Here is a 111,882-nt window from a genome sequence, read left to right on the forward strand (position 1 = left end):
GCAACCGCCGCCAGCGCCGTGCCGGCTCCCCAGGTCACCAGAGCCGAGGCCTCGTCGCCCGAGAGATGATACATCTGGCCGATCAGCGCGATCGAGCCGCCGAAAGCCGCGGCCGCCACGATCCACAGCGCTTCCCCGATTGCCGCATGGTCGCGGGCCTTCAGCACCGCGCCGCCGACATAGCCGCCAAGGATGACGGCAAACAGCGCCGCCACGCGCGCCAGCCTCGGGATCGCGTCCCAATTGGCGGCGACGAAAATCAGGATGGCGGCGCCGAACAGCAAGGCGGCCATCATAGCCAGGATCGAGCCGAAGCTCAGCGACTTGCGCTCGTTGGCCTCGACATCGCGCGCCAGCGAATCGGCCGTCGCGGCGTCGATCATGCCGGCCTGCTGCCAGCGCGCGATATCCGCCCTGACCCGCGACGAATAGCTCGCCATGCTGCTTCTCCCCCCAAGTTTGGTCTTTTTTGCAGCCGATCCGGTCAAGCCGTTGACGCTTAGGCATTTTCCGATTCGGGTTTCTTTGTGTCAGGTCCGTGAACGAGCGTTAATGCTGCATTGCACAATTTGCATTGCTGCCATGCAGCCATAGCGCTTTTAAATCGATATGGGTCCGCCTATTTATAGTTCGTACACAAACGGAATGATCCGCAAGAAAGACGAAACGAGAACTACCATGAACCTGATCCGCAACTACCGCAACTGGCGCCGCTACAGGGACACCGTGTCCGAGCTGAGCCGCCTGAGCAACCGTGAACTGACCGACCTCGGCATCAGCCGCAGCGACATTCCTTACGTCGCTCGCAAGGCGGTCTAATTCTTCGGACCGCGAATGGTCCGAACCAGTTTTGAAAAAGAGAACGACAATGAACCTGATCCGCAACTATCGTAACTGGCGCGTTTATCGCGAGACGGTTACCGAGCTGGGTCGCCTTTCGAACCGCCAGCTGCATGATCTCGGTATCGTCCGCGACGAAATCAAGATCATCGCCCGCCAGGCGATCTAGACAGAATTTCGCCAGGGTCGACCTCCTCCCCGACCTTGACGAATACGGTCACCCCTTACCTCCTCCCAAGGGTTGACCACCAAAACGGCGCCCGCCGCACCTCCTCCCGCGGCGGGCGTTGTTTCCCGGCAAATCGAATTTTGCCCCAAAGGTTTCGCTCCTTTTCAAACAGCGAAAGAGTTTTCGTCAAAGCCGACCTCCTCCCCGGCGATGACGAATCGGCCCGACCTTCACCTCCTCCCGAGGGTTGGCCACAAAAACGGCGCCCGCCGCACCTCCTCCCGCGGCGGGCGCTGTTTCCCAGGGGCAAGACGAATTTTGCTCCAGAGGTTTCGCCCCTTCTAAAAATGGCGAAAGGAATTTCGTCAAAGCCGACCTCCTCCCCGGCGATGACGAATATGGCCGGCCTTCACCTCCTCCCGAAGGTCGACCCGAAAAACGACACCCGCCGGACCTCCTCCCCCGGCGGGTGTTGTTGTTTTCACGAGGCGCTCCCATCAGCAGCTGTTTGCCCCGCACCGCGCACGGCAATTGCAATCGCCGCACCAAGCGATTATTCCGGCGCTCATGAGCAAAAACCCAATCCACATCATCGGCGGCGGCCTCGCCGGTTCCGAAGCCGCCTGGCAGGCAGCGCAAGCCGGCGTGCCCGTCATCCTGCATGAAATGCGGCCCGTTCGTGGCACCGATGCGCACAAGACCGATAGCCTGGCCGAGCTCGTCTGTTCCAATTCCTTCCGCTCCGACGACGCCGACAACAACGCGGTCGGCCTGTTGCACGCCGAAATGCGGCTGGCCGGCTCGTTGATCATGAGCGCCGGCGACGCCAACCAGGTTCCGGCCGGCGGCGCGCTGGCCGTCGATCGCGACGGATTCGCCGATGCCGTGACGAAAAAACTCGAAGCACACCCGCTGATCACCATCCGGCGCGAGGAAGTGCCAGGTCTGCCGCCGACGGATTGGGACCAGGCGATCGTTGCCACGGGTCCGTTGACCGCCCCCGGGCTTGCCCAGTCGATCGCGGAAGCGACCGGCGCCGATGCGCTCGCCTTCTTCGACGCCATTGCGCCGATCATCCATTTCGACACGATCGACATGAATACCTGCTGGTTCCAGTCGCGCTACGACAAGGTCGGGCCAGGCGGCACCGGCAAGGACTACATCAATTGTCCGATGGACAAGGACCAGTACCTTGCCTTCGTGCAAGCGCTGGTCGACGGCCAGAAAACCGAATTCAAGCAATGGGAAGGCACGCCCTATTTCGACGGCTGCCTGCCGATCGAAGTCATGGCCGAGCGCGGTGTCGAGACGCTACGCTACGGGCCTATGAAGCCGATGGGGCTGACCAATGCCCACAATCCGACGGTAAAGGCCTATGCCGTCGTCCAGTTGCGGCAGGACAATGCGCTGGGCACGCTCTACAACATGGTCGGTTTCCAGACCAAGTTGAAGCATGCCGAGCAGGTGCGCATCTTCCGCACCATACCGGGTCTCGAAAACGCTGATTTCGCCCGTCTCGGCGGCCTGCACCGCAACACCTACATCAACTCGCCGACCTTGCTCGACGCTTCGCTGCAACTGAAGTCGCGGCCCGGCCTGCGTTTCGCCGGCCAGATCACCGGCTGCGAAGGCTATGTCGAAAGTGCGGCCATCGGCCTGCTCGCCGGCCGCTTCGCCGCAGCGGAGCGGCTCGGCCTTGCTCCGTCCCTGCCGCCGCTGACCACGGCCTTCGGCGCTCTGCTCAACCACATCACCGGCGGTCATATTGTCTCCGATGACGAGCCGGGAAAGCGCTCATTCCAGCCGATGAACGTCAATTTCGGCCTGTTCCCACCTGTCGAAGCTCCGAAGGCCGAGGGCAAACGCATGCGCGGCAAGGACAAGACCGTTGCCAAGCGGCACGCCATCACATCGCGTGCGCAGGCTGATTGCCGAGAATGGCTAGGGCTGCCGGCACAAGCGCAAGCCGCCGAGTAGTCCGTGGCCAAGCACTCCGAGCTGCACCAGCTTCTGCCGTCGGACCTGCCGCCGAGTGGCGAACCTTTCGCCGGCGACTACGAAATTTGCTGGAGCATCTATGTCAGATGCACCAACCTGCGGAAGCTGCGCGAAGTTCATATACCCGCTATCGAGGCGCTAATAGGTCAGCCTCACGGGGGCCAAGGTTGGCTGTACGAAAATGAAAATTACAATGAGAACCGTGATCGAAGCTTGAAGAGAATCATTGCCGTTCAGCCTGTCGAAGGTCCCTACAATGACCGGCTAATTCTGGATTTCATGAAAGCGATCTATTCGCTGTCATCCTTCTGGGCGATCCAAGCCCGTCTGGATCCCTCACATCCTCATGGCGTCTACCTCAGTGCACGATTCACGCAGGAGGCTCCCAGCTCGGAGGCGCCGGCTATTGTCGACGCGCTGGTTGAGTTCGAAGCCAATTTTACAGATTTGGGGGGCCATGAATTCGGCCGGCATTTCGGCACAACTCGGCGCATTAGCGCCACCATGCCGGATGGTTCGGAAGCCGGCCGGGCGAAACCCAGGCGCTAGGACCTCATCGTTGGCCGCACGGATGAAGCAGGATACAATCCCACTTGCTGTCCAATGGGAGCCGTTCCACGGAATTCGCCGAGAAACTTTCTGTCACAGTCACGCCAGCAATGGCCCGCCTTATCCGCCAAAAAGTCGAAGACGGCTCTTTCGGCTCGGCGAGCGAAGTCATCCGCGCGGCGCTCCGGGCCTTCCAGCGCGAGGAAGAGGAGCATGCCGAGCGCCTAGCCGCGATCCGGGCCAAGATAAAGGCTTCGATCGAAGATACGCGTCCCGCTATTCCGCTGGATCACGCCATCTCGCAAGTGAGGGAACGAATCGCGCAATTGGCGTACGACAGCGATGACGACGGACCCTCCTGACATAAGAAGTTCTACTCGGCGGGCTCGACACCCACGCTTGGCAATCCCGGCTTCCCCGCCTCAGCAGGATTTCGCCTGACATAGGCAGCCTTCAAACTCTCCGAAGTCTCGCGCGAGCCGTCATGGCTCCAGCCGGGAGGCTTGATCAGATAGTTCAGGCGATCGCTCAAGGTCAGACCGGGCGCAAAGGCATCCCTGAACATGCCGATCCATTCATGGAATGCCACCTTCAGCGGATTGAAGGTGCCGAGATTCCTGACGATGCCGTAGCGCGGCCGGTCTTCTTCCAGTTCCCCGACGAAGGTGCCGAACATGCGGTCCCAGATGATCAGCGTGCCGGCATAGTTGGCGTCGAGATAGCGCGGATTGGTGGCGTGGTGGACGCGGTGGTGTGAGGGCGTGTTGAAGACGAACTCGAACCAGCCCCACATCTTGCCGATGGTCTCGGTGTGGATCCAGAATTGCCAGACCAAATTGAAGCCGAAGGTGAAGGCAATCACCGCCGGGTGGAAGCCGAGCAGCACCAGCGGCGCCTGCAGCACGAACATGAAGGTGAACAGGCCCGTCCAGCTCTGCCGCAGCGCCGTCGACAGATTGTAGTGCTGGCTGGAATGGTGGTTGACGTGTTCGGCCCACACCCAGCGCACCCGGTGCGCGATGCGGTGATAGAAATAGTAGCGCAGATCATCGAGCAGGAAGGCCACCAGAAAGACCCAGATCGACAGGCCGAGATTGAAGACGCGGAACTGCCAGAGCCACAGCAACGCCCAGTAGGACACGACGCCAAGCAGCAGCCCGGCAACGACATTGCCGGTACCCATCATCAGGCTGGTCAATGTGTCGCGCGTTTCGAACGAACCCTTGGCACGGCCGGTGCGCACCAACCAAAGCTCGATCAGGATCGCGACAACGAAGAACGGGATGGCCAGTTGAGTGACCTGCGGAAAATTGTAGTCGTCCATCATGCCGCCTCTCCGCCGAAACTCTGCGGCTCAAGCGCCTTCAGCAAGCCTTGCGCATCCGTTGCGCTGGCAAAGCGGAAGCGGCCGCCCTTCCAAGTGAAATCGGCGAGCCGCAGCGAGACCGTATTCCCTTCTTCGGCGGTCAAAACCCCGACATCCCGGGGCGTGACGATGCGGGTCAAAAAGCAGTCGCCGATGCTGTGGACGATCCCGATGCGCCGTCGCCCGATATTCAAAAACGCTGTCCTGGCATCCGCTGTCAGGCGAACCGCCGTTGCGATCTCGTCGGGAAAATCTTCGGCGAACCGGCTCTTCGCATGATCTGCGCCACTGAGCGTCGCCGTCTTGCTGCCGCCAGTGGAATGCACCGCGGCAACCGACAGCGCGATGCCAAGGGCGACGATCGCAACCAGCAAAGGCAAGCTCATTGAATGGGTATCTCCTCCGGCCGGCCTGTCGTCTATGGCGACAGTTTTGGCGCGGAGACTTCTTAGCACGGTTGACGTTTACGTCAAAGAGCAGGCCAACCCTTGCTCGCACGACGCAGCAGCAGCCAATGCCGGCGCAAGGCCGACAGCCGCGCCACGCCTTCGAGCGGCGAGCCATTCTCCATCTTGCCGAGATAGGCGCGTGACAGGGCAAGTGGCAGGAATGCCGGACGCAGCGAGACCGGGAGAGCCGGTGCGCCTTGCTCGAAGGCGGAAAGATGTTCCCGTGCCAGCGCCATCATCGCCGCCACCGCGCGTTTGGCGCCGGGTCCGCCGTCGCCGGTGACGAATTCTTCCGGCGACGATCCCGCTGCCGCCAGAATGTCGGCCGGGACAAAACATTGTCCGCGCTGGCGGTGCAGCGGCAACAGCAGCAGCAGGCCGGTCATCGCCTGTGCGCAGCCTGCCCTGCCCGCCAGTTCGGCAAAGCGCGGCGCCTCGCCGGGGTCGAGCACCATCGCCGCAAGCTGGATGAGTGCTGCGGCCGTCTCACCGCAATAGCCTTCCAGATCGGTGCGCGACGGCATCGGGTCGTCGTAGAGGTCGAAGATGCGCGCATCGAGCATGTTCTCGAAGGCCGGCTTCGGCAGGCCGAATGTCGCTATCGTAGCGTTCACGGCTTCGGCAGTGGGATGGCCGGCGCCGGCCTCGCCGCCGGCGGCAATGACATCGCGCCACCATTGCAGCCGCACCTCGCCCGGTAGCGCCTCATGGATGCGATCGCGAATACCTGATATCTCCGCGTTGAAGGCGTAGAGCGAAAACAGCGCGTAGCGCTTGCCGTCCGGCGCGTAGAGCGCGGTCAGATAGCGATCATGGTCGGCGGCACGCACCGCGTCCATGACGATTTCAGCGCTTTGAGACATATCAATCGACGGCAATGAGCGCGGCGGCCACGGCGCGCTCTTCCGCCAGAAGGACATTGTAGGTCCGCACCGCGGCACCCGTCGACATCGGGTCGGATGCAATGCCGGCGGCCTTCAGCGCGGCCCGCAATGCAGCGGGCAACGGCCGAAGATCCCTGCCCATGCCGACCAGCAGGATCTCGATCTTGTCGGCCTCGGACAGCAGCCTGTCAAAATCCGCCACCGTCAGCGCCAAGGGGTCCACCGGCTCCCAGCCATGGATGCCGGATGGCAGACAGAGCAGCGAACCGCGATGCGACATGTCGGCAAAGCGGAATCCGCCATTGCCGTAGGCTTCGATCGGCGCGCGGCCCGGGAAATGCGCCTCGCGGATGACGATGCCTTTGCTGGTCACCGTTAAACCTCTTCGGGGGGGCGCGTCAGGTCGCGACCGCCTTGCCGCCATTGACCGGCTTCTCCTCGTCGGCTGAAGCCTGCGGCCGCAGCTTGAACAGGATCAGCAGCGGTGCGGCGATGAAGATCGACGAATAGGTGCCGAAGATCACGCCGAACAGCATGGCCATGGTGAACGAGCGGATCACCTCGCCACCGAACAGAACCAGCGCCAGCAGCGCCAGGATCGTCGTCACCGAGGTCAGCGTCGTTCTCGACAGCGTCTCGTTGATGGCGTTGTTCAGGAGTTGCGGCAGCGGCATGCGCTTGTATTTTCGCAGATCCTCTCGGACACGGTCATAGACCACGATCGTATCGTTCAGCGAATAGCCGATGATCGTCAGGATCGCCGCCAGTGACGACTGGTTGAACTCCAGCCCGGAGATGACGAAGAAGCCGAGCGTCATGACCACATCGTGCACCGTCGCCACAATGGCGCCGACCGCGAACTGCCATTCGAAGCGGAACCAGACATAGATCAGGATGCCGAGCAGCGCGATCAGCATGGCGATCGTGCCTTGCTTGGCGAGCTCGCCGGACACGGTCGGTCCCACCACTTCGACGCGGCGGAAGTCATAATTATCCTGCAGCTCGCCGCGCACCTTGTCGATGACGGTCTGCTCGGCATTTTCGCCACCATCCTGCGTCCCGACGCGGATCAGCACGTCGTTCGGCGTACCGAACTGCTGCACCTGGACTTCACCGATGTTGAGTTCGGTCAGCCGCGCGCGGAGGTCGGCGAGATCGGCATTGCCGCTCTTGGCCTGCACTTCGATCAGCGAACCGCCCTTGAAATCGATGCCGTAGTTGATGCCGACGGTCATGAACAGCACCACCGACAGGATCGAAAGTGCGCTGGACAGCGTGAACGTCCAGCGACGGATGCCCATGAAGGGGATCTTGGTGCCGGGCGGAACGAAGGTCACCGGCGCCTTCGGCAATTCCTTCGGGCGAGCCCGGCGCAGCCAGATCGAGACCAGCAGACGGGTGAAGGTGAAGGCGGTGAAGACGGTCGTCAGGATGCCGATGGCATAGGTGATGGCAAAGCCCTTCACCGGACCGGTACCAAGATAGAACAGGACCACGGTGGCGATCAGCGAGGTGATGTTGGAATCGACGATGGTCGCCAGCGCCTTGGTGAAACCGGTATCGATCGCCTGGATGACCGAGCGGCCGGCGCGCCGCTCCTCGCGGATGCGCTCGTAGATCAGCACGTTGGAATCGACCGCCATGCCGATGGTCAGCACGATACCGGCGATACCAGGCAAGGTCAGCGTCGCGCCAAGCAACGAGAGCACGCCGACGATCATCGCCACGTGCACCGCCAGCGCGATGTTGGCGAGGAAGCCGAGGAAGCCGTAGGCGACGAACATGAAGGCAACGACGAGGATAGAACCGATGATGCCGGCGACCTTGCCGGCATGGATCGAATCCTGGCCAAGGCCCGGACCCACTGTACGTTCTTCGATCACCGTCAACGTCGCCGGCAGTGCGCCGGCGCGCAGCAGCACGGCGAGATCGTTGGCGCTCTGGGCGGTGAAATTGCCGGAGATTTGGCCGGTGCCGCCGAGGATCGGCTCGCGGATCTGCGGCGCCGAAATCACCTGGTTGTCGAGGATGATGGCGAACAGCTTGCCGACATTTTGCGCCGTGGCCTGGCCGAAGCGCGCCGCCCCCTTCGAATCGAAGCGGAACGACACCACCGGCTCGTTGTTCTGCGAATTGTAGGTCGCCTGCGCATCGACGAGGTTTTCGCCCGAGACGATGACGCGGTTCTCGATCAGATACGGAACCGGCGGATCGTCCTGCGAATACAGCACCGACGAGCCGGCAGGCGGACGGCCGTTGAGCGCGTCCTGCACCGGCATCGACTGGTCGACCATCTGGAAGGTCAGCTTGGCGGTCTGGCCGAGGATTTCCTTCAGCCTTTGCGGGTCCTGAAGACCCGGCACCTGGACAAGGATACGGTCGTCGCCCTGCCGCTGCACGATGGGTTCGGTCGTGCCGAGTTCGTTGACGCGGCGTTCGACCACCTCGATCGACTGCGTCAGCGCGGTCGACGTGCGGTATTTGATGCCGGCATCGGTGACGTTGAACTTGAGCAGGCCGGGCTCGGAATCGTCGAGCGTCATTTCCTGCACGGAACCGCCGGTGAACAGGCCGGCGGCGACCGGATCGGTCAGCGTCTTCAGCGCCGTCTTGGCGGCATCGATCTGGGCGGGATCGGTAATGCGAACCTGCAGGGTCCGCCCGGTGCCGGCAAGGCCGGTATAGCCAATCTTGGCGTCGCGCAGCAGCGTGCGGATTTCGTCGCGCGTCGTCTCCAGCCGGTCCTTGATCAGATCGTTCTGGTTCATTTCCAGCAAGATGTGCGAACCACCCTGCAGGTCGAGGCCGAGCGTCATCTGCCGCTTCGGCACCCAGTTGGGCAGCTGCGCCAGCGTGCTGGCGGAGAACAGGTTGGGCGCGGCGAGGATCACCGTGATGGCCACGGCCACCCAGATCAGGATCATCTTGAAGCGCGAGAAATACAACATATGGCGTCGTCCGTCAGAGCGTGTCCGCGGATCGCTCCGCCTAAAATTGGATTATTTCTTGGCGTTCTGGTTGGCCACCGGCTCGCCCTTGACGCGCACATCGGCGATCGTCGAGCGCAGCGCCGTCACCTTCAAGCCATTGCCGAGGTCGACCTCGAGCTCGTTGTCGTCGATCACCTTGGTCACCTTGCCGACGAAGCCGCCGCCGGTGACGACCGTGTCGCCGCGACGGACCGCGGCCAGCATCTCGCCGCGCTTCTTCAGCTGCGTGCGCTGCGGCCGGATGATCAGAAAATACATGATCACGAAAATCAGGACAAACGGCAAAATGCTGATGAACATGTCGGGAGAAGCGCCGACGCCTTGGGCGTATGCCGGTGTCACGAACATCGAGGTACTCCTGAATTTTGAAAACAGCCGCCAATCTGGCGGCCCCTTGAAATTTGGCCGGAATATAGTCGGTAAAGTTGTCAATGCAACTGCGCGGCCGGCCAAATCGGCTGCTTTTCCGGCCTGTTGAGCCGTGTTAGAGCAGGATCGCAAAAAGCGCGAGCCGGTTTCCGCAAAAAATTATGCTCGAACAAAAGGTTGCAACCGGTTTTGTATCAGGCGAAATCGGGCAGCTTCACGCCCCAAGACATCAAAAACGCGAAAACAAAAGACAGACATGACCGACAGCAGCATTGAGGCCCTGAACCAGAAACTCGACCGGCTGATCGAAGCGGTGAGCCGCCTTGCCCCGCCGCCGGTGCCCCAAACCGACCTCCGCGAGGCCGATTGCTTCGTTTGGCAGGCCGATCCGGGCTATCTGGAACCGGTGCACAGGGTTAACCGCGTCGACATCGGACTGATCCGTGGCGTCGACCGCGTCCGCGACATCCTTGTCGACAACACCGAACGCTTCGCTGCCGGCTACCCGGCCAACAATGTGTTGTTGTGGGGCGCGCGCGGCATGGGCAAATCGTCGCTGGTCAAGGCCGTGCATGCGGAGATCAACGCCAAGGCCAGGTCCGACCTGCCGTTGAAGCTGATCGAGATCCACCGCGAGGACATCGACACGCTGCCGAAGCTGATGGGTCTGCTGAAGGCGGCGCCCTTCCGCTTCATCCTGTTTTGCGACGACCTCTCCTTCGACCATGACGACACCTCCTACAAATCGCTCAAGGCAGCGCTCGAAGGCGGCGTCGAGGGCCGTCCAGCCAATGTCATCTTCTACGCCACCTCGAACCGCCGCCATCTGTTGCCCCGCGACATGATCGACAATGAACGCTCGACCGCGATCAACCCGTCCGAAGCGGTCGAGGAAAAGGTGTCGCTGTCCGACCGCTTCGGGCTGTGGCTCGGTTTCCACAAATGTTCGCAGGACGAGTATCTCGACATGATCGACGGCTATGTCCGCCATCACGGGCTGACAATCGATCCCGACACGCTGCGCGCCGAAGCATTGGAATGGGCGACGACGCGCGGCAGCCGCTCGGGCCGCGTCGCCTGGCAGTTCACCCAGGATTTGGCTGGCCGGCTCGGCAAACCGCTGAAGGACTGATGCGTTGGATAGCGTCGCCAACGCCATCCGATGACAAGATCATTTGGGCGGCTGCGACCGCCGCAAATCACGCGGCGTTTGGCCGATCTCACGCCGCATCCAATGCGCCAGATGTGACTGGTGCGCGAAGCCCGTCAATTCCGCCACCTCGCTTGTGCTGAGATCGCCTTGCTGCAGCAGGACGCGTGCGCGTTCGACGCGACGCCGTAGCACGTAGCGGTGCAGGGTGAAGCCCGTCGCCGCCTTGAACCATGTCCGCAAGTGCGAACTGCTGGCGCCGGCAACCCGGCTCAGTCGATGGATCGACAGGGGTTCGTGCAGCGCAACCTCGATATGCTCCAGCACGCGCTTGAGCTGAGTATCCGACAGCCGGCTCGCGCGATCGATATCAGGTTCACCGAGGCCAAGCAGCCTCACAGCGAGCGCGGCGCCGATGCTGTCGGCAAACAACGACCCGCTCGGCGACTTCGCATTGAGATCGCTCTCCAGTGCTCGCGCGAGGTGTTCGATGCGCTGGTCACGAAGCAGGTGACGTGTGCCGAGCGGCAATGCGCGCGCCTTGCCAAGTTCGGCTGCCACCCTTTCCATCAAGGCCGGTTGTAACGCGATCTCGATCGTGTCGAACGGGGTCTCAGCCTCGAACCCACCCTCCTGACCGGCGGGCACCAGGTCGATATGGCCGGCGCGCCTGACGAAATATCGTCCAACCTCATGGCAGTAGGAGCGCGTCGCGGCACTTGCATGCACCATGATGCGATGGTGTGGCGCCCGGAGCAGACGATGGACCCCGGCTTCGACATGCCGGGAGGCCAATGTTACGTCGGACGGGGATCGGGCCGGGGCGACTTGCGAGAGCATGCTTTCTCGATTCATGGCAAAACCTGTTCAAGACTTGGCAATTCCCGCGCGATTTTCAATGCCGTGGCTATGTACCTACGCCTCTCCATAAAACTTGGATGAGAGGTTATGCCATGAGTTTCTATGTTGTTGTGGGAGCAGGCCCGGTTGGTCGCGAGACCGCGCGGCTTCTGGGCGAAGAAGGCCATGATGTTGTCTTGACGAGCCGGGGTGTCGGTTCGAACGCGCTGCAAAACGTCCGGACCGTGCAGTCCGACGCCACCAATGCCGCGGAACTGGCGCGTATCAGCCGAAACGCCGACGCGATCTTCATGTGCGCCATGGCCGCCTATCACCGCTGGCCGACCGACTTCTTCCCAATCATCGACGGCACCGTGCGGGCTGCCGAAGCGGTCGGCGCGAAGCTTGTGGTGCTCGGAAATCTCTATGGCTATGGCAAAGATGCCGAAAGCCCGCTTCACTCCGACCTGTCTCTGGATCCGACTTCGAAGAAAGGAACCGCACGGACGATCATGTGGCAGCGGGCCGTCCGTGCGGACGTGCCGGCCGTCGAAGTGCGGTCCAGCGATTATCTTGGACATGGCGCGATCAGCTCTTTCTCACTGGTCGCGCTGCCCTCCATAATCGAAGGGAAACCGACGGCTTTCATAGGAAACCTCGACGCAACTCACGCCTGGTCCTTCACGAAGGACGTGGCCAGGACACTGGTCGCTGCCTCGCGCTACACGGGCGAATGGGGACGGGCGTTCCATGTTCCATCGCAACACGCCCCATCCCGGGAACTCATCCGGGCGACCGCGGCAATGCTTCACCGTGAAATTCCAGGAACACGCTCCTATTCCATCTCCGAAATGGAAGCATTGGGCATGCATGAGCTTATCGAGATGAGCTACCTCTTCGACAAACCCTTGCTGGTCGATTCCTCCGACGCGGAGACGCTTCTCGGCGTCAAGGCCAGCAGCCTTGGCGTCATGATCGCCGACACTCTGCGCGACCATCTTTGAAGCTTGAAGACTGGCGCGTCGCACTGAAACTGAAAAAGCCCGCTCCTTTCGGAACGGGCTGAGCCGGCGGGCCGGACTGGAGGTCAGACGGCCCGCAAATTGCTTTTTTTCTTCTATTCGAAACAGCCCCGACTATTCGAGATAACCGGAGGGATCGACTGGCGCCGAATTCTTGCGCACTTCGAAGTGCAGCTTCGGCGAGTCCGTCGTGCCGCTCATGCCCGACAGCGCGATCTCCTGGCCGCGCTTGACCTTCTGGCCGCGCTGCACCTCGATCGAGCTGGCGTGGCCGTAGACGGTGACCAGGCCGTTCTCGTGGCGCACCAGGACCGTGTTGCCGAATTCCTTGAGGCCGTCGCCGGCATAGATGACGACGCCGTTCTCGGCCGCCTTGACTGGCGTGCCCGTCGGCACGGCGATATCGACGCCGTCCTTGCCCGAGCCGAAACCGGAAATCACGCGGCCGCGCACCGGCCAGCGCATCTTGCCGATGCCGGTGGCGTCTGGCGCGACGGCATCGTCGGCCTCGGCCTGCTGGATGACCTTCGAATCCTTTTTCGGCGGCGTGTAGGACGCCAGCGTTTCAGACGGCGTGGTCTTTGCCGCGGGCTGCGTGGTGGCCGTCGTCACCGGATCGACCTTGGCCGGCTTGGCAGCGGCGACGGTCGCGGTTCCGCCGGCCGGCACCTTCAGGGTCTGGCCGATCTTGAGCAGTCCGTCCTTCATCCCGTTGGCCTGCTTTAGAGCAACGACGCCGACGCCGGTCTTCCTGGCAATCGAAGACATCGTGTCGCCCGACTGGACCGTGTAGGTCCCAGCAGCGCCGGTCGTCTTGGCAACCTGCGGCTTGGGCTCCTTGGGCTGGTTTGCTGCGGCCGACGCGTCGACCTGAGCGGCGGACTTGCCTTCCTTAGGCTTCGGCTGCTGCGGCAGAACGGCGACCTTGTCCGGCGCAGTGGCCGGCAGGTTGTGCTTGCCGTCTTTCGCCGGCTTGGCATCCGCGACCTTCGCCTCGCCTTTGCTGGAATAGGCATAGGCCGGGATGACCAGCTTCTGGCCGGTCTTCAGCCCCTTGGTCGCGCTCAGCCCGTTGACCTTCATGATCACGTCGGACGGCACCTTGTAGCGCTGCGCCAGGCCGCCGATCGTTTCGCCGTCCCTGACGACGATCTCGGTTGCATGCGGAGTGCCGGAAGCAGCCACGCGGGGTTCGTCAGGTTGCGAAACCTTGAAAGGCGACGCCGCCGGAGCGACGGTGCCGGTCGTGGTCCTGTCGACATGCGGTGCCGGGGCCAATGCGGTGCGCACCGGCTTCGATGCCGGCGCCTGCTGCGCTTGGGCAACCGGCGGCGGCAGCGGCCGCGTCGAGACCGGCTCGAGGCTGGAGCGGCTGACCGATTGTGTATGGCTGCCATCGATCGGAGCGGCGGCGACATCGCCCGGATAGGGCTGCTGTACGGCATCCTGCTTGTTGATGATGGCGCGCTGATTGTTGGTCGAGGATGTAAAGACGTCGTCGACGCCATTGAACCGCGAAACCTGGGAACTGCACCCCGCAGCAGCACCCGCGACCATCAGAATGGCGCAGCCTCGCGCCAGATTGCGACCGTTTGTCTTCAAAACACTGAGTTGCATCGCACTAACCCGCACATACCCGGTACAAACTAGGCATGATTAAAGCGCGTTAATGTTACTCGACGGTTAACCTCATGGAATCCGACGCAATTTTTCTTAAAATATTAGACAGCGAGCCGTGCGGAGATTTCGGGTCAGGCCAGCCGGGGTCGAAGACGGGCGCACGACGCGGCCGAACATCGACATCCGCGCTAGATAACAGCGGCGACACCGCGCAGGATCGGCTGCAGGCGAACGAGCCCGATGTCTTCGCGCTCGAAGCGGCTGCCGACCTTGGTCAGCTTGGCCAGCACCTGTTCGCCCTCTTCGGGGCCGATCGGAGCGATGACGATACCGCCGCTCGACAACTGGTCGAGCAGGAAACGCGGCAGGCTGTCGAAGGCGGCCCAGGCGACGATGCGGTCAAATGGCCCTTCATTCGGCAGCCCGCCGGAACCATCGGCGTGGCGCACGATCACATTGCCGATGCCGAGCGCCTCGAAGCGCTGCCGCGCCTGCTCGGCGAGCGTCTTGTAGCGATCGGTGGTGATGACCCGAGCGGCCAGCCGCGACATCACCGCCGAGGTGTAGCCCGAGCCGGTGCCGATCTCGAGCACGCGGTTGCCCTGCTCGATGGTGAGTGCGGCGATCACCGCCGCCTGCATGTCGGCGCCTTCGATCGCCTCGCCGCATTCGATCGGCAGCATGCGGTCCGACCAGGCGATCTGATGGAACTGGGCCGCCAGAAAGCCGCGCCGCGGCGTCGCCTCGAAGGCCGCGATCAGCGCCTTCGGCACAGTCCCCCGGCCGCGCAGACGCAGCAGAAAGGCGGCAAAACCTTCGCGGTCGTCGATCGGGAGGCCCTGGTTCATGCGAGCGCCTTGCTCAGTTGGTCACGGATTTCATGGGCGGTAAGGTCGAGCTGCAGCGGCGTCACCGACACCAGCCGGTTGCGCAAGGCGTAGAGGTCGGTGCCTTGCTTGCCTTCGACCGGCTCGCGGCCGAAACGCAGCCAGTAGTAAGGCAGGCCGCGCCCGTCACGGCGCTCGTCGACCCACAGGGAGTGCACGAGCTTGCCCTGCGAGGTGACCACCGTGCCTGCGACTTCCTCGGGCGTGCAGTTGGGAAAATTGACGTTGAGCAGCACGCCGTCCGGCAATGGCGTCGCGATAAGTTTCTTCAGCAGCGCCGGCGCCAGCGCCTCCGTCGTCTCGTAGGGCACGACGCGATCTTCGCCGACATAGCTGTACCCCTGGCTGAGCGCGATCGAGCGAATGCCGAGCAGCGCGCCCTCCATGGCGCCGGCGACGGTGCCGGAATAGGTGACATCGTCGGCGATGTTGGCGCCCGAATTGATGCCGGACAGGATCAGGTCGGGTGCGCCAGGCAGGATCTTCTTGACGCCCATGATGACGCAATCGGTCGGCGTGCCGCGCACGGCAAAATGCTTCTCGCCAATCTTGCGCAGCCGCAGCGGCTCCGAGATCGACAGCGAATGCGCATAGCCGGACTGGTCCTGCTCGGGCGCCACCACCCAGACATCGTCGGACAGCGTACGTGCGACGCGTTCGAGCGACGCCAGGCCCTCGGCATGAATGCCGTCGTCATTGGTCAGGAGGATACGCATTATTTCGCTTCGATCTTTTCCAGACCGCCCATGTAAGGCCGCAGCACTTCAGGAATGGTTACGCTGCCATCCTCGTTCTGGTAGTTTTCGATGACGGCGATGAGCGCGCGGCCAACGGCTGTGCCCGAGCCGTTGAGCGTGTGGACGAAGCGGTTGCCCTTGCCGTCCTTGTCCTTGTAGCGGGCGTCCATGCGGCGTGCCTGGAAGTCGCCGCACACCGAGCAGGACGAGATTTCGCGATAGGCGTTCTGGCCGGGCAGCCAGACCTCGATGTCATAGGTCTTGCGTGCGCCAAAACCCATGTCGCCGGTGCACAGCGTCATGGTGCGGAACGGCAGGCCGAGCCGTTTCAGCACTTCCTCGGCGCATTGCGTCATCCGCTCATGCTCGGCAAGTGACGATTCCTGATCGGTGATCGACACCAGCTCGACCTTGTAGAACTGATGCTGGCGCAGCATGCCGCGCGTGTCGCGCCCGGCCGAGCCCGCTTCCGAACGGAAGCACGGTGTCAGCGCGGTGTAGCGCAGCGGCAGTTTTTCATGCGCGGTGATTTCCTCACGCACAAGGTTGGTGAGTGGGACCTCGGCGGTGGGAATCAGGCCAAGCCTGCCCTCCCCGTGCGGCGTGAAGAACAGATCTTCCTCGAACTTCGGCAATTGGTTGGTGCCGAACAAAACATCGTCCTTGACCATCAACGGCGGGATCACTTCTTCGTAGCCGTGTTCGGTCGTATGCAGGTCCAGCATGAACTGGCCGAGCGCGCGTTCCATCCGCGCCAGTCCGTTTTTCAGCACCGTAAAGCGCGAACCCGACAGCTTTGCCGCGCGCTCGAAATCCATCATGCCGAGCGCTTCGCCGATCTCGAAGTGCTCCTTCACCCAGTTCGGCCGCGTCGGTACCTTGCCGACGATGTGCTTGACGACATTGTCGTGCTCGTCCTTGCCGACAGGCACGTCGTCGAACGGTACGTTGGGCAGCACCGCCAGCGCGTCGTTCAGCGCCTTGTCGAGCTCGCGTTCGCGCGCCTCGCCGTTCTGGATGAAGACCTTGATCTCGCCGACTTCGGCTTTCAGCGTCTCGGCCAAGGCGGCATCGCCCGAACGCATGGCGTTACCGATCTCCTTCGACGCGGCATTGCGGCGCTCCTGCTTGGTCTGTAGCTCGGTAACGTGTTCGCGCCGCGCCTCGTCCGAGGCGATCAGCACGCCGACCGTGGACTGCGCCTCGTCAGCCGACCACGAGCGCTTCACCAGCGCCTCGACAAGGGCCTTCGGGTTGTCGCGAATCCATTTGATGTCAAGCATGGTTTGAACGCTCCGGGGTAGCATGTCGCCCAAAGTGCGCAGCGGTTTGGGACAACGACATGCTTCAAACAAAAGTGAAACGCATCGCTTTCGGTGCGATGCGTTTCAGCCAGAGGGCGTAAACCGCATCCTCGATCGATGCAAGATGGGGCATGGGGAACGCAAGCCTGCGATCACGCTTTGACGCGCTTTCGGCTGAAGGCGGAGGAGAGCCTGAAATGAAAAACCCGCCTCTACGGCGGGTCGCTGGCGCAAGTCAGCACCATACCGAGAATCATAGCATAGCTGCCCTCACCAGGTCAAGAAAAAATTCCTATCGAGGCTGGCCAGACGCGGCGGCGCCGTTCAGGTGGAGGACGCGTCCGCCGGCTTCTTCTCGGCGACCTCTTCCGCCGCGTCCTGCTTCTCGCGTGCCACGCGCTGCTTTTCCTGATCGCGCTCGATCAGCCGGGCAGCCCAGATGGAGACCTCGTACAGAAGGATGGTCGGAATGGCGAGGCCGATCTGGCTCATCGGATCGGGCGGCGTCAGCACCGCCGCGACGACGAAGGCGATGACGATCGCCCATTTGCGCTTCTCGGCCAGCCCCTTGGACGACAGCATGCCGACGCGTGTCATCAGGCTGGTCACCACCGGCAGTTGGAACACCAGGCCGAAGGAGAAGATCAGCGTCATGATCAGGCTGAGATATTCCGACACCTTTGGCAGCAGCGAAATCTGCACCTGATCGTCGGTGCCGGCCTGCTGCATGGCGAGGAAGAACCACATCACCATCGGCGTGAAGAAGAAATAGACCAGCGACGCACCCATCAGGAACAGGATTGGCGACGCGATCAGGAACGGCAGGAAGGCGTTGCGCTCGTTCTTGTAGAGGCCGGGCGCGATGAATTTGTAGATCTGCGTGGCGATCAGCGGAAAGGCGATCACCATGCCGCCGAACATGGCGAGCTTGACCTGCGTGAAGAAGAATTCCTGCGGCGCCGTGTAGATCAGCTCGACCTTGTGCGGATCGAGGCCTGCCCACTGCGTCGCCCATTTGAACGGGACGACCAGAAGGTTGAACAGCTTCTTGGCGAAGAAGAAACAGACCAGGAAGGCAACGAAGAAACCGCCCAGCGACCAGATCAGCCGCCGGCGCAGCTCGATCAGATGCTCCATCAGCGGCGCCGACGATTTCTCGATCTCGTCCTTTTCGGTGTCCGAAACGCTCACTTGGCGGCTCCAGCCGTCTTCTTGGCCGCCGGCTTCTTGGCCGCAGCAGGTTTCGGTTCGATTTTCGCCCCCGTCTTGGTCGCTACGGTCTTGGACGCGGTCACCTTGGCCGCAGCGGGCGTCTTGGCCCTGGGCGTTTCAGGCATTGCCGCCGTCACCGGCTTCGCTGGCACCTTGGCCGCAGGCGTGGCCTTAGCGGTGACCGTTTTTGCAGGAGCTTTAGCGCCATTTGCCGAAGCCTTTATAGCCGGCGTCGCCCTTGACGGTGCAGGCTTGGCTGCCTTCTTCGCCGTGGACGCCTTCGGCGCCACGACGGGTGTCGTCGGCACTGATGACGTCACCACCGATTCGTCGGTCATCGCCGGGAAAATCGGCGCTGCCGGCGCTGCTTCCGGTCCGTTGACGCCGGGCATGGTCGTTGCACCGTTCTTCAGCGGCTCGGCCGCCTGCGGGGTCGAAGCGGCTGGCGTTGCCGGATCGGCTGCCGGCTTCGGCTTCATCGCCGCGTCGACGCCGGAGCGAACGTCGGCCGCGGCCTGTTCGAACGGATTGAGCTGCTTCCTGATCTCGGCCATCGGGCTCATGCCCCTGAGCTCGTCGACGGACTTCTTGACGTCGTCGAGCTCGGCTTCCTTCAGCGCCTCGTTGAACTGTTTCTGGAAATCGGATGCCATGGCGCGCAGCTTCGCCGTCGTGCGGCCGAAGGTGCGCAGCATATTGGGCAAATCCTTGGGCCCGACGACCACGATCATGACGATCGCGATGACCAGCATTTCGGTCCAGCCGACTTCAAACATGACACTCTGTTCCGACTAGAACCTTTGGGCTCAGCTCTTGCTGGCCTTTTCCTTCGCGGCCGCAACGGTCTCGTCGGCACGATGTTCGACGGTGCGCTTGTCTTCGGCAACGTCGTCGTCGGCCATGCCCTTCTTGAAGCTCTTGATGCCCTTGGCCATGTCGCCCATCAGCTCGGGAATCTTGCCGCGGCCGAACACCAAAAGCACGATCACCAGCACGATCATCCAGTGCCAAATCGAAAATGAACCCATAGCAAATCTCTCTCGAATGTTTTCCCTGGCGATGATCTATGCGTTTTCGCGTTGGGATTCAAACACAACTGCGACAGAGTTTATGAAAGGGTGGCGGATGTCACGCATTTTCGACGCGGCGGCCCCGCTACGAATCCGCGCATCCTCGACAGATCGGCCGCCAATGCCAGTCAATCTTCCGTGACGCGCGGCGTCAGCAGGCCGAGTTCCTCGAGATCGATATCGGTGAGCGCATCCTCGTCGTCGGTCAATGCATCGGGATCGGCCGGCGGCTGCGGAATGGAGAAATTCGACGGCATGCGGCCCGAAAGCAGGCCGGCCCCCTTCAGTTCCTCCATGCCGGGCAGATCGCGGATCTCTTCCAGCGCGAAATGATCGAGGAAGGTCTCCGTCGTGCCGTAGGTGACCGGGCGTCCGGGTGTCTTTCGCCGGCCGCGCATGCGCACCCATTCCGTTTCCAGCAGCGTGTCGAGCGTGCCTTTCGAGGTTTCGACGCCGCGGATGTCCTCGATCTCGGCACGCGTCACCGGCTGGTGATAGGCAATGATCGCCAGCACTTCGAGAGCCGCGCGGGAGAGCTTCCTTTGCTGGACGGTATCCCTGCTCATCAGGAAAGCCAGGTCGCCGGCGGTGCGGAACGCCCAGGCATCGCCGACACGCACCAGATTGACGCCGCGCCGCGCATAGATCTGCTGCAGTTCGGCCATGGCCAGGGCGATGTTGATGCCGTCCGGCAGGCGTGCCGCAAGCTGCTTTTCGCTGACGGGTTCGGCGCTGGCGAACACGATCGCCTCGGCCATGCGCACAGCCTCGGCCAGATGCAGCCGTTCGGCCGGGTTTTGTAGCTGCTGCTCGGCCGGATCTTGGGAAAGCAGGCCCTCTTCGGGTTCATCGCCGACTTTGAACGGCACAACCGAAGCGTTGGCGCGTTCGCTCATGATGCCACCTCGACTGCCTTGATTGTCTGCGTTCGGCCGCGCAGGTAGATCGGCGCGAACGTCTGATCCTGCCGCACATCCATCTTGCCTTCGCGCACCAGTTCCAGCGTGGCAGCGAACGAGCTCGCGATCGCCGTGCGCCGCTCCTCGGGACTGGTCATGTACGCGATCAGAAAACTCTCCATCGTCGTCCAGTCGCTCACGGCTCCCACAAGGCGGGTCAGGATGTCGCGCGCGTCCTTGAGCGACCAGACACCGCGCCTGGCGATGGTCACATTGTTGATCGCCTGCTTCTGGCGCTGCTGGGCATAGGCGGTCAAGAGATCGTAGAGCGAGGCAGAATAGGCGTTGCGCTTTTCGATGATGACCATTTCCGGCATGCCGCGCGCGAACACGTCGCGGCCGAGCCGGTTGCGGTTGACCAGACGCGCCGAGGCGTCGCGCATGGCTTCCAGCCGCTTCAGTCGGAACTGCAGCACCGCCGCCAGTTCCTCGCCGCTTTCGCCCTCGTCGCCTGGCTGCTTGGGGATCAGGAGCTTGGACTTGAGGAAGGCCAGCCATGCCGCCATCACCAGATAGTCGGCGGCAAGCTCCAGCCTGAGCGCCCTCGCCGTCTCGACAAAGGTCAGATATTGCTCGACCAGCGCCAGGATCGAAATGCGCGCCAGATCGACTTTCTGGGTGCGGGCAAGATGCAGCAGAAGATCGAGCGGACCTTCGAAGCCGGCCACGTCGACGACCAGCGACGGGTCGCCGGTGACGCGTGAATCGTCATTTTCGGCCCACAGACGGTCCATCGGTGCGGCCTTCGCGGCCTTGCTTTCCAATGTCTCCGCCACTGCCTGTCACTTTCCCTTGCTATGCCACCGCATCGAAGTAGGTGGCGAATTCGGCGCGTATTTCGGTTTCTTCGACCGTGTCACAGTCCTTTATATAGGTCAGCGCCCGCTTGGCGCGCTCCAGCGACGTGCCCTCAAGCCCAGTGGTGCGCGATGCGATGCCGGCCATCTCCTCGAAAACGCCGTTGCAGTGAAGGACCAGATCGCAGCCCGCCGCAAGGATCGAGGCCGCCTTTGTCGGGAAATCCCCAGAAAGTGCCTTCATCGATGTGTCGTCGCTCATCAGCAGTCCGTCGAAGCCGATTTCGCGCCGGATGATCTCGTCGATGACCTTGCCGGAGGTGGTCGCCGGATTGTTCGGGTCGATCGCGCTGTAGACGACATGCGCTGTCATCGCCATCGGCAGATGGCTAAGCTCCTTGAACGGGGCGAAATCATGCCGCTGCAGATCACTGAGCGAGGCATTGACCACTGGCAGTTCAAAATGCGTGTCGGCAAAGGCACGTCCATGGCCCGGAATATGCTTCATGACCGGCAGCACGCCGCCCGATATCAGCCCTTCCGCGGCTGCGCGGCCGAGCTCGATCACCGGTCGCGGGTCCTTGCCGTAGGCACGCGCGCCGATGACATCGCTGGCGCCTTCGATCGGCACGTCGAGCACCGGCAGGCAATCGGCTGTGATGCCGTAGCGTAACAGGTCGAAAGCATGCAGCCGCGCCATCAGCCAGGCCGCGCGGGCGCCGGCATCATGATCGTCGCGCCACAGCGCGCCCAGCGCGCCGCCGGCGGGATAATTCGGCGCCAGCGGCGGCCGCAAGCGCTGCACACGGCCGCCTTCCTGATCGATGAACACCAGCGCGTCCGGACGCCCTATGCAGTCTCGCATCTCGGCGACCAGATCGCGGATCTGTTCGGTCTCGCCGATGTTGCGTGCAAACAGGATGAAGGCCCACGGGCATTCATTGCGATAGAAATTGATTTCTTCGCGGGTGAGCGATTTCCCGGCGCAGCCGAGGATCATGGATTTTGATTCGGTCATGTCGGCAGTTTAGGGCTTTGTGCGATCAAAGGGAATCGCCAGGGATTCATTCACGGCAACGCCGGATCTGCTTTCCCCATGAAAAAAGCCGGCGCGGTGGACCGCGCCGGCTTTCAATCGGTTGACTCCGGCTTTAGCGCGAGACGAAGCAGTTGCCGCCGGCGGCCTTGTAGCTGGTGCACAAATTGATCGCGTCATTGCGTGACTGGGCCGGAACGCGCACGCGGTAGAACGTGCCTTTGCCGGCGATCTCGGCCTTGACGATGTTGGCGGTACGCCCGGCAAGCACGCTGCCATAGCGGCGCTGCAGATCCTGATAGCTGGACTGGGCGCTTTCGACGGTCGGCTGCGAGGCGATCTGCATCGACCACGAGCCACCGCCGGCCGCGGTCGATGCCGGATCGATGGACGCAACCTGATCGGGCTTGACCTCGCCGACGACATCGACCGGCTGGTCGGACGGACGCTGCGGCGCGAGCGGAACCTTTGCCGGCGTGTTGGCCGATTGGGCCTTGGCCTCGGCCTTCGGCTTGGCCACCGGCTTGAGGGCCGGCTCGTCGTCCGCCTGGGCGGCGGCAGGCGCCACGGTACCGGTCTGGTCGGCATCGGCTTGCGCCGCCGGGGCGACATGCTGCGGCGCCGGATCGACCGGCTCGGTAGCGGCCACTTGCGGAGCGGCGGGCGCCGCCGGATCTTCACGCGGCACCAGCGAACCGTCCGACTTGACCACCATAGTCCTCACCTTGCGCGGTGCAATGGCGACGACATCGGCATTTGTACCCTTGTCTGCATCCTGCAGCACCTGCGCGATGCGGTCCTCGGACTTGGGAGCTGGCGCCGTATTGTCGGCCAAAGCAGCGCCGGCCATCGGCGCGGCATTGCCGACATCGGTTCCAGCGCCGGCTGCATTCTGGTCCGGCGAAAGATCGATGGCGCGGGCCGGGTCCTTCGCCTGCACGTCCACCGGCTCTTCGGTGTTGGTGACCAGCTTTTCCTGGACCGGCTCGGCGGGCTTGGCGCCCCTGACCGCGTCGTAGACCTTGTTGTCCTGGTTGGGCACCACGGCGCCGCCCGGATTCTCCGGCTTGACCTTGATCGGCGCGTTGTCGGCCTTGACGATGACGGGCGCTTCGCTGCCGCCCTTGCCGCCAAAGGACAGCGCAAAGGCACCGAGACCGCCCGCGACCGCGACCGCGCCGACAATGGCGGCGATGAACAGGCCGCGTCCGCGCGACGGCCTTGCGGCCTCACGCTCGCCGAGACCCGGAACAGCCATCTCCTCGTCGAGTTCGGGATCGTAGTCGAGTTCATCGACGGTGAAATCATCGGCTTGGGAAGCCGGCTGGCTCCCCGGCAGGTTGTCGAGGTCGTAGCCCGAGGCGTCGGCATAACCCGTGGGCGGCGCCGCGCGGGCAGACATTTCCATCGGCCGCGCCGCATAGGTTCGCGCTTCCGGCTCATAGCCCGACTTGATCCCGTCATAGCCCGGCTTGACCCCGTCATAGCCCGGCTTGAGGCTGTCATAGCCCGGCTTGACCCCGTCATAGCCCGGCCTGAAGCCCGCGGCATAGGAGCCATCATCGTAAGACGCGCCGGCCGCGTTGCTTGCTGGGGCGGCAGTCACCTCCACCGCGTTCATCTCGGAGAGAAGGCTGGAGAACTCGGCATCGAGATCGTCATAGCCAGGCGACGCCGGCTGGTCTTCCTCGAAGTGCAGTTCGGGGATATCGAGATCGTCCGCCAGCGCCACGACACGCTCGGGCACATCGACCGTCTCGACATCGGGCATGTCTTCGTAACGCGCCGGCTGGCGCGATTGCGGCGCCGATACTGGGGCAGCGGGAGCCAAGGTTTCGACCGGCTCGGACGAACCATAGGACGTCATGGCGGCGACTGCCGGCGCTGCGGCCATGGATGATGCCACCGAAGCGGCCGGCTGAGCGCTAAACGTAGGCTGCGTGCTGAATGACGGCTGCTGCGGAACCGGCGTCACGCGGCTCCACGAACGCGTCGGCTCTGTCGGTTGGGAACGCTCCGCAAGCCAATCGAAAGAATCCGCCGAATTGTCCCGGGGAGCGGCTTCATCACGCGGATCAAGGCCCTGGGCCAAAGCCGCCTCCAACGCATCATCGTCGAAATCGACATCGCCAATGGTGTCCGAGTTCGGATCCTGGAGTTCATCAAGCATAAGATCGTCAATATCCGCGTCGGCCGCTTGGGCCGTGCCAACATGTCGATTCTGCTCAGGCGTGGTTTCGTCAAGATCCCAGTCGAGGTCGCCGACAAGGTCGGCCGGTTCCTCGGCAGGCTGGGCAACAGGCGGCGGGGCAGCGACAGCGGGCTGAGCCGTGACCGACTCGCTGGCCACCGGCGCCGTGCGGGAAGTCATGGCGCCCAGCAGCGCATTCAACTCGTCTTCCAGGCTCCGTTCGTCCGCAATCGGGGCGTGCACCGCCGGCGCGACATTGGCTTCTGGCGCCGCCGGCTGGACCGTAGCGGCAGCAACTTCGGCGACCGGCTCTTCGACCGTTTCGGCGAACGAATCGTCAAAGTTCAGGTCGAAGGCATCGTCCGACAGGCCTTCAGGGTTGGAAATCTCGCTTGTTGAGTCCGCAGCATCGGCAAGCACTTCATGCGCTTCCGGCTCGTCGAAGGCGATCGGCTCATCCGCGCGAACGTCGAAATCCATGTCGACATCGGCCATGGCATCGTCGAGGCCAGCAAAGCTCTCGTCGGAGATTGCCTGGCCGTCAAGCGCCGCCGCCTGCTCCGGCATGGCATGCTCGACGGGATCGGCGGCCATGAATGACTGTTCCGCCGCCGAATGGTCGTCGAGCATCAGCTCGTCTTCAAGCGACATTGCCACCGCATCGTCGAATTCGTCATCGGAGGCAACCGGCTCGACAGAAGCGGGCGTATCGGCAACGCTGTACAGGGCCTCTTCGGCTTCCTCATCGATCCGAAGGTCCTGATCGAGCGAGGCGGCAAGCTCGTCTGCCATCGACTGATCGTCCTCGAAGGGGGACACGTCCTCAAGCGAACCGGCGACGGCATCGCCAATATCGGACGCGAAAGCGGGCTCGACGGACGGCACGGCTTCAGCGGCGACCGCATGGCTGGCGCCGGCGACGTGGTCGTCGATCTCAGCCATATCCAGTTCGAAATCGTCGTCGAGCGACACCGAAAGCTCGTCGTCCATCGCGCTGGCGTCAGCCGCTTCGAATGCCGGCTCATGCACGAAAGTCGGCTCATGAGCCTGAACAACCGGAGCGGCGTCGCTGTCGTCAGCGCCGAACTCGCCCATCATTTCTTTCTCGAGATCGATATCGAAATCGCCCTCTTCGAGCCCGTGATCGGCGGCTGGGGCCTGCGGCTGGGCGGGCGATTGCGGCCTGACCGGCTGGCGCGGGTCGAATCCCATGATCCTGGTCAGTTCCGCGAACGGATCATCCTCAGCGATGTCGTTGTTGTCGGCTACTCTCAGCTGGGTTCTGTCTGCCATTATTGTTCCCGAACTCGCACTCATTCGGACGCCATGGACGTCGCGTAGGGTTGGCCCTTACCAGCGCAATGTGGGCAAAAGGTGACAGGTTATTTAGTCAAACCTAACGCATTTCAGTGGGCGCGGCGGCCCCGATCAACGTCAGGCCGGACGTCAAAACGTCCGAAACAGCCTGCACCAGCCCTAGTCTGGCATGCGTCAATTGTCGGTCGTTAACCTTAACAAAACGTAAGTCCGGATTATCCGTGCCACGGTTCCAGTGCCCGTGGAAGCTGGAAGCCAGATCATAGAGGTAAAATGCCAGCCGATGCGGCTCGAGCGCAAGGGCGGCGGACTCGATCAGCCGCGGGTATTCGGCAAGCTTGCGGATCAGGCCGATCTCGCCCTCGTCGGTCAGCAATGCCGCGGCCGACGCCAGGCTGTTGCGGTCGAAATTGGCTTCGCCCAGTTGCTCGCTCGCCTGCCGGAACACCGAATGACAGCGCGCCGAGGCGTACTGGACATAGAACACCGGATTGTCCTTGGACTGCTCGGTCACCTTGGCGAAATCGAAATCCAGCGGCGCATCGTTCTTGCGATAGAGCATCATGAAGCGGATCGCGTCGCGGCCCACCTCCTCCACCACTTCGCGCAGCGTCACGAAATCGCCCGACCGCTTCGACATACGCACCGGTTCGCCCTCGCGAAACAGCTTGACCAGATTGCAAAGCAGCACGGTGAGCTTGACCTCTTCGCCGGCAATCGCCCGCGCCAGGGCCTCTAGCCGCTTGACGTAGCCGCCATGGTCGGCGCCGAGCACATAGATCAGGTCGACGAAGCCGCGATCGACCTTGTCCTTGAGATAGGCAACGTCGGCGGCGAAATAGGTGAATGAGCCGTCCGACTTGACCAGCGCCCGGTCCATGTCGTCGCCGACCGCGGTCGAGCGGAACAGCGTCTGCTCGCGGTCCTCCCAATCGTCGGGTTTCTCGCCCTTGGGCGGCGGCAGCTTGCCCTTGTAGATATGGCCCTTCAGCGTCAGATCGTTGATCGCGGATCGGATCTTCCTGGCATTGTCGGCGTGCAGCGTGCGCTCGGAGAAGAACACGTCGTGATGCACGTTGAGCATCGCCAGGTCCTCGCGGATCATCGCCATCATCGCATCGATGGTGCGATCCTTGACGATGGCGAGCGCCTCGTCATCGGGCATCTGCAGCAGCGAGCGGCCGAATTCCGCGACCAGCGCCTGACCAACTGGCACCAGGTAATCACCCGGATAAAGCCCGCCCGGAATCTCGCCGATGTCGTCACCCAGCGCTTCGCGGTAACGCAGGAATGCGGAACGGCCGAGCACGTCGATCTGCGAGCCGGCGTCGTTGATGACGTATTCTTTGGTCACGTCGTAACCGGCGAAGGCCATCAGATTGGCAAGTGCATCGCCGACGACAGCACCCCGGCAATGGCCGACATGCATCGGTCCGGTCGGATTGGCCGAGACATATTCGACATTGGTCTTCCTGCCGCCGCCAACCATCGAGCGGCCATAGTTGCGGCCCTCGCCGAGCAGTGCGGTCAGATGTGTCTGCCAGAAGCCGTCCTTCAGCCTGAGATTGACGAAACCGGGGCCGGCCACCTCTGTTGCCGCGACATCCTTGTCGTCGCGCAGCGCCTGCGCCAGTCTTTCGGCCAGCGCGCGCGGGTTCTGGCCGGTCGGCTTGGCCAGCACCATCGCCGCATTGGTCGCCAGGTCGCCATGGCTGGCGTCGCGCGGCGGCTCAACGGCAATGCGCGACAGGTCAGGCGAAATGCCGTCTTTGTCTTTCAGATCAAGCGCTTCGACGGCTTTTATGATTCGCGCGGTGAAATCGGCGAAGATGTTCATTTGTGTGACTCTGGGGTCTGGCTCTGGCGGCTTTGCAGCGAATCCGGCTCGTTGGCCGGCAAAATCGAGCCCGCCCTAGCCCAATTCAGGCGTATGGTCAAACAAACGCCGGTGTTCCTTGAGCGCGTAGGTGTCGGTCATACCCGCCAGGAAGTCGGCGACGCTGCGCGCCTTGATGCGATCATCGGCCCGATCCAGCCCCTCGCGCCAGCCATCCGGCATGGCGCGCGGATCGGCGAAATAGGCGTCGAACAGATCCTTGACGATCTGCTCGGCATCCGCGCGCACCCGCATAACCTCCGCGTGCCGGTAGAGGTGCTTGTACAGAAAGGCCTTCAGTTCCTTCTCCAGGGCAGCCATTTCGGCCGAGAAAACCACCATCGTCTCGCCAGCTGCCCTCACTGCATCGGCGCTCGGCGGCCTGATGCGATCGAGATTGGCGGTCGTCGACCTGATCACGTCTTCGACCATGGCCGTTATCTGCCGCCGCATCAGTTCGTGGCCGGTGCGCACGGCATCGAGGGAGGGATAGCGTTCGCGCACGCCTTTCAGGATCGTTCCCGGCAGCGAAACCGTCTCCAGCATGTCCAGCCTCAAGAGCCCTGCCCTCAACCCGTCGTCGATGTCATGCGTGTTGTAGGCGATATCGTCGGCGATCGCCGCGCATTGCGCCTCGATGCCGGCGAACCGGTCAAGTTCGAGATCGTGCAGTTGCGAATAATCACGGATCGCCTGTGGCACCGGCCCTTTCAGACCCTTGCCGTTGGCATCCGTCAGCGGCCCATTGTGCTTGACCAGGCCTTCCAGCGTTTCCCAGGTCAGGTTGAGCCCGTCGAATTCGGCGTAGCGCGCCTCCAGCCTTGTCACGATGCGTAGCGATTGGGCGTTGTGGTCGAAGCCGCCCCAGGCGGCCATCTTCTCGTTGAGCGCGTCCTCGCCGGTGTGGCCGAAGGGCGTGTGGCCGAAATCATGCACCAGCGCCACCGCCTCGGCCAGATCCTCGTCGCCGCGCAGCGCCCGTGCCAGGGCGCGCGCTATCTGCGCCACTTCGATCGAATGGGTCAGCCGGGTGCGATAGTGGTCGCCTTCATGGGCGATGAAGACCTGCGTCTTGTGCTTCAGCCGCCGGAAGGCCGTCGAATGGATGATACGGTCACGGTCCCGCTGGAATGGCGTGCGGGTCGGGCTCTCCACCTCGTCGAACAGCCGTCCGCGCGAGTTTGCCGGATCGCAGGCATAGGCGGCGCGTGGCCGATAGCCGAATCCGATGTCGCCCAACTCACTGGTCATGGCTGATGCTGCCGCGTTTGACTTAGCCAGGTTGACTTGGCCCCTCGCGCTTCATACCTATCATGTGAAACCGAAAGCAAGGTGACGCCCATGGGCGCTGATGCCAAGACTGCCATGAAAGTCGATATGACCGAGGCCGCCGCCAAGCGGATCGCCAGGATTGTCTCGAACGAAGCCGGCAAGACGGCGCTGCGCGTTTCGGTCGAAGGCGGCGGCTGCTCGGGCTTTTCCTACAAGTTCGATCTGGTCGATACGCGCAACGACGACGACGTAGCCATCGAGAAGGACGGCGCCACCGTGCTGATCGACGATTTGTCGCTGGTCTATATGGGCGGCTCTGTGATCGATTTCGTTGACGATCTGATGGGCCAGTCGTTCCAGATCCGCAATCCGAACGCCGTCGCCTCCTGCGGCTGCGGCACGAGTTTCTCCATATAGAATGCCTGCCATCGGTGCGGTCCGTCAGATCGCGCTGTCGGCTGGTCGTGACCTCGACGTGACGCTGGCTTTCTGGCGCGACGTGCTGGGCATGGCTGTCCATGCACGCTTCGATCCGCCGGGCATCGCCTTCATCATGGCCGGAGAAATCAGGCTGCTGTTCACCGACGGCGTACCGGCCGGAACCGTCTATCTCGACATATCGGGCCTTGATCAGTTCCATGCCTCGGCTGCTGCCGCCCGCGTGCCTTTCACCGCGCCGCCAACGCTTGTCCATCGCGACACGGACGGCCAGTTCGGTCCAGCGGGGGAAAGCGAATGGATGGCCTTCCTAAAGGACCCGGCTGGCAATACGATCGGCCTCGTCGAACGCCATCCGCCGCAAGAGCCCAACTGAACAGCATCGAGACCGCCATGAAAATCGTCACCTGGAACATCAACGGTGTCCGCGCCCGCATCGGCAACCTGACCCATTGGCTGACCGAGAGCGCACCCGACATCGTCTGCCTGCAGGAGATCAAGACGGTCGACGAGCAGTTCCCGCGCGCCGAGATCGAGGCGCTTGGCTACAATGTCGAAACCCATGGCCAAAAGGGTTTCAACGGCGTCGCGCTGTTGTCGAAGCTGCGCTTCGACGAGGTGATCAGGGGCCTGCCCGGCGACGATGCCGATGAACAGGCGCGTTTCATCGAAGGCGTTTTCTCAACCGACAAGGGCGCCTTGCGTGTCGCCTCGCTCTATCTGCCGAACGGCAATCCGATCGATGACGAGAAGAAGTTTCCTTACAAGCTGTCCTGGATGGCGCGGCTTGAGCGCTGGGCCGAAGAACGGCTGAGACTTGAGGAGGCTCTGGTGCTCGCCGGCGACTACAACGTCATTCCCGAGCCGATCGACGCGCGGTTTCCGGAGAATTGGCTGGGCGACGCCCTGTTCCAGCCGCAGACGCGACAGGCCTTCCGTCGGCTGCTCAATCTTGGTTTCACCGAGGCGGTGCGCGCGGTCACCGACGCGCGCGACACTTATACGTTCTGGGACTATCAGGCCGGCGCTTGGCAGAAGAACAACGGCATCCGTATCGACCACCTGCTTTTGTCGCCGGAAGCCGCCAACCGATTCTCATCGGCCTCTATCGAAAAGCATGTGCGCGCTTGGGAAAAACCGTCCGACCATGTCCCGGTGGCGATCGATCTCGCGCTTCAGCCGGCTTGAGAGAACCCTCGCCGGGCCCGTCTGCGCTGAACCCTCATATCGCCACATTTCGCGCCGTTCATTGCAGACCAGCATGGCGGCTGGGGTTCCATGAGCACACGATTTCATCTTTGTCCCATTGGCCTGGCATTTGCCATGGCCGTTCCTGGTACGGCATTTGCCGACCAGGAATGCCTGGCCAATGGAAAATCCTACCAGATCGGTCAGGTCGCCTGCCTGACGGTGGCCGAGCAGAGCCATCTGGCCCGCTGCGATATGGTGCTCAACAACACCTCGTGGACGAAGATCGGGGATAGCTGCCCGGAAAACACGCTGGCGCCACACCCCCATGTCACGCCGATCTCGACGCCGGCGCCCAGCATGGTGCCGACGGAGCCGATCGCGAACTGAGCCAATCTCCCGCTTCGTGGGGGAGATCGGCAGTTCAGCCGCCAGCAAAACTACTGGTCCGCGTTGTTGCCCTTGGTGAGGATATCATCGGCCAGCGAGATGGCGGTGCGACGGTCGGCCTCGCCGGCGGTGGCAAATGCCTCTTCCTGCATGCCGCGGATCCAGGGCTGGTCAGCCGGCGAAGCGCGTTCGAGCGCTGCCGTCATCATCGCCAGGCCGCGAACGATCTTGCCGCTCTGGAACAACAGATGGCCCAGCGTCGCCTGGGCGCCGGCATGGCCTTTCTCGGCGGCGAGTTGGAACCAGCGCCCGGCCTGCTTGACACTGGCCTTCACCCCGCCCTCGCCCTTCAGGAACATCTGCCCCATCTCGAACTGTGCGTTCGGGTTACGGTAGTTGGCAGCCGCGCGCATGTAGTATTCCTGGGCCGCCACCTCGTTCTCGGTGACCGGGCTGCCGGGAATGCCCGTGCGCAAATAGTCGCCAAGCGCCACCAGCGCATCGGAGACATAGCTTTCCTCGGGCGAGCCGGGCTCGACATCCTGGTCGACGATCTCGGAGAAGAACTTGAACGCCTCATAGTCGTCGCGCGCCACGCCGTCGCCCTCGGCATACATGCGGGCAAGCTTCCAGGTGGCGCCGATCTGGCCGTTTTCGGCGGCGTATTTGTAGGCCTCGGCAGCCTGCTCCTTGTGGCCGTTCTTGTAGGCGGAGAAGCCGAACTGGAAGACCGCCCAGGGGCTCGATTGCGGCTTCACCCCGGTCTTGTCGTCGAACACCTTGTCGTCGAAGGCCATGGCCTGGCCGACGGCGCCAAAGGTCGCGCCAAACGTGGCGGCCACGACCAGTGCCGAAAAGACAGATGACCTCAACAACTCAGATGTCCGCATAACAGTGTGTTTCTTTCGCACCGCCCGGATGGGTCACCGCGCCATCGCGCGCCGGCCCTACCGTCTGTGCATATTTCCATATCGCGCCCGACTGATAATCGGTCGCGCGCGCCTTCCATGTCTTTGCCCTCGCCGCCAGTTCGCTATCGGACAACGCCACATCGATCGTGCCGTTCACCGCGTCGATCGAGATCACGTCACCATCCCTGAGCAGTCCGATCGGGCCACCCACGGCTGCTTCGGGGCCGACATGGCCGATGCAGAAACCGCGCGTCGCGCCCGAGAAGCGCCCGTCGGTGATCAGCGCCACCTTGCCGCCCATGCCCTGGCCGTAAAGTGCTGCCGTCGTCGACAGCATTTCGCGCATGCCGGGGCCGCCGCGCGGTCCTTCGTAGCGAATGACGAGAACCTCGCCTTCCCTGTAGTTGCGATGCGTCACCGCCTCGAAACATTCCTCTTCCGAATCGAAGCAGCGGGCCGGACCGGAGAATTTCAACTCCGCCATGCCGGCGACCTTCACGATCGCGCCTTCGGGGGCCAGGTTTCCCTTCAAGCCCACGACACCGCCGGTTTGGGTAATGGGTCTGTTGGCCGGGCGGACCACATCCTGATGCTCATTCCAGACAACGTGCTGCATGTTTTCGGCCAAAGTGCGGCCAGTCACCGTCATGCAATCGCCATGCAGATAGCCGTGATCGAGCAGGGTCTTCATCAGCAGCGGAATGCCGCCGGCCTCGAACATGTCCTTGGCGACATATTTGCCGCCCGGCTTGAGGTCGGCGATGTAAGGCGTCTTCTCGAAGATCTTGGCCACGTCGAACAGGTCGAACTTGATGCCGGCCTCGTGCGCGATCGCCGGCAGATGCAGTGCCGCGTTGGTCGAACCGCCGGTAGCCGAGACCACGGTCGCCGCATTCTCCAGCGCCTTCAGCGTGACGATGTCGCGCGGCCGGATATTTCTGGCGATCAGCTCCATGATCTTTTCGCCCGAGGCGAAATTGAACCGGTCGCGCATTTCATAGGGTGCCGGCGCGCCGCAGGAATAGGGCAGCGCCAGGCCGATCGCCTCGGCGACGGTCGCCATGGTGTTGGCGGTGAACTGGGCGCCGCAGGAACCGGCCGAGGGACACGCGACCTGCTCGATCTCAAGCAGTTCGTCATCGCTGATCGTGCCGACTGAGTGCTGGCCGACCGCCTCGAAAACATCCTGCACGGTGATCTGGCGGCCGCGATAGCTGCCGGGCAGGATCGAACCGCCATAGATGAAGATCGACGGCACGTTGAGCCGCACCATGGCCATCATCATGCCGGGCAGCGACTTGTCGCAGCCGGCGAGCCCAACCAGCGCGTCATAGCAATGGCCGCGCATGGTGAGCTCGACCGAATCGGCGATGACCTCGCGCGACACCAACGACGACTTCATGCCCTGGTGACCCATGGCGATGCCATCGGTGACGGTGATGGTGCAGAATTCGCGCGGCGTGCCGCTGGCGGCCGCGACGCCCTTCTTGACCACCTGCGCCTGGCGCATCAGCGAAATGTTGCAGGGCGCCGCCTCGTTCCAGCAGGAGGCGACCCCGACCAGCGGCTGCGCAATCTCGGCCGCCGACAAACCCATGGCATAGAGATAGGAACGATGCGGCGCACGCGCCGGACCGACGGTCACATAGCGGCTAGGGAGCTTAGCCTTGGAGATGACTTTGGCGTCCATACTCTTCCTTGCCCCATCTTCCCTGCAAATGGGGCGGAGCGGCCTGCCCCCTCGCCGAGCCTTTTGGCGCGTGTCCCGAGACAAGATCGAGGTGCGCCGGGTTTATGGCGGGAAATGGGCAATTTCCTCAGCCCGGCTTCCAGCGCAGGGGTTGTTCAGAAACTGTTGCCAAAACGTCACAATAGCAGGAGGGCGGCAACAGCGCGGCTTATGTGCACGCGGCCTATAGGAATGGCGCACGGGCAAGAGCCGCCCAAATGAAAAAGGCCGGGTATTGCCCGGCCTTTTTGTAAAATTCTCAACAGGTTAGAACTTGATCTTGATACCGCCAGAAATTGCCGTGACCAGATCGTTGCCGAAGTCATAGCTGTCATCGGTGCCCGCGATGTAGCCGTTCTCGCCAGCCAACTCCCCTGAGTGGCCGCTGGTCAGCACACCGACCGCGCCTGCCAGACGAACCTCGATATTCGGCGTGGGCGTATAGGCAACGCCACCACCCAGCGTCCAGGTATCGGTCTGTGCACCATAACCATGCGACGTGCCACGATCCCAGGAAAGCTGCCCGGCGGCACTCCACTGATCATTGAACTTGTGGCCGATACCGCCCGTGACAGTCCAGCCATCACGATACATCAAGTCGAGTGAAGTTAGTTGGCCCAGACCATTCGTTACGCAGAATGAGGAAGGTGTACCTTGGGCACAGATCGGAACGCTTTGCAGGACGCTCCAATTGACCCACTTGATCGAACCGAAAGCGAGCCAGCCGGGTGCGATGCCCGACTGCAGTTTCAATTCGAGTGAATCCGGCATTGACTCCTCCGCACCGTAAATCGGTACAGATACGATGCCGCCGATGTTCAGAGTACCGGAGATATTGTCGAGCTTCACTTGTGAATTGTAGACAAGGCTGGCGCGCAGCGCGATATCTGGAATTTCATAAGCGACGCCCGCACGCCAGCCCCAGCCATCTGCCTCCAGATCGACACGACCGACCATCGTGCCGAAGCCGATATCTGTGTAGTTCTCCTTGAAGCCATAGATCTTCTGGTAGAAAACGCCGCCTATGAACCGAAGCTGGCCCTTGCCGGCGTCCATCTTGTAGGAGCAGGTAGCCGCGTAGTTGTCGCTCTTGATATCGGTTTCGATATTCGAAAACGCACCGTTCCACGCATTTCCCGGCGCCGTATGTGCACCCCAGGGCTGCGAATAGTCGACCATGCAGTCGACGCCTTGAACAACTTGGACCTTAGCTCCAATGCGCGGAACCCAATAGCCTTCGGCTCCGTCGGCCGAGGTGCCCAAACCGAGATCGGCTCCGCCCGGACCGCGCGCATTCTTGTACTTGCGATCCGGCATCACATAGGTCGCTTCCGCTTCGGTCGCGAACGGAGCCGGATCGAACAACAGGTCGATATCGTAGCCAGCACGCTCCAGGCCGCCGGCATGTGCCGGATTCATCGCCGTCCCGATCAAAGCCAGCGAAAAGCAGCCCGCCCCCAGCAGCGCCTTCAGTCGCAGAATAGTCATGAAATGTCCTCCCCCGAATTCGAGTGCACCAAGCTAGAACCAATTCAGGTTAACGGTGCAACAACGAATTCGCGGGCGTACATGTACACACTGGCCAGCCGCATTTTCGAGGAAATGCAACCGGGTGCGGCAAGGCCGAAAAATGGTCTGTGAAGGCTGAGCGGCTCTCAAAAAACAGGGAGAACCATCCAAAAAGGCTCGAAAACAGGCCTTTTTTGGGCTCCAGGAGCCCCATTGTTACATTATGGCAACAATGGGGCTAAAACTTCCGTTTACGTCAATATTAACGCAACGGAATGCTGATTTTCGAGGCGGAAAACCAGCATTTTAGAGGGGTCTAAAGTCTCGCGAATCTATCCTCAACCGGCGTCGCGAACCCTGGCCAACGCGATCGACAGCTTGTCCTGTGCATCGCGGTATTCGGCGAGCTTTTCACGCTCGGCATCGACGATCTCGGCCGGCGCGCTGGCCACGAACCTCTCGTTCGACAGTTTCTTGTGCAGGCGCGCGATCTCCTCGGTCACCTTGGCCAGTTCCTTCTGCAACCGTGCAGCCTCGGCGGCGAGGTCGATCAGGCTGCCAAGCGGCAGGCAGATCGTCGCCTCGTTGAGCACGATCTGCGCCGAACCCTTGGGCGCGACATCGGCAAGCGAGATGTCGCCGACCCGCGCCAGCCGCTTGATCGCCGAATCCTCGCGAACGAGGCGCTCGCGTGTCACATCGTTGGCGCCGACCACGACGAGCGGTGCGATGGCTGCCGGCGGCACGTTCATCTCCGAACGCACGGAGCGGATGCCGGAGACGAGGTCGACCAGCCAATTGATGTCCGCGGCGGCCTCGGCGTCTTCGAAATCCGGCGACGGCCACGCGGCATGGCACAGCAGCGAGGGGCGTTGCTTGCCTTCGCCAGCGGTCTGCGCCCACAGTTCCTCGGTCATGAACGGCATCATCGGATGCAGCAGCTTGTAGATCTCGTCGAGCACGAAGGCGACACAGGCTCGGCTTTCGGCCTTGGCCGCCTCGTCGGTGCCCATGAACACCGGCTTCAACAGTTCCAGATACCAGTCGCAGAACAGGTTCCAGACGAAGCGGTAGGCGGCACCCGCCGCCTCGTTGAAGCGGTATGAGGTGATGCCGTCCGTGATCTCGCGCGCCGCCCGCGTCAGCTCGGTGAGGATCCAGCGGTTGACCGCCAGTTTGGCGTCGTTGAGCCAGAAATCGTCATTGCGCGCGACCTCGTTCATCTCGGCAAAACGCGTCGCGTTCCACAGCTTGGTGCCGAAATTGCGATAGCCGGCGATGCGCGCCGGATCGAGCTTCACGTCGCGGCCCTGCGCCGCCATCACCGTCAGCGTGAAGCGCAGCGCATCGGCGCCGTATTCGTCGATCAGGTCGAGCGGATCGATGACGTTGCCTTTCGACTTCGACATCTTGGCGCCGTTCTTATCGCGCACCAGCGCATGGACATAGACGGTGTGGAACGGCTCCTCGTCCATGAAGTGCAGGCCCATCATCATCATGCGGGCGACCCAGAAGAAGATGATGTCGAAGCCTGTCACCAGCACGTCGGTCTGGTAGTAGGTCTTCAGCTCGGGCGTCTCGTCCGGCCAACCCAGCGTCGAGAACGGCCACAGCGCCGATGAGAACCAGGTGTCCAGCACATCCTCGTCGCGGGTCAGGATCTCGCCCGGCTTGAAGTTCTCCAGCTTGTCCTCGACCCAGGCCTTCCACGGTCCTTCCAGCGCCAGATAGAATTCGATCGCGGCGCTCAGCGCCTCTTCCTCGGTCTTCTCGACGAAGACGCGCCCATCCGGCCCGTACCAGGCCGGAATCTGATGACCCCACCAGAGCTGGCGCGAGATGCACCAGGGCTGGATGTTCTCCATCCAGTCGAAATAGGTCTTTTCCCAGTTCTTCGGCACGAAGTTCGTGCGACCTTCGCGCACTGAAGCGATTGCCGGTTTGGCCAGCTCCGCCGCATTGGCATACCATTGCTCGGTCAGGAATGGCTCGATCGGCACGCCGCCGCGATCGCCATGCGGCACGGCGTGGCGATGCGGCTCGACCTTTTCGAGGAAGCCGCCCTCTTCCATCAGCTCGACGATCTTCTTACGCGCGACGAAGCGGTCGAGGCCGTCGAGTTCGTCCCAGACCGCCTGGCGCTCCGGCGTCACCTCGAGACCGGCAAGGAAATCCTCATTGTCCCTGAGACTTACCGCCGCCTCCGTGGTCAGGATATTGATCGCCGGCAGCTTGTGGCGCTTGCCGACCTCGAAATCGTTGAAGTCGTGCGCCGGCGTGATCTTGACCGCGCCCGAACCTTTTTCCGGATCGGAATACTCATCCGCTACCACGGGAATCCTGCGGCCGACGATCGGCAGGACGATGTTCTTGCCGACCAGATGCCGGAAGCGCTCGTCGTCGGGATGCACCGCGACGGCCGTATCGCCCAGCATCGTCTCCGGGCGCGTCGTCGCCACCGTGATGAAGGTCTTCGGGTTTTCCGGGTCGAAGACCTTGCCTTCGACGGGGTAGCGGAAGTGCCAGAGATTGCCATTGACCTCCTGCTGCTCGACCTCGAGATCGGAGATCGCGGTGAGCAGCTTGGGGTCCCAGTTCACAAGACGCTTGTCCTTGTAGATCAGCCCTTCCTTGTAGAGCGTGACGAACACTTCGAGCACCGCCTTGGACAGGCCTTCGTCCATGGTGAAGCGTTCGCGTGACCAGTCGGCCGAGGCGCCGAGCCGCTTCAGCTGGTTGAAGATGGCACCGCCGGATTCGGCCTTCCACTCCCACACTTTCTCGATGAACTGTTCGCGGGTCAGGTCGCGGCGATGGATCTGCTTTTCCATCAGCTGCCGCTCGACCACCATCTGCGTGGCAATGCCGGCATGGTCCATGCCCGGCTGCCACAAGACGTTCTTGCCGCGCATGCGCTCGAAGCGCACCAATATATCCTGCAGCGTGTTGTTGAGCGCGTGTCCCATATGCAGCGAGCCGGTGACGTTCGGCGGCGGGATGACGATGGTGAAGGCCTCCGCCCCCTCCTCGGCCCCGGCACCGGCGCGAAACGCGTCGGCCTCTTCCCAGACTTTGGCGATCTTCGGCTCGACGGTTTTGGCGTCGTAGGTCTTTTCAAGCATGGGAAAATGGTCCGCGCTGTCGGGAGTTTGCTGGTCCGGTGTAAATCGGAAGGTTTTGGCCAAGTCAACCGCAAGGGCTGTCTCGGACCCTCACAACCAGATAGGCGCGGCCTCAGTCATTTCAACGGAACGCGATCCGTCGTCCTGCCGACAACGACTTCACCAAAAGAAACGGCGCCACGAAGGCGCCGTTTCCTCTGGGCAATCGGCATGGGGAACTACTGCGCCCCGCGCGCCACGCGCTCGATCTCCTCGCGCACCAGCCTTTCGACCAGTGTCGGCAGATTGTTGTCGAGCCAATCCTGCAGCATCGGCCGCAGCATCTCTTCGGCCATCTCGTCGAATGTCTTCTTGCTGCGGCTGGCAAACGCGTCGGAAAGCTCGCCAAAGGCAGCCGCGACCTGACGGCCGGTGTGCTCGGAAACGATCGCCGGACGCGGCGCGTCGCTGGCCGCCACCGGCCGCACCACGCTTGCATCCGGACGAGACGGCTCGGTAGCCGGTTTCGCGGCCGGTTCATCCCCTGGAGCCTCCACGGACGGCTGGGCAGCCGTCTTGCGTGCCTCGCTCCGGTCCGACACCGCCCTGGCCTGCTCGCCAACCGCGGCGATCTCGCGACGCCAATCGGCGATGGAAGCGTCGGCGACAGGACGCGATATTGGCGCTTCAGCCGTGATTGGCTCCGCTGCAACGCGGGCGCTGACCTCGGCGAGTGTCATCGATGGCCTTGCCGGGCTGGGATCGGGGCGCACCGGCGTTTCCATGCGCGCCACCACCGGCTCGGCCGGCGGCAGCTGTGACTGGACTTCCGCCAGCGTGACAGGCTTCCTGCCCTCGGGGGCGGCATGCAGGTCGGCACGAAATGCTTCCACGTCGGGGGCTGCATAGGCGCTCGACGCGCGCTCCAGATCCTGGCTCAGCTCATCGGCGTCGCCCGGCTGCTTGCGGCCGCCGTCGCTGTCCTCGATGATCCGCCTGATGGAAGCCAGTATCTCTTCCATGGAAGGTTCGCGCTGTGCGCTGCTTGCCGTTGCCATCGTCACATCCGCCGCCCTTGTGACCCCTGTTGGGTTTTCCGCTCCGGCAGAGCCGGATCGAATCATGGCCACAGCGTAACCGACGGATCGCCGCACGAGAATCCCCAATCTGGGGACTTGTGGGATTTCAACAGATTAGCGCCATCTGAACCCGAGAGCCGCAGCGCGAAAGATCCTGCTCAAACCAGGAACACGCCAGTTTAGGCCGAACGCCTCAGCGGCCGTCCGGCGTGCGCAGTCCGTACCACTTGTCCTTGACCGCGTTGTAGTGCTCTTCAGGCTTGTATTTCGCTACCTGCAAGCCAAGGCGGTCGACGGACAGACGGCCGGTCGCCTGCAGGATGGCGTAGCTCGCCACCACCACATCGTGTTCGTAACCGGCCTGGTTGATCTGGGCGGTGATGACCGTCGCCTGCGCATTGAGGACGTCGAGCGTGGTGCGCTGGCCGACATTGCGCTCTTCGATGACACCGTTCAGTGCCAGCTTCGCGGCTTCGATCACTTGCCTGTTGGCCGTCAGCTGCTGCTGCGCGGCGGTGTACTCGGTCCAGGCGGCGGTTACGGCCTGGCGCACCTGGTCGCGGCTGACGTCGACCTGGATGCGGGCCTGGCTGAGTGATTCCTTGTTCTGGCGCACGATCGCCGAGGTGCGGCCACCTGAATAGATCGGGATGGTCAGCGTTGCCCCGACACTGGCCGAATTGGTCGTGCCATCCTGCGAACCGACGCCTGGCAAAGGCGAGGTATTGCGATAGGCGCTCGAAACGCCGGCGGAAGCCGACAGCTGCGGCAACAGCGCGCCTTCGGCCGACTTCACCGAAAACGCGGCGGCGTCGACCAGATGCTGCGTGGCAAGGATGGCCGGATGCTCGTTCGAGGCCACCCCGACGGCGGCGGCGAGGCTCGACGGCAACAGCTTTGCCACCGGCGAAGCGCCCTTGAGCTTGCCCGGCTCGTCGCCGACGATCTGGCGATAGAGCGCCGCACTTGCCAGCGCCTGCGCCCGGGCAGCACTCAGCGATGCCACGGCGGCGGCGCGTGAGGCGTCGGCCTGGGCGACATCGGTGCGTGTGCCTTCACCAACTTCGAAACGCGAACGCGCCGCGCGCGCCGTCTCGGTCAGGAACTGCAGGTTCTGCTCGGTCAGCACGGCGACCTGCCGGTCGCGAATGACGTTCATATACGCTTGCGCCGCGCTGAACAGGATGCCCTCTTCAGTGTTGCGCAGGCTTTCGACCGAGGCCCGGACCTGCGCTTCAGCGGCAGCAACATTGTTCCTGGTCTGAAAGCCGTCGAACAGCGTCTGGTCGATCTGAACGCCAAAATTGCCGGTGGTCAGCCGCACGCTTGAATTGGTGCCGTTGAGATGGCTGCTCGAATAATCGATATCCGCCGAGCCGGTGACAACCGGGCGGTAGCCCGACTTGGCGATGGCGACACCCTCATCGGTGACGCGAACGCCGGCACGGGCCGAATTCAGTGAAGAATTGTACTGGTAGGCCTTTGCAAGCGCGCCGGAGATGGTTTCGGCTGAAGCGGCCAGTGGGGACAGCATGGTCGCCGAAACGAGGACGGCGGTGAAAAGTGACTTGCGTAAAGACGGCACGGTTAAACCCTCATTCGTTTTCCATGGGAACCGCGCCGCGCCTGCTTCTCTCATAGATCAGCCGGCGCCGCGTGTTCGTGTTCCCTGCTGCTCACCCCCAAAGTGCCCCCAGTTTGGCATCAGCAGCGATCGTTCAAATGCAAGCGACCATGACAAAGCCTCTGCTGCAAGGCCAAATCATTCAGAATTCGAAAGCACGAATGCGTTCAAACCCCGGTAGTGGCTTAATTGCCGCATTAAATGCACGTCTTCCGGTTACAACCCCCCCGGCCTTGAAAAAGAGACGGGCCACGCCGGAATTGCCCTGCCCTTCGACGGCGACGAGTCGGCCGCCTTCGGCAAGCTGGTCGAGCAACGGGGCCGGCACTTCCGCGACACTGCCACCGATAAAGATAACATCATAAGGCGCCTTGGCGGCATGCCCCTGCGGCAACGCGCCCTGGACGACGGTCACATTGCCGCAGCCAAGCGACGAAAGCGTCGATCTGGCAGTTTCCGCCAGCGCCGAATCGTCTTCGAGCGCCACTACGGACCCGGCCAGCCGCGACAGGATGGCTGAGGCGTAGCCCGTTGCGCAACCGACATCGAGCACCGAATCGGTCGGGTTGATCTCGGCCAGCTGGATAAGCTTGGCCAACGGCGACGCTTCCATCAGGTAGCGCGAACCGTCCGCGCCGGTAGCAATGCGGATGTCCTCGTCGATATAGGCGAGATCGCGCTGGGCGGCGCCGACAAACATCTCTCTTGGGACGACAAGCATTGCATCGAGCAGCGGCGCGCTGGTCACATCAGTGGTGCGGACCTGGCCGTCGACCATCTTGACGCGTAGTTCGGAGAAATCAGCGCTCATGTCCCAACCAGTCCGCTTGCCGCGCCAGAACCGCGGTCCATTGTGTCAGGAACTTCAGGCCCCTGCGCTGCCGCGCGGGGGCCCGGGCATTGGAGGCCTCGCCCGGAATCGAACCGGGGTGCAAGGATTTGCAGTCCTCTGCGTAACCACTCCGCCACGAGGCCTCATTGCTCCCGGCGTTCCACCCGGTTCCAATAGGTTGCGGCGAAAATGCCGTCAAGCGGCCACCTTGCATTCCGAACGGTTTCCTCGCGTCAGTCCGGACGGCGTCCGGTAAATCATCGGACCGCTTTATTAGCGGACAGTTAAGCATAGCCTGATGGGAGAAGAAACGCATCCTGTCGGCGCATGACAGGGCAAGGCTTGCCTCGGCCGCGGCTGTTCTCAAGCAGATCCGTGAGGCACTGGAAGAGCAGGCCGCCCACTGAAACACCACCTTGCGCTATCGGCGGTCAATCGGGCCGGCGACGCCGTTCCCACCAGACGACAAAGCGACGCCGGTGACGGCGGACCATGGCGAATTCATAGGACAGCACCAGCAATCCGAGCGGAACCATCCAGAAGCCGAGGATCGGCAGGAAACCGAGGATGCCACCGATGGTCAGCAGGATGCCGATCGTGATTCTGAGCCCGCGCGAGCGCGGCATTTTGAACTCGCGCCCGAAAACGGAGATTTTGCGCGCCGGCATCTGGTTGTCTTGTGCTGTCATCGCCTCGAAAGATTGACCCGTTTCGATCGTTAGCAAGCATGCTCAAACCAAAGCCGCCGCCGCGCTTTCGGTTCCATATCCCTGCCAAGACGGCTAATATGAGGGCATCCTTCGACGATTGCGAGAAAGGCCTGCGCGAAAAAGCCTCGGAAAAATGTGAAAAGCTTCTTTGCAAAGCCGAAAAGGGCAGCTATAGGCTGCGCCACTCACATAAGAGCCTCCGTTCCCCGGTAGCTCAGTGGTAGAGCAACCGGCTGTTAACCGGTTGGTCGCTGGTTCGAATCCGGCCCGGGGAGCCAAATTCTTCAAAGCGTTGAGACGGTCAGGTCGCCCATAGGGGCTGATCTATGGCATGTCTGGAAAACCGCAGTCAGCAGGTTGATTCTCAATTTGACCCAGCGCCGCTATGCAGCGCGCTTCGATCACGGCGATCTCATCACCGCGATCTCATCAGGATTTCATCTCTTGTCGCCGTCCGGATTGGGTACCGGTGCCTCTCGCACATCTCGTGGTGGCGGGTCGACATGTTCAAGCTCTGGCGGGGCTTCTTTGTCCCGACGTCGGACAGGTAGCTTCTCCGGTTCGGGCTTCGATGGTGGTTCTTTGATCTTGCTCGGCATAATCGAGTTAACCGCACTGCCGGTCCCTTGTTCCCGCAGCAAGCCGAAAACCCGAATGCGGGGGAACCGGGAGCGCCAAAAAGCGTTTTCTCGCATGCTCAAGAAGATCGCCCTTGCCGCCGTGCTGGTCCAGGTTGCCGCGGTTTCGGCTCTCATCACTCAGACGGTCCTCTTCGCGTCCACGGCCACACAGGCCGCCAACGCGCAGTCCGGCGACGTAGTCGCTGTCACTGCCGACAAGGAACCGGACAAGGCGGCGCAGCCTGCTGGTGCCGACCAATGCCCAACCCGGCTTGTGACGAGCAAGGTTTTCACGAGCAACGTAATTACGGCGCAACGATAGTTCGCCATCGATGCCGGCCATCCGTCGATCCCCCCAATTTAAGTCAGGGCAATGTGCTTGAAAGCGCAATGATTCCTGTTACTTGCGGCATGGGGCGAGTGCGTTTGGGTTGGGCAAGAATTGGTATGATTTCATCGAATATGGAATGCCCGCGCTGTCATGGCAGCGGCAGGGTTTTCGACTGCTCCAAATGGTATGCGTCAAACGGGCACTGCTGCCCGCAGGGAACCCATCGGGGTGGCTGCCCCGGAAAGACGGGTGCCTGCACGGAATGCGACGGCCTGGGCACAATGGCGGAGCCTCCGCTGAGGGCCGTGGCATAATCTGCGAGAGTGTCGCATGCCGCTGATGGCGACGCGGACGCGCCCGCCAAAAAACCGTACTAACGGCTCGAACAACAACCGCCCGCAAAGGTGAGCTGGCAGGGCAGCTCACCTTGTAGCGATGCGGAAACGACGACCATGCAGCCGGACCATCCTGATGGGGCCGCCCCTTATCAAGGCTAAGCGGTTACCCCACCACGACCTGACCTTGTGCCGTCCATCCAAGGGAATTGGGCAAGCGGGTCCTGCAAGATTTTGACGGATCTTGCGAAGCCGGCGACGGCATCGCGCGCCACTGTCAGCGGAACCTGGCCGTCGTGAGCACGCTGGCAAGCTCGAAAGGCCGTTTCGAAAATCGGACCTCGCCGTTCCCTTGGCCACTCCTCAAAGAAGTCGAACGCATCGTCGAGGCACCCTATTTCTTGAACGAACTCGCCATTCTTGACCAGGACCGGTCGGTCGAACGTCCTGTAACTCATGTGATCCTCCATTCCGCACGTGGGTTGTTGCTGGCTTGGGTCATCATGCGATTGCATGCTCCGGCTCGGCCAACATGCCGCCGCCTCCACGCCCGGGCGGCACCGTTGCAAAGGCCGGGATTGGCGGCGGATCATCATCGTCATCTCGCCAGGGGCGCCGCATCCAACCGAGCCGGCTCTTCTTGCGGCGCCGGTCGAAAGACAGGCTGACGGTTCCCGACCCCTTTGAAACACGCGGTTCCCGCCCGGTTTCGTCCAGAAGGCGGAGTGCGCGAAGTATGTCGCTGACTTCCACGATGGCGCCGTTGTCCAATTGCCGCAACGCGGGATTGTCAGGAACCGCATGAACGTCGGAAGCCCAGAAAGCGAGCAAAGCCCGCTTTGCACCGATCGTCATCGTCTCCTCGTTCAGCACATCATCTGGCGTCCGCAATCCGGCGGATTCCGCGGCAAGATTTTTCGGTTCAGGTTGGTGAAAACTGTAAGTTTCGGTTCTCATCTCCATTCTCCGCGATCTGTGCCTCCCGGCCGAACCGGGAGGCGGACCGTAGATTTAGCTTCCAGTGATCAGGCGACCTCGCGTTGAGGCTCCGCATCCGAGTCGATCAACTGCTTCTTGCCGGGTTGCTCGAGCGAACCCGCTTTGGCTTCGGACCCTATCTCAATGCGCCGAGGCTTGAGTTCCTCGGGCACTTCGCGGACCAGGTCCACTGACAGCAAGCCATTCTCGAGGTTGGCCGCCTTGACCTTTACGTGGTCGGCAAGTTTGAACACCTGCTTGAAGTTGCCCGTCGCCAAGCCGCGATGAAGGACCTCCCGATTTTCCTGGTCGGGTTTCCTTTGGCCGACGACAGACAATTCGGGGCCGTTCTGCATGAGTTCGACCTCATCGAGAGCGAAGCCGGCGATAGCCATCGTAATGCGATAGTCGTTCTCGCCGGTCTTCTCGATATTGTAGGGAGGCCAGTCGGAGCGTACGCTTTTTTCGAGCATATCGAAGAGACGGTCGAAGCCGACCGTTGTGCGGTAAAGAGGGGTATAATCAGAGCTTCTCATAGCCATATCCTCCGTGAAGCAACATGGATTACGAGGCTGTCGCAGCGTCGCTGCGACGCCAGTATGTCGAGCCGAAGCCTCGACGGAAAACGATCTGGTAATCGTGTTTTTTTCCTTCAAGAGGGGCGACAAAAATATTTTTGGCCGGCAGGCAGGTGCCCAAGGCGCTGCCTTGCGTGCTGGTGGCCACTGCGCGATGTTGACGCCAGGGGTGGATGCGAATCATGCGAAAAATTTTGATGTCAGGACTGCTGCTCGCGGCAGCCTTTTCCGCGAACCCGGCCCACGCGCTGGACAGCAGCGGCACGCCTGTCGTCGTGACCCCTCTTGCGTCGCGCACGACGACCGCGTCCGGCCAACCGATCACGCTGCCGCAGAAGAACGTGCAGGTGCTGGTCTCGACCTACGACATCGCGCCGGGCGCGACCTTGCCGGTCCACAGGCACCCTTTCCCGCGCTATGCCTATGTCCAGGCCGGCACGCTGAAGGTCACCAATGTCGAGACCGGCGACAGCAACACCTACAAGGCCGGCGATTTCATCATCGAAATGATCGGCCAGTGGCATCAGGCCACCAATATCGGTGATATCGAGGTGAAGCTTCTGGTGATCGATCAGGTCGAGCAAGGCGCCAAGAACACGGAATTGCGCCAATAACCGCGAAGTCCGTGCCCGGCGCGAAAGTCTGTTTGCGCTTTCGCAGCAACCGGCGCGGTGGTAGGGCTGGCCGGGAAATCATGGAATGGATCGCCCCTTGACCAAAGCTCTCCGCCTGCCGCTGATCGAAATCTGTGTCGAAGGCATTGACGGCCTTCTCGCGGCGCAAGCCGCCGGCGCCGACCGGGTCGAACTGTGCGCCAGCCTCGTCGAAGGCGGGATTACGCCAAGCCTCGGCACGATCCGCGCCGCCATCGAGCAGGCAAACGTGCCGTTTCACGTCATGGTGCGGCCGCGCGGCGGCGATTTTCTCTACAGTGAGACCGAATATGCCTCGATGCTGGCAGATGTCTCGGCACTGCGCGAACTCGGCGTGCCCGGCGTGGTGTTTGGCTGCCTGAACGCCGATGGCACCATGGACGAGGCGCGCATGAGCGAACTGACGCAGGCCGCCGGCCCCTTGAACGTCACCTGCCATCGCGCCTTCGACATGACGCGCGAGCCGGCCGAGGCGCTCGAATCGCTGATCCGCAGCAAGGTCGGCCGCGTGCTGACCAGCGGCCAGCGTGACACTGCCATCGAAGGCTTGCCGCTGTTGGCGGATCTGGTGCGGCAGGCCGGCGACCGCATCGTCATCCTCGGCTGCGGCGGACTGGATTTGCACAACATTGCCGAAGTGCGCAGCAGAACCGGCCTGTCCGAAATGCATTTTGCCGCCCTCAAGGATGTGCCGAGTGCCATGGACTACCGCAATCCCCATGTCGGCATGGGTGGCTCCGATCTCGATCGCGAGTATCGCAACACGCTGACCGACACAGCGCTGGTGGCGGCAACGATCGCGGCAGCCAAGGCATGACCTCGACCCCTGCCCCGATAGCCCGTGTATCGGCCCAAGACGAAGCGGCGATCCTGGCGCTCAACAACGAGCATGCCGCGGAACTGTCGTGGCTGGAGGCTGAGCGGCTGTCCTTCCTGCTTGGCGAAGCATTTTACACCAGGCGCATCGGCGATCTCGAAGCCTTCATCATGACCTTCGACAAGGACGCCCGCTACGACAGCCCGAATTTCCTGTGGTTCCGCGAGCGCTATGAGCGCTTCGTCTATGTCGACCGGGTCGTCGTGGCGGCGCACGCACGCGGCCGCGGCCACGCCCGCCGGCTCTATCAGGACCTGTTCGGCCATGTTGAGCGCGCCGGCCACACGCTGGTCACCTGCGAAGTCAACACCGCCCCGCCGAACCCCGCCTCGGATGCCTTTCACGCCGCGCTCGGCTTCGTCGAGGCCGGCGGCGCCGTCATCCATGGCGGCAAGAAAGCGGTGCGCTATTACGCCAGGCAGATCAGCGCCTGACAGACCAGGCAGATCCGCGCACGAAGACGAGGACTACTGGAACAGGGCTGTCGCACTCACCAGCGTCATCCAGAACCCCCAGACCAACGGGATGCCGACCAGCAGCCAGGCCAGCGTGAGTTTGATCGAATTCTCGTTGTCTTGCGCCATGGTCGGTCTCCTCAGAGCTGATCCCGAAAAGTGGACTCCGGTTTCGGAAAAGATCATGCTCAAACAATAAGATAGAGCCCATCCCGATTCTATCGGGATGGAACTGACTCTAAGCCACCGCTGGTTCGGTCTTCATGTGGAAGCGCGCATTGACGGGCCGCATCATCAGGTTGAGCAGGAGGCCGACAACCAGCAGGCCGGCCATGATGTACATGGTGACCGTGTAGGCGTCGGCCTTCGCAACGCCGCTGTCGATCTGGTACTGCCGGATATAATTCACCAGCACCGGGCCAAGCACGCCCGCCACCGACCACGCGGTCAGCAATCGGCCATGGATGGCGCCGACGTAACGCACGCCGAAGACGTCGCGCAGGTAAGCGGGAATGGTGGCGAAGCCGCCGCCATACATGCTGAGGATGATCCCGTAGAACAGCACGAACAGGAAAACGCTGCCGGTCTGGCCGGTCCACGGCACCGCCGCATAGAGGACGACGCCCAGCGCGAAGAAGATGGCATAAGTTGTCTTGCGGCCGATATAATCGCTGGTCGAGGCCCAGAAGAAGCGGCCGAGCATGTTGAAGATCGACAGCAGGCCGACGAAGCCGGCGGCAGCGGCAGGCGTGATGCGTCCCGGAAACATCTCCTGGCTCATCGCCGAGGCCTGGCCGAGCACGCCGATCCCTGCCGTCACATTAAGGCACAGCACGCCCCACAGCAGCCAGAACTGCGGCGTCTTCAACGCATCGTCGAGATGGACATTGGACGTCGTCACCATCGCATTCTGTGCCGCCGGCGGCGTCCATCCGGCAGGCCTCCAGCCCTCCGGCGGCACCCTGACGATAACGGCGCCGATCAGCATGAAGACGAAATAGACGATGCCCAGCACCAGGAAGGTTTCGGCGACGCCGATGTGCTCAGGCGTCGAAAACAGCTTCATCAGATAAACCGACAGCGGCGAGGCGATGAAGGCGCCGCCGCCGAAGCCCATGATCGCCATGCCGGTTGCCATGCCCGGCCGGTCCGGAAACCAGGTGATCAGCGTCTTGACCGGCGAGATATAGCCGAGGCCGAGACCGATGCCGCCCAGCACGCCGTAGCCGAGATAGATGATCCACAACTGGTGCAGATAGACCCCGAGCGCCGAGACAATGAAGCCGCCGCCGAAACAGCAGGCAGAAGCGACCATGGCTTTGCGCGGACCGACGCGATCCAGCCAGCCACCGCCGAACGCCGCCGCAATGCCCAGGAACAGGATCGCGATCGAGAAAATCCAGCCGAGGCCGGTCAATTTCCAGTCGTCGGGCGCCGAGTCGGTGATGCCGATCAGCTTAGACATCGGCAAGTTGAAAACGCTGAACGCATAGGCCTGGCCGATGCAAAGGTGGATGCAGAGCGCCGCCGGCGGCACCATCCACCTGCTGAAGCCAGGCTCGGCGACAATGCGTGAGCGGTCGAGCCAGCCGCCCGCCCTTTCCCCGGTCGTATCCATTCCATCCTCCCAGATGCGTCTTCGAACCATCTTCTCAGATGTGTCCTGCGAACAAACTAGGCGGGTAAGCCGGCGAGGCAATAAGGAATGCCTGCCATACGACCAATGTCTAATGAGACTGGCCCAGATCGGAAAGCAGGTCATTGCCTTCCCGAAAGTTAGATTAGAAACAATTAATTGACTGTCTTCTTATGAAGCGCGATCCCTCCACCTGCACTCACGATCATCTGGCCGGGCACGACGGCATTCACCAGTTGCGGTTGAGCCATTCGCGCGCCGGGCGCTCTATGAGGTAGTAGCTGCAGGCCGCGCAAGCGAAGACCGCGGCCAGCATCGGTATCGGCGCGCTGCCTTGCTCATAGACGAATTTGTAGAACGGCTGCTGCCATAAATAGAGCGAGTACGACCACAGCCCCAGCGTCGCCATCGGCCAGGACGACAGCAATCCGGAAAAATACCGTGGGCTGAAATCGAGTGCGTTGACGGCCAGAGCCAGCAGCGGCACCGCGAAGAGATAGTGCATCGGCGTCGGCACCCGATCCAGGAACAGGACAACGGCACAGACCGTCGCCACCAGGGCCACATGCTTGCCTCTCAAAAACGCCGGCAGCCTGCCGTCGGCCTTGAGCAGGCAGATCGAAGCCGACAGCAGGATCGACGCGATGTGCACATCCGTGCGCCAATAAGTGGTTTCGTAGTCCATCCCCAAGACCCAGTACGAAACCGCGCCATTGGCCATGGCCAGCAAGGCCAGCGCCAGGAGCAGCACGACCACGCGAGAGCGACTTGAGACGATGACGCTGATCAGCGCCAGGATGATGTAGGCATGCTCCTCGATGCAGAGCGACCAGATATGGTCGAGCGCCCCTGCCCGAGCCACGAGAATGCCGGCATAATTGTAGGTGAATGTCAGCGCCGTCAGCGCGGCCTTCCATTTGAAGGCGAGGAACGTGCCGGAGAGCGCGATCATCGCGACGACTACGAAGACCAGAAGAGCCGGATAGATGCGGGAGAAGCGGCGTTTGAAGAATTTTTTCAGCGGGTAGCGTTCGATGAACAGGATCTCGCCCATCAGCCGGCCGCTGAGCACGAAGAAGAATTCGACGCCCAGCACGCCAAGATTGATTCCCGGAACCGGAAAGAAATGGCCGATCAGAACCAGCGCGATCGAAAGCCCGCGCCAGCCGTCGAGATAGGCCAGTCTTGTTCTGGTTGATCTGTCGGCGGCGGATCGGGACGGAACGACATGCGTCGCGGAAATGTCGGTCATGCCGATCCTCTCGCAATAGGTATGCGAAGGGTACGACGGTACATTTCGAACCCAGCTCGCATTCCCGCCCAGTCCATATTGCAGTGCAATATGAATTTGTGCAAGTGCGAGATTGCTGCCGGATCAGGTCCGGGCGATGTATCGGCCGGAATTGCTTCAAGCAGTGCGGCGGCCATGCCAGCAGCAACTGAACGGATGCAGGCCGCCGCACGAGAAAAAGGGGCCACGGAGGCCCCCTTTCCTTGTCTGCGACCGATCGTATTAGAAACTGTTTCGAAACTCGCCCTGGCGAGTCATATGGTGGTGGTTTCGAGAACCGGAGCGGAGCGTGCTTTTGGTACGTGAGCACCGGAAGCACAGAAAACGCCATCAGATGGCCGCCGGAGTAGAGTTTCCAAACAGTTTCTCAGGCGTTGGCTGCCGCAACCGCGCGCTTGGCCATCACCGCGATCAGATTGGCGCGATAATCGGCCGAGGCATGGATGTCGGTCATCAGATTCTTCGCCGGCACTTTCACACCTTCCAGTGCCGAGGCCGCGAAATTCTTGGCCAATGCTGCCTCGATTTCCTTCGAGCGGAAGACGCCGTCATCGCCGGCTCCAGTGACGGCGACGCTGACGCCATCCTTGCCCTTGGCAACGAACACGCCGACGATGGCGTAGCGCGATGCCGGATTGCGGAACTTTTCATAGGCCGCCTTGGCCGGCGCGGTGAAGGTGACCGCGGTGACGATCTCGCCTTCCTTCAACGAGGTCTCGAACAGACCCTTGAAGAATTTGTCGGCAGCGATCTCGCGCTTGTTGGTGATAATGGTGGCGCCCAGCGCCAGCAGCGCCGCCGGATAATCGGCCGCCGGGTCGTTGTTGGCGATCGAGCCGCCGATCGTCCCCTTGTGGCGCACCGCCGGATCGCCGATCAGTGACGCCAGATGGGCAAGCGCCGGACAGGCCTTCTTCAGCTTCTCGTCATTGGCAACGGCGTGATGCGTGGTCGCGGCGCCGATGGTGACGGTCTTGCCCGACACCTTGACGCCCTGCAGCTCCGCGATCCGCGACAGGTCGACAAGGTCTGACGGCGCGGCAAGCCGCGTCTTCATCGCCGGGATCAGCGTCATACCGCCCGAAAGCAGCTTGGCGTCGCCTGTCTTGACCAGCTTGGCAGCATCGGCGACCGAGGCGGCGCGGTGATAGTTGACTGCGTACATGGAATTCTCCCTTGGGTGAATGGGCGAATAGGGAGTAGCGAATAGCGAATAGGATCTATCCAGTCGCACCGCCTTCTCTTCCCTATTCGCTACTCCCTATTCGCTATTCGCCTTCAGTGTTTCGTCGCGCGGATCGCGGCCCAGACGGTGGACGGCGAAGCCGGCATGGCAAGATCGTTGCTGCCGATGGCGTCGGTGAGGGCGTTGATCACCGCCGGCGGCGAGCCGATGGCGCCGGCCTCGCCGCAGCCCTTGATCCCCAACGGATTGCCCGGGCAAGGCGTGTTCGAGGTCGAAACCTTGAACGACGGCAGATCGCCGGCGCGCGGCATGGTGTAGTCCATGTAGCTCGCGGTCAAAAGCTGGCCGCTATTGTCATAATGGGCGCCTTCGAGCAGCGCCTGGCCGATGCCTTGCGCCAGCCCGCCATGCACCTGGCCCTCGACGATCATCGGGTTGATGATGTTGCCGAAATCGTCGGCAGCGACGAACTGGACGATCTCGGTGACGCCGGTTTCCGGGTCGACCTCGACCTCGCAGATATAGCAGCCCGCCGGGAAGGTGAAATTCGACGGATCGTAGAACGCCGTCTCCTTCAGCCCGGGCTCCATGCCGCCCGGCAGGTTGTGGGCAGTGTAGGCGGCCAGCGCCATCTGGAACCACGGCACGTTCTTGTCGGTGCCGGCGACCTTCAGCGCGCCATTCTCGATGACGATATCGCCTTCGTCGGCTTCGAGCAGGTGTGCCGCGATCTTCTTGGCCTTGGCCTCGACCTTGTCGAGGGCCTTGACGATGGCCGACATGCCGACTGCACCCGAGCGCGAGCCATAGGTGCCCATGCCCATCTGCACCTTGTCGGTGTCGCCATGCACGATCGAGACCGAATCGAGCGGCACGCCGAAGCGCTCGTTGACCAGTTGCGCGAAGGTCGTCTCATGGCCCTGGCCGTGGCTGTGCGAGCCAGTCAGCACCTCGATCGTGCCGACCGCGTTGACGCGCACTTCCGCCGATTCCCAAAGGCCGACACCGGCGCCGAGCGAGCCGACGGCAGCAGACGGCGCGATGCCGCAGGCTTCGATGTAGCAGCTCATGCCAATGCCGCGCAGCAGCCCCTTCTTGGCGGCGGCGGCCTTGCGCTTGGCAAAGCCGGCATAATCCGACGCCTTCATTGCCGCATCGAGCGAAGCGGCATAGTCGCCGGCGTCATAGCACATGATGACCGGCGTCTGATGCGGAAACGCTGTGACGAAGTTCTTGCGCCGCAGCTCGGCCGGCGAGACGCCGAACTGGCGGGCCGCCGTCTCCATCATGCGCTCCATGACGAAGGTCGCTTCCGGCCGCCCTGCCCCGCGATACGCATCGACGGGCGCGGTGTTGGTATAGATCGCCTTCACATTGGCATGGATGGCCGGGATATTGTACTGGCCCGACAGCAGCGTCGCATAGAGGTAGGTCGGCGTCGCCGACGAAAACAGCGACATATAGGCGCCGAGATTGGCCTGGGTTTCGACCTTCAGGCCGAGGATCCTGTGGTCCTTGTCAAAGGCCATTTCAGCATGGGTGTGATGGTCGCGGCCATGCGCGTCGGTCAGAAAACTCTCGGTCCGGTCAGCCACCCATTTGACCGGCACGCCGGTCTTCTTCGACGCCCACAGGCAGACGATCTCTTCGGGATAGATGTAGATCTTTGAGCCGAAACCGCCGCCGACATCGGGCGCGATCACGCGCAGCTTGTTTTCCGGCGCGACATTGTAGAAGGCGCTCATCACCAGCCGCGCCACATGCGGGTTCTGCGAGGTCGTCCAGCAGGTGTAGTGATCCTCGGCCTTGTCGTAATGGCCAAGTGCGGCGCGCGGCTCCATGGCGTTAGGCACCAGCCGATTGTTGATGATGTCCATCTTGACGACATGGGCTGCCTTCCCGAAGGCCGCTTCCGTGTCGTCGGCATTGCCGATGTCCCAGTCGAAGATCAGATTGTTGTCCGCTTCGGGGTGGATCTGCGGCGCACCCTTGTCCATCGCCTTGGAGGCGTCGACGACGGCCTTCAACTCCTTGTAGGTGATCTCGACCGCCTCGGCGGCGTCACGCGCTTGCCCCTTGGTCTCGGCGACGACAATGACGACGGCGTCACCGACATAACGGACCCGGTCGAAGGCGAGTGGCGACCATGCCCCCATCTTCATCGGCGAGCCGTCCTTGGAGTGGATCATCCAGCCGCAGATGAGATTGCCGATGCCATCGGCCTTGAGTTCCTTGCCGGTCAGCACGCCGATGACGCCGGGCATGCCTTGGGCCTTCTTCACATCGATCTTCTTGATCTGCGCATGCGCGTGCGGACTGCGCACGAAGGCGGCGTGCTTCATGCCGGGAACCACCATGTCGTCGACATAGCGGCCGGCGCCCGTGATGAATCGTTTGTCTTCCTTGCGCGCGACCCGAGCGCCAACACCTTCAATGCCCATCAGAAATTCCTCCCGAGATTGTAGGGGAGTAGGTGAGTAGGGCAGTACGGCAGTAGGGAAAAATTGGCTCCGATTCCCTACTGCCCTACTGCCTTATTGCCCTACTGCCTCGTTCAAGCCGCTTGTTTCGCCTTACCCTTCGACCCCTTCATCGTCGTCGATGCGGCGAGGATCGCCTTGACGATGTTGTGGTAGCCGGTGCAGCGGCAGATGTTGCCGTCGAGCTCGGCACGCACCGTCGCCTCGTCGAGCCCCTCGGGGTGGCGGCCGATCATGTCGGTCGCCGTCATGATCATGCCCGGCGTGCAGAAGCCGCACTGCAGCCCGTGATGTTCCTTGAAGGCGGCCTGCACCGGATGCAGGTCGGCGCCATTGGCCAGGCCCTCGATCGTCAACACGGTCGAGCCGGAGGCCTGCACCGCGAGCATCGTACAGGATTTGACCGCCTTGCCGTCGACATGGACGACGCAGGCACCGCATTGCGAGGTGTCGCAACCGACATGCGTGCCGGTAAGGCCGAGATTTTCCCGCAGGAAGTGAACCAGAAGTGTTCGGTCCTCGGCAGCACCGCTGACCCGCTTTCCGTTCACCATCAACGAAACGTCCGACATGGTCCCTCCCTGGGTATCAACCTTGGTCATCACGTTGCCAACGCGGCGTTGGCGCATCGGCCATGCGTTATTGGTACACTGCACATCGGACAAAAAACAGCACGTCGCAAACGCGGCACATTGTACTTTCGGTCATGGCCGCCCCCAAACATGCGGTGCCGGTGGCCCCATTGCCAAACCGCCGATTGAAGGCAACAATGTCGGTCGACGCCCGCGCGCCAGAAGCATTTAAAACAGCCGCGCACAAAAAAGCGTCGGAGGAAATGCGGAGAACATCGCTGGCCAATTCACAGACGCGCTATGCATGCGGCCTGTCGGCGCTCACCACGGACGAGCCCGACATGGAGGCGTTCGCCAAGGCGATCGCACTGGAAGCAGCCGCCATCGACGCGGGCTTTGCCCTGCTGTTCTTTTCCCAGAGCCTGGTCGAAGCCAGCGCCCTTTCCCAGGCGCTCATGACCCACGCGCCGGCGCTCCACCACGCCGGCTGCTCGACTGCCGGCGAGATCACGCCGCAAGGTCTCGAGGATGGTCATGTGCTGGCCATGCTGCTTCCGTCCCCCGCGTTTACCGCCGTCAGCGTGATGGTCGAAAATCTGTCCTCGTCGGGTATGGACAGGATCACCGGCGAGGTCGAGACCCTGCGGCGATCGCTGCGCGCGCGCCTCGGTTGCGATCGGACCAAAGGCACTTTCGCGCTCTGCTTCATCGACGGGCTCTCCTATGCCGAAGAAGCGGTGAGTTCAGCCATCCACTGGGGTCTCGATGACATTCCGCTGCTTGGCGGCTCCGCCGGCGACGATCTGAAATTCGAGACGACGCGCCTGATCTCGAACGGCAAGGTCACCTCCGACAGCGCCATCATCGTGCTGATATCGACCGAAATTCCCTTCCATGTCTTCAAGACCGACAATTTCGTTCCCACCGATGAGAAACTGGTGGTGACGGCTTCCGATCCAGATCACCGCATCGTGCGCGAGTTCAACGCCACCAATGCGGCGCAGGAATATGCCGCGTCCGTCGGTATCGTCGCGCAGATGCTGACGCCACTGAGCTTCGCCTCGCATCCCGTGGTGGTGAAGGTGGGCGGACAATATTATTGCCGGTCGATCCAGAAGATGCATGCCGACGGCTCGCTGTCGTTCTTCTGCGCCATAGACGATGGCGTCGTGCTGTCGATCGCTCAGCCCAAGGACATGGTCGAATCGACGCGCGCCGCCCTGCGCGACGTCGAGGAGAGGCTTGGCGGTATCGACATGATCCTCGGCTTCGACTGCGTGCTGCGCCGGCTGGACGCACGCAATCGGCAGGTGTTTCGCGAGATCTCGGAACTCTACCGGGTCAACAATGTCATCGGCTTCGGCACCTATGGCGAACAGTACCGGTCGATGCATCTGAACCAGACTTTCACCGGCATCGCCTTCGGCGAGCGCCAGGCGGCGGAATAGGACGGCGCAACGAGATGCCGCTGAGGGACATAAACGATCTTGAAAAGCTGAAGAAGATCAACGCGGCACTGGTCAGCCGCGTCGAGCGCTCGATGGACCAGCAAGGCAACGCCTTTTCGCTGTTCCAGACCACGATCTCGCTGGAAAACCGGGTGCGTACACGTACCGAGGAACTTCACTCGACCTTGCGGCGGCTGGAGCAGTCGAACATTGACCTCAGTGCCGCCAAGGAAAACGCCGAACTGGCGAACCTGTCAAAAACCCGTTTCCTCGCCGCTGCCAGTCACGACGTGCTGCAGCCGCTGAATGCCGCCCACCTTTCGGTTTCGGCGCTCGCCGAAGTTCAGACCAGCGACGAGGGCAAGAAACTGGTGCGGCAGGTCGAGCGCTCGCTGGAGACGATGGAGGACCTGCTGCGAACCCTGCTCGACATCTCCAAGCTCGATGCCGGCGTGGTGCAGCCCGACATAAGCGACGTCAGCCTGGAGGCGCTGTTCTCGTCGCTCCGCTCGGATTTCCTGCCGGTGGCGGAGATGAAAGGCCTGTCGCTGAAATTCCGGCCGGTCCATGCCGTGGTCCGCTCCGACCGCACGCTGCTGCGCCGTATCCTGCAGAACATTCTCTCCAACGCGCTGGGCTATACACGCTCGGGCGGCGTGCTTGTCGGCACCAGGCATCGCGGCGACACCATCCGCATCGACGTCGCCGACACGGGCTGCGGCATTCCCGACGACCAGCGCGAGGCGGTGTTCGAGGAGTTCCACCGCGGCACCTCGCCGGCCAATGCCGAACTGGACGGTGGCGGTCTCGGGCTCGGGCTCGCCATCGTGCGCCGCATGGCCAGCGCGCTCGGCCATCCCGTGACATTCTCGTCGAAGGTCGGACGCGGCACGATCTTCCACATCGATGTACCCGTCGGCATCGGTGCGCCAGCCGATGCCATCGCCAGCGTTGCCGATATGGAACGGCCGCGCGGCTATGGCCTGTTCGGCACCAAGGTGCTGCTGGTCGAGAACGATATCGAAGTGCTGCAGGCCATGACCTTCCTCCTCGAACGCTGGCAATGCCTGGTGCGGGCCGCGACCTCGACCGACGATGCGCTAGACATGCTTGGCGACACCGACTGGGTGCCCGACATCGTCATTGCCGACCAGCATCTCGACGGCGGCGATCTCGGCACCACGACCATCGCCGAAGTCCGCGACTATCTCGGCCGCGCCGTGCCGGCGCTGATCGTCACCGCCGACAGTTCGGAAGCGGTCGCCAAAGCCGCCCGCTCCGGCGGCATCGAACTGATGCGCAAGCCACTGAAGCCGGCCCAACTAAGGGCGCTGCTGGCGCATTTGCTGGCTTAGCTTCATACCCTCCCCTTGAACGGCAGGGTAAAAGCTCAAAACCCGGCCTGATCGCGAAACAGCTCCGCATTGTCCAGCTTCGACACCTCGATCACCGCTTGCGTGCGGCTGTAGACATTGAGCTTGCGCAGGATTTCCGACACATGCGCCTTCACCGTGGTCTCGCCCACCTGCAGCTCATAGGCGATCTGCTTGTTGAGCAGGCCCTGGCGCAGCATCTGCAGCACGCGCAGCTGTTGCGGCGTCAGTGTCGACAGGCGCTGCACCATGTCGGCGCGGTCGGCGCTGTCGGCATCCGGCGGCCGGCCTTCATAGGTCTCCGGCACATAGATCGCGCCTTCCATCACCGAGCGGATGGCTGCGGCGAGGTCGCTCTTGCGCGCCGATTTCGGGATGAAGCCGGCAGCGCCATAGGACAGCGCTTCGGAAATGATCTTCGGCTCCTCGTAACCAGAGACGATCACCACGGGCAGGCGCGGATAGCGGGTCCGGAGTTGCAGCAGGCCGTCAAAACCGTGCACGTCGGGCATCGAGAGGTCGAGAAGCGCGAGGTCGAACGGCTTGGCATCGGCCAGAAGATCGAGCGCCTCGGTGATCGAGCGCGCCTCCACCGTGTCGACTTCCGGATAGGCCATCTGCACGGCGCTGTGCAGCGCCTCACGAAACAGCGGATGGTCGTCGATGATCAGGAACCGGGCGCGATCGTGGGTTGCGGTCATGGGGTTCATTTCAGTTCGTGAGCGATTAGAATAACCTCTCCACCATGGCCAGATTATTGCCAAATAGTATATCGCCATCTCCGGCGGAAAGTGCCGCCGGCACTTTCTCGACCAAATCGCCTTGTCCAGGCCCCCAAATCGGTCGAATGTTCCGGCAACCAAGCAGAGACCCTTGATGACAGAATTCGTCCTTCCCCTGCCCGCAACCGCATCGGTGGCCGTTGCCGGCTCGTCCGATCGTTTTGCGGTGCGCCGTATCTACTGCGTCGGCCGCAACTACGCGGCGCATGCCCGCGAATTCGGCAATGACGAGCGTGATCCGCCCTTCTTCTTCACCAAGCCGGCCGACGCGGTGGTCGATTCCGGCACCGCTATCCCCTACCCGCCGCTGACGGCCAATCTGCACCACGAGATCGAACTGGTGGCCGCGATCGGCAAAGCCGGCTTCCGCATTGCCCGCGACAAGGCGCTGGACCATGTCTGGGGCTACGGCGTCGGCATCGACCTCACCCGCCGCGACCTGCAGGACGAGGCCAAAAAGGCTGCCCGGCCCTGGGACTGGTCGAAGGCCTTCGACCGCTCCGCCCCTTGCGGCCCGCTGGTCCCTGCGGCGAAATCCGGACATCCGCAAAAGGGCCGCATCTGGCTCGCCGTCAACGGCAAGGTCAGGCAGGATGCCGACCTCGCCGAACTGATCTGGCCGGTACCGGATATCGTGTCGATCTGCAGCGAGGCGATGGAGCTCGAGCCCGGCGACCTGATCTTCACCGGTACGCCAGCAGGCGTCGGCGCGGTTGGCCCCGGCGACACGATGACCGGCGGCGTCGACGGCATCGGGACCATCGAAGTGACCATCGGCCAGCCGAAGTGAGCGCATGAGCGAACTCGTCCTGCACAACTACTACCGCTCCTCCACCTCGTATCGGGTGCGGATCGCGCTGGAGATGAAGGGGCTGAGCTACGACTACGTCCCGCATCATTTGCGCCATGGCGAGCACCTCGAACCAGCCTATCTCGCGGTCAATCCGCAAGGGCTGGTGCCGGCGCTGGTGCTCGGCGACGGCACGCTGCTGACGCAATCGCTGGCGATCATCGAATTCCTCGACGAGACCAGCCCGGAACCACCGCTATTGCCACGGGATGCGGCCGGTCGGGCACGGGTCAGAATGCTGGCGCAGATGATCGCCTGCGACATCCACCCGGTGAACAATCTGCGCGTGCTGACCTCGCTGCGCACGCTGTTCGGCGCCGGCGACGAGGACGTCGTCAACTGGTTCCGCCACTGGGTGAACGAGGGCTTTCAGCCGCTTGAAATGATCCTGGCCTTGTCGGCGGAGACCGGAACATTCTGCCATGGCGACGCGCCGGGTCTGGCTGACATCTGCCTCGCCGCACAGATTGCCAGCAATGCCCGCTTTGGCGTCGATCTGACGCCCTACCCGACGATCGCGCGCATCAACGCCGCCTGCATGGCGCTGCCGGCCTTCCAGAAAGCGGCGCCCCAGAACCAGATCGATGCCGAATAGAGAAGCCACCGATCCAGAGGAAGTAAAGGCGCTTGCCGACATCGAGGCCTATGGCTGCCATATCCTGTACGTGCTGGAGGAAGGCGACCTGGCGCCCTTCGCCTATTCAGTCGGTATCGAGCACAATTTCGGGGCTCCAGAATTTGTCGTGATAGGTCTGAAGCCTGAAATCTCGCAGTCCATCATCAACGAGTATTGCAGACGGGTCCACTCAGGCGAGGTTTTCGAACCAGGACAGCGAACGTCCGGCTTCGTCAAAGACTTCGACTGCCAGTTCGACGCTGTTCATATCGAGCACTACCCCGAGCATTTCGGCTGGGATCTCTGGTTCTACGACGGCCCGGATTTCCGTGTCGTGCAGCTGATTTTTCCGACGACTGAAGGCATCTGGCCATGGGACGCCGAGGCCGACGACTGGTTCCGAGCCTGGCAGCCGCTGCTCGACACGGCTCCCGCGTCCCAGGCCTGATCGACGGCATCAATTTCGGACTCGCCGCGCCAAGGAATCGGCTATCTTCGCGCTTCGATGCGCGTGGTCCGTGAAATTATTTGGAGTTATCGATGAAAGCCGTCGTCTTCGAGAAATTCGGCGAAGCGCCGAGGATCCAGACCGTTCCTGATCCGAAGCCGGCAGCCGATGGCGTCGTCATCAAGGTCGAGGCGACCGGTCTGTGCCGCAGCGACTGGCATGGCTGGATGGGTCATGACGATGGCATCACGCTGCCGCACGTGCCGGGCCATGAACTTGCCGGCATCGTCGTCGCCGCGGGCAAGCAGGTCACACGCTGGAAGGCCGGCGAGCGCGTCACAGTGCCGTTCGCCGTCGGCTGCGGCCGCTGCTTCGAGTGTAATTCGGGCAATCACCAGGTCTGCGAGCACCAGACACAGCCTGGCTTCACCGGCTGGGGCTCGTTTGCCGAATATGTCGCCATCGAACATGCCGACACCAATCTTGTGCGCCTGCCCGACGAGATGGAATTCGCCACCGCCGCCAGCCTCGGCTGCCGCTTCGTCACTTCGTTTCGAGCCATTGTCGACCAGGGCCGGGTGAAGCCGGGCGAATGGGTCGCGGTGCATGGCTGCGGCGGCGTCGGCCTGTCGGCGATTATGATTGCCAGCGCCATGGGCGCCAATGTCATCGCCATCGATCTCACCGACGAGAAACTGGATTTCGCCAAAAAGATCGGCGCCGTCGCCACCATCAATGCATCTACGACGCCGAACGTGGTCAAGGCGGTCAAGCAGATCACCAATGGCGGCGCGCATATGTCGATGGACGCGCTCGGCCACCCCACCACCTCGTTCAATTCGATATCCAATCTGCGCCGGCGCGGCCGCCATGTGCAGGTCGGCCTGATGCTGGGCGAGCATGCCCGGCCGCAGGTGCCGATGGACAAGGTGATCGCCTTCGAGCTCGAAATCCTCGGCAGCCACGGCATGCAGGCCTACCGCTACCAGGCGATGATGGACATGATCCGCAACGGCAAGCTGAAGCCCGAACTGCTGGTCGGCAAGAGGATCAGCCTCGACGAGGCGCCTGCGGCCCTGATGGCGATGGGCGGCTTCGAGGGCATTGGTATTGGGGTGGTGACGAAGTTTTAGGCGAGGACGGCACCGTCGTCAGGCGATCGCGCGTCGTGGCAATTCCTGCTTCGCGAATCGCTTGGCGCCTACGACGCAAAGCACCACGCCAAGCGTGACGACCACCATCAACGAACTGACCTGTTCGTGCAGCAGCGTCGCTGCCAGTGCCAGTCCGAAGAATGGCTGCAGCAGCTGCAACTGTCCGACCGCGGCGATGCCGCCTTGCGCCAGGCCGCGATACCAGAACACGAAGCCGATCAGCATGCTGAACAGCGAGACATAGGCAAGCCCCATCCACGCACTGACGCCGACGCCGTCGAACGACGGCGGCATGGTCATCAGCGTCAGCACCAGCATGACCGGCAGCGACAGCACCAGCGCCCAGCAGATCACTTGCCAGCCGCCGAGCCTGCGCGACAGCGCGGCGCCCTCGGCATAGCCGAGGCCGCAGGCGATGATGGCAGCCAGCATCAGACCGTCGCCGACCGGCGAGGCCGTCACGCCCTGCGTCAGCGCAAAGCCCGCGACCAGCGCACTGCCTATGCATGAAAACAACCAGAACGCCGGGCGCGGCCGATCGCCGCCGCGCAGCACGCCGAATATCGCAGTGGCCAGCGGCAGCAGGCCGACGAAGATAATGGAATGGGCCGTGGTGACGTGCTCGAGCGCCAGCGCGGTCAGCAAGGGAAAGCCGACAACCACGCCAAGTGCCACGATCACCAGCGACAGCAGATCGCCGCGCTCCGGGCGTTTCTGCCGAAACAGGAGCAGGAGCGCAAGGCCAAGCAGTCCGGCAATCGCCGCCCGGGCCGAGGTCAGGAATGTCGGATCGAATTCCCTGACCGCCACGCGCGTCGCCGGCAGCGAGCCGCTGAAGATCAACACACCGATGAATCCATTCATCCAGCCACTCGCGGTCTTGTCCATCGTATGCTCCGTTTGTCGGCTCCGTATCAGGCGGAGCCGGTAGTATCGCCAGAGACAGTGCGGTACAATTATGCAAAACTGTCATGGTCAGCAGAGCAGTACGGATGGACAAGCAGACTACAGGAAGCGAGAGCGGCGGTACGCTGGTCGAAGGCGTCATGGCGACGATCCGCCAGCGGATCGCGGCGCGCAGCCTGACGCCGGGAGGGCAATTGCCGTCGATCCGCGCCTTTGCCAAATCCATGCGAGTGTCCAAATCCACCGTGGTCGAAGCCTATGAGCGGCTCGCCGCCGAAGGCGCGATCCGCTCGCGGCCGGGCTCCGGCTTCTATGCCGCCGGATCGCTGGCGCCGCTGTCGCTGGCCGAAATCGGCCCCCGCCTCGACCGCGCCGTCGATCCGCTCTGGATCTCGCGACAGTCCCTGGAGGCCGGCGATGACATGCTGAAGCCCGGCTGTGGCTGGCTGCCCGCTTCATGGATGCCACAGGCAGGGCTGCGCCGGGCGCTGCGCACGGTGGCGCGTGCCGACGATGTCGCACTGGCCGATTACGGCACGCCGCTCGGCCTGCCACCGCTGCGGCAATTGCTGGCGCGGCGCATGGCCGGGCATGGCATCGAGGCCTCGCCCGAGCAGATCATGCTGACGGAATCAGGCACGCAGGCCGTCGACCTCCTGTGCCGGTTCTTGATCGAGCCCGGCGACACCGTGCTGGTCGACGACCCCTGCTACTTCAACTTCCACGCCCTGTTGCGCGCTCACCGGGCTAAGGTCGTCAGCGTTCCCTACACGCCGTCGGGGCCGGATATCGATCTGTTCGCGCAGGCGTTGGCCGAGCATCGGCCACGCCTCTACATCACCAATTCCGCCATCCACAATCCGACCGGCGCGGTGCTGTCGCCAGTCACCGCGCACCGGCTGCTGAAACTCGCCGATCAATCGCAATTGACCATTGTCGAGGACGACATCTTCGCCGATTTCGAACATGCGCCCGCCCCCAGGCTGGCGGCGTTCGATGGTCTCAACCGCGTTGTCCATATCGGCAGCTTCTCCAAGACACTGTCGGCATCGGTTCGCTGCGGCTTCATCGCCGCACCGCGCGACTGGATCGAGCCCCTGACCGACCTCAAGATCGCCACGACCTTCGGCGGCGGCCGGCTCGCGGCCGAACTGGTGCTGACGTTGCTGAAGGACGGCAGCTACCGCAAGCACATGGATTTGCTGCGCGCGAAGCTTGCGCGCGCCATGGGCGAGACGGCCGCCCACCTGAAAGCGATCGGCATCACGCCGTGGATCGACCAGCCGGCTGGCCTCTTCCTGTGGTGCAGCCTGCCGGACGGCGTCGATGCGGCCGAAGTCGCCCGCCGCTCGCTGGCCGACAACATCGTGCTGGCGCCCGGCAACGCATTCAGCCTGTCCGGAACGGCTGGCCGTTTCCTGCGCTTCAACGTTGCCCAATGCGCGGACGAGCGGATTTTCAGGGTGCTCGAGGCGGCGATGGCGCGTTGACGCGCATCAAGCTGATCCTGTTGCCTGGGCAACCTTCGGCTGCTAGGGAAACGCGAGCGCACTCGAGAGAATGTCTGCGCCATCATTTTCCGGGATAGCGTTTATGGGAACCAGCAAGTCAGCAGACAAGTAGGCCGCAACAGCACTTCGTTGTTGCGGCGGCCCGTCATTTCCCATCTTCAGTGAGAACGGCAGATCGCCGCCAAATGTAGCCATTTGAGCGGATGTTCAATCATGCCTCTTCCAAAAAACCCGACATGGACCACTTCCCTGCCAGCAGCCATGGTGCTGATGGCGCCCTTCGACATCCTGGCCTCGCTGGCCATGGACATCTACCTCCCGATTGTCCCGGCGATGCCGGGGATCCTCGAGACATCGCCTGATGTCATCCAGCTGACGCTGAGCCTCTACATGATCTGTCTTGGGCTCGGCCAAGTCGTCTTCGGCCCGATTTCCGACAGGATCGGCAGGCGCCCGGTGCTGATCGGTGGCGCGCTTTTGTTTTCAGGCGCTTCCTTCTGCTCGCCAGCACCTCGCTGGCCGCTGTCTTCGTCGTCCTGCGCGTCGTGCAGGCCATTGGTGCGTCCGCCATTCTCGTTGCAACCTTCGCAACGGTTCGCGACGTCTATGCGCAAAGACCCGAAAGTGCCGTCATTTACGGCCTGTTCAGCTCGATGTTGGCTTTCGTGCCGGCGTTGGGGCCGGTTGCCGGTGCGTTGATTGCCGACAATTTCGGCTGGCGGGCGATCTTCCTGACGCTCGGAGTCCTGGCCACGACGGCTACCCTCAACGCATGGCCGAAATGGCACGAAACCCGCCCCTCGAATGGCGATACCAGGCGAATGGCGCTTCGACCCATTCTCTCCAGTCTTGCCTTCTGGACCTACACGCTTGCATTCAGTGCCGCCATGGGCGCCTTCTTCGTGTTCTTTTCGACTGCGCCACGGGTGCTCATGGATCGCGCCGGTTTTTCACAGTTCGGCTTCAGTCTAGCTTTCGCCACCGCGGCGCTGGTGATGATCGTCACCACCCGCTTCGCCAGAAGGTTCATTGCAAGCTGGGGCATCGCCGGCAGTGCCATCAGGGGCATGGCGATGCTGCTGTTCGGCGCGGCGCTATTGGCAGTGGGGCAACTGTTCGCACAGCCGTCCTTCGCGACATTTATCTTGCCGATGTGGGTCGTTGCCGTGGGTATCGTCTTCATTGTCTCAGTCACCGCAAACGGTGCACTCGAGGCGTTTGGCGATGTCGCGGGAACCGCAGTCGCACTCTACTTCTGCATCCAGAGCCTTGTCGTCGGCATCTTCGGCACGTTGTTCGTCGTCCTGCTCGGCGGAGACACGGCGTGGCCGCTGGTCGCCTACTGTTCGGTCATGGCGACGCTCACACTAAGCGCACTGAGGCATTTGCAGAAACGCCAAACCGAATAGACTGGACAGATGAGAAGCCTGGGCGGTTGGCGCAGGCTTCTCATCGTTGTCAGCGCGACGCCGCACACACCTCCCGCACACAGTCGCGCAACCAGCGTTGCGCCGGATCGGCATCGAGGCGCGGATGCCAGAGCATGGAGATAGTGACTTCCGCGGTGGCAACCGGCAGGGGAAAACTGCGCATGCCGGCGCGTGCGCCCTCGGTATGCCGCTCCGGAACGCTGGCGATCAGGTCTGATGTGCGGGCCATGGCAAGGGCTGCCGAGAAACCGGAAACCATGCACACGACGGTCCGCCGCAGCCCGAGCCGGTTCAAAGCCTCGTCGATCGGCCCTTTCTCGCGGCCACGCCGTGAAACGCTGATGTGTCGGCCTGCGGCATAGCGCTCAGGCGTCACCGCGCCCTCGGTCAAGGGATGGCCCGTTCGCACAGCGCCGATGAAGCGGTCGCGAAGCAACGCCTGGATGCGCACCTCCGGGCCGGTCTCGCCAGCGACGCCTATGTCCAGATCGATCGCCGCGTCGCGCAGCGACATGACGTCCCGGTCGGACTTCGGTGCAAAGCGCAGCCGCACGCCGGGCGCATCGGCCTGGATACGGGCAACGAGACGAGGTGCGAACTCTTCGACGAAGCTCTCATTGGTGCGCAGCGTGAAGACCCTGTCCAGGTTCGGGAGATCGAGCAAGGTGGCAGGGCGCAGGATCGCCTCCGCATCCTGGACGACAGGGCCTACCTGCTGTCGCAGTTCTTCCGCACGCGGCGTAGCCACAAGGCCTCGACCGGCGCGAACCAGCAGCGGATCGCCCGTCGCCTGGCGCAGTCGCGCCAGCGTGCGGCTCATCGCCGAAGGGCTGAGGCGTAGGCGGCTGGCGGCGCGCGCCACGCTGCCTTCGGTCAGCAGGACGTCGAGAGCGAACAGTAAGTTGAGATCGGGTGATGTCATCGGCAGATCATGACATGATATGGCGCCAAACGCACGAATGAGATGCAAATGCTGCGCCTTCCGCCACATTGGCCAAGGAACTAGATCTCCAGCAGTTCCGGTTGTGGGACTGATGGAAGGAGATCGCCGTGGCAATCGCTGAGCAAAATCCGGACGCGCTGACATCGGCGCCGCCACGGATGCAATCCGCCGGCTGGGCGTTGGCAAGCCTGTCGCTCGCCACACTGCTGTCGTCGCTGGGAACCAGCATTGCCAGCGTCGGGCTGCCGTCGCTGATGCAGAATTTCGGCGCGACGTTCCAGGCCGTGCAATGGGTTGTTCTGGCCTATCTCCTCGCCATCACCACACTGATCGTCAGCGCCGGCCGGCTGGCCGACATGTTCGGGCGCCGACCGTTGCTGCTTGGGGGCATCGCGCTGTTCACGTCCGCATCGGTGCTCTGCGGCCTGGCGCCGACACTCTGGCTGCTGATTGCCGCACGCGCCGTGCAGGGACTTGGCGCAGCGCTGATGATGGCGCTGACGCTGGCCTTCGTCGCCGAAACCGTGACCAAAGACAGAATCGGCGGCGCCATGGGCCTGCTCGGCGCCATGTCTGCGATCGGCACGACACTTGGCCCCTCGCTCGGCGGCCTTTTGATCACCGGCTTCGGCTGGCGGGCGATCTTCCTCGTCAATGTCCCGCTGGGAGTGCTCACCTTCGCTCTTGCCTGGCGTGCCCTGCCGGCACGCAATAAAACCGCGCGGCTCGACCGAGGCACGTTCGATGTCGTGGGCACCGCCCTGCTGGCCCTGACGTTGGCCGCCTATGCGCTGGCGATGACGCTGGGCAGAGGCAATTTCGGCACGCTCAACATCGGCCTGCTGATCGCCGCCGGAACTGGCGTTTTTCTTTTCGCCGCCGCGCAGGCGAGAGTGAAAAACCCCTTGATCCGGCTTGCCAGCTTCCGCGATCTCCAGCTGAGTGCCAGTCTCGCCATGAGCCTCGTCGTCGCCACGGTGATGATGGCGACGCTGGTGGTGGCTCCGTTCTACCTGTCGCGCGGGCTCGGGCTGGATGCTGCAATGGTGGGTGCGGTGCTGTCGACCGGCCCGCTCGTCTCGACCTTGTCGGCGCTGGTCGCCGGACGCCTGACCGACCGCTTCGGCGCTCATAGGATGATGGTCGCAGGCCTGCTCAGCCTCACGACAGGCACGTTCCTGCTGTCGCTCGCCATGACCAGATTCGGCATTGCCGGCTATATCGTTGCGATCACCGTCACCTGCATCGGCTACGCGCTGTTCCAGACGTCGAACAATGCAGCCGTCATGACTGGCGTTGACGCCGGTCAGCGCGGCGTCGTCTCCGGTCTGCTCAACCTTTCGCGCAATCTCGGGCTCATCACCGGCGCCTCGTTGATGGGCGCCATATTCGCCGTCGCATCGGCCGAAGGGCACGAAGGCATTGGTCTTCTGAGTTCCGAGGCCGCCGCCCGGGGAATGCAGGTCACCTTTCAGACGGCGACGGTGCTGGCGCTGGCTGCGCTGTTCCTCGCACTGCTCTCGGCCCGCGCCACAGGCCGCGCAGAATCCAGGGCTTCGTGACGCGCACACCGCTCAGAGAGTAGAATTTCCAAACAGGCTCAGGCACCTGCCCGCTTGCGGCGTTCATAGAGCATGACCAGCGTTTCCGCCGTCAAGGCAGGCTTTTCCTCGCCTTCGATCTCGACCGTGTTGGCCGCCTTCATCAGATACTGGCCCGGGCCCCTGTCCTCCATGGACAGCAGCGTGATGCGCAGTCTGATGCGGGCGCCGACCCTGACCGGCGCCAGGAAGCGTACTTTGTCGAAGCCATAATTGAAGGCGGCCTGCGTATTCTCGGGCACGATGCCCATGCCGAGCGCCAGCGCGCCGATGATCGACAGCGTCAGATAGCCATGCGCGATCGTCGTGCGGAACGGGCTTTGCCGCCGCGCCCTTTCAGGGTCGACATGAATCCATTGATGGTCGCCGGTGCATTCAGCGAACTGATCGATGCGGTTCTGGTCGACCGTCGTCCACTCCGACACGCCGAGTTCCAGCCCGGCCATCGTCCTCAACTGCTCGTAGGTAGGCGGCGTTTTAGGCCGTATTTCGTTCATTCCTGGTTTCCCGATCGCTTCCAGAGCCTCCGGACCACGAACTGACGGCCTCTGTCAATTCGCTCTACACGAATCCGTTCCGTCGATTTCGGCCGCAATCGTGCCACGCCGCCGGCGCAGTCGCAGGCCAACTCGGGCTTTCCGGGCTTCAGGGCGGCCGGCAGCCATGAACCGGTCCCGGCCACATCCGCTACTTCTTCTCGTAGCCGGCGCGGATTTCCTCCATCGCCTCCTTGATGCGGGTGCGCAGGATGTCGACCGATTCGGCACCGGATTTCTTGACCAGTTCAGCCACTTCGCCGGCATTTTTCAACGCGGCCTCGAAGGACTTTCTGGCAAACTCCGTCTGTTTGGCCATCAGTTCCTGCGGATTGCCCGGCGCCCTGTAGCTTTGCGCCATATCGGTGACCTCGCGCAGCGTATCCTGCAGCATCTCGCGCTGCCGGGACAACAGCGAGGTGGCGCCGGCGGCACCGGCTCGTGCCGATTTCTCCAGCGCTTCGAGGTTCTTGCGATGATGGGCAAGGATCGCCTCGACATCGACATTCGGCACCTTCAGGTCGCGGCCGAACCTGCCGAACATGTCCATGAAGGAATCGGATTCCGGTTGTTTTGCCATGCTTGTTTGCTCCCCTTTGCCGCGGATGCGGGCACCCTCGGATGGAGAATAACACTCGCGTGCCGTGAGTCCATTCGGACGCGGAGGAATGAGCGCCAGTCTGGCCGCGCATCAATTCACGAGGAACAGCCGCTCGGCCACATAGAGCACGACACCGGCGAGGCCGCCGATGATCATGCCGTTGAAGCGGATGTACTGCAGGTCCCGGCCGATGTTCATCTCGATCAGCCGCGTCAGTTGCGCGAGGTCCCAGCGTTTGACCTGGTCGGCGATGAATGTCGACACGCCGGCCTTCTGGCTCTCCACGAACGACGCCAGCGCCACCACGAACCCCTGGTTCATGTCGGCCCGGATCTGCGCATCGCCGGCAAGATGCCGGCCGACCTCGACGAACATGTTGGCGAGGTGCGCACGGATGACCGAATTCGGCGCCTTGGCATCCTGCTCGATGAACTGGCTGAGGCTTGCCCACATGTCGCCGGCCAATCCCTTGACCTCCGGCCGGCCCAGGAAGTCGCGCTTCAGCTTTTCGGCCCGTTTGGCGTATTGTTTCGATGTCCTCAGCTTATCGATGAAGCTTTGGGCGAAGCTGTCGAATTCGGCGCGCAGCGGGTGGTCGGGATCGGCCCTCACTTCGTCGAGCAGCGAGCCCGCCGAGGCGACGATCTTCTTCAGGAGATAGGCGTCGGCGCGGAACAGGTTGAACAGCGACGGCAGTTCCTCGCGGATTTTTTCGCGCATCGTTGCCAGCGCTTTTTCGTCATTGAGGAACCGCCCGATCACCTTGGTGAATTCGTCGAACAATTTCTGATGGCGGCGATCATCGGTAAGCGCCGAGAGCAGTTCGGCGGCCAGCGGCGCCAGCGGCACCTTTTCGATCTGTTCGAGCATGCGGCTTGTGACGAAGCCGCGCAGGCCGGATTGCTCTATCGCCGCAAGCGTCTGCGGCACCAGCCGCACGATGAAGCGCGACAGGCCGGCGGCGCGCTCCGTATCGGCCAGCCAATCGGCGACCAGCGCCGAAAAATCGACCTCGGCAAGCTTTTCACGCACCGGTTCGGGCGCCAGAAAGTTGACCTCGATGAAGCGGCCGAGATTGTCGGCGATGCGGTTCTGGTTCTCGGGGATAATGGCGGTGTGCGGGATCGGCAGCCCCAGCGGCCTTCGAAACAGCGCCACCACCGCGTACCAGTCGGCGAGGCCGCCGATGGTCGCCGCCTCGGCAAAGGCAGCGACGAAGCCGAGCCACGCATGGATGTGCTCGAACGATTTGGCGAGCGCAAACACCAGTACGCAAAGCGCCAGCGCGGCCGCCGCGAGGAATTTCGTCCGCCGCAACGCGGAAAGCTTGGCATCCGCTTCGGCATCGAAACGGACCGGCGTCAAGGGCGAAGCCGATTGTGACATGGGTGAGCCGCTCCTCGTCGATCTCAGCCTATCTAGTGTTCCGACGGCCGAAATACCCGCGACAGCCGGTTTCGCCCGGCATCTTGCCCGGCTGCGCACACAAAGTTGAGGAGAAAATTCATCTATCGCGCCAAGCTAGTCTGGAATTATTCCAAGGTATAGGCCATATTCCGCTTGGGCCAATGTGGCGAATCCGGAATTTCGGGTCAAAGCCGCATCAGCAAAATTTCCAGATCTGGCGTGGGTTGCACCGCCCCAGTGCCTTGTGAGGACAATATGCGGCTTACGCGCCAGACCAACTATGCCATGCGCATCTTGATGTATTGCGCGGCAAATGACGACCGATTGAGCCGTATTCCCGAGATCGCGGCCGCCTATTCTGTGTCGGAGCTTTTCCTGTTCAAGATCCTGCAGCCGCTGGTCGAGCACGGCCTCGTCCAGACCGTGCGTGGCAGGAATGGCGGCGTCAAGCTTGGCCGGGCGGCCGAAGCCATCAGCCTGTTCGATGTCGTGCGCGTGACGGAAGAGAGCTTCGCCATGGCCGAATGCTTCGAGAACGATGCCGCCGAATGCCCGCTCGTCGACAGCTGCGCGCTGAACTCGGCGCTGCGCGAGGCCCTGAATGCGTTTTTCGCAGTGCTCGCCCGCTATACGATCGCCGATCTGGTAGCGGCGCGGCCGAATGTACGCAACCTGCTCGGCATCGACATGCTGATGGAGCGCCGCGCCCCGGCTGCCTAGCGTATTTCTCCCCGTTCTACGGAGAGAAATGCCCGGCAGGGCAATGAGGGGCGGCGCCGACTTCGACAATTGGCGGGAGAAGCGCAGGAAACCGCCATTCGCAGGCCCGGCCTCACCTGAATATCAATAGACCGCCGACTGCGGCAGCACGAACGGCATATTGCCCGCCGGCAGCACGCCGACCCTGAGCCGGCAGTCGAACACTTTCTCGATCAGATCATCGCTCAGCACGTCCCGCGGCGATCCGGCGGCGGCCAGCCGGCCGCGATGCATGACGAAGATCCGCTCCGCATACATGGCCGTCAGATTGAGGTCATGCAGGATGGCGACCACGCCACCGCCCCTTCTGGCGAAGTCGCGGGCAATGTTCATGATGATCAGCTGGTGCTTGATGTCGAGGCTGGACACTGGCTCGTCGAGGAACAGAAAGCGCGGCTTGCCGTCGAGCACCGGCGCCCAGACCTGGCACAGCACGCGCGCCAACTGAACGCGCTGTTGCTCCCCGCCGGAAAGCTCCTGGTAGAAACGGCCGGCAAAGCCGTCGAGATCGACACGCGCCAGCGCCCGTTCCGGCAGCCGCGCATCCTCGCCCGGCAAGGCGCCCGAACGGCCGCCGACAAGACCAAGCTTGACCACTTCCCGCACGGTGAACGGGAACGACAGCGTCGTCGCCTGCGGCAGCACCGCGCGATGGACGGCTGCCTCGGCCGGCTTCATCGTCGAGAGATCTCGGCCGTTGAGGGCAACGCGGCCGGTATAGGCGAGCTCGCCGGAGAGCGCTTTGAGGAAGGTCGTCTTGCCCGAACCATTGGGGCCGACGACGGCGGCGATCTCGCCGGGCCGCGCGTGGAAATCGACACCACTGACGATAGGCTTGCCGGCGATATCAACCGAAACATCCTTTGCTTCGATCATCAAGCCTCACAAATCAACCACGCCGCGCTTGCGCAGCAGGATCCAAAGGAAGAACGGCGCGCCCGCTATCGCGGTGACGATGCCTATCGGCAGTTCGGCCGGCGCAACGATGGTGCGTGCGACCGCATCGGCCAGAAGCAGCAGCGAGGCGCCGAGCAGCGCCGACGCCGGCAGCAGATAGCGATTGTCCGGACCAATCAGCAGGCGCAGCAGATGCGGCACCACGATGCCGACGAAGCCGATGCCGCCGCTGACGGCGACGGATGCGCCGACCGCGGCGGAGACGCCGACGATGGCCGTGTATTTCAGCCGCTGCACCGGAATGCCGAGATGGCCGGCGGTCGCCTCGCCAAGCGCCAGCGCGTTGAGGCCGCGTGCCAGGAACGGCATCGCCGCCAGCGCCAGGACGATGATCGGCCCTACCGACGCGATCTTCGCCCAGGTCGCACCACCGAGCGATCCGAGTTGCCAGAAGGTCAGGTCGCGCAACTGGCGATCGTCGGCCATGAAGATAAGGATGCCGGTCAGCGCCATGGCGAGCGCCGCCAGCGCGATGCCGGCGAGCAGCATTGTGGCAACCGAGGTTTGCCCCCGCCGCGTCGCGACCTGATAGAGCATCAGCGTGGTGGCGAGCCCGCCACAGAAGGCCGCCAGCGGCAGGGCAAGCGTGCCGAGCAAGACTGTCACCGGAGCCAATATCGTCGCGCCGAGCACGATGACGGCAACCGCGCCGAGGCTGGAGCCGGCCGAGACGCCGATCAGGCCGGGGTCAGCCAGCGGATTGCGGAACAGCCCCTGCATGACCGCGCCGGAGACGGCGAGCGCCGCGCCGACCAGCATGCCGAGGATGACGCGCGGCAGGCGGATGTCATAGACGATCAGGCTGTCGCGGGCGCTCAACGCGGCGTCGTCAGGCACTGCGCCGAACAGCCGGCCCCCGATGACGTTGGCGACCGATGCGTCCGAAGCCCCCGATGTCAGCGACAGAAAAACGGCAGCCGCGAGCCCCAGGCACAGCAGAAGGATGACGATGCGGGCGCGGCCCGACCGGTCGCCTTCGGATACGCTTGCCATCACCGGGCCGGCGATCGATTGATCGACCATGATCTGCCTGCTCAGTCCGTGACCTGCCCGCCATAAAGCGAGACAGCGAGGTCGTGGATGGCATCAGCCGTGCGCGGCCCGAAGCCGAGCAGATAGGCGCCGTCGATGCGGATCAGCTTGTGCACCGTTCCGGCCGGCGTGGAGGCGATCGACGGATTGCCGAACAGTTCGTTGTCCGAAACCGTAGGCCCGGCATTGCTCATCATCAGGATCACGTCAGGCCTGGCGGTTATGATCGCCTCGTCGGACATCTGCTTGTAGCCGGAAAAGCCCTCGACCGCGTTGACGCCGCCGGCCAGCTTGACCATGCCGTCGGCGGCGGTCTCGCTGCCGGCCGCCAGAATCTTGCCACCCTGTATCGACAGCACGAACAGGATGCGCTTGCGCTCCTTGATCGAAGCCGTCTGCTTCTCGGCGGCCGTGAGCTTGGTATCGAGCTCCTTGGCCAGCACCTCGGCCTTGGCGTCGACGCCGAGCGCCTTGCCGACGATGCGGACCTTCTCGAGAATGCCTTCGTGGCTGTAGTGCTCGGGCACCTCGATGAACGGCACGCTCGTCTTCTTCAAGACATCGACTGCTTCCTTGGGGCCGCTGCCATGCAGCGCCAGGATGCCGGTCGGGTCGACCGACAGCACACCCTCCGGCGACAGCGCGCGCATATAGCCGACATCGGGCAGCTCAAGCGCCGCCTTTGGGAACCGGCTGGTGGAATCGCGTGCCACCAGATGCTTTTCCTGGCCGAGAGCATAGACGATCTCGGTGATCGAGCCGCCAATGGCCACGATCTTTGAAGGATCGGCAAACACGGCCGTGCCATCCGCGGCGCTGGCGGGTTGCAGTGCGATAGCAGCCATGGAGAGACCGATCACCGGCCCCAAAATAAATTCGCGCACAGCCGACAATCTTGGGAAAACACTCATAGCATTTTTTCTCAGGCTGCGGTCGGGCTTGGGATGCGCAGCAGGTTTTCCGCCAGGAAGCGCCAGTCGTCCCGCTCGCTTTCGCCTTCATGACGCTTGCCGAAGAACTGGATGATCATCTTGCCGTCGGCGTCATAGACCTCGAGCGAGGTGACATGACCGTCCTTGGTCGGCTTGCGCACGGCCCAGACCTCGTGGATGTGGTCGGTGCGCAGATGCAGGTGGAAGGTTTCGTCCAGCACGTTGATCCATGGTCCCATCGGCTTGATCGACTTGATCGGACCGGAATGGATCTGGATGCAGCCGCGGTTTCCCACAAAGCACATGATCGGCATCTCGCCCTCCGCGGCATGATGAAACATGGCCCGGACCGCCTCATTGTCGAGCTGCCAGGCATAGTCCTGCCCAACCAGGCGCACCGCCTGCCGGCGGCTTAGTTTCAGCGTCTTCAGCATACCAAAGAACTGGTGCACGTCGGTCAGCCGGCTCCAGCGGTCACGCAGATCGTCGAGATTGGCGGCCGCTTCGTCGCCATGGATCTCGTCATCGGGGAGTGGCCCCGAGATGTCGACCGTCGGTTCCTGGTTGGACGATTCGAGCGCGGCGACCAGCTTCTGATAGGCATAGAGGCTGGAGGCCGGCCGCAGATGCACCTTGTGCACGGCCTCGCCTGCCGCATCGAAGAACTGGAGACTGCGGCGGATTTCGTCGCCGTCGCGCTTCTCGACGGCAAAGCCGTGTGCCCAGACCTTCGGGAAGATGCGCAAGTCGATGTTTTCGCCAAGCACCATGGCATTGTGGGTGCCAGTGACGACCTTGTCATAGACGCCGATCTTCTCGTGCACCGCGCTTTCATTGCGGGTCAGCGCCATGACCTCGCCGACGGCCTCGAGGCCGGTCAGAAGATCGTTGACGCGCGGCTCGATGCGGACGACGCCGTCCCCGCAATGCGCCGCGACCAGTTCGGCTTCCGAAATGCCGAGATGGGCAGCCAGATCACGCTCGCGCGTCTTCGGATTGTCTGTCCGTGCCCGCCGGATTTCATGCGGGGCGGATTTTACGCGCTGATCCATATCTCGGTCCCTGTTGCCTTGTCTTACTTGTTGAGAATGAGCTTGCCCTGGCGGGTGATCTTCAGCCGGTAGAGTGCACCGTGATGCTCGATGCCTATCTCGTGCTCGCCCTGGAACAGGGTGTTGCTGGAAAGGGTTCGTACCGCCAGCGGAACCCGGTCGAAACGGGGGGAGGCATCGTCGGAACGGCGGACGCGATAGCGAAAATCGTTGGGATTGTGGGTGTTCATCTGGATGGATCCCTTTCCTGTGCCGGGCGTCTGGCTAGGCGTTGCGTAATCCGATTCATTTCTTGACTTGAATAATCATGTTTACTAGTCAGCGCAATACCGGATTAAATGAGTCAACATTTAAGACGCCAGCGACGATCAAAAATGCCAGCCAGCCCCGGGCCAGCCAGCATCAAACCTGGACTTTGGAGTTGGGGCATGGGGTTTGTGACTTGGGAATGGCGCGGCCGGTCGGCGGCGAACGGCGCGGCGGCATTGCTGGCAAGTGTGGCGGCGATTGCCTTATCGGCGCAACTGGCCAACGCCCAGCAGGCGGCGCAGCCGACAGATCAAACGAAGAAGGCTGAAGAGGAAAAGGCAGCACCAGCGGGAGCAACGCTGCTCGACAAGATCCTCGTCATCAGCCGCACCGGCGAGACGGCGATCGAATCGCTGGCATCGGCCAGCCATGTCGGCCAGGAACAGCTCGACCGCCGCATGGCGACGACGCCCAATGAGATGCTGCTCGGCGTGCCCGGTGTCGCGGCGCAGGCCGACGCCAGGCGCGTCAGCACCAGCATCAACATCCGCGGCCTGCAGGATTTCGGTCGCGTCGCAGTCATCGTCGACGGCGCACGACAGAATTTCCAGCGCTCCGACCACGGCACGCAGTCGACCTTCTACATCGACCCCGAACTCGTCAAATCCGTGGATGTTATCCGTGGTCCTGTAGCCAACACCTACGGCTCGGGCGCCATCGGCGGCGTCGTCTTCTTCGACACCAAGGATGCCGAGGATTTCCTCAAGCCTGACGAGACATGGGCCGGTTCCGTCACGGGACGCTATGAGAGCAACGGCAAGGGCTGGACCACAAGTGCATCCGGCGCCTACCGCATTAACGAGAATTGGGACGTGCTGGGCAACATCGTCTACCGCGACTATGACGACTACAAGGATGGCGGCGGCGACACCGTCAAGGGCACCGGCTTCGACGTGCTGAGCGGACTGCTCAAGACCAGCATACGCCCGACCGACAACAGCGAACTGAAGCTCGGCTGGGTCGGCTCAAGCGATGGCTGGAACGAGATCAGCGGCGGTGCGCCGGTCAATGACGTCGACCTGAAGTCGAACACCTTCACGGCGCGCTACAACATCACGGATGAGGACAAGAGCTGGCTCGATCTCCACATCAACACCTCCTACAACAAGACCAACCTCGATCTGACCAGCCTTGTCCCGCAAAACCGCTTTGATCCGGTCACCGGCCTTCCCGTTGTCTTGCCGGCTGGCTCGACGTCGACATTCGACATCGGCACGACCAGCATCGACCTCTGGAACACATCCAGATTCGAAACCGCGGGAATCGCGCACGAGCTGACATATGGCGGCGACTGGGCCGGCGACAATGTCAAGACAGGCGGCACCGCAGGCGGCGACAGCTTCTACACGCCTTCCGGAAAGCGCAACGTCTCCGGCGCCTATGTCCAGGACAAGCTCACCTGGCAGTGGCTCGAAGTCATTGCCGGGGTGCGTTACGACAATTACAGCCTCAAGGATGACACACACGAAACGTCGGGGGACCGGTTGTCGCCGCGCATCACCGTCGGCGTCTCGCCTTTCGACAGCGCCAGCCTTGCCGGCCTGCAATTCTACGGCACCTATGCTGAAGGATACCGGTCACCCTCCCTGTCGGAAACACTGATCAGCGGTCGCCATCCGGCGGGCGTCACCTTCCCGTTCCTGCCCAACCCCAATCTGCGGCCGGAGACTGGAAAGACCGTCGAATTCGGCATCAACTACAAGCAGAACGACATCCTCGAAGCCGGCGATGCGCTGCGCATCAAGGCAGCGTATTTCAACAATGATGTCGAAGATTACATCGATGGCGTTACCCTGTCGCGGTTTGACCCGGCAGCCGGTTGCCCGAGCGGACCCGGTATCCCGATATGCTTCCAGTACCAGAATTTTGCCAAGGCCAAGATCGACGGCTTCGAACTGGAGGGCGTCTATGATGCCGGATGGGGCTATGCCGGGCTCTCGGCTTCAATCACCAATGGTCACACCATTTCCTACAAGGGTGTGGAAGCGGATCTCGCCACGATCCCATCATCCCAGGTCACCGCGCAGCTCGGCTTGCGCTTCCTCGAGGACAAGCTGACCGTCGGCGGCGAAGTGCAATACAATGGCAAGCCCAAGGGCAATCCGATCGCCGAGGACTACACGCTGGTCAATGCCTTTGCCAGCTACCAGGCGACGGACAATTTGAAGATTGATTTCCGCGCCGACAATCTGTTCGATGTCAAATACGCCAACCCGCTCAACCTGACCACGGCCGGCCAGCCGCCGCAGCCGGTTTTCGCGGCCTACGAGCCCGGCATAACGCTGAAGCTGGCGGCAACGATGCGGTTTGGAGGCTGATTGCCATGACGAGCTTGACGACACCCCTTCGTCTGCTGACCTCGATGTTGGCGATGTCGCTTGCGATGGTTCCGGCGTGGGCGCAAGAGTCCGCGCCGGTCCCCGCGCTCACCCTGGAACTCAATGGTGCGCAACCTTCCGACAAGGGTTGCCGCCTGACGTTCGTGGTCAACAACAATCTCGGCGCCGACCTGTCCAAGGCTGCGTTCGAGATCGCCTTGTTCAACGAGGCAGGCGTCGTCGACCGGCTGACCGTGCTCGATTTCAAGGAATTGCCGGCGGGCAAAACCAAGGTGACGCGTTTCGATCTGGCCGGCACCGAGTGCTCGAAAGTCAGCCGCGTGCTGATCAACAGCGCGACCGAATGCACCGGTACCGGCGTCGAACCGAACGCCTGCATGCGAAAGCTGAAGACAGACACCAAGACCGGTATCGCCTTCGGCGTCTGAGGTGGGACTGCATCCCGCATTCCTGCAAAACAAAGCGGCGTGGCCAGATGCCGGCCACTGCCGACTGCCGCTGCGAGCGAACGATCTTGATTTGACAATTCTGCTCTTGTCGCTGCAGGTCTCGCGGCGAGACATGCAGGATATCAGCCCCCTCCCCGAAGCCGGCGCCGAGCTGGCGATAGAGCCAACCGAGCCGCTCGCGCTGCCGCGGCCGTCGGCCTGGAACCGCAAATGGACGGCGGCGATCGTCGTCTCCTGCGCGCTCCACGCCGCCGTGGCGGCGGCTTTTCTGATCTCGCCTTCGGGGATTTCGAGTTCCCAGAATGCCGAGCAGCCGGAAGGCAGTGATCAGTCGGGCACCAACGTGGTCGGCAGCGCGCTGGACAAGGACCCGACGGCAATAAACGTTGCACTGGTGCCCAGCCCGCAACCGGCCAAACCACAGCCGGCAACACCGCCCAAGCCGTCGCAGCCAACGGAGGCCTCCCAACCTGCCGAGGAAGCGGCAAAGCCGCCGCTCAAGTCTTTGCCGGAACCTGTCAAACCGCAGGCGGTCACCCCGGACATACTGGTGGCCGGCGCCCCTCGCCCCGATGATCAGAGCGTGGCTCCCAAGACCGAAGCGCCGGCACAGCCGACCGTTCAGCCCAGGAGCACCGAGACGCCTGTCGCCATTCCAGAACAGCCGCCGATCCCCAGCGCGAGGCCCAGTCCGCCAGCTGCCCCTTCAAAGACGGCGGATGAAAAGCGCGGCACGGCGGATGGCCAGGACCTGCTGGCGCAGGCAGCCAGCAAGGGTAAAAAACAAAAAGAGGCTGGCAGTGCAGCGGAAGACAGCTACCGCAGCGACGTCATCAGAAAGCTCAGCCGCGTCAATCGCGGCGTCCCGCCTTCGGTGCAATTGACCGCTCGCAACAATGCCGTTGTGACGTTCGTTATCGGCAGGCGTGGCGGCATTGACGAGCTGCGCATTCTGCAAAGCTCCGGATCGCCAAACTTCGATCAGGTCGTGCTCGGCATCGTGCGCAAGGCGGCACCCTTCCCACCCATTCCACCAAAGGTCGGCGACAGTCTTGTCTTCACCGGCGCAATCGGTCCGTTCTGAGGGCCTCTGTCGCGCCGTTCAAACCATCCGCAATCATCGTAGTTCGCCAACATTGAAAGGAACCCAATGTACATCGCCATGAACCGCTTCAAGGTGCAGACCGGCTCGGAGAACGATTTCGAAGCCGTGTGGAAGAACCGCGATTCCAGCCTTGCGGAGATGAAGGGGTTCCGCGAATTCCACCTGCTGCGAGGCCCGGTCAACGAGACCGAAGGCTACACGCTGTTTGCATCGCACACCGTGTGGGCGAGCCACGATGATTTCATCGCCTGGACCAAGTCCGAGAATTTCCGCGTCGCCCACAGAAATGTCGGCACGACGAAGGTCCACTATCTCGGCCACCCCCAGTTCGAGGGCTTTTCGGTCGTCGAAGGCGCGTAATGCATGTCGCCCAAAAGTGGTCCCGGTTTTGGGACAACGACATGCATAAAACAAAAGAGATAGAGACATTCACCGTTCCACGAAACGGTGAATGGCTCTAACGACCGGCCGGAGTCAGGCTCCGGCCAGCAAGCTCGCATTGCCGCCCGCGGCGGTGGTGTCGACGCAGACGGCCCGCTCATGTGCATAAGCCGCCGGGTTCAACACTTCGCTGACCAGCGGCACGATCGGGCCTGAGCGATCAGCGATAACCCTGCGCACGATGCGCGCGGCCTCTGGTGTGCCGGAAAAAGCAACGATATCGACGCGCAGCGAGCGTGCCTCGACCGGATCAGGCCGCCCGTCGATGGCGGCCAGCGGGAGGCCCTTGCCGGTCAGAGCGGAAAGGGCTGCCGGCGCGCCCGGCGCAACGGCCAGCACGGCGTTGCCGGCGGCGAGCGCCTGGATCGTCTGCGCCAGCAGCGTATCACCATCGGGACCAAGGCACAGCACCCGTCCACGTGGCGACAGCGAGAGCGTGTTGGCTTCGCCGGTCGGCCCGGGCAGGTCGACCTGGCCGAAATCGATGCCGGCGGCCGCACCAATGGCCGCAGCACCCTTGCCGCGCAGATGCTTCCTCAGAATGGCGATCCGGTCCGGACGCGTCGACCAGCCGCCAAGTGTGGGATCAGGCAGATTGTCGGCAAGCTCGGTCGCCGTGACCTTGTGGCCATCCTGCACATGCGTGCCGGCCTCCGGCCCCTTGCGGAAGCGGCGGAGATAGTGCGGACCGCCGGCCTTCGGCCCGGTGCCGGAAAGCCCCTCGCCGCCAAACGGCTGCGAACCGACGACGGCGCCGATCTGGTTGCGGTTGACATAGATGTTGCCGGCATGGATGCCATCGACGAAATGCTGCACGCGGCCCTCGATGCGGGTGTGCAGGCCGAAGGTCAGGCCATAACCCTTGCGGTTGATGGCGGCGATGACGGCGTCGATCTGGTCGGCGTCGAAACTGGCGACATGCAGCACCGGCCCGAACACCTCGCGCTCCATGTCCTCGATACCCTTGACCCGGAAGACATGCGGCGCGACGAAGCGACCTTCCCTGGGCGCCTCGAGCTTGGCGATCAGCCTGCCCTGCAGGCCCATCTTCGTGCAATACTCGCGGATCGAGCTTTGCGCCTCGTCGTCGATAACCGGGCCGACATCGGTCGAAATCCGCCAGGGATCGCCGACGTTGAGCGCCTCCATGGCGCCCTTCAGCATCTCCAGCATCTTCTTCTCGACGTCCTTCTGCACGTAGAGTACGCGCAGCGCCGAGCAGCGCTGGCCGGCACTCTGGAAGGCGGAGGCGAGGATATCGCGCACCGCCTGTTCGGGCAGCGCGGTGGAATCGACGATCATGGCGTTGAGGCCGCCGGTCTCGGCGATCAGCATGGCGTCGGGCGCGGCCGTCCCGGCCAGCTGCTTCTCGATCAGCTTGGCAACCTCGGTCGAACCTGTGAAGCAGACGCCAGCGATGCGCGGATCGGCGGTGAGCGGCCCGCCGACCGATGGGCCGTCGCCAGGGAGCAACTGGATGACGTCTTCCGGCACGCCGGCCTCGCGCAGCAGTTCGACGGCGCGGAAGGCGATCAGCGGCGTCTGCTCGGCCGGCTTGGCGATCACCGAATTGCCGGTGACGAGCGCTGCCGCGATCTGGCCGGTGAAGATGGCGAGCGGGAAATTCCACGGCGAAATGCAGACAATGGCGCCGCGCGCTTGCGTGCCCGCCTCCGCATTGGCCGCCTCAGTGGCGTAGTAGCGCAGGAAGTCGACGGCTTCACGCACCTCGGCGACGCCGTCGGCCAGCGATTTGCCGGCCTCGCGGGTGGCGAGTGCAAAGAACTCGACGGCATTCGCCTCATAGAGATCGGCGGCACGGTTGAGGATGGCGGCGCGCTCGGCGACGGGACGCTTCGCCCAGGCCGGTTGCGCTTCCACCGCAAAGCGCACGGCGGTCGCGACTTGCTTGGCAGCTGCTTCGCTGACCGTGCCGACCACTTCGGAAGGCTTTGCCGGGTTGACGATCGGACGCTGCTTGCCATAGCCGGCGGCCCGCGTAATCGGCTTGGCATGCCAGCGATCCGGCCCGGCGAAGGCCGCCCTGGCCTTGTCGATCGCCGCCAGCGTCACCGTGTCGGTGATGTCGAATCCTTTCGAATTGCGACGCCCGGCTCCAAAAATCTGGGAAGGCCGGGCAATCGCCGGATTGACTGCCGGACCCTGGCTTTCGACCGTCTCGAGCGGATCGCGCGCAATGTCCTCCGGCTCGACATCCTCATCGGTCAGCTGGTGCACGAAGGAGGAGTTGGCGCCGTTCTCCAGCAGCCGGCGCACCAGATAGGCCAGTAGATCGGAATGCGCTCCGACCGGTGCATAGATACGGCAGCGCGTGCCTTCGGACCGTCGCACCGTCTCGTGCAGCGCCTCACCCATGCCGTGCAGGCGCTGGAACTCGAAGGCGTCGCGATTGTCAGCCATCGACAGAATGGCGGCGACGGTATGGGCGTTGTGGGTGGCGAACTGCGGGTAGATGCGGTCGGTCATGCCAAGCAGCTTCTTGGCGCAAGCCATGTAGGAGACGTCGGTGTTGGCCTTGCGGGTGAAGACGGGATAGCCGGTGAGTCCCAACGTCTGCCCCCGCTTGATCTCGGTGTCCCAATAGGCGCCCTTGACCAGCCGAACCATGATTTTGCGGTCGTATTTCTTGGCCAGCGCATAGAGCCAGTCGATGGCGAAGGCCGCGCGTGGCCCATACGCCTGCACCACCACGCCAAACCCGTTCCAGCCGGCGAGCTCCGGCTCGGCCAGCACCCGCTCGATGACGTCGAGCGACAGATCGAGGCGGTCAGCCTCCTCGGCGTCGATGTTGAGACCCATGCGCGAGTGGCGCGCGGCCAGCGCCAGCGACAAGAGCCGCTCAGCCATCACAGGCAGCATCTCGTCCTTCTGCGCCACCTCGTAACGCGGATGCAGTGCCGAAAGCTTGACCGAGATGCCGTGGTTCTGCCTGATATCAGGACCGTTGGAGCCGGAATCGAGCGACGAAATCGCGTCGGCATAGGCCTTGTGATAGCGCAAGGCGTCGGCCTCGGTGCGGGCCGCCTCGCCCAGCATGTCGAAGGAATAGAGATAACCCTTTTGGGTCATCGGCCGGCCGCGCTTGACGGCTTCAGTGATGGTGCGGCCGAGCACGAACTGCTCGCCCATCTCGCGCATGGCGGCGGCCACCGCCTTGCGGATGACCGGCTCGCCCAGCCGCCGCACCATAGAACGCAGCGTGCCCTCGATGCCGCCCTCGCCTTCGTCGAGGACGCGGCCGGTCAGCATCAGCGCCCAGGTCGAGGCGTTGACGAAGATGGAGCTCGAACCGCCCGAATGCGCCGACCAGTCGTGCGGCGCGATCTTGTCGGCGATGAGGTCGTCCATCGTCTCGGTATCGGGCACGCGCAGCAGTGCCTCGGCCAGGCACATCAGCGCCACGCCTTCCTTGGTGGAGAGACCGTAAGCGGAGAGGAAGACTTCCATCAGCCTTGGATCCGACGAACCGCGCACCGCGCGCACCAGATCGGCGGCACGAGCCGAGATCGCCTTGCGGTCTTTCCCGGAGAGCCCCGTCGCCTCGGCAAGCCGCTTCACGGCCTCGTCTTCGTCGGGCAGGTAGTTGGCGCGGATCTGCTGGCGGATGGCATCGAGCGCTGGCATGGCGGTCCCGTGGATCGAGCAAAGGGGATCGGGCCGGCGGTCACCGGACCGAATGGCGCAAGCTAGCACAAGTGCAAAATTTCGGCCGGTCCAAAGAAATCGACACTGTAGGTCATTCGATCTATCCTAGCGGCATATAACTGACATTTGGACTGCGATTTCGATGACAGAAGACCAATTGGACCGCATAGATCGGAATATCCTGGCCGCACTTGCAAGCGATGGCCGGCTTTCCATGTCAGAACTAGCCGCGAAGGTCGGCCTGTCGAAGACGCCGGTGCAGGCGCGGGTGAAGCGGCTTGAGAAGGACGGCTATATCAGAGGCTACCAGGCGATCGTCGACCGCGAGCGCATGGGCGAAGGCCATGTCGCATTCGTCCAGGTGAAATTGTCCGACACCAGATCCGCCGCGCTCGACGCCTTCAACCGGTCCGTACAGGCTGTGCCGGAGATCGAACAGTGCCACATGATGGCATCGAGCTTCGATTATCTGCTGAAAGTCCGCACCAGGGACATCGCCGCCTACCGCCGCGTCCTCGGCGAGCGCATCTCGGCCCTGCCCCATGTCGCCCAGACCTCGACCTTTGTGGCGATGGAGACCGTGAAGGATCGGTAGATCACTCCGAAAGCGTCTTCAAGAACGCCACCAGAGCAGCGCGTTCTCGGTCTGAAAGCTCCAACGGGTGAACCTCTGATACCCCTTCGACGCTGGGCGCGGCCTTCGCATAATGCGCCACGACCTCGTCGAGCGACAAAAACTGCCCGGCATGCATATAGGGCGGTCGCGTTGCCGCTCCGCGCAGAGACGGCGTCTTGTAGGCGCGGATGAGTTGTGGCGCATTCTTGACCATGAAGCGCAGTTCGCCGCAGGCGGCAACGTCGCCGTCCCGATAGGCGCCAAGGCAGTTGAACGGGTCGGCCTCGACTTGGTGCACGGCATCGATGCGGCCGCGATCCGGCGGCAGGCCCGCAACAGGCGGCACGCCGGTGTTGTGAAAGCTGTTGTCGGTGAAGCGCGGGCCGTTGTGACAGGTCACGCAATTGGCCTTGCCGATGAACAGTTTAAGCCCAAGGACTTCTTGTTTGGAAAAGACAGCATCGCCCTTCGGCTCGGCACCGGTGGCGAGGTCCAGCGCAAAGCGGTCGAAGCGCGCGGGCATGGGCGCTATCGAGCGTTCGAAGGCGGCAATCGCCTTGCCGATATTGACGAAGACACCGTTGATGGCGTCGCGCTGCGCGCTGCTCATGGCATTCCAGGCTGCTTTCTCGGCATCGTTTCCAAGTGGGCTGGCATTCAACGGCATGCCGGAAAAATCGGGCAGCGGCCCAAAAATGCGCTCATAGCGCTCGCCGAAGCGCGCCTTGATGTAATGCGCGTAGGCAGCGCGGTTTCCCGCCTGCTCCAGCGGATTTTCGAGCGGCGTCAACGCTTGCGCCCACAGGCTGTCGCGACGGCCATCCCAGAAGAACCAGGGATCGTGCGCCACGCCGGCCAGCGGCATGGTGCGCCGGTTGGTGTGGCCGACGCCGACCGCCTGCGGCAGGTCGTCCTGGAACTGGCGGTCGATCTTGTGGCAGGTCGAACAGGATACCGACCCGTCACCGCTCATGCCCTGATCGAAGAACAGCGTCGAGCCGAGTGCGGCGGCGGCCGGCACGTCGGCAAAACGATTGGTGGTGTCGGCCTTGAGCGCCGGCAGCGACGACAGCGCCAGCGAAGCGATAGTCTTCTTTTCTGCGTCGGAAAAATCAGGCTTGCCGCAGCCCACGAGGACGACGGCGACCATCAGCGCCAGAAAGCGGAAAAGGCGCTTCATCGATCGCTCACAGCACCACGTTGAACAGTACGGTATCGGAGCCGGCGCCGGATGAGATGGCGAAACGAAGTTGCCACCAGCCGCTCATGGTGAATTTCAGCCCCTCGATGCGGTAACGGCCTTCGCCCAGGTAATCGGTGACCTGCGGGCTGGTCGGCAGGCCGTGATTGTGTTGCGGCATGCCGCCGGAGATGGCGATCGCGGCGCGCTCCACCGAAGCCCCTGTCTTTGTTTTCAGGGTCAGCAGCCAGGATTCCAGTTCGCCCTGCCGCACCACGCCCCGTTCCGGCACGAAACTCGCCACGTACAGCCCGTTGTCGGTTTTCTTCGTCCGCGCGACATCCGGGCCGGCTGGCAGCGACGAACGCGGCGCCGTCAGGAAGACGACCGCGAGAATGCCGACCAGCAAGGCAGCCAGACCAAGACCCGCCAGAAGATAACGCCATATCGATGCCAAACCGGTTCCTCTTCTGCAGACAACGCTCTGCCGAACGGATCGCATCCCGCCAGCCTGTGGGAAAACGCTGTGGCGGAAAAAAACCTGCTTGCCAAGCATGGCGCTGCCGATGGCAAAAAGCTACAGCACCGGGAAGCACTGGAGGATTGTAGATGGCGGGAACCGGCATCGCCTCGATCGGCGAATGCATGCTCGAACTGTCGGGCCAGACCGGACCGAACTGGCGCATGGGCTTTGCCGGCGACACGTTCAACACGCTGTGGGCGCTGCACGCGCTGAGCACTGAGCGGCCGGCAACCTATGTCTCGGCCTTCGGCGACGATCCGTTCTCGCAAGCCCAGATCGATTTCTTAGGCCAGAACGGCATCGGCATCGGCTCCAGCCCGATCATAGCGGGCGCACGGCCTGGCCTCTATGCCATCACGCTGACCGGGGCCGAGCGTTCCTTCACCTACTGGCGCGGCGACGCCGCCGCGCGGCAGCTCGCCTCAGACCCAGCTGCATTGTCGAAAAACCTGGTAAATCAGGCGCTTGTCTATTTTTCCGGAATCACTTTGGCAATTCTGGATGAGGCCGCGCGCGCCGTATTGCTGGCGGCCGTCGCCAAGGCGCGCTCGGCCGGTTCACTTGTCGCCTTCGATCCCAACTACCGGCCGCGGCTTTGGCGCAATCGCGAGAATGCACAGGCAGCGATCGTCGAAGCCCTTGCCGCCACCGACATCGCATTGCCGACTTTCCCCGACGAGCAGATGCTGTTTGGCGATGCAACACCGCAAGCGACCGCAAAGCGACTCAGGCAACTGGTTAGCGAGGTCGTCGTCAAGAACGGCGAGCAGCCCGCCCTGATTGCCCAAGGAGAAACACTACGCGAAGTCCCGGCGATCCATGTCGCCGCCCCCGCCGATACGACCGGCGCCGGCGATTCGTTCAACGGCGGCTATCTTGCGGCTCGTCTTGCCGGCCACGACCCGCAGGAAGCCGCGCGCCGTGCGCATCGTGTCGCCGCCGCCGTGGTGCAAGTGCGCGGCGCGCTGGCGCCGTTCGAGACGCTGCGGGCGGCTTTCGAAGGCTAAGGTCGGAAAAACTAGGGCAGGCGGAACCTGTATTCCGTGACGTGGTGGTAGATCGCGCCCGGCCACAGCGTTGCTTGCGGGAAATAAGGCCGGTTCGGCGCGTCCGGCCAAATCTGCGGCTCCAGGCAGAAGCCGCAAAAGGCCTTGTAGTTCCGCCCTTCCAGCCCGGTGCGCGGCGTCACATACTGGCCGGTATAGAGCTGGACGCCGGGCTCGGTGGTCCAGACCTCCATCTCGACACCGGAACTGGCGCCTTGCGTCCATGCCGCCTGCTTGAGCGGCCCGCGTGCCGAAGCAAGGCAGAAATTCTGGTCGTAGGGCAGTTGATCACCCTCGGTTTCCATGCGCAGCGGTCGCGCCTGGCGGAAATCGAATGGCGTGCCGTCAACCGGCTTGACCACGCCTGTGGGGATCATGTCGCCATCGACCGGCAGGTAGGCGCCGGCATTCAGCATCATCCTGTGGTCGAGAATGTCGCCTGCGCCGCCATCATCCAGGTTGAAATAGGAATGCTGGGTGAGATTGCACAGCGTCGGCTCCTCGCAGGTGGCGGTCAGCTCGACGCTGAGCGTGCCGGGGATCTTCAGCCGGTAGGTGCAGGTGACGTCGAGCGCGCCGGGAAAACCCATCGTGCCGTCGGGATCGTGCAGCGTCAGCGTGACGAAATCCCTGCCATGCAAGGAAACCGTCCACGGCCGGTGGGAGTAACCTTGCGAGCCGCCATGCAGCGTATGCTTGTCGAGGAAGTTTTGCTCGGTCTGGTAGCGGCTGCCGCCAATGGTGAAGCGGCCGTCGCGGATGCGGTTGGCATAGCGGCCGACGACCGCACCGAAGAAGGCCGTATCCGTCTCGTAGCCTTCCAGACTGTCGTAGCCGAGCACCAGCGGAGCATCGTGCCCGGTCAGGCGCAAATCCTGGATGATCGCGCCCAGACCGATGATGTTGGCTGTGATGCCGCCGCCCCTGATCGTGAAGCGACGCACCTGCTCGCCAGCCTGCGTCGTGCCGAAAACCTCGCCGTCCTTCATCGCCATGCCCGTAAATGCCAGTTGATCCAGAAGACTTCGGCTGGTTTTTCCATGAGAGATGGGCAGGCCATCGGCCTCCCCATCTCAGGGATAGCCTATCAGAGGCCGAGGCCGCCGATGCAGACATATTTGGTGTCGAGATAATCCTCGATGCCCTGATGCCCGCCTTCTTTGCCGAGGCCGGATTCCTTGACGCCGCCGAACGGCGCTTCCGGCGTGGTGATGAGGCCTTCATTGACCCCGACCATACCGTATTTCAGCCCTTCCATCACTCGGAAGGCGCGGCCGAGGTCACCGGTGTAGAAGTAGCAGGCAAGGCCGAATTCGGTGTCGTTGGCGAGGGCGACGGCTTCCTCTTCGGTCTCGAACTTGAACACCGGTGCGACCGGGCCAAAGATCTCTTCCTTCATGAAGCGCATCTTGGGTGTCGCGTTGGCGATGACCGTCGGCTGGAAGAACGAACCGCCGAGCGCATGGCGCTTGCCGCCGGCAACGATCTTGCCGCCCTTTGATGTGGCGTCGGCGATCAGTTCCTCGACCTTCTCGACCGCCTTCTCGTCGATCAGCGGTCCCTGCTGCACGCCGTCCTCGAGGCCGGAGCCGACCTTCAGCGCGTTGCTGGCGGCAGCGAGCTTCTCGACGAACTTGTCATAGACACCTGCCTGGACAAGGAAGCGGTTGGTGCAAACGCAGGTCTGGCCGGAATTGCGGTACTTGGCGGTGATGGCGCCGGCGACGGCACGCTCGAGGTCGGCGTCGTCGAAAACGATGAACGGCGCGTTGCCGCCGAGTTCCATCGACACCTTCTTGACGGTGACCGACGACTTCTGGATGAGAAGCTTGCCGACCTCGGTCGAGCCGGTGAAAGTGATCTTCGACACCAGCGGATTGGCGCAGATCTCGTCGCCGATCTCGCTGGCCGAACCGGTCAGGATGTTGACGACGCCCTTGGGGAAACCGACTTCCTCTGCGAGCGCGCCCCAGGCGAGACCCGAATACGGCGTCTGCGACGCAGGCTTGACCACGGCGGTGCAGCCGGCGGCGAGCGCCGGGCCGAGCTTGCGGGCCAGCATCGAGGACGGAAAATTCCACGGCGTGATGGCGGCGATGACGCCAACCGGCTCCTTGGTCACCAGGATGCGGCGGTCCGCCCATGGCGACGGCACGACGTCGCCATAGGTGCGGCGACCTTCCTCGGCGAACCACAATATGTAGGACGCGGCCGAGCCGATCTCCCCCTTCGATTCGAACAGCGACTTGCCCTGCTCGATGGTCAGCAGTTCGGCCAATACGTCCTGATTGTCCATCATCGCGTCGTGCAGCTTGCGCAGCAGCTTCGAGCGCTCGAGCGCGGTCGTCTTGCGCCAGGTCTTGAAAGCTTCCGCGGCGGCTTCGATGGCGCGGCGGGTCTCGGCCTTGCCCGACTTCGGCACGGTGCCGATCTTGAGACCGGTGGCAGGGTTGTTGACGTCGACCGTCTGGCCGCTGTCGGCCTGCACCCATTCGCCATTGATGAGATTGGCCTGCCGCATGAAATGGCTGGTTTTCTGAAGCATGCTATCCTCCGTTCGGCGCCCTGACGGGCGGGTCTGTGAAATCTTCGGTGCGCGTGCGCCATGGACTGAGGCCGGCACGCCGGAGCCACTGCTCTTTACCGAGGGCAAGGCACGCAAGCAATCGCAAGATGGCATATAGGGCTTGGGCCAGAGCGAGACGAGAGCAGGCTGACGTGCTTACACCGATGCCTTACCCGAAAACGTACAAGACAACAGTCAGCCAGAACGCGGTGGTGACGGCGGCGCAGGCCGTGGCGAGGGTCATCTGGTTCGACGCCAACGCCTGGCCGGTGTTGAACTGCACCGCGATCAGATAGGAATTGACGCCGGATGGCATCGCGGCCACCATCACCGCCACCTTGGCCGTCAAGGGCGGCATGCCGAGCAACCAGACGAAGACCAGCACCAGCGCCGGCATCAGGAACAGCTTCAGCACCGAAAGCGCCAACGCCGGCCGGACATTGCCCGATATGCCGAAACGGCGCAGGCTGAGCCCCATGGCGAACAGCGCCACTGGCCCGGCAGTGTCAGCCAGCGTATCGACCAGCCGCGTGGCAAGGTTCGGCACCGGCGCGCCGGTTAGGCGCCAGGCCAGCCCGGCCAGGATACCGATGATCAGGGGATTGGTGAACAGTCTTCTCAGAAAGCTCTGGACGATGCGCAGCGGGTGTACGGGCTCACTGCCACCGCGGCCAAATATCTCGAACATGATGATCGAAGCCATCATCATGGTCGGCAGATGCACGGAAACGAGCAGCGACAGCACTTCGAATCCCCTGGACCCGAATACGCCGAGAACGAAGGGAATGCCCAGCAGCACCACATTCGAGAAGGACGACGACACTCCACCGACGATGCCTGCGCGTGCGTCCCGCCCGAAGATCCGCGTCGTCACCAGATGGCCGGCAGCCCATGTCATTGCAACCGCCGTGAAGTAAGCGCCCCACAGCGGCCAAGGCGCCACGCCGTGGAAGTCGGACTTCACCATCGTCTGGAACAGCAGCAGCGGCATCGCCACGTTGATGGCAAATTCCGAAATCCCCTCGCCGCTCGCCGGCTTCAGATAGCCGGTGAGCCCGGCGAGGTAGCCGAGCGCGACAAGGCTGAAGACGAAAAGAACGGTTTCGGTGAGCGGAGACATTTTTACCGTGAGGGGCGGGTTCCCCGTGATAGGCGAGCCAGGACCGCGACGCAATCGCGCCTGAATTTGATCATCGTCGGCTGGCAGCGTTATAGAGGGCTTGGATCATCAGGGCGGACACGAACGACAAATGGCCTTTGTCCGACTCTCGAACCTCAGTCTTTTGCAGCGGGCATGGCTGACGGCTTTCGTCGCCGCACTGCTTTGTCTTGCCGCGATCGCGCTTGCAGTTGCCGAGACGAAAAGCGACGCGCGCAGCGTCACCGATCGAGGCCGCATCCACGGCGACGCTGAAGGTATTCACCAGGGAAGCCTTCCGATGCAATGGCCTTCGCGCAGAACAATCTCGGGGATGTCAGCTGGAATCGGGCCAGCTATGGCGGCGGCAAGGCCGAATATCAAAAGGCGATCGGATTCTTCGAGAACGCCAAGCAGCGCTTTACCGAAGCCGGCTACACCAGCCATCCCTCTCACCGACCAGAAGGTCGATCTGGTGAAGAAGCAGATGGCGAAGAAGTAGGTCTACGCTTCTCGCCGACCGCGCCTTGTCTTTCGGCCGGCTTTACCGTCCCTATATGTCCTGCCACCGGAACCCCTTGCCGGGAACCGCAGAAGGATAGCGGATGATTCGATTTGCCTTGGCGTTGTTCCTGCTTGTTGTTCCCGGCGTGGCGCACGCCACGGACGCAGGCTGGGCGCTGCTGCGCGATGGCGGACACGTCGTGCTGCTGCGCCATGCCATGGTCACCGGCACCACCGATCCGGCCAATTTCGACATCGACAGCTGCGCCACCCAGATGAACCTGTCGGCGCGCGGCAAGCAGCAGGCGAGCAAGATCGGCGCTCTGTTTGCCGCTCGGGCGGCACCGATCGAGCGCGTGCTGTCCAGCCGCTATTGCCGCTGCCTCGACACCGCCCGCATCGCCTTCGAGGCCGACCCGGAACTCTTTGCACCGCTCGATCTCCTGAAAGGCGACGAGACGCAGAAGGCCGCGCAGATCGCTGCGATCCTGAAGGAAATCCGCGCCTATTCCGGCTCCGACAATCTGGTCATGGTCACCCATCTGGAAGACATCGTGGCACTGACCGGCATCTCACCGCGCGAAGGTGAGGCCGTCGTCGTCGAGCCGCAAGACGATGGCCTGCGCGTGCTCGGCCGCGTCACCTTCTGAGCGTGCTGCGCGATCGCTGACGCCGAAAGCGGTGTTGCTGAAATGCCACCGTTGAAAGAAGCCGCAAATTCGCCGTGACAATGCCGCTTGCGACAACCCGTCGCAGGGGCTATAGGCGCGCTCCCGGTCACGAGAACCGAAGCGAGCACAACGGTTGGAGCTTTCGTCTCCGCCCGTGCAGGCGGCATTGCCGCCCTGTATACGGCGCCGCTTTGGGGATTGGGATCGCGGATGTAGCTCAACTGGGAGAGCGCCGGACATAATCCGGAGGTTGTGGGTTCGAGTCCCTTCATCTGCACCACGGATAGCTCAGTTTGGTTAGAGCATCAGATTGTTAATCTGACTGTCGAAGGTTCGATTCCTTCTCCATTGGCCTTGAAAAGCCATCCGAAAAACGGTCCGGGGACTGGAATGCGAAAGACTGGACGGGTGACCCAAGCCTTCGGGCGCGGATCATCTCAAGCGTCTTTCGCCATCGGCTCGCGGCCAGGCCCGCGGTGACGATCAAGGCGCGGTGTCGCCGGCAAGGGAGGCTAAGGCCTCCTGCGCCCGCTTCGCTGCCCCGCGATCCGCTCCCGAAGGCCCGCCACGGCTCGATGCCACCAGTCCCCGGATCATTCGTGCCCGGGCTACGACGCAAGAGACGACGTGAAACGAGAAACGAAGGGAAGATCGACGCATGACGTGACGCCTCGCATGGGGCCATGCCCGACAGGAGTAAGACAATGACCATTCTCGACAAGGTTCTTGGACGCGAGCGCGTCCTCGTAAAGGAAAACGAACGTGCCCTCGCCCTCCACAAGGGGGAGATCAAGGCTGTCCTGCTGCCGGGCGAGCACTGGCTCGCCAACCGGCGCGGCAGCCTCGAAGTGTCTCGGCACGATCTGAAGAACCCGGAATTCGTTTCGGCATACGAGAAGGCGTTGTTCGACAAGCTTCCGGATGTGGCCGCGCGTCATTTCACCGTCGTTCGCACCGGGCGCACGGATGTCGCCGTCATCGAGCGTGACGGCAATCTGCACGCCGTGCTGGCACCGGACCGCAAGCTCGTGCTGTGGACGGATGCCGGCCCGTGGAAGGTGACGCTGATCGACACGTCAGTCGATCTCGCCATCGATGCGGCGATCATGCGCCGGCTCGGCCAGGCCCGGAAGGCGGAATTGATGTCCGTCCATCCGGTCGTCGATGGTCAGGCCGGACTGCTGTTCATCGACGGTGTCCTGGTCAGGACGCTGACGGCGGGCGTGCATGGCTTCTGGAACGTCGGACGCATGGTGCAGATCAAGGTCGTCGACCTCAAGCGCCAGTCGCTCGACGTTGCCGGGCAGGAAGTGCTGACCAAGGATCGCGTGACGATCCGCGTCAACATCGCAGCCGAATACCGGGTCGTCGATCCGGTCAAGGCGGTCAGCATGGTGAAGGACTTCTCCGAAGCCCTCTACCGCGCCCTGCAATATGCCTTCCGCAAGACGCTTGGCGCGCTGACACTCGATCAGATCCTCGAAAAGAAGGTGACGGTCGATGAGGAAGCGGCAGCCAAGGTCCGCGCCGACATGGCCGAGATCGGCGTGGAGGTCAGCGATATCGCGCTCAAGGATGTCATCCTGCCGGGCGAGATGCGCGAGATCCTCAACCAGGTGGTGTCGGCCGAAAAGCAGGCCGAGGCCAACATCATCCGTCGCCGCGAGGAGACGAACGCGACCCGTTCCCTCCTCAACACGGCCAGGGTGATGGCGGAAAACCCGGTGATGCTGCGGCTGAAGGAGCTCGAGGCGCTGGAAACCATCGCCGGCAAGGTCGAGCGGCTGACCGTCCACAACGGAACGGGCGGGCTGCTGAACGATCTGGTCAAGCTTCGCGACAGCTGATGCATGTCGCCAAAAGTGTTCCGCTTTTGGAAAAACGACACGCATCGAAATAAGGCTGACGTTGCGTCAACAGAAGGGCCGCCGGGTAAACCGGCGGCCCTTCTTGCGTTTCGAAGGAAACCTACCCATCTGCGCCCGGCGTATCAGGCCTTTTCCTGCCGGAAAAAACCGATTAGACAGCGCCCAAACAAGATGCGGACAGATTCCGCCCGCAACCGAAGGAAAAGCCCTTGTCCACCACGTTCGACAAAGTCGCCAAGATCATTGCCGACACCAGCGAGATCGATATCGACACCATCACGCCCGAGAGCCACACGATTGACGATCTCGGCATAGACAGCCTCGATTTTCTCGACATCGTCTTTGCCATCGACAAGGAATTCGGCATCAAGGTCCCGCTGGAAAAGTGGACCCAGGAGGTCAATGACGGCAAGGCTTCGACCGACGATTACTTCGTCATGAAGAACCTGTGCGCCAAGATCGACGCGCTGGTCGCCGCCAAGACTGCCTGACGTCAGTTAAGCGCACGATCTTGACGCGCTCTGCCGCCTGACCCACAAAGCCGCACATGAGCAGCCCCCGCGACGTCGTCATATCAGGTATCGGCCTTGTCTCCTCGCTGGGGGAAGGTCCTGACGCCCACTGGCAGAAGCTCGCGCAACCGGGCCCGCAGCCGGTGCTCGAAGCGACGCGCTTTGCACCCTATACTGTCCATCCGCTGCCTGAGATCGACTGGAACCTGCAGATCGCCAAGCGTGGCGATCAGCGCCAGATGGAAACCTGGCAGAGGCTCGGCACCTATGCTGCCGGCCTTGCACTGGACGACGCCGGCATCAAGGGCGATGACGAACTCTGCGCGACCATGGACATGGTTGTGGCCGCGGGCGGTGGCGAGCGCGACGAGGCGGTCGATGCCGCCATTCTCGCCGCTTCGGAAAGCCGCAATGACCGCGATGTACTGCTCAACGAGAAATTGACCACCGAATTGCGCCCGACACTGTTTCTGGCCCAATTGTCCAACCTGCTCGCCGGCAACATATCCATCGTCCACAAGGTCACCGGTTCGTCCAGAACCTTCATGGGCGAGGAAGGTGCCGGTGTCGCCGCGGTTGAAACGGCCGCCGCACGCATCCGCTCGGGCCAGTCGACGCATATCCTGGTCGGCGGTGCCTTCCAGACCGAACATCCCGATATGCTGCTCGGCTATGAACTCGCCGGCTATCTGCATCGCGGCCCATGGAAGCCGGTTTGGCAAAGACAGGGCACTGAGGGCGGTGGCGTCGTGACCGGCTCCGGCGGCGCCTTCCTGGTGCTGGAGCAGCGCGAACACGCGATGAGCCGCGGCCGCAAGATCTATGCAGAACTTGGACCGGTCGTCTCCGGCCGCGCCCGGCGGCCACGGGGAGAACTCGACGCCGAGATCGCCGCGCTGCTCAAGCAGGCTGCATTGCCGAACGGCAAATTGCTGACCCTGTCGGGCGCATCGGGGGCGCATGCGGCGACAACAGCCGAGAAGGCAGCGCTCGATGCCAATCCGGCGATCGCCGCGCGTGGCTTCTCGACGCTGACCGGGCACATGAAGGAAGCACAGTTTCCTTTCGCTGTGGCACTGGCCGCACTCGCTGTCGACCGCAAGGCCGCCTATCCTGTTTTTGATGCCGCAGCCGAGACGCCGTTCGAAGGCGTTCCCCAATCCGTCCTTGCAACGGCGATCGGCTATCACCAATTCGAGGGCATGGCGCTGGTCAATGCCGCGTAACGCGGCTCCACGATCCATGCTGCAACGATAAGAGGGCTCCCGGATGGCCAATCTCAGAGATCACATGGGCAGGCCGATCGTCGCCGTCACCGGCATCGGCGTGGTGACCTCGCTTGGCGTCGGCAAATCAGACAATTGGGCGGCACTGACCTCCGGCAAGTCGGGCATTCACCCGATCACCCGCTTTCCCATCGATCAATTGAACACCCGCATCTCCGGCATGGTCGATTTCCTGCCGTCGAGCTCGAAAGGCGCCAGCCCACTCACCTATGAGCTAGCCGAGCTTGCGGGCTTAGAAGCGGTGAGCGAAGCCGGTCTTGATTCCAGCGATTTCGGCGGACCGCTCTTCCTCGCATCGCCGCCAGTCGAACTCGACTGGGCCGAGCGCTTCTCGCTCTACAATTCTGACAAGGACAAGGATGACACCGCCGCCGAAAGACTGCTTCGGGTCGCGCGTAGCTTGAAAGAGCTGGATATTTTCGAGACCACCCAGTTCGGTTCGATCGCCGGCCGCCTTGCCGATCGCCTTGGCACGCGTGGTCTGCCGATCACGCTGTCGACGGCTTGCGCTTCAGGCGCCACCGCGATTCAGCTCGGTGTCGAGGCGATCCGACGCGGCGAATGCGACCGTGCGCTGTCGATCGGCGCGGACGGTTCCGCGACCGCCGAGGCATTGATCCGTTTCTCATTGCTTTCGGCGCTCTCCACGCACAACGACATCCCCGAAAAGGCGTCGAAACCCTTCTCCAGGGATCGCGACGGCTTCGTGTTGGCCGAGGGATCCGGGGCGCTGGTGTTGGAATCGCTTGAGACGGCATTGGCTCGCGGCGCGACTATTCTCGGCGTCCTGGGCGGTTGCGGCGAGAAGGCCGACGACTTCCACCGCACCCGCTCCAAACCGGACGCTTCACCGGCCATCGCCGCGGTCCGCGCCGCCCTCGTCGATGCCGGACTGGGTGAAGACGAGATCGACTACGTCAATGCCCACGGCACCTCGACGCCCGAAAACGACAAGATGGAGCATCTGGCGCTGTCGACGGTGTTCGGCGAGCGGATCGGCTCTATGCCGGTCTCGTCGAACAAATCGATGATCGGTCACACGCTGTCGGCGGCGGGCGCTGTCGAGGCGGCTTTCTCGCTGATGACGATGCGCGAAAGCGTCATTCCGCCGACCATCAACTATGACAATCCCGACCCCGCGATCGTGCTCGACGTGGTGCCGAACAAGAAGCGCAACGCCGAGGTCCGCACCGTTCTGTCGAGCTCCTTCGGCTTCGGCGGCCAGAACACTTGCCTTGTCATGGCGCGGGAACCGGTCTAAGCGACCTTTTTCAGCCAGACTGAACCGACAGGCCCCATGCGCGCATTGCAACTTATAGAGGACCGCCGTCTTGAGACGGTGGACCTGCCGCCTCCTCCACCGCCGGCACTCGGCGAAGTCACGCTGCGCATCAAGGCAGTAGCGCTGAACCATATCGACGTCTGGGGCTGGCGCGGCATGGCCTTCGCCAAGCGCAAGCTGCCGCTGGTCGTCGGCGCGGAGGCATCCGGCGAGGTCGAGGCGGTTGGCCCCGGCGTTTCCAGCCTGCTGCCCGGACAATTGGTGTCGATCTATGGCGCGCGCACCTGCGGCCTCTGCCGAGCCTGCCGCGAAGGCCGCGACAACCTCTGCGAACATGTTTCGGGCGTTCACGGCTTCCATCTCGACGGCTTCGCGCAGGAGAAGATCAACCTGCCGGCCCGCCTGCTGGTCCCTGCCCCGCCCGGCGTGACCGACATCGGCGCGGCGGTGGCGCCCGTCACCTTCGGCACCGTCGAGCACATGCTGTTCGACAACGCCAGGCTTCAACCCGGCGAAACCATCCTTATCCATGCCGGCGGATCCGGCATCGGCTCGGCGGCCATCCAGCTGGCCAAGCGGATGGGCTGCACGATCATCACTACGGTCGGTTCCAACGACAAGATCGACAAGGCCAAGGCGCTCGGCGCCGACCATGTCATCAACTACCGCGACGACCGTTTCGAGGGCGTCGTGCGCAAGCTGACCAAGAAGAAGGGCGTCGACGTCGTCTTTGAACATGTCGGCGCCGACACATTCGCCGCCTCGATGCTGTGCCTGAAGCGTGGCGGCCGCCTGGTGACCTGCGGTTCGACCTCCGGCGTGTCGACGCAGATCAATTTGATGCAGCTGTTCCAGCAGCAATTGAAACTGCTTGGCTCCTTTGGCTGCCGCATGGAAAACATGGCCAACGCCATGCAGAAAATGGCGGCGGGACAAGTCGCACCCGTCATCGACACCGAAGTCGGCTTCGACGGTATCGACGCCGCGCTGAAGCGCATGGAAGGCCGCGACGTTTTCGGCAAGATCATCCTGCGCGTCGGCTAGAGCCTTGACCTCTGTATTCAAGAAGTTCCGCCGGGACCTCAAATTTCGTTACGGCAGGCAACTGCGCCAGCTCAATTACTGGCTGGTGGCGCGGGCGGCGATGATGATCATCTCGGTCCTGCGCCTGCTGCCGGCCGACAGTGCGCTGAATTTCGCCGACCGCGTCGCACGCCTGGTCGGCCCCCGGGTGGGACGCCATCAGGTCGCCGTCGACAATCTGCGCAAGGCCTATCCGGAAAAGAGCGAAGCCGAAATCCAGGCGATCGCCTCCGACATGTGGGGCAACATGGCTCGCTTGGCCGCGGAATACATCTTTCTCGACGCCCTCTTCGACTACGACCCCGCGGCCAGCGAGCCCGGCCGCGTCGAGGTCAAGGGAGCTGACCACTTCGTCGAAATAGCCAGCGAAGAGAAGCCGCACATCGTCTTCACCGGTCATCTCGGTAATTTCGAATTGCTGCCGGTGGCGGCCGCGACTTTCGGCATGAACATCACTGCGCTGTTTCGCCCGCCTAACAATCCCTATCTCGCCGACTACATCCTCTCGACGCGCCGCTCGACCATGGGCTCGTTGCTGCCATCCATGGCGGGCGCGTCATTCGCCCTGGCCGGGGTTCTGGAGAACGGCGGCAACATCGGCATCCTTGTCGACCAGAAATTCTCCAATGGACTGGAGACGACATTCTTCGGCCGTCCCTGCCAGAGCAATCGCGTGCTGGCCACCCTTGCCCGCCACTACGACTGCGACGTCTATCCGGCGCGCTGCGTCAGGCTGCCGGGCAACCGCTTCCGGCTCGAAATCGAGGACAAGTTGACCTTGCCGCGCACCGCTGACGGCAGCGTCGATGTCCGTGCCACCACCCAGCGTCTCAACGACGTCGTCGAGCGCTGGGTGCGAGAAGATCCCGGCCAGTGGATGTGGTTCCACAAAAGGTGGGAGATCAGCGGCGGGCGTCGAAAGCGACCGCAGGCAAAGGCGGTCCCAAACGCTTAGGCAGAGCTGCTGGCGTGGGGTTAGCCCAGCGCCAGCAGACAACAGCGAACCTGAACCGCCTTAGTTGGTGACGACAATGCGCGTGTTGCCGAAACCCACTTCCCGCACCATCGAATAGAACGTGGCGGCATTGGCCGTGTGCAGCCTCACGCAGCCATGCGACGCCGGGCGGCCGAGCTGCCTGACGGCGCCGGTTCCATGGATGGCATAGCCGCCATGGAAGAACACCGAATAGGGCATCGGCGACATATGGTATTTGCGCGAATACCACATCCTGGCCGTGCGCTGCGGCCGATAGGTGCCGCGCGGCGTGAAATAGCCGGTGCGGGCGGTGGAGACACTCCACCGGTAAACCGACGCGCCATATCTGACGGTCATCGTCTGCGACGACACGTCTATATTTGCAACGAGGCTGGCTGCCCAGCCCTGCCCCGAAGCACCGAACAGCATCGCAACAAACATGATTGCCATGAGAACTGTCTTTTTCATGCGATCAAACCCCTTTGATTGCCCCTAACCTGCCTGCCTAATTACTTTTCATCTTTTTAATGGCAGATGCACGGGCTAACACACACACCTTGACCAATTCGCCAATCCAAAGCAGCGAATTTGAACGATTTCCCGCAATAGTTGCCGCAACGACACGCCGCACCGGCTTGATCGCCGGCGGGCTTGCAAAACCGCTGGGATCGCTGCTCAACTCTGCGCATGAACCAGCGACTCCTCCAGGCAATCGATGACAGGCGCGACGACGTCGTCGCGCTGACCGCCGAACTGATCCGTTTTCCGACTATCAATCCACCCGGCGAGGCCTACCGGCCATGCGCCGAATATCTCGGCGCGCGGCTGAAGAAGAGCGGTTTCGAGACCGAGTTCATCCGCGCCGAAGGCACGCCCGGCGACACCGACCGCTACCCGCGCGTCAATGTCGTTGCCCGTTTCGACGGGAGATCATCAGGCGCCTGCGTCCACTTCAACTCGCATATCGACGTGGTCGAAGCCGGCGATGGCTGGACCGTCGATCCCTTCGCCGGCATCGTCAAGGACGGCAGGGTCTATGGCCGCGGCGCCTGCGACATGAAGGGCGGTCTTGCCGCCTCTATCATTGCAGCCGAGGCCTTCCTGGAAGTCTTCCCTGATTTTCCCGGCGCCATCGAAATATCCGGCACCGTCGACGAGGAATCCGGCGGCTTCGGCGGCGTCGCGCATCTGGCCAGGCTCGGCTATTTCTCAAAACCCAGGGTCGACCATGTCATCATTCCCGAGCCGCTGAACAAGGACCGCATCTGCCTCGGCCATCGTGGCGTCTGGTGGGCGGAGATCGAGACCAAGGGCGAGATCGCGCACGGCTCGATGCCGTTTCTCGGCGACAATGCGGTGCGCCACATGGGCGCCGTGCTGCGGGCTTTCGAGGACGAACTGTTTCCCGCGCTCGACCGCAAGATGACGCGCATGCCGGTCGTGCCCGAAGGAGCAAAACGCTCGACCATGAACATCAACTCGATCCATGGCGGCCAGACCGAGGATTTCCGGCCCGGCCTGCCGTCGCCCAACGTGCCCGACTCCTGCCGGATGACCATCGACCGCCGTTTCCTGCTCGAGGAGGATCTCGACACCGTCAAAGGTGAAGTGACCGGCATTCTCGACCGGTTGAAACGCGAGCGGACAAAATTCGACTATGAAATCCGCGACCTGATGGAAGTGCTGCCGCTGATGACCGAGCGCGACGCGCCGGTGGTCAAGGCGGTTGCGCAAGGCATCATGGCGATCTTCGACCGCGAACCCGATTATGTCATTTCGCCCGGCACCTATGACCAGAAGCATATAGCTCGCATCGGCCATATCTATGATTGCATCGCTTATGGACCTGGCATTCTCGACCTCGCCCATCGGCCGGACGAATGGGTCGGGATATCGGACATGGTGGAATCGGCCAAGGTGATGGCGATAGGGCTCAACGTGCTGCTGCGCGGCACAGCCACGGGATAAGGTGTGCACCGCGACAAGCTTCGACTGCCGATGCGGTCGCCAGGACAAAAACATTCCCGGCCACGCCAAGGGGCAGAACGAAACGCAATTTACTCCGTGGCGAAATCACGCTTCTATCACTCGGGTTCGAGCACGTGTCTGAACGCATGGGGAGTTGCACGATGAAATTGTGGAAAACCATTCTGGCGGCCGCGGTGCTGTCGCTGGCCGCCGGCACCTCTGCGTTCGCCGCGCGAACCGACCTGGTCATCGGCATTCCGCTCGAACCCCCGCATCTCGATCCGACCGCCGGTGCCGCCGCAGCGATCGACGAGGTTCTCTATGCCAATGTGTTCGAAGGCCTGACGCGCATCGGGCCGAATGGCGAGGTGCTGCCGGATCTGGCCGAAAGCTGGACCATTTCCGATGACGGCAAGGTCTACACCTTCAAGCTGCACACCGGCGTGAAATTCCATGACGGCACCGACTTCGATGCCGCCGACGTGAAATTCTCGCTCGACCGGGCGCGAGCCGACAACTCCGTCAACGCACAAAAGGGCCTGTTCGCCGCCATCGACAAGGTCGACGTCGTCGATCCGGCAACCGTCAAGGTCACGCTGAGGAACCCGCAGGGCTCGTTCCTCTACAATATGGGCTGGGGCGACGCGGTGATCGTGGCGCCGGAATCTGCCGACACCAACAAGGAGAAACCGATCGGCACCGGCCCGTTCAAGTTCCAGAGCTGGGCCAAGGGATCGTCGATCACGCTGGTCAAATCGGACAATTACTGGGGCACGCCGGCGTCGCTCGACAAGGCCGAGTTTCGCATCGTGCCGGATGCCGCGGCCTATGTGCCGGCGCTGCTCTCGGGCGACATCCAGGCTTTCCCGTTCTTCGATGCCGACAGCGTCGCCCAGGTCAAGGACGACCCGCGCTTCAAGGTGGTGATCGGCGCGACCGAGGGTGAGACCATCCTGTCGATCAACAACAAGAAGCCGCCTTTCGACAAGCTGCAGGTGAGGCAGGCGATCTCTTACGCGCTCGACCGCAAGGCCATCATCGACGGCGCCTCGGCCGGCCTCGGCCAGCCGATCGGCTCGCATATGTCGCCGGCCAACAAGGACTATGTCGACCTCACCGGCCGCTACCCGCATGATGTCGCCAAGGCCAAGGAATTGCTGAAAGAGGCAGGCCTCGAGAACGGCTTCAAGGCGACGCTGAAACTGCCGCCGCCCACCTATGCCCGTCTCGGTGGCGAAATCATCGCCTCGCAGCTTCGCGACGTTGGCATCGATCTGGAAATCATTCCGGTCGAATGGGCACAGTGGCTGGACCAGGTGTTCACCAAGAAGGATTACGACCTGACGATCGTCTCCCACACCGAGCCCAACGACATCGATATCTATTCGCGCAAGGATTATTACTTCAACTACGACAACCCGGCCTTCGACAAGGTGATTGCCGATCTCGGCGTCACCTCCGACGAAGCCAAGCGCAAGGAATTGCTGGGGCAAGCGCAGAAGATCCTGGCCGACGATGCGGTGGTCGGCTTCCTCTATGAATTGCCGAAGATCGGCGTCTGGGACGCCAGGCTGCAAGGGCTGTGGGAAAACGCCCCGATCCAGGCCAATGATTTGACCAAGGTGAAGTGGAGCGAGTGATCCCTCACCTTCCATGACCGCCTACCTCCTAAAACGCCTCGCCATCGCCATCGCCACGCTGGTGCTGGCTTCCATGGTGGTGTTCGCCGTCCTGGAGATCCTGCCCGGCGATCCGGCGCGGCTAATGCTGGGCATGAATGCCAGCGCCGACCAGGTCGAGTTGCTGCGCAACCAGATGGGCCTCAACGCGCCGTTAGCTTGGCGCTATCTGCACTGGGCGGGCGGCCTGCTCAGCCTCGATTTCGGCCGCTCCTACACCTATTCGGTGCCGGTCATCGGTCTGGTGCGCGAGCGGCTGGCCGTCTCGCTACCGCTGGCGCTGATTGCGCTTGCGCTCTCCACCCTCATCGCGATTCCCGTCGGCCTGTTTTCCGCCAGCCGGCGTGGACGGGCCGGTGATACGATTTCCATGGGCGCCGCACAGCTTGGCGTCGCCGTGCCCAATTTCTGGTTCGCGCTGATGCTGATCTATGTCTTCGCCGTCTGGCTGCGGCTGGTTCCTGCTGGCGGCTTTCCCGGCTGGAGTGCCGGCGTCTGGCCAGCCTTGAAGTCGCTGCTGCTGCCGGCGTTGGCGCTTGCCTTGCCGCAAGCCGCGATTCTGGCGCGCGTCACCCGCTCGGCGCTGATCGAGGTGCTGAACGAGGACTATATCCGTACCGCCCGCGCCAAGGGTCTGCCCTACCGAGCTGTGCTGTGGCGGCACGCGCTGCGCAACGCCATGATTCCGGTGCTGACCATTCTGGGCCTGCAGTTCGCCTTCCTGCTTGCCGGCACCATCATCATCGAGAATGTTTTCTATCTGCCCGGCCTCGGCCGGCTGGTGTTCCAGGCCATCACCCAGCGCGACCTGATCGTCGTCGAAAGCGTCGTCATGCTGCTGGTCGCCGCCGTCATCGCCGTCAATCTGCTGGTCGACCTTTCCTATGCGGTCGTCGATCCGCGCCTGAGAAGCCGGCAATGACACTGCACATCGACATATCAGAAGAGACGTACGGCAGCATCCTGGGCAAGGCGTTCGGGAATACCGCCTTCGTTGCCGGTTTCGTCATCACCCTGCTGATCCTGGCAATGGCTGTCGTCTCCTATGCCTGGACGCCCTATGACGTCACGAAACTGGTGATATCGGATAAGACGCAAGCGCCCTCGCTGGCGCACTGGTTCGGCACCGACCATTTCGGCCGCGACATCCTGTCTATGGTCATGGTCGGCGCCCGCAATTCGATTGCCGTGGCGCTGGTCGCGGTCGGCATCGGCATGGGGGTCGGCGTGCCGCTCGGCGCCTTTGCCGCGGCACGCGGCGGCCTCGTCGACGAGGCGCTGATGCGGCTGAACGACCTCGTCTTCGCCTTCCCGGCTTTGCTGTCGGCGATCATGATCACCGCCATCTTCGGACCGGGCGCCGTCAACGCCATCATCGCCATCGGCATCTTCAACATCCCGGTCTTTGCGCGCGTCGCCCGGGCCGGCGCGCTGGCGATCTGGCCGCGCGAGTTCATTCTCGCCGCACGCGCCGCCGGCAAGAGCAGCACGCAGATCACAATCGAACATGTGCTGCCCAACATCGCCACGCTGCTTCTGGTGCAAGGCACCATCCAGTTCGCGCTGGGCATCCTGGCCGAGGCCGGGCTTTCCTATCTCGGCCTGGGTGCGCAACCGCCAATGCCGAGCTGGGGCCGCATGCTGTTCGACGCGCAGACCCGCATGGTGGTGGCGCCATGGATGGCGATCTTTCCGGGCATGGCGATCGTTGTCGCCGTGCTGGGGCTGAACCTCCTGGGCGACGGCATCGCCGACGTCCTCGATCCGAAATCGCGGCGGCAGCGATGAGCCTGCTCGACATCGAGAACCTGTCGCTGACCATCGGCGACACGCAGATCCTCAAGGGTGTGGCGCTTTCCGTCGCGCCCGGTGAGGTGATGGGGCTGGTCGGCGAATCCGGTTCCGGCAAATCGATGACCGCGCTGACGGTGATGCAGCTTCTGCCCCATGCCGCGCGCGCCAGCGGATATGTCACATTCGACGGCATCGACATCCTGGCAGCAACCGAGGACCAGATGTGTGCGCTGCGCGGCGACGACATCGGCATGGTGTTCCAGGAGCCGATGACGGCGCTCAATCCGGTCAAGACCATCGGCGAACAGGTTGCCGAAGGCATACGCTGGCACACCAGGGCCAGCCGCGCCGAGGCCGAAGACCGGGCGCGAAAAATGCTCGACCGTGTCGGCTTGCCCGAAGCGAAATTCCCGCTGTCGCGCTATCCGCACGAACTGTCGGGCGGCCAGCGCCAGCGCGTCGTCATCGCCATCGCCTGCGCGCTGAAGCCGAAGCTGCTGATCGCCGACGAACCGACGACGGCGCTCGACGTGGTGCTGCAGGCACAAATCCTCGACCTTTTGCGCGACCTCGTCGCGGAGAGCCGCATGGGCCTGCTCCTGATCTCGCATGACCTCGCCGTGGTGACCGAGATGGCTGACCGCATCACCATCCTGCGCCGCGGCGAGGTGATGGAAGCCGGCGACACCGCACGCACGCTATCCGAACAGCTCCACCCCTACACGCGCCAGTTGGCGCAGGCCTCGATGCATGTGCCGGCGTGCGTCAGGCCGCATGGCATCGAGACGGGCCGCCCTTTGCTTCAGGTCGAGGGCGTGACCCGCGACTATCCCGGCCGGCGCACTTCGCTGTTCAAGCGCGCGCCTGGTATCCGCGCCGTCGACGACGTCTCGCTGTCGATGGCGCCGAGTCAGTCAGTGGCACTGGTTGGTCGCTCCGGCTGCGGCAAGTCGACGCTCGCCCGCATGATCCTGGCGCTGGATCGGCCGACATCGGGCTCGATCCGGTTCCGCGGCGGGACCATAACCGGCAAGAGCGAAGCCGAGCTGAAGCCGGCGCGACGCGATATGCAGGTCGTTTTTCAAGATCCCTATGGCTCCTTCGACCCGCGCCAGAAGGTGGAAAAACTGGTTGCCGAACCCCTGCATGTGCTGGAGAAAAAGCCGACGCGCGCCGAGTGCCGCGAGATGGTGGCGCATGCCCTGCACGAAGTCGGCCTCGGCATCAGCGACATGGACAAATACCCTCATGAATTTTCCGGCGGCCAGCGCCAGCGCCTGTCGATCGCCCGCGCCATCATCACCCGCCCCAAGCTGGTCGTTGCCGACGAGCCGGTCTCGGCGCTCGATGTCTCGATCCGCGCCCAGATCCTCGATCTGTTCGCAGAGCTCAACCAGAAGCTCGGCATCGCCTACCTCTTCATCACCCACGACCTGACCGTGGCCCGCGCCATCACGGACGAGGTGCTGGTCATGCATGACGGCAAGATCGTCGAGCGCGGCAAGACGAGCGAAGTGCTCGACCACCCGCAGTCCGAGGCTGCCAAGGCGCTTGTCACCGCCGCCCCTGACTTGCACCGGGCGATCGCGAAGCGGCTGCGGGAGCAAGGCTGATCAGGAGAGAAGGCGCCCAATCACTCCTGCGGCTTCACCACATCGACCGGGCTGATATCGAGCAGGTCGAGCGTGCGGCGCAGCAGGCGGATCTCGCTCTCGGCCAGTTGCGAATCCGCCTTGGCGATCTCCGCCATATGTTTGGCCAATTGCCGGCGCCGCTCGACGTCGAGATCGCGGAACAGTGCAATCGCCTGCGAGCCATTGGTCTCGTAGCCGAACTCGTTGAGATATTCGATGACGCTGTCGATGCTGCTTTCCTGAATGCCGAAGGCGTCCTTGCAGATGCGCCGGAAGGCAACCATTTCGCTCTCGCTGACCGATCCGTCGGCCAGGATCATGCGAAACAGCATCAGCAGTTCCGCCGATAGGACCGGATCGTCCGCCACCTTGCGCACGCCGGGGTCGCCGTCGAATATCTGACGTATCTGGTCCAGCAATGCGAATGCCATCAGGAGCCTCTTTCCGGGTTAACTACACAAACACAATCCAGGCGCGATGCGCTGGGATAGAGGTAGCGCGGAATCGATCTTGCGCAAACAGGGCGGCCGTGGTCGAACGCCCGATATTTCAGCCAGCCGGACACCCCCATACATCAGATGATCGACCTTAGCATCCAGACCGTCGCCATGCTCGCTTTCGCCGCTTTTGCCGCGGGCTTTGTCGATTCGATCGCCGGCGGCGGCGGGCTGATCACAGTGCCGGCGCTGCTGCTTGCCGGCTTCACGCCGGTCCAGGCGCTCGCCACCAACAAACTGCAAGGCATGTTCGGCTCGGGCTCGGCGACCATCCACTACGCATCGAAGGGTCATGTCGACCTGCGCCGGCAATTGCCGTCGGCGCTTCTGGCCCTTGTCGGAAGCGCCATCGGCGCCTTGCTGGCGACGATCGTGCCGGGCGACATACTGCGGGCTGCCCTGCCCATCGTGCTGATCGCCATCGCGCTCTACTTCGCGTTCAAGCCCAACATGAACGATGTCGACCGCGCCGAGCGCCTGTCGCCGTTCCTGTTTGGATTGACCCTGGTGCCCGCCATCGGCTTCTACGATGGCCTGTTCGGACCGGGCGCCGGCTCCTTTTACATGCTGGCCTTCGTGGCACTTGCCGGCTACGGCGTGCTCAAGGCGACGGCGCATACCAAATTGCTCAACTTCGCCTCCAACATCGGCGGCTTCATCGTCTTCGCGGCCTTCGGCGTCGTCTACTGGAAGATCGGCCTGATGATGGGCGTCGCCCAGTTCCTCGGCGCTCGCGTCGGCGCCAGCCTGGCCATGCGCATCGGCGCAAGACTGATCAAGCCGCTGCTGGTGATCGTATGCCTGGCGCTTGCTGTGAAGCTGCTGGCTGACCCGGCGAACCCGCTGCGGGCCTTGATTGGTGTGTGATCCCGCGCCCTGATAGAATGCCGCTGTTCGAATCATGTTGGAGAGGCAGACATGAATCTTAGCGCACCTACCCAGATCGTTTTTATCATCTCCGTTGTTATCGCCATCATCGGCGTTCTCGCCGCGCTTGGCGTTCTCTCATTCATTCCACTCGCATCGGCGTGGATCGTGCTTATTGCTTTCATCGTGCTTGCCGGCGGCTGCTTGATGCGCGGCGCCTGACCATTTCCCTTGAAGTGGGGACGAGGAGCGCCCGGCCAAAAGCCGGGCGCTTTTGATTCCGGCCCTTGGTCTGTTAGATTTGACTGGCGCGAGGATGGCCGATGCCAGTCAAGATGCAACCCCAGCAAGAGCAGGACCGGTCCGTCGCCGGGCGGTTTGAGATGCGCCGGCGCCTGCCCGATCCTCGACTTCAGGGCATTGTGTCGGACATTTGCGGCTATCGCGAAATGGCGCCCGGCCATATGCGCAACGTCGAATATGCGTCGCTCACCGTACCGCTGGTCATCAGCTTCGCCGAACCCTTCGCCATCGGCCTCGGCAAGGCGCCCGGCGACGATGACCGCTTCGCCAGTTTCGCCGCCGGCCTCTTTGCCGGACCGGTGGTGATCGAATCCTTCGGCGGCGCCTGCTGCGTCCAGGTCAACTTCACGCCGCTTGGCGCACGCCGTTTCTTCCGCCTGCCGATGAGCGAACTGACAGACAGCATGGTCGTCCTCGACGACGTGCTTGGCGCTCAGGGCTTGGCGCTGCGTGAACGGCTGGGCAATGCGCCGGATTGGACGACGCGTTTCGACATGGCCGAAGCCTTCGTCACCGCCCGTCTCGAGAATGCCGCCGAGACGCCACTTGAAATCGCCTGGGCCTATGACCGCATCATCACATCCGGCGGCCGGACCCGCATTGCATCGATCGCCGAAAGGCTGGGCTGGAGCCGCAAACATCTCGCCGGCAGTTTTTCCAACGCCATCGGCATGGGCCCCAAGACACTGTCGCGCATCGTCCGCTTCAACCGCGCGCTCGGCCTGTCGAGGCAGCAGGCCGTCGACTGGGCCGATATCGCAGCCGATTGCGGCTATGCCGACCAGGCGCATCTGGTACGCGAATTCCGCGACCTCGCCGGCGAGACACCAACCGGAATCTCGGCCAGGTAACATTTCTTCAAGACGCTGGAGTGGCCTTTACCCACAGTGGGGCATCGACCAACCCCGCTGAAGGAGATCGACATGACCACCACCACCGAAGCGCCCCGCCTCTACCCCGCCTTGCGCTACAGGAACGCGGCAAAGATGATCGACTGGCTGGGCGAAGCCTTCGGCTTCAGCGTCCGGGCCCGCTATGGCGAAGGCGACGTCGTGCACCATGCCGAACTGGTTTTCGGCTCTTCGATGATCATGCTGGGCACCGCGCGCGACGACGACTACGGCAAGATGGTCGGCGAGCCCGGCTCAGGCGGCGGCAAGTCGATCTACATCGCCGTCGATGATGCCGATGCCGCCTATGCCAAGGCCAGGAAGGCCGGCGCCACGATCATCCAGGAATTGACCAACCGCGACTATGGCAGCCGCGAGTTCATCTGCCGCGACCCGGAAGGCAACGTCTGGTCCTTCGGTACCTACTGGCCGAAGGCAGGCGACAAGGGCTGAGCCAACCGCGAATTACCGCGCCAGTGCAAAGATCGCGTCGCAGTCGAGATGGGTCTCCAGCTCGGCTGCGACCTCGTCCAGCGCCCGCTCGACCTCGGCTCGGTAGTCGATGCCGCCGCCCTTGATGCCGAGGCTTTCGAGGAATCTTCCGCGAAAGCCGTCGGCGCCAAACAGACCGTGCATATAGGTGCCGATCACCTTGCCATCGACCGACACTGCCCCGTCATCGATGCCATTGATGACTGCAGACGGCCTCAGCGCATCCGGCCCGGTGGTGCGGCCGAGATGGATTTCATAGCCTTCGAGCGGCAGGTCGAACGGCACCGAACGGGCGCTGACGTTGCGCACCGTCTTTTCCGGCTCCATCACCGTTTCGATGTCGAGCAGGCCGAGCCCTTCGGCTTCGGTGACGCTGCCTTCGATGCCGTCGGGATCGCGCACCATGCGGCCGAGCATCTGGAAGCCGCCGCAAATGCCCACGACATGGCCGCCGCGCTTGCGATGCGCAAGAAGGTCGCGATCCCAACCGTTCTCGCGGAATTTCAAGAGATCGCCGATTGTCGACTTCGAGCCTGGAATGACCACCAGCCCGGCATCGGCGGGCAGCGGCTTTCCCGGCGGCACGAACACCACCTCGACCTGCGGCTCAGCCTTGAGCGGGTCGAGATCGTCGAAATTGGCGATGCGGCCAAGCATCGGCACCGCCACCTTCAGCGCGCGCGCTTCGCCGGACGCCAGCCGCTCCAGCACCACCGAATCTTCCGAAGGCAAGCGTGCCGCCGCCTTCAGCCACGGAACGACACCGAAACAGCGCCAGCCCGTGAATGTCTCGATCGACTTCAGGCCGTCGTCAAACAGCGAAACGTCGCCGCGGAACTTGTTGATGAGGTAGCCGGCGATCATGCGCCGGTCCTCTTCCGGGAGGATCAGATGCGTGCCGGCCACCGAAGCGATGACGCCGCCGCGATCGATGTCGCCGACCAGCACCACGGGCACGTCGGCGCGCGTGGCAAAGCCCATATTGGCGATGTCGCGGCTGCGCAGGTTGATCTCGGCCGGCGAGCCGGCGCCCTCGACGATGACCAGATCGGCGCCCTCGCCGACCTTGCCCCAGGAGTCCAGCACGGCGTCCATCAGCCGGCCCTTCATCGCCTGGTAGTCGCGCGCCCGCGCTTCCCCGAACATTTTGCCCTGCACGATGACCTGCGCGCCGACATCGGTCTGCGGCTTCAGCAGCACCGGGTTCATGTGGACCGATGGCGCGACACCGCAAGCGATCGCCTGCAGCCATTGCGCGCGGCCGATCTCACCGCCGCCGGCATTGTTGTCACCTGGAATTTCGGCGACGGCGGCATTGTTCGACATGTTCTGCGGCTTGAACGGCCGCACCTTCAGCCCACGCTTTTTTGCCGCGCGGCAGAGGCCGGCGACCAGCACGGTCTTGCCCACGTCGGAACCCGTGCCTTGCAGCATGATCGCTTTGGCCATCAGTCCCTGCCCTGCGCCACGGTTCCGGTGATATCGGATTTCTGCGCCAACGGCCCGCCGCGCCAGATGTACAGCGCCAGCAACGGGTCTTTGCCCGTGCGCATGGCGTGATTGACGTTGGAAGCGTGATGAACGACCTCGCCGGCCGTACGCATGCAAAAGCCGCTCTCGCCCATGCGCCATTCGGTGCCGCCGGCCAGCGGAATGTAGATTTCCTCGGCGACGTGATGGTGGTCGGGATAGACGATATCTGGTCCAAGAATCAGCAGGCCGGCGGCGGCCGCGTCATTGGCAAAGTGGCCACGTGTGCCGAACACTTCCAGCCAGCCGTAATTCTCGATGAACTCTTTCCCGAAGTCCGCCTCGCCATAAGTCTGCCCCCAGCGGAAATCATTCCGACGTTCGGCAAGCAGTTGCACCAGCGGCTTGGCATCCGGAGGCGCCAGTTCGGCGGCGCGATCGAGATGGCGCAGGCAGGCAAGCGGACGCGGCTCCAGCGTGCGAGCCGGCATGTCCCAGCCGATCCGGGCCACGGCATCGCGCATCAGGACGTGATCCACGGTCGCAAGGTATGCGTGGAACCGGCCCAGCAGTTCATCGAATTTTGTCGTCATATCTTGCTCCGGACATGCATTGATGCACAGCCGCTCCGCAGGGGATCGGGTTGCGCGGCGGCATCATTGGTCTAGATTGGTGCGCGCGCAAAGCCAAAAACAACAGGCCAGCGAGCTAGCTGGCCAGCACACAGGGAGCACGCCATGGACGCCGCGGTCGATGCGAGCACCAGCCAATTCGAACTCAACGAGGAGCAGCGCGCCATCCAGGAGATGGCGCAGGCCTTCGCCGCCGACCGTGTCGCACCGAATGCGCTCGATTGGGACCGCAACAAGCATTTCCCGGCCGACGTGATCCGCGAGACCGGTCCGCTCGGGCTCGGCGGCATCTATATCAGGGACGATGTCGGTGGCTCGGCACTTGGCCGGCTCGACGCCGTGCTGATCTTTGAGGCGCTGTCGCACGCCGATCCGGCCTTTTCGTCCTTCATCTCGATCCACAACATGGTGGCCTCGATGATCGACCGTTTCGGCAATGACGAACAGCGCCAGCGCTTCCTGCCCAAGCTCACTTCGATGGAATGGCTGGCCAGCTACTGCCTGACCGAGCCAGGCTCCGGCTCCGATGCCGCGGCGCTCAAGACCCGTGCGGTGAAGAGCGGCGGCGACTATGTGCTCAACGGCACCAAACAGTTCATCTCCGGCGCCGGCGACAGCGATGTCTATGCCGTCATGGTGCGCACCGGCGCGGACGGGCCGAAAGGCATTTCCACCATCGTCGTGCCCAGAGATGCGCCGGGCCTCTCCTTTGGGGCAAACGAGCACAAGATGGGCTGGCACATGCAGTCGACCCGCCAGGTCATCTTCGAGGATTGCAAGGTGCCGGCGGAGAACCTTCTGTCCGACGAAGGCGCTGGCTTCGGCATCGCCATGGCCGGGCTCGACGGCGGCCGGCTGAACATCGCCGCCTGTTCGCTGGGCGGCGCGCAGTCGGCGCTCGACAAGGCGCTGTCCTACACCGCCGAGCGCAAGGCTTTCGGCTCGAAGATCAATCAATTCCAGGCGCTGCAATTCAGGCTGGCCGACATGGAGACCGAGCTGCAGGCGGCGCGTATCTTCCTTTATGCCGCCGCCTCGAAGCTCGACCGCAAGGCGCCGGATGCTGGCAAATGGTCGGCGATGGCCAAGCGCTTCGTCACCGACACCGGCTTCAATGTCGCCAATGACGCACTGCAGCTGCTCGGCGGCTACGGCTACCTGCACGACTACGGCATCGAGAAACTGGTGCGGGACCTGCGCGTGCACCAGATCCTCGAAGGCACCAACGAGATCATGCGCGTCATCATCGCTCGCGCGCTGATTGGCCGTTGAAGCCAGCAACTCTGGGAGACAGACAATGACGACGATCGCCTTCATCGGCCTCGGCAATATGGGCAATCCAATGGCCGCC

111 protein-coding genes, 4 tRNA genes and 1 pseudogene (2 of these 116 running past the window's edge) are annotated in these 111,882 nt (G+C 63.0%); 52 read left to right on the top strand and 64 right to left on the bottom strand.

Annotation, left to right across the window (positions count from 1 at the left end):
- Positions 1-440, bottom strand: partial view of a DUF2157 domain-containing protein gene (locus tag A4R29_RS15890; protein WP_063168110.1) — the beginning only. Its footprint begins 679 nt before the window's first position; only the first 440 of its 1,119 coding nucleotides appear in the window; its start codon is at positions 438-440; its stop codon lies off the left edge, out of view.
- Between the two features lie 238 nt (positions 441-678).
- On the opposite strand from A4R29_RS15890, the gene A4R29_RS33170 reads away from it, so the two are divergent.
- From A4R29_RS33170 to A4R29_RS15905, 5 genes are all read left to right on the top strand, one after another.
- Positions 679-819: a DUF1127 domain-containing protein gene (locus A4R29_RS33170; RefSeq protein WP_013531315.1), complete on the top strand. Its 141-nt coding sequence runs from the start codon at positions 679-681 to the stop codon at positions 817-819.
- Positions 820-868: 49 nt separating this feature from the next.
- Positions 869-1,009: a DUF1127 domain-containing protein gene (locus A4R29_RS33175; RefSeq protein ID WP_013531314.1), complete on the top strand. Its 141-nt coding sequence runs from the start codon at positions 869-871 to the stop codon at positions 1,007-1,009.
- A 567-nt stretch (positions 1,010-1,576) separates the two neighbouring features.
- A complete protein-coding gene (trmFO, locus tag A4R29_RS15895) occupies positions 1,577-2,986 on the top strand; it encodes a methylenetetrahydrofolate--tRNA-(uracil(54)-C(5))-methyltransferase (FADH(2)-oxidizing) TrmFO (protein WP_063168111.1) in 1,410 nt (469 codons plus the stop codon).
- A gap of 3 nt (positions 2,987-2,989) precedes the next feature.
- Complete coding sequence (locus A4R29_RS15900) at positions 2,990-3,556, top strand: hypothetical protein (RefSeq protein WP_013531312.1); 567 nt, start codon at positions 2,990-2,992, stop codon at positions 3,554-3,556.
- Positions 3,557-3,600: 44 nt separating this feature from the next.
- Positions 3,601-3,918, top strand: coding sequence for a type II toxin-antitoxin system ParD family antitoxin (locus tag A4R29_RS15905; protein WP_082827420.1), 318 nt, complete (start codon positions 3,601-3,603; stop codon positions 3,916-3,918).
- An 11-nt stretch (positions 3,919-3,929) separates the two neighbouring features.
- On the opposite strand, the gene A4R29_RS15910 is transcribed toward A4R29_RS15905, so the two are convergent.
- The 6 genes from A4R29_RS15910 to yajC form a co-directional block, all read right to left on the bottom strand.
- Positions 3,930-4,880 (bottom strand): sterol desaturase family protein, encoded by a 951-nt coding sequence (locus tag A4R29_RS15910; protein WP_174564975.1) that lies wholly within the window; start codon positions 4,878-4,880, stop codon positions 3,930-3,932.
- On the bottom strand, positions 4,880-5,308 hold the full coding sequence (locus A4R29_RS15915; RefSeq protein ID WP_063172316.1) for a hypothetical protein: 429 nt from the start codon (positions 5,306-5,308) through the stop codon (positions 4,880-4,882). Before A4R29_RS15915 ends, A4R29_RS15910 begins: the two co-directional genes overlap by 1 nt.
- Positions 5,309-5,391: 83 nt before the next feature.
- Complete coding sequence (locus A4R29_RS15920) at positions 5,392-6,234, bottom strand: phytoene/squalene synthase family protein (protein WP_063172317.1); 843 nt, start codon at positions 6,232-6,234, stop codon at positions 5,392-5,394.
- Between the two features lies 1 nt (position 6,235).
- Positions 6,236-6,628 (bottom strand): Mth938-like domain-containing protein, encoded by a 393-nt coding sequence (locus tag A4R29_RS15925; RefSeq protein ID WP_027160422.1) that lies wholly within the window; start codon positions 6,626-6,628, stop codon positions 6,236-6,238.
- A 25-nt stretch (positions 6,629-6,653) separates the two neighbouring features.
- Positions 6,654-9,203: a protein translocase subunit SecDF gene (gene secDF / locus A4R29_RS15930; protein ID WP_063172318.1), complete on the bottom strand. Its 2,550-nt coding sequence runs from the start codon at positions 9,201-9,203 to the stop codon at positions 6,654-6,656.
- Positions 9,204-9,254: 51 nt separating this feature from the next.
- Positions 9,255-9,593 carry a preprotein translocase subunit YajC gene (gene yajC, locus A4R29_RS15935; RefSeq protein WP_013531305.1) on the bottom strand — a complete coding sequence of 113 codons (339 nt, stop codon included), beginning with the start codon at positions 9,591-9,593 and terminating at the stop codon, positions 9,255-9,257.
- 277 nt (positions 9,594-9,870) lie between these two features.
- Between yajC and A4R29_RS15940 the strand changes: the two genes are divergently transcribed.
- A complete protein-coding gene (locus A4R29_RS15940; protein ID WP_024503854.1) occupies positions 9,871-10,746 on the top strand; it encodes an ATP-binding protein in 876 nt (291 codons plus the stop codon).
- Between the two features lie 39 nt (positions 10,747-10,785).
- Here A4R29_RS15940 and A4R29_RS15945 read toward each other — a convergent pair whose 3' ends face one another.
- Positions 10,786-11,604, bottom strand: a complete 819-nt coding sequence (locus A4R29_RS15945) for an AraC family transcriptional regulator (RefSeq protein WP_063173703.1) — start codon at positions 11,602-11,604, stop codon at positions 10,786-10,788.
- A gap of 113 nt (positions 11,605-11,717) precedes the next feature.
- Here A4R29_RS15945 and A4R29_RS15950 point away from each other — a divergent pair, with 113 nt between their 5' ends.
- Positions 11,718-12,608, top strand: a complete 891-nt coding sequence (locus A4R29_RS15950; protein WP_024503852.1) for an NAD-dependent epimerase/dehydratase family protein — start codon at positions 11,718-11,720, stop codon at positions 12,606-12,608.
- 132 nt (positions 12,609-12,740) lie between these two features.
- On the opposite strand, the gene A4R29_RS15955 is transcribed toward A4R29_RS15950, so the two are convergent.
- From A4R29_RS15955 to A4R29_RS16015, 13 genes are all read right to left on the bottom strand, one after another.
- Positions 12,741-14,243, bottom strand: a complete 1,503-nt coding sequence (locus A4R29_RS15955; RefSeq protein WP_063168116.1) for a peptidoglycan DD-metalloendopeptidase family protein — start codon at positions 14,241-14,243, stop codon at positions 12,741-12,743.
- 191 nt (positions 14,244-14,434) lie between these two features.
- Complete coding sequence (locus A4R29_RS15960) at positions 14,435-15,094, bottom strand: protein-L-isoaspartate(D-aspartate) O-methyltransferase (RefSeq protein WP_013531300.1); 660 nt, start codon at positions 15,092-15,094, stop codon at positions 14,435-14,437.
- Complete coding sequence (surE, locus tag A4R29_RS15965; protein WP_063172319.1) at positions 15,091-15,849, bottom strand: 5'/3'-nucleotidase SurE; 759 nt, start codon at positions 15,847-15,849, stop codon at positions 15,091-15,093. Before surE ends, A4R29_RS15960 begins: the two co-directional genes overlap by 4 nt.
- On the bottom strand, positions 15,849-17,153 hold the full coding sequence (gene serS, locus A4R29_RS15970) for a serine--tRNA ligase (RefSeq protein ID WP_063172320.1): 1,305 nt from the start codon (positions 17,151-17,153) through the stop codon (positions 15,849-15,851). The genes surE and serS overlap by 1 nt, the downstream gene beginning before the upstream one ends.
- 345 nt (positions 17,154-17,498) lie before the next feature.
- The gene (gene tatC / locus A4R29_RS15975; RefSeq protein WP_013531297.1) at positions 17,499-18,365 is read right to left on the bottom strand and encodes a twin-arginine translocase subunit TatC; all 867 of its coding nucleotides are present in this window, start codon (positions 18,363-18,365) and stop codon (positions 17,499-17,501) included.
- Entirely contained in the window at positions 18,362-19,162 is an 801-nt protein-coding gene (gene tatB, locus A4R29_RS15980; RefSeq protein WP_063172321.1) for a Sec-independent protein translocase protein TatB, read from the bottom strand. Before tatB ends, tatC begins: the two co-directional genes overlap by 4 nt.
- 30 nt (positions 19,163-19,192) lie before the next feature.
- The gene (locus A4R29_RS15985) at positions 19,193-19,414 is read right to left on the bottom strand and encodes a twin-arginine translocase TatA/TatE family subunit (RefSeq protein ID WP_013531295.1); all 222 of its coding nucleotides are present in this window, start codon (positions 19,412-19,414) and stop codon (positions 19,193-19,195) included.
- Between the two features lie 170 nt (positions 19,415-19,584).
- Positions 19,585-20,352 carry an SMC-Scp complex subunit ScpB gene (gene scpB / locus A4R29_RS15990; RefSeq protein WP_063172322.1) on the bottom strand — a complete coding sequence of 256 codons (768 nt, stop codon included), beginning with the start codon at positions 20,350-20,352 and terminating at the stop codon, positions 19,585-19,587.
- Complete coding sequence (locus A4R29_RS15995; RefSeq protein ID WP_013531293.1) at positions 20,349-21,149, bottom strand: segregation and condensation protein A; 801 nt, start codon at positions 21,147-21,149, stop codon at positions 20,349-20,351. Before A4R29_RS15995 ends, scpB begins: the two co-directional genes overlap by 4 nt.
- A 61-nt stretch (positions 21,150-21,210) precedes the next feature.
- On the bottom strand, positions 21,211-22,230 hold the full coding sequence (nagZ, locus tag A4R29_RS16000; RefSeq protein ID WP_063172323.1) for a beta-N-acetylhexosaminidase: 1,020 nt from the start codon (positions 22,228-22,230) through the stop codon (positions 21,211-21,213).
- A gap of 133 nt (positions 22,231-22,363) precedes the next feature.
- Positions 22,364-25,732 carry an SPOR domain-containing protein gene (locus tag A4R29_RS16005; RefSeq protein ID WP_063172324.1) on the bottom strand — a complete coding sequence of 1,123 codons (3,369 nt, stop codon included), beginning with the start codon at positions 25,730-25,732 and terminating at the stop codon, positions 22,364-22,366.
- Positions 25,733-25,835: 103 nt separating this feature from the next.
- Positions 25,836-27,593: an arginine--tRNA ligase gene (gene argS, locus A4R29_RS16010; RefSeq protein ID WP_027160434.1), complete on the bottom strand. Its 1,758-nt coding sequence runs from the start codon at positions 27,591-27,593 to the stop codon at positions 25,836-25,838.
- Positions 27,594-27,668: 75 nt separating this feature from the next.
- The gene (locus A4R29_RS16015; protein ID WP_063172325.1) at positions 27,669-28,883 is read right to left on the bottom strand and encodes a deoxyguanosinetriphosphate triphosphohydrolase; all 1,215 of its coding nucleotides are present in this window, start codon (positions 28,881-28,883) and stop codon (positions 27,669-27,671) included.
- 90 nt (positions 28,884-28,973) lie between these two features.
- On the opposite strand from A4R29_RS16015, the gene erpA reads away from it, so the two are divergent.
- The 4 genes from erpA to A4R29_RS16035 all read left to right on the top strand — a co-directional run bounded on the left by erpA (position 28,974) and on the right by A4R29_RS16035 (position 30,920).
- Positions 28,974-29,321, top strand: coding sequence for an iron-sulfur cluster insertion protein ErpA (gene erpA, locus A4R29_RS16020; RefSeq protein WP_013531288.1), 348 nt, complete (start codon positions 28,974-28,976; stop codon positions 29,319-29,321).
- 1 nt (position 29,322) lies between these two features.
- The gene (locus A4R29_RS16025; protein WP_063172326.1) at positions 29,323-29,718 is read left to right on the top strand and encodes a VOC family protein; all 396 of its coding nucleotides are present in this window, start codon (positions 29,323-29,325) and stop codon (positions 29,716-29,718) included.
- Between the two features lie 17 nt (positions 29,719-29,735).
- Positions 29,736-30,530 carry an exodeoxyribonuclease III gene (gene xth / locus A4R29_RS16030; RefSeq protein WP_013531286.1) on the top strand — a complete coding sequence of 265 codons (795 nt, stop codon included), beginning with the start codon at positions 29,736-29,738 and terminating at the stop codon, positions 30,528-30,530.
- Positions 30,531-30,665: 135 nt separating this feature from the next.
- Positions 30,666-30,920 (top strand): hypothetical protein, encoded by a 255-nt coding sequence (locus A4R29_RS16035; RefSeq protein WP_244506831.1) that lies wholly within the window; start codon positions 30,666-30,668, stop codon positions 30,918-30,920.
- Positions 30,921-30,970: 50 nt separating this feature from the next.
- Here the strand turns inward: A4R29_RS16035 and A4R29_RS16040 are convergent, their stop codons facing one another.
- The 9 genes from A4R29_RS16040 to A4R29_RS16080 form a co-directional block, all read right to left on the bottom strand.
- Entirely contained in the window at positions 30,971-31,810 is an 840-nt protein-coding gene (locus tag A4R29_RS16040; RefSeq protein WP_013531284.1) for a tetratricopeptide repeat protein, read from the bottom strand.
- Positions 31,797-33,521: a dihydroxy-acid dehydratase gene (gene ilvD, locus A4R29_RS16045; RefSeq protein ID WP_024503842.1), complete on the bottom strand. Its 1,725-nt coding sequence runs from the start codon at positions 33,519-33,521 to the stop codon at positions 31,797-31,799. Before ilvD ends, A4R29_RS16040 begins: the two co-directional genes overlap by 14 nt.
- Positions 33,522-33,827: 306 nt before the next feature.
- Positions 33,828-35,048 (bottom strand): OmpP1/FadL family transporter, encoded by a 1,221-nt coding sequence (locus A4R29_RS16050; protein WP_063172327.1) that lies wholly within the window; start codon positions 35,046-35,048, stop codon positions 33,828-33,830.
- Between the two features lie 359 nt (positions 35,049-35,407).
- Positions 35,408-38,191 (bottom strand): valine--tRNA ligase, encoded by a 2,784-nt coding sequence (locus tag A4R29_RS16055; RefSeq protein ID WP_063172328.1) that lies wholly within the window; start codon positions 38,189-38,191, stop codon positions 35,408-35,410.
- A 218-nt stretch (positions 38,192-38,409) separates the two neighbouring features.
- Positions 38,410-39,228 (bottom strand): PopZ family protein, encoded by an 819-nt coding sequence (locus A4R29_RS16060; RefSeq protein WP_013531280.1) that lies wholly within the window; start codon positions 39,226-39,228, stop codon positions 38,410-38,412.
- Positions 39,229-39,442: 214 nt separating this feature from the next.
- Entirely contained in the window at positions 39,443-40,834 is a 1,392-nt protein-coding gene (locus A4R29_RS16065) for a TolC family outer membrane protein (RefSeq protein WP_013531279.1), read from the bottom strand.
- Positions 40,835-41,015: 181 nt separating this feature from the next.
- Complete coding sequence (locus A4R29_RS16070) at positions 41,016-41,684, bottom strand: protein-L-isoaspartate O-methyltransferase family protein (RefSeq protein WP_063172329.1); 669 nt, start codon at positions 41,682-41,684, stop codon at positions 41,016-41,018.
- Between the two features lie 90 nt (positions 41,685-41,774).
- Positions 41,775-41,848, bottom strand: a tRNA-Cys gene (locus A4R29_RS16075).
- Positions 41,849-42,136: 288 nt separating this feature from the next.
- The gene (locus tag A4R29_RS16080; protein ID WP_024503836.1) at positions 42,137-42,394 is read right to left on the bottom strand and encodes a hypothetical protein; all 258 of its coding nucleotides are present in this window, start codon (positions 42,392-42,394) and stop codon (positions 42,137-42,139) included.
- Between the two features lie 224 nt (positions 42,395-42,618).
- Between A4R29_RS16080 and A4R29_RS16085 the strand changes: the two genes are divergently transcribed.
- Positions 42,619-42,693: transfer RNA gene (locus tag A4R29_RS16085), tRNA-Asn, on the top strand.
- A 328-nt stretch (positions 42,694-43,021) separates the two neighbouring features.
- Here A4R29_RS16085 and A4R29_RS34650 read toward each other — a convergent pair.
- The 5 genes from A4R29_RS34650 to A4R29_RS16110 all read right to left on the bottom strand — a co-directional run bounded on the left by A4R29_RS34650 (position 43,022) and on the right by A4R29_RS16110 (position 45,522).
- The gene (locus tag A4R29_RS34650) at positions 43,022-43,378 is read right to left on the bottom strand and encodes a hypothetical protein (RefSeq protein WP_167355179.1); all 357 of its coding nucleotides are present in this window, start codon (positions 43,376-43,378) and stop codon (positions 43,022-43,024) included.
- 481 nt (positions 43,379-43,859) lie between these two features.
- Positions 43,860-44,303: a DUF982 domain-containing protein gene (locus A4R29_RS16095; RefSeq protein WP_338039653.1), complete on the bottom strand. Its 444-nt coding sequence runs from the start codon at positions 44,301-44,303 to the stop codon at positions 43,860-43,862.
- Complete coding sequence (locus A4R29_RS16100) at positions 44,203-44,658, bottom strand: hypothetical protein (RefSeq protein WP_063173704.1); 456 nt, start codon at positions 44,656-44,658, stop codon at positions 44,203-44,205. Before A4R29_RS16100 ends, A4R29_RS16095 begins: the two co-directional genes overlap by 101 nt.
- Positions 44,659-44,726: 68 nt before the next feature.
- Complete coding sequence (locus A4R29_RS16105; protein ID WP_063172330.1) at positions 44,727-45,215, bottom strand: Hsp20 family protein; 489 nt, start codon at positions 45,213-45,215, stop codon at positions 44,727-44,729.
- Positions 45,216-45,243: 28 nt separating this feature from the next.
- A complete protein-coding gene (locus tag A4R29_RS16110) occupies positions 45,244-45,522 on the bottom strand; it encodes a hypothetical protein (RefSeq protein WP_164753782.1) in 279 nt (92 codons plus the stop codon).
- Between A4R29_RS16110 and A4R29_RS16115 the strand changes: the two genes are divergently transcribed.
- The 3 genes from A4R29_RS16115 to A4R29_RS16125 all read left to right on the top strand — a co-directional run bounded on the left by A4R29_RS16115 (position 45,440) and on the right by A4R29_RS16125 (position 47,221).
- Positions 45,440-45,871, top strand: a complete 432-nt coding sequence (locus A4R29_RS16115) for a cupin domain-containing protein (RefSeq protein WP_024503833.1) — start codon at positions 45,440-45,442, stop codon at positions 45,869-45,871. The two genes, A4R29_RS16110 and A4R29_RS16115, sit on opposite strands and share 83 nt — an antisense overlap.
- Before the next feature lie 97 nt (positions 45,872-45,968).
- Entirely contained in the window at positions 45,969-46,727 is a 759-nt protein-coding gene (locus tag A4R29_RS16120) for a copper homeostasis protein CutC (protein ID WP_395316739.1), read from the top strand.
- Positions 46,724-47,221, top strand: coding sequence for a GNAT family N-acetyltransferase (locus tag A4R29_RS16125; protein WP_063172332.1), 498 nt, complete (start codon positions 46,724-46,726; stop codon positions 47,219-47,221). Before A4R29_RS16120 ends, A4R29_RS16125 begins: the two co-directional genes overlap by 4 nt.
- Before the next feature lie 33 nt (positions 47,222-47,254).
- Here the strand turns inward: A4R29_RS16125 and A4R29_RS35635 are convergent, their stop codons facing one another.
- The 6 genes from A4R29_RS35635 to A4R29_RS16150 all read right to left on the bottom strand — a co-directional run bounded on the left by A4R29_RS35635 (position 47,255) and on the right by A4R29_RS16150 (position 54,407).
- Complete coding sequence (locus A4R29_RS35635) at positions 47,255-47,371, bottom strand: MFS transporter small subunit (protein ID WP_013531270.1); 117 nt, start codon at positions 47,369-47,371, stop codon at positions 47,255-47,257.
- A gap of 109 nt (positions 47,372-47,480) precedes the next feature.
- Positions 47,481-48,860 carry an L-lactate MFS transporter gene (locus A4R29_RS16130; RefSeq protein WP_063172333.1) on the bottom strand — a complete coding sequence of 460 codons (1,380 nt, stop codon included), beginning with the start codon at positions 48,858-48,860 and terminating at the stop codon, positions 47,481-47,483.
- A gap of 247 nt (positions 48,861-49,107) precedes the next feature.
- The gene (locus A4R29_RS16135) at positions 49,108-50,130 is read right to left on the bottom strand and encodes an acyltransferase family protein (protein WP_013531268.1); all 1,023 of its coding nucleotides are present in this window, start codon (positions 50,128-50,130) and stop codon (positions 49,108-49,110) included.
- 406 nt (positions 50,131-50,536) lie between these two features.
- Positions 50,537-51,334 (bottom strand): FAD binding domain-containing protein, encoded by a 798-nt coding sequence (locus A4R29_RS16140; RefSeq protein ID WP_063172334.1) that lies wholly within the window; start codon positions 51,332-51,334, stop codon positions 50,537-50,539.
- Positions 51,335-51,447: 113 nt separating this feature from the next.
- Positions 51,448-53,796, bottom strand: a complete 2,349-nt coding sequence (locus tag A4R29_RS16145; protein ID WP_013531266.1) for a xanthine dehydrogenase family protein molybdopterin-binding subunit — start codon at positions 53,794-53,796, stop codon at positions 51,448-51,450.
- A 113-nt stretch (positions 53,797-53,909) separates the two neighbouring features.
- A complete protein-coding gene (locus A4R29_RS16150; RefSeq protein WP_013531265.1) occupies positions 53,910-54,407 on the bottom strand; it encodes a (2Fe-2S)-binding protein in 498 nt (165 codons plus the stop codon).
- Positions 54,408-54,670: 263 nt separating this feature from the next.
- Here A4R29_RS16150 and A4R29_RS16155 point away from each other — a divergent pair, with 263 nt between their 5' ends.
- Both A4R29_RS16155 and A4R29_RS16160 read left to right on the top strand, forming a co-directional pair.
- Positions 54,671-55,855, top strand: a complete 1,185-nt coding sequence (locus tag A4R29_RS16155) for an FIST signal transduction protein (RefSeq protein ID WP_050580471.1) — start codon at positions 54,671-54,673, stop codon at positions 55,853-55,855.
- 14 nt (positions 55,856-55,869) lie between these two features.
- On the top strand, positions 55,870-57,210 hold the full coding sequence (locus tag A4R29_RS16160) for a hybrid sensor histidine kinase/response regulator (protein WP_013531263.1): 1,341 nt from the start codon (positions 55,870-55,872) through the stop codon (positions 57,208-57,210).
- A 35-nt stretch (positions 57,211-57,245) separates the two neighbouring features.
- Here the strand turns inward: A4R29_RS16160 and A4R29_RS16165 are convergent, their stop codons facing one another.
- Positions 57,246-57,929, bottom strand: a complete 684-nt coding sequence (locus A4R29_RS16165; protein WP_024503826.1) for a response regulator — start codon at positions 57,927-57,929, stop codon at positions 57,246-57,248.
- Between the two features lie 175 nt (positions 57,930-58,104).
- On the opposite strand from A4R29_RS16165, the gene A4R29_RS16170 reads away from it, so the two are divergent.
- From A4R29_RS16170 to A4R29_RS16185, 4 genes are all read left to right on the top strand, one after another.
- Positions 58,105-58,800, top strand: coding sequence for a fumarylacetoacetate hydrolase family protein (locus tag A4R29_RS16170; RefSeq protein ID WP_063173705.1), 696 nt, complete (start codon positions 58,105-58,107; stop codon positions 58,798-58,800).
- A 4-nt stretch (positions 58,801-58,804) separates the two neighbouring features.
- Positions 58,805-59,455 carry a maleylacetoacetate isomerase gene (maiA, locus tag A4R29_RS16175; protein ID WP_063172335.1) on the top strand — a complete coding sequence of 217 codons (651 nt, stop codon included), beginning with the start codon at positions 58,805-58,807 and terminating at the stop codon, positions 59,453-59,455.
- Positions 59,445-59,924, top strand: a complete 480-nt coding sequence (locus A4R29_RS16180) for a DUF4262 domain-containing protein (RefSeq protein ID WP_063172336.1) — start codon at positions 59,445-59,447, stop codon at positions 59,922-59,924. Before maiA ends, A4R29_RS16180 begins: the two co-directional genes overlap by 11 nt.
- A gap of 92 nt (positions 59,925-60,016) precedes the next feature.
- A complete protein-coding gene (locus tag A4R29_RS16185; protein ID WP_027160451.1) occupies positions 60,017-61,057 on the top strand; it encodes a zinc-dependent alcohol dehydrogenase family protein in 1,041 nt (346 codons plus the stop codon).
- A gap of 18 nt (positions 61,058-61,075) precedes the next feature.
- Here the strand turns inward: A4R29_RS16185 and A4R29_RS16190 are convergent, their stop codons facing one another.
- Entirely contained in the window at positions 61,076-61,966 is an 891-nt protein-coding gene (locus A4R29_RS16190; protein WP_024503822.1) for a DMT family transporter, read from the bottom strand.
- Between the two features lie 104 nt (positions 61,967-62,070).
- On the opposite strand from A4R29_RS16190, the gene A4R29_RS16195 reads away from it, so the two are divergent.
- A complete protein-coding gene (locus tag A4R29_RS16195; RefSeq protein WP_063172337.1) occupies positions 62,071-63,474 on the top strand; it encodes an aminotransferase-like domain-containing protein in 1,404 nt (467 codons plus the stop codon).
- A 179-nt stretch (positions 63,475-63,653) separates the two neighbouring features.
- Here A4R29_RS16195 and A4R29_RS35060 read toward each other — a convergent pair whose 3' ends face one another.
- Positions 63,654-63,800, bottom strand: a complete 147-nt coding sequence (locus A4R29_RS35060) for a hypothetical protein (protein ID WP_244506988.1) — start codon at positions 63,798-63,800, stop codon at positions 63,654-63,656.
- On the opposite strand from A4R29_RS35060, the pseudogene cml reads away from it, so the two are divergent.
- Positions 63,757-64,904, top strand: a pseudogene (gene cml, locus A4R29_RS16200) (CmlA/FloR family chloramphenicol efflux MFS transporter). The gene A4R29_RS35060 and the pseudogene cml overlap by 44 nt on opposite strands.
- 49 nt (positions 64,905-64,953) lie before the next feature.
- On the opposite strand, the gene A4R29_RS16205 reads toward cml, so the two are convergent.
- The gene (locus A4R29_RS16205) at positions 64,954-65,847 is read right to left on the bottom strand and encodes a LysR family transcriptional regulator (RefSeq protein WP_063170254.1); all 894 of its coding nucleotides are present in this window, start codon (positions 65,845-65,847) and stop codon (positions 64,954-64,956) included.
- Between the two features lie 128 nt (positions 65,848-65,975).
- Between A4R29_RS16205 and A4R29_RS16210 the strand changes: the two genes are divergently transcribed.
- Positions 65,976-67,430 carry an MFS transporter gene (locus A4R29_RS16210; protein ID WP_063172338.1) on the top strand — a complete coding sequence of 485 codons (1,455 nt, stop codon included), beginning with the start codon at positions 65,976-65,978 and terminating at the stop codon, positions 67,428-67,430.
- A 38-nt stretch (positions 67,431-67,468) separates the two neighbouring features.
- On the opposite strand, the gene A4R29_RS16215 is transcribed toward A4R29_RS16210, so the two are convergent.
- From A4R29_RS16215 to A4R29_RS16225, 3 genes are all read right to left on the bottom strand, one after another.
- Positions 67,469-67,966 (bottom strand): MaoC family dehydratase, encoded by a 498-nt coding sequence (locus A4R29_RS16215; protein WP_013531248.1) that lies wholly within the window; start codon positions 67,964-67,966, stop codon positions 67,469-67,471.
- Between the two features lie 190 nt (positions 67,967-68,156).
- A complete protein-coding gene (locus A4R29_RS16220) occupies positions 68,157-68,585 on the bottom strand; it encodes a phasin family protein (RefSeq protein ID WP_024503818.1) in 429 nt (142 codons plus the stop codon).
- A gap of 111 nt (positions 68,586-68,696) precedes the next feature.
- On the bottom strand, positions 68,697-69,992 hold the full coding sequence (locus A4R29_RS16225; RefSeq protein WP_063172339.1) for a DUF445 domain-containing protein: 1,296 nt from the start codon (positions 69,990-69,992) through the stop codon (positions 68,697-68,699).
- A gap of 276 nt (positions 69,993-70,268) precedes the next feature.
- On the opposite strand from A4R29_RS16225, the gene rirA reads away from it, so the two are divergent.
- Positions 70,269-70,733 (top strand): iron-responsive transcriptional regulator RirA, encoded by a 465-nt coding sequence (gene rirA, locus A4R29_RS16230; protein WP_013531245.1) that lies wholly within the window; start codon positions 70,269-70,271, stop codon positions 70,731-70,733.
- Positions 70,734-70,856: 123 nt separating this feature from the next.
- On the opposite strand, the gene A4R29_RS16235 is transcribed toward rirA, so the two are convergent.
- Genes A4R29_RS16235 through hemP form a run of 5 tightly spaced genes read right to left on the bottom strand, consistent with a single transcriptional unit; the run spans position 70,857 to position 74,975 of the window.
- Positions 70,857-71,648: a heme ABC transporter ATP-binding protein gene (locus A4R29_RS16235; protein WP_024503815.1), complete on the bottom strand. Its 792-nt coding sequence runs from the start codon at positions 71,646-71,648 to the stop codon at positions 70,857-70,859.
- Between the two features lie 6 nt (positions 71,649-71,654).
- Positions 71,655-72,752 carry a FecCD family ABC transporter permease gene (locus A4R29_RS16240; RefSeq protein WP_063172340.1) on the bottom strand — a complete coding sequence of 366 codons (1,098 nt, stop codon included), beginning with the start codon at positions 72,750-72,752 and terminating at the stop codon, positions 71,655-71,657.
- 11 nt (positions 72,753-72,763) lie between these two features.
- Positions 72,764-73,672, bottom strand: a complete 909-nt coding sequence (locus A4R29_RS16245; RefSeq protein WP_063172341.1) for a heme/hemin ABC transporter substrate-binding protein — start codon at positions 73,670-73,672, stop codon at positions 72,764-72,766.
- Positions 73,673-73,683: 11 nt separating this feature from the next.
- Positions 73,684-74,745, bottom strand: coding sequence for a hemin-degrading factor (locus A4R29_RS16250; RefSeq protein ID WP_063172342.1), 1,062 nt, complete (start codon positions 74,743-74,745; stop codon positions 73,684-73,686).
- 23 nt (positions 74,746-74,768) lie between these two features.
- Positions 74,769-74,975, bottom strand: coding sequence for a hemin uptake protein HemP (gene hemP / locus A4R29_RS16255; protein ID WP_063172343.1), 207 nt, complete (start codon positions 74,973-74,975; stop codon positions 74,769-74,771).
- 198 nt (positions 74,976-75,173) lie between these two features.
- Between hemP and A4R29_RS16260 the strand changes: the two genes are divergently transcribed.
- From A4R29_RS16260 to hmuQ, 4 genes are all read left to right on the top strand, one after another.
- Entirely contained in the window at positions 75,174-77,372 is a 2,199-nt protein-coding gene (locus A4R29_RS16260) for a TonB-dependent hemoglobin/transferrin/lactoferrin family receptor (RefSeq protein ID WP_082827423.1), read from the top strand.
- 5 nt (positions 77,373-77,377) lie between these two features.
- Positions 77,378-77,821 carry a hypothetical protein gene (locus A4R29_RS16265; protein WP_063172345.1) on the top strand — a complete coding sequence of 148 codons (444 nt, stop codon included), beginning with the start codon at positions 77,378-77,380 and terminating at the stop codon, positions 77,819-77,821.
- Between the two features lie 91 nt (positions 77,822-77,912).
- The gene (locus A4R29_RS16270) at positions 77,913-78,926 is read left to right on the top strand and encodes an energy transducer TonB family protein (RefSeq protein ID WP_338039660.1); all 1,014 of its coding nucleotides are present in this window, start codon (positions 77,913-77,915) and stop codon (positions 78,924-78,926) included.
- A gap of 66 nt (positions 78,927-78,992) precedes the next feature.
- Positions 78,993-79,307 carry a heme-degrading protein HmuQ gene (gene hmuQ / locus A4R29_RS16275; protein ID WP_063172346.1) on the top strand — a complete coding sequence of 105 codons (315 nt, stop codon included), beginning with the start codon at positions 78,993-78,995 and terminating at the stop codon, positions 79,305-79,307.
- 114 nt (positions 79,308-79,421) lie between these two features.
- Here hmuQ and putA read toward each other — a convergent pair whose 3' ends face one another.
- On the bottom strand, positions 79,422-83,033 hold the full coding sequence (gene putA / locus A4R29_RS16280; protein ID WP_063172347.1) for a bifunctional proline dehydrogenase/L-glutamate gamma-semialdehyde dehydrogenase PutA: 3,612 nt from the start codon (positions 83,031-83,033) through the stop codon (positions 79,422-79,424).
- Between the two features lie 163 nt (positions 83,034-83,196).
- On the opposite strand from putA, the gene A4R29_RS16285 reads away from it, so the two are divergent.
- Complete coding sequence (locus tag A4R29_RS16285) at positions 83,197-83,649, top strand: Lrp/AsnC family transcriptional regulator (RefSeq protein WP_013531233.1); 453 nt, start codon at positions 83,197-83,199, stop codon at positions 83,647-83,649.
- A 1-nt stretch (position 83,650) separates the two neighbouring features.
- Here A4R29_RS16285 and A4R29_RS16290 read toward each other — a convergent pair whose 3' ends face one another.
- Complete coding sequence (locus tag A4R29_RS16290; RefSeq protein ID WP_063172348.1) at positions 83,651-84,850, bottom strand: cytochrome-c peroxidase; 1,200 nt, start codon at positions 84,848-84,850, stop codon at positions 83,651-83,653.
- A gap of 7 nt (positions 84,851-84,857) precedes the next feature.
- Complete coding sequence (locus A4R29_RS16295; RefSeq protein ID WP_024503807.1) at positions 84,858-85,307, bottom strand: FixH family protein; 450 nt, start codon at positions 85,305-85,307, stop codon at positions 84,858-84,860.
- Between the two features lie 152 nt (positions 85,308-85,459).
- Between A4R29_RS16295 and A4R29_RS16300 the strand changes: the two genes are divergently transcribed.
- A complete protein-coding gene (locus tag A4R29_RS16300; protein ID WP_063172349.1) occupies positions 85,460-86,380 on the top strand; it encodes a sugar kinase in 921 nt (306 codons plus the stop codon).
- An 11-nt stretch (positions 86,381-86,391) separates the two neighbouring features.
- Here the strand turns inward: A4R29_RS16300 and A4R29_RS16305 are convergent, their stop codons facing one another.
- From A4R29_RS16305 to A4R29_RS34655, 4 genes are all read right to left on the bottom strand, one after another.
- Positions 86,392-87,414, bottom strand: coding sequence for an aldose epimerase family protein (locus A4R29_RS16305; RefSeq protein ID WP_063168174.1), 1,023 nt, complete (start codon positions 87,412-87,414; stop codon positions 86,392-86,394).
- Between the two features lie 92 nt (positions 87,415-87,506).
- On the bottom strand, positions 87,507-88,964 hold the full coding sequence (locus A4R29_RS16310) for an NAD-dependent succinate-semialdehyde dehydrogenase (RefSeq protein WP_013531228.1): 1,458 nt from the start codon (positions 88,962-88,964) through the stop codon (positions 87,507-87,509).
- A gap of 190 nt (positions 88,965-89,154) precedes the next feature.
- Positions 89,155-90,105: an AEC family transporter gene (locus A4R29_RS16315; RefSeq protein WP_063172350.1), complete on the bottom strand. Its 951-nt coding sequence runs from the start codon at positions 90,103-90,105 to the stop codon at positions 89,155-89,157.
- Between the two features lie 70 nt (positions 90,106-90,175).
- Positions 90,176-90,409 (bottom strand): hypothetical protein, encoded by a 234-nt coding sequence (locus A4R29_RS34655; RefSeq protein WP_063172351.1) that lies wholly within the window; start codon positions 90,407-90,409, stop codon positions 90,176-90,178.
- A 20-nt stretch (positions 90,410-90,429) separates the two neighbouring features.
- On the opposite strand from A4R29_RS34655, the gene A4R29_RS35065 reads away from it, so the two are divergent.
- The 10 genes from A4R29_RS35065 to A4R29_RS16365 all read left to right on the top strand — a co-directional run bounded on the left by A4R29_RS35065 (position 90,430) and on the right by A4R29_RS16365 (position 98,284).
- Positions 90,430-90,732, top strand: a complete 303-nt coding sequence (locus tag A4R29_RS35065; RefSeq protein ID WP_244506832.1) for a hypothetical protein — start codon at positions 90,430-90,432, stop codon at positions 90,730-90,732.
- The gene (locus A4R29_RS16325; RefSeq protein WP_063172352.1) at positions 90,729-91,277 is read left to right on the top strand and encodes a histidine phosphatase family protein; all 549 of its coding nucleotides are present in this window, start codon (positions 90,729-90,731) and stop codon (positions 91,275-91,277) included. The genes A4R29_RS35065 and A4R29_RS16325 overlap by 4 nt, the downstream gene beginning before the upstream one ends.
- Positions 91,278-91,504: 227 nt before the next feature.
- Positions 91,505-91,578 (top strand) — tRNA-Tyr (locus A4R29_RS16330).
- Between the two features lie 2 nt (positions 91,579-91,580).
- Positions 91,581-91,650, top strand: a tRNA-Asn gene (locus A4R29_RS16335).
- 352 nt (positions 91,651-92,002) lie between these two features.
- Positions 92,003-93,145 carry a slipin family protein gene (locus A4R29_RS16340; RefSeq protein WP_063172353.1) on the top strand — a complete coding sequence of 381 codons (1,143 nt, stop codon included), beginning with the start codon at positions 92,003-92,005 and terminating at the stop codon, positions 93,143-93,145.
- A 230-nt stretch (positions 93,146-93,375) separates the two neighbouring features.
- Entirely contained in the window at positions 93,376-93,657 is a 282-nt protein-coding gene (locus tag A4R29_RS16345) for an acyl carrier protein (protein ID WP_010909964.1), read from the top strand.
- Between the two features lie 56 nt (positions 93,658-93,713).
- The gene (locus tag A4R29_RS16350) at positions 93,714-94,904 is read left to right on the top strand and encodes a beta-ketoacyl-ACP synthase (RefSeq protein ID WP_063172354.1); all 1,191 of its coding nucleotides are present in this window, start codon (positions 93,714-93,716) and stop codon (positions 94,902-94,904) included.
- 43 nt (positions 94,905-94,947) lie between these two features.
- On the top strand, positions 94,948-96,225 hold the full coding sequence (locus tag A4R29_RS16355) for a beta-ketoacyl-ACP synthase (RefSeq protein WP_013531223.1): 1,278 nt from the start codon (positions 94,948-94,950) through the stop codon (positions 96,223-96,225).
- A gap of 36 nt (positions 96,226-96,261) precedes the next feature.
- On the top strand, positions 96,262-97,290 hold the full coding sequence (locus A4R29_RS16360; RefSeq protein WP_013531222.1) for a zinc-binding dehydrogenase: 1,029 nt from the start codon (positions 96,262-96,264) through the stop codon (positions 97,288-97,290).
- A 4-nt stretch (positions 97,291-97,294) separates the two neighbouring features.
- Entirely contained in the window at positions 97,295-98,284 is a 990-nt protein-coding gene (locus A4R29_RS16365; RefSeq protein ID WP_027160475.1) for a lipid A biosynthesis lauroyl acyltransferase, read from the top strand.
- A 60-nt stretch (positions 98,285-98,344) separates the two neighbouring features.
- Here A4R29_RS16365 and A4R29_RS16370 read toward each other — a convergent pair whose 3' ends face one another.
- Complete coding sequence (locus A4R29_RS16370) at positions 98,345-98,773, bottom strand: L,D-transpeptidase (RefSeq protein ID WP_063172355.1); 429 nt, start codon at positions 98,771-98,773, stop codon at positions 98,345-98,347.
- 219 nt (positions 98,774-98,992) lie between these two features.
- On the opposite strand from A4R29_RS16370, the gene A4R29_RS16375 reads away from it, so the two are divergent.
- The 5 genes from A4R29_RS16375 to A4R29_RS16395 all read left to right on the top strand — a co-directional run bounded on the left by A4R29_RS16375 (position 98,993) and on the right by A4R29_RS16395 (position 105,359).
- Positions 98,993-100,273 carry an acetylornithine deacetylase/succinyl-diaminopimelate desuccinylase family protein gene (locus A4R29_RS16375; protein WP_063172356.1) on the top strand — a complete coding sequence of 427 codons (1,281 nt, stop codon included), beginning with the start codon at positions 98,993-98,995 and terminating at the stop codon, positions 100,271-100,273.
- A 161-nt stretch (positions 100,274-100,434) separates the two neighbouring features.
- The gene (locus tag A4R29_RS16380; RefSeq protein ID WP_063172357.1) at positions 100,435-101,913 is read left to right on the top strand and encodes an ABC transporter substrate-binding protein; all 1,479 of its coding nucleotides are present in this window, start codon (positions 100,435-100,437) and stop codon (positions 101,911-101,913) included.
- 13 nt (positions 101,914-101,926) lie between these two features.
- Positions 101,927-102,874, top strand: coding sequence for an ABC transporter permease (locus A4R29_RS16385; protein WP_063172358.1), 948 nt, complete (start codon positions 101,927-101,929; stop codon positions 102,872-102,874).
- Positions 102,871-103,740, top strand: coding sequence for an ABC transporter permease (locus A4R29_RS16390; RefSeq protein ID WP_063172359.1), 870 nt, complete (start codon positions 102,871-102,873; stop codon positions 103,738-103,740). The genes A4R29_RS16385 and A4R29_RS16390 overlap by 4 nt, the downstream gene beginning before the upstream one ends.
- Positions 103,737-105,359, top strand: a complete 1,623-nt coding sequence (locus tag A4R29_RS16395) for an ABC transporter ATP-binding protein (protein ID WP_063172360.1) — start codon at positions 103,737-103,739, stop codon at positions 105,357-105,359. Before A4R29_RS16390 ends, A4R29_RS16395 begins: the two co-directional genes overlap by 4 nt.
- A gap of 20 nt (positions 105,360-105,379) precedes the next feature.
- On the opposite strand, the gene A4R29_RS16400 is transcribed toward A4R29_RS16395, so the two are convergent.
- Positions 105,380-105,811 (bottom strand): TerB family tellurite resistance protein, encoded by a 432-nt coding sequence (locus A4R29_RS16400; protein WP_063172361.1) that lies wholly within the window; start codon positions 105,809-105,811, stop codon positions 105,380-105,382.
- 147 nt (positions 105,812-105,958) lie between these two features.
- Between A4R29_RS16400 and A4R29_RS16405 the strand changes: the two genes are divergently transcribed.
- The 4 genes from A4R29_RS16405 (at position 105,959) to A4R29_RS16415 (ending at position 108,390) form a co-directional block, all read left to right on the top strand.
- Positions 105,959-106,744: a TSUP family transporter gene (locus tag A4R29_RS16405; protein ID WP_013531213.1), complete on the top strand. Its 786-nt coding sequence runs from the start codon at positions 105,959-105,961 to the stop codon at positions 106,742-106,744.
- Between the two features lie 51 nt (positions 106,745-106,795).
- Positions 106,796-106,966: a hypothetical protein gene (locus A4R29_RS33200; protein ID WP_082826471.1), complete on the top strand. Its 171-nt coding sequence runs from the start codon at positions 106,796-106,798 to the stop codon at positions 106,964-106,966.
- Between the two features lie 101 nt (positions 106,967-107,067).
- Positions 107,068-107,898: a helix-turn-helix domain-containing protein gene (locus A4R29_RS16410; RefSeq protein ID WP_063172362.1), complete on the top strand. Its 831-nt coding sequence runs from the start codon at positions 107,068-107,070 to the stop codon at positions 107,896-107,898.
- A 72-nt stretch (positions 107,899-107,970) separates the two neighbouring features.
- Entirely contained in the window at positions 107,971-108,390 is a 420-nt protein-coding gene (locus A4R29_RS16415) for a VOC family protein (RefSeq protein ID WP_063172363.1), read from the top strand.
- 12 nt (positions 108,391-108,402) lie between these two features.
- Here the strand turns inward: A4R29_RS16415 and A4R29_RS16420 are convergent, their stop codons facing one another.
- Together A4R29_RS16420 and A4R29_RS16425 are read right to left on the bottom strand one after the other, a co-directional pair.
- Positions 108,403-109,878 (bottom strand): cobyric acid synthase, encoded by a 1,476-nt coding sequence (locus tag A4R29_RS16420; protein ID WP_063172364.1) that lies wholly within the window; start codon positions 109,876-109,878, stop codon positions 108,403-108,405.
- Complete coding sequence (locus A4R29_RS16425; protein WP_063172365.1) at positions 109,878-110,492, bottom strand: dimethylsulfonioproprionate lyase family protein; 615 nt, start codon at positions 110,490-110,492, stop codon at positions 109,878-109,880. The genes A4R29_RS16420 and A4R29_RS16425 overlap by 1 nt, the downstream gene beginning before the upstream one ends.
- Before the next feature lie 144 nt (positions 110,493-110,636).
- Between A4R29_RS16425 and A4R29_RS16430 the strand changes: the two genes are divergently transcribed.
- The gene (locus A4R29_RS16430) at positions 110,637-111,803 is read left to right on the top strand and encodes an isobutyryl-CoA dehydrogenase (RefSeq protein ID WP_013531207.1); all 1,167 of its coding nucleotides are present in this window, start codon (positions 110,637-110,639) and stop codon (positions 111,801-111,803) included.
- Between the two features lie 25 nt (positions 111,804-111,828).
- Positions 111,829-111,882, top strand: the beginning of a protein-coding gene (gene mmsB / locus A4R29_RS16435; protein WP_063172366.1) for a 3-hydroxyisobutyrate dehydrogenase. 831 nt of this gene lie beyond the right edge of the window; only the first 54 of its 885 coding nucleotides appear in the window; its start codon is at positions 111,829-111,831; the stop codon falls past the right edge of the window.

It is taken from the genome of Mesorhizobium ciceri biovar biserrulae (assembly GCF_001618845.1).
Taxonomy (GTDB): Bacteria; Pseudomonadota; Alphaproteobacteria; order Rhizobiales; family Rhizobiaceae; genus Mesorhizobium; species Mesorhizobium ciceri.

What these genes read in the sequence shown, in the direction of transcription:
- A4R29_RS33170 (WP_013531315.1), top strand. Translation starts at nt 679, where the DNA reads ATGAACCTGATCCGCAACTACCGCAACTGGCGCCGCTACAGGGACACC.
- A4R29_RS33175 (WP_013531314.1), top strand. Translation starts at nt 869, where the DNA reads ATGAACCTGATCCGCAACTATCGTAACTGGCGCGTTTATCGCGAGACG.
- trmFO (WP_063168111.1), top strand. Translation starts at nt 1,577, where the DNA reads ATGAGCAAAAACCCAATCCACATCATCGGCGGCGGCCTCGCCGGTTCC.
- A4R29_RS15910 (WP_174564975.1), bottom strand. Translation starts at nt 4,880, where the DNA reads ATGGACGACTACAATTTTCCGCAGGTCACTCAACTGGCCATCCCGTTC.
- A4R29_RS15915 (WP_063172316.1), bottom strand. Translation starts at nt 5,308, where the DNA reads ATGAGCTTGCCTTTGCTGGTTGCGATCGTCGCCCTTGGCATCGCGCTG.
- A4R29_RS15920 (WP_063172317.1), bottom strand. Translation starts at nt 6,234, where the DNA reads ATGTCTCAAAGCGCTGAAATCGTCATGGACGCGGTGCGTGCCGCCGAC.
- secDF (WP_063172318.1), bottom strand. Translation starts at nt 9,203, where the DNA reads ATGTTGTATTTCTCGCGCTTCAAGATGATCCTGATCTGGGTGGCCGTG.
- yajC (WP_013531305.1), bottom strand. Translation starts at nt 9,593, where the DNA reads ATGTTCGTGACACCGGCATACGCCCAAGGCGTCGGCGCTTCTCCCGAC.
- A4R29_RS15940 (WP_024503854.1), top strand. Translation starts at nt 9,871, where the DNA reads ATGACCGACAGCAGCATTGAGGCCCTGAACCAGAAACTCGACCGGCTG.
- A4R29_RS15945 (WP_063173703.1), bottom strand. Translation starts at nt 11,604, where the DNA reads ATGCTCTCGCAAGTCGCCCCGGCCCGATCCCCGTCCGACGTAACATTG.
- A4R29_RS15950 (WP_024503852.1), top strand. Translation starts at nt 11,718, where the DNA reads ATGAGTTTCTATGTTGTTGTGGGAGCAGGCCCGGTTGGTCGCGAGACC.
- A4R29_RS15955 (WP_063168116.1), bottom strand. Translation starts at nt 14,243, where the DNA reads ATGCAACTCAGTGTTTTGAAGACAAACGGTCGCAATCTGGCGCGAGGC.
- A4R29_RS15960 (WP_013531300.1), bottom strand. Translation starts at nt 15,094, where the DNA reads ATGAACCAGGGCCTCCCGATCGACGACCGCGAAGGTTTTGCCGCCTTT.
- surE (WP_063172319.1), bottom strand. Translation starts at nt 15,849, where the DNA reads ATGCGTATCCTCCTGACCAATGACGACGGCATTCATGCCGAGGGCCTG.
- serS (WP_063172320.1), bottom strand. Translation starts at nt 17,153, where the DNA reads ATGCTTGACATCAAATGGATTCGCGACAACCCGAAGGCCCTTGTCGAG.
- tatB (WP_063172321.1), bottom strand. Translation starts at nt 19,162, where the DNA reads ATGTTTGAAGTCGGCTGGACCGAAATGCTGGTCATCGCGATCGTCATG.
- A4R29_RS15985 (WP_013531295.1), bottom strand. Translation starts at nt 19,414, where the DNA reads ATGGGTTCATTTTCGATTTGGCACTGGATGATCGTGCTGGTGATCGTG.
- scpB (WP_063172322.1), bottom strand. Translation starts at nt 20,352, where the DNA reads ATGAGCGAACGCGCCAACGCTTCGGTTGTGCCGTTCAAAGTCGGCGAT.
- A4R29_RS15995 (WP_013531293.1), bottom strand. Translation starts at nt 21,149, where the DNA reads ATGGACCGTCTGTGGGCCGAAAATGACGATTCACGCGTCACCGGCGAC.
- nagZ (WP_063172323.1), bottom strand. Translation starts at nt 22,230, where the DNA reads ATGACCGAATCAAAATCCATGATCCTCGGCTGCGCCGGGAAATCGCTC.
- A4R29_RS16005 (WP_063172324.1), bottom strand. Translation starts at nt 25,732, where the DNA reads ATGGCAGACAGAACCCAGCTGAGAGTAGCCGACAACAACGACATCGCT.
- argS (WP_027160434.1), bottom strand. Translation starts at nt 27,593, where the DNA reads ATGAACATCTTCGCCGATTTCACCGCGCGAATCATAAAAGCCGTCGAA.
- A4R29_RS16015 (WP_063172325.1), bottom strand. Translation starts at nt 28,883, where the DNA reads ATGACCAGTGAGTTGGGCGACATCGGATTCGGCTATCGGCCACGCGCC.
- erpA (WP_013531288.1), top strand. Translation starts at nt 28,974, where the DNA reads ATGGGCGCTGATGCCAAGACTGCCATGAAAGTCGATATGACCGAGGCC.
- A4R29_RS16025 (WP_063172326.1), top strand. Translation starts at nt 29,323, where the DNA reads ATGCCTGCCATCGGTGCGGTCCGTCAGATCGCGCTGTCGGCTGGTCGT.
- xth (WP_013531286.1), top strand. Translation starts at nt 29,736, where the DNA reads ATGAAAATCGTCACCTGGAACATCAACGGTGTCCGCGCCCGCATCGGC.
- A4R29_RS16035 (WP_244506831.1), top strand. Translation starts at nt 30,666, where the DNA reads ATGGCCGTTCCTGGTACGGCATTTGCCGACCAGGAATGCCTGGCCAAT.
- A4R29_RS16040 (WP_013531284.1), bottom strand. Translation starts at nt 31,810, where the DNA reads ATGCGGACATCTGAGTTGTTGAGGTCATCTGTCTTTTCGGCACTGGTC.
- ilvD (WP_024503842.1), bottom strand. Translation starts at nt 33,521, where the DNA reads ATGGACGCCAAAGTCATCTCCAAGGCTAAGCTCCCTAGCCGCTATGTG.
- A4R29_RS16050 (WP_063172327.1), bottom strand. Translation starts at nt 35,048, where the DNA reads ATGACTATTCTGCGACTGAAGGCGCTGCTGGGGGCGGGCTGCTTTTCG.
- A4R29_RS16055 (WP_063172328.1), bottom strand. Translation starts at nt 38,191, where the DNA reads ATGCTTGAAAAGACCTACGACGCCAAAACCGTCGAGCCGAAGATCGCC.
- A4R29_RS16060 (WP_013531280.1), bottom strand. Translation starts at nt 39,228, where the DNA reads ATGGCAACGGCAAGCAGCGCACAGCGCGAACCTTCCATGGAAGAGATA.
- A4R29_RS16070 (WP_063172329.1), bottom strand. Translation starts at nt 41,684, where the DNA reads ATGAGCGCTGATTTCTCCGAACTACGCGTCAAGATGGTCGACGGCCAG.
- A4R29_RS16080 (WP_024503836.1), bottom strand. Translation starts at nt 42,394, where the DNA reads ATGACAGCACAAGACAACCAGATGCCGGCGCGCAAAATCTCCGTTTTC.
- A4R29_RS34650 (WP_167355179.1), bottom strand. Translation starts at nt 43,378, where the DNA reads ATGGCCGGCATCGATGGCGAACTATCGTTGCGCCGTAATTACGTTGCT.
- A4R29_RS16095 (WP_338039653.1), bottom strand. Translation starts at nt 44,303, where the DNA reads ATGACGATGATGATCCGCCGCCAATCCCGGCCTTTGCAACGGTGCCGC.
- A4R29_RS16100 (WP_063173704.1), bottom strand. Translation starts at nt 44,658, where the DNA reads ATGAGAACCGAAACTTACAGTTTTCACCAACCTGAACCGAAAAATCTT.
- A4R29_RS16105 (WP_063172330.1), bottom strand. Translation starts at nt 45,215, where the DNA reads ATGAGAAGCTCTGATTATACCCCTCTTTACCGCACAACGGTCGGCTTC.
- A4R29_RS16115 (WP_024503833.1), top strand. Translation starts at nt 45,440, where the DNA reads ATGCGAAAAATTTTGATGTCAGGACTGCTGCTCGCGGCAGCCTTTTCC.
- A4R29_RS16125 (WP_063172332.1), top strand. Translation starts at nt 46,724, where the DNA reads ATGACCTCGACCCCTGCCCCGATAGCCCGTGTATCGGCCCAAGACGAA.
- A4R29_RS35635 (WP_013531270.1), bottom strand. Translation starts at nt 47,371, where the DNA reads ATGGCGCAAGACAACGAGAATTCGATCAAACTCACGCTGGCCTGGCTG.
- A4R29_RS16130 (WP_063172333.1), bottom strand. Translation starts at nt 48,860, where the DNA reads ATGGATACGACCGGGGAAAGGGCGGGCGGCTGGCTCGACCGCTCACGC.
- A4R29_RS16135 (WP_013531268.1), bottom strand. Translation starts at nt 50,130, where the DNA reads ATGACCGACATTTCCGCGACGCATGTCGTTCCGTCCCGATCCGCCGCC.
- A4R29_RS16140 (WP_063172334.1), bottom strand. Translation starts at nt 51,334, where the DNA reads ATGTACGCAGTCAACTATCACCGCGCCGCCTCGGTCGCCGATGCTGCC.
- A4R29_RS16145 (WP_013531266.1), bottom strand. Translation starts at nt 53,796, where the DNA reads ATGGGCATTGAAGGTGTTGGCGCTCGGGTCGCGCGCAAGGAAGACAAA.
- A4R29_RS16150 (WP_013531265.1), bottom strand. Translation starts at nt 54,407, where the DNA reads ATGTCGGACGTTTCGTTGATGGTGAACGGAAAGCGGGTCAGCGGTGCT.
- A4R29_RS16155 (WP_050580471.1), top strand. Translation starts at nt 54,671, where the DNA reads ATGCGGAGAACATCGCTGGCCAATTCACAGACGCGCTATGCATGCGGC.
- A4R29_RS16160 (WP_013531263.1), top strand. Translation starts at nt 55,870, where the DNA reads ATGCCGCTGAGGGACATAAACGATCTTGAAAAGCTGAAGAAGATCAAC.
- A4R29_RS16165 (WP_024503826.1), bottom strand. Translation starts at nt 57,929, where the DNA reads ATGACCGCAACCCACGATCGCGCCCGGTTCCTGATCATCGACGACCAT.
- A4R29_RS16170 (WP_063173705.1), top strand. Translation starts at nt 58,105, where the DNA reads ATGACAGAATTCGTCCTTCCCCTGCCCGCAACCGCATCGGTGGCCGTT.
- maiA (WP_063172335.1), top strand. Translation starts at nt 58,805, where the DNA reads ATGAGCGAACTCGTCCTGCACAACTACTACCGCTCCTCCACCTCGTAT.
- A4R29_RS16180 (WP_063172336.1), top strand. Translation starts at nt 59,445, where the DNA reads ATGCCGAATAGAGAAGCCACCGATCCAGAGGAAGTAAAGGCGCTTGCC.
- A4R29_RS16185 (WP_027160451.1), top strand. Translation starts at nt 60,017, where the DNA reads ATGAAAGCCGTCGTCTTCGAGAAATTCGGCGAAGCGCCGAGGATCCAG.
- A4R29_RS16190 (WP_024503822.1), bottom strand. Translation starts at nt 61,966, where the DNA reads ATGGACAAGACCGCGAGTGGCTGGATGAATGGATTCATCGGTGTGTTG.
- A4R29_RS16195 (WP_063172337.1), top strand. Translation starts at nt 62,071, where the DNA reads ATGGACAAGCAGACTACAGGAAGCGAGAGCGGCGGTACGCTGGTCGAA.
- A4R29_RS35060 (WP_244506988.1), bottom strand. Translation starts at nt 63,800, where the DNA reads ATGGCCAGCGAGGCCAGGATGTCGAAGGGCGCCATCAGCACCATGGCT.
- A4R29_RS16205 (WP_063170254.1), bottom strand. Translation starts at nt 65,847, where the DNA reads ATGACATCACCCGATCTCAACTTACTGTTCGCTCTCGACGTCCTGCTG.
- A4R29_RS16215 (WP_013531248.1), bottom strand. Translation starts at nt 67,966, where the DNA reads ATGAACGAAATACGGCCTAAAACGCCGCCTACCTACGAGCAGTTGAGG.
- A4R29_RS16220 (WP_024503818.1), bottom strand. Translation starts at nt 68,585, where the DNA reads ATGGCAAAACAACCGGAATCCGATTCCTTCATGGACATGTTCGGCAGG.
- A4R29_RS16225 (WP_063172339.1), bottom strand. Translation starts at nt 69,992, where the DNA reads ATGTCACAATCGGCTTCGCCCTTGACGCCGGTCCGTTTCGATGCCGAA.
- rirA (WP_013531245.1), top strand. Translation starts at nt 70,269, where the DNA reads ATGCGGCTTACGCGCCAGACCAACTATGCCATGCGCATCTTGATGTAT.
- A4R29_RS16235 (WP_024503815.1), bottom strand. Translation starts at nt 71,648, where the DNA reads ATGATCGAAGCAAAGGATGTTTCGGTTGATATCGCCGGCAAGCCTATC.
- A4R29_RS16240 (WP_063172340.1), bottom strand. Translation starts at nt 72,752, where the DNA reads ATGGTCGATCAATCGATCGCCGGCCCGGTGATGGCAAGCGTATCCGAA.
- A4R29_RS16245 (WP_063172341.1), bottom strand. Translation starts at nt 73,672, where the DNA reads ATGAGTGTTTTCCCAAGATTGTCGGCTGTGCGCGAATTTATTTTGGGG.
- A4R29_RS16250 (WP_063172342.1), bottom strand. Translation starts at nt 74,745, where the DNA reads ATGGATCAGCGCGTAAAATCCGCCCCGCATGAAATCCGGCGGGCACGG.
- hemP (WP_063172343.1), bottom strand. Translation starts at nt 74,975, where the DNA reads ATGAACACCCACAATCCCAACGATTTTCGCTATCGCGTCCGCCGTTCC.
- A4R29_RS16260 (WP_082827423.1), top strand. Translation starts at nt 75,174, where the DNA reads ATGGGGTTTGTGACTTGGGAATGGCGCGGCCGGTCGGCGGCGAACGGC.
- A4R29_RS16265 (WP_063172345.1), top strand. Translation starts at nt 77,378, where the DNA reads ATGACGAGCTTGACGACACCCCTTCGTCTGCTGACCTCGATGTTGGCG.
- hmuQ (WP_063172346.1), top strand. Translation starts at nt 78,993, where the DNA reads ATGTACATCGCCATGAACCGCTTCAAGGTGCAGACCGGCTCGGAGAAC.
- putA (WP_063172347.1), bottom strand. Translation starts at nt 83,033, where the DNA reads ATGCCAGCGCTCGATGCCATCCGCCAGCAGATCCGCGCCAACTACCTG.
- A4R29_RS16285 (WP_013531233.1), top strand. Translation starts at nt 83,197, where the DNA reads ATGACAGAAGACCAATTGGACCGCATAGATCGGAATATCCTGGCCGCA.
- A4R29_RS16290 (WP_063172348.1), bottom strand. Translation starts at nt 84,850, where the DNA reads ATGAAGCGCCTTTTCCGCTTTCTGGCGCTGATGGTCGCCGTCGTCCTC.
- A4R29_RS16300 (WP_063172349.1), top strand. Translation starts at nt 85,460, where the DNA reads ATGGCGGGAACCGGCATCGCCTCGATCGGCGAATGCATGCTCGAACTG.
- A4R29_RS16305 (WP_063168174.1), bottom strand. Translation starts at nt 87,414, where the DNA reads ATGGCGATGAAGGACGGCGAGGTTTTCGGCACGACGCAGGCTGGCGAG.
- A4R29_RS16310 (WP_013531228.1), bottom strand. Translation starts at nt 88,964, where the DNA reads ATGCTTCAGAAAACCAGCCATTTCATGCGGCAGGCCAATCTCATCAAT.
- A4R29_RS16315 (WP_063172350.1), bottom strand. Translation starts at nt 90,105, where the DNA reads ATGTCTCCGCTCACCGAAACCGTTCTTTTCGTCTTCAGCCTTGTCGCG.
- A4R29_RS35065 (WP_244506832.1), top strand. Translation starts at nt 90,430, where the DNA reads ATGGCCTTCGCGCAGAACAATCTCGGGGATGTCAGCTGGAATCGGGCC.
- A4R29_RS16325 (WP_063172352.1), top strand. Translation starts at nt 90,729, where the DNA reads ATGATTCGATTTGCCTTGGCGTTGTTCCTGCTTGTTGTTCCCGGCGTG.
- A4R29_RS16340 (WP_063172353.1), top strand. Translation starts at nt 92,003, where the DNA reads ATGACCATTCTCGACAAGGTTCTTGGACGCGAGCGCGTCCTCGTAAAG.
- A4R29_RS16350 (WP_063172354.1), top strand. Translation starts at nt 93,714, where the DNA reads ATGAGCAGCCCCCGCGACGTCGTCATATCAGGTATCGGCCTTGTCTCC.
- A4R29_RS16355 (WP_013531223.1), top strand. Translation starts at nt 94,948, where the DNA reads ATGGCCAATCTCAGAGATCACATGGGCAGGCCGATCGTCGCCGTCACC.
- A4R29_RS16360 (WP_013531222.1), top strand. Translation starts at nt 96,262, where the DNA reads ATGCGCGCATTGCAACTTATAGAGGACCGCCGTCTTGAGACGGTGGAC.
- A4R29_RS16370 (WP_063172355.1), bottom strand. Translation starts at nt 98,773, where the DNA reads ATGAAAAAGACAGTTCTCATGGCAATCATGTTTGTTGCGATGCTGTTC.
- A4R29_RS16375 (WP_063172356.1), top strand. Translation starts at nt 98,993, where the DNA reads ATGAACCAGCGACTCCTCCAGGCAATCGATGACAGGCGCGACGACGTC.
- A4R29_RS16380 (WP_063172357.1), top strand. Translation starts at nt 100,435, where the DNA reads ATGAAATTGTGGAAAACCATTCTGGCGGCCGCGGTGCTGTCGCTGGCC.
- A4R29_RS16385 (WP_063172358.1), top strand. Translation starts at nt 101,927, where the DNA reads ATGACCGCCTACCTCCTAAAACGCCTCGCCATCGCCATCGCCACGCTG.
- A4R29_RS16390 (WP_063172359.1), top strand. Translation starts at nt 102,871, where the DNA reads ATGACACTGCACATCGACATATCAGAAGAGACGTACGGCAGCATCCTG.
- A4R29_RS16395 (WP_063172360.1), top strand. Translation starts at nt 103,737, where the DNA reads ATGAGCCTGCTCGACATCGAGAACCTGTCGCTGACCATCGGCGACACG.
- A4R29_RS16400 (WP_063172361.1), bottom strand. Translation starts at nt 105,811, where the DNA reads ATGGCATTCGCATTGCTGGACCAGATACGTCAGATATTCGACGGCGAC.
- A4R29_RS16405 (WP_013531213.1), top strand. Translation starts at nt 105,959, where the DNA reads ATGATCGACCTTAGCATCCAGACCGTCGCCATGCTCGCTTTCGCCGCT.
- A4R29_RS33200 (WP_082826471.1), top strand. Translation starts at nt 106,796, where the DNA reads ATGAATCTTAGCGCACCTACCCAGATCGTTTTTATCATCTCCGTTGTT.
- A4R29_RS16410 (WP_063172362.1), top strand. Translation starts at nt 107,068, where the DNA reads ATGCCAGTCAAGATGCAACCCCAGCAAGAGCAGGACCGGTCCGTCGCC.
- A4R29_RS16415 (WP_063172363.1), top strand. Translation starts at nt 107,971, where the DNA reads ATGACCACCACCACCGAAGCGCCCCGCCTCTACCCCGCCTTGCGCTAC.
- A4R29_RS16420 (WP_063172364.1), bottom strand. Translation starts at nt 109,878, where the DNA reads ATGGCCAAAGCGATCATGCTGCAAGGCACGGGTTCCGACGTGGGCAAG.
- A4R29_RS16425 (WP_063172365.1), bottom strand. Translation starts at nt 110,492, where the DNA reads ATGACGACAAAATTCGATGAACTGCTGGGCCGGTTCCACGCATACCTT.
- A4R29_RS16430 (WP_013531207.1), top strand. Translation starts at nt 110,637, where the DNA reads ATGGACGCCGCGGTCGATGCGAGCACCAGCCAATTCGAACTCAACGAG.